The organism is Rhodovulum steppense, from assembly GCF_004339675.1.
GTDB lineage: Bacteria > Pseudomonadota > Alphaproteobacteria > Rhodobacterales > Rhodobacteraceae > Rhodovulum > Rhodovulum steppense.
Map to the genome: position 1 here is coordinate 1 of NZ_SLVM01000006.1, position 112,241 is coordinate 112,241.

Annotated in this window: 107 protein-coding genes (1 of these 107 running past the window's edge); 67 read left to right on the plus strand and 40 right to left on the minus strand. The window is 68.2% G+C overall.

The window, feature by feature from the left end; all coding sequences use genetic code 11:
- Positions 1-291: 291 nt before the first annotated feature.
- Together EV216_RS05085 and EV216_RS05090 are read left to right on the plus strand one after the other, a co-directional pair.
- Positions 292-765 (plus strand): NUDIX hydrolase, encoded by a 474-nt coding sequence (locus tag EV216_RS05085; protein WP_132693984.1) that lies wholly within the window; start codon positions 292-294, stop codon positions 763-765.
- 52 nt (positions 766-817) lie between these two features.
- Positions 818-2,299, plus strand: coding sequence for an inorganic phosphate transporter (locus EV216_RS05090; protein WP_132693985.1), 1,482 nt, complete (start codon positions 818-820; stop codon positions 2,297-2,299).
- A 5-nt stretch (positions 2,300-2,304) separates the two neighbouring features.
- Here EV216_RS05090 and EV216_RS05095 read toward each other — a convergent pair whose 3' ends face one another.
- On the minus strand, positions 2,305-3,834 hold the full coding sequence (locus EV216_RS05095) for a cryptochrome/photolyase family protein (protein ID WP_132693986.1): 1,530 nt from the start codon (positions 3,832-3,834) through the stop codon (positions 2,305-2,307).
- Positions 3,828-4,493 (minus strand): SDR family NAD(P)-dependent oxidoreductase, encoded by a 666-nt coding sequence (locus tag EV216_RS05100; RefSeq protein WP_132693987.1) that lies wholly within the window; start codon positions 4,491-4,493, stop codon positions 3,828-3,830. The genes EV216_RS05095 and EV216_RS05100 overlap by 7 nt, the downstream gene beginning before the upstream one ends.
- A gap of 254 nt (positions 4,494-4,747) precedes the next feature.
- On the opposite strand from EV216_RS05100, the gene EV216_RS05105 reads away from it, so the two are divergent.
- The 7 genes from EV216_RS05105 to EV216_RS05135 all read left to right on the plus strand — a co-directional run bounded on the left by EV216_RS05105 (position 4,748) and on the right by EV216_RS05135 (position 13,098).
- Positions 4,748-6,307 carry a 2-isopropylmalate synthase gene (locus EV216_RS05105; protein ID WP_132693988.1) on the plus strand — a complete coding sequence of 520 codons (1,560 nt, stop codon included), beginning with the start codon at positions 4,748-4,750 and terminating at the stop codon, positions 6,305-6,307.
- 251 nt (positions 6,308-6,558) lie between these two features.
- Positions 6,559-7,596 carry a rod shape-determining protein gene (locus EV216_RS05110; protein WP_132693989.1) on the plus strand — a complete coding sequence of 346 codons (1,038 nt, stop codon included), beginning with the start codon at positions 6,559-6,561 and terminating at the stop codon, positions 7,594-7,596.
- A 35-nt stretch (positions 7,597-7,631) separates the two neighbouring features.
- On the plus strand, positions 7,632-8,549 hold the full coding sequence (gene mreC, locus EV216_RS05115; protein ID WP_132693990.1) for a rod shape-determining protein MreC: 918 nt from the start codon (positions 7,632-7,634) through the stop codon (positions 8,547-8,549).
- Positions 8,542-9,081, plus strand: coding sequence for a rod shape-determining protein MreD (locus EV216_RS05120; protein ID WP_132693991.1), 540 nt, complete (start codon positions 8,542-8,544; stop codon positions 9,079-9,081). Before mreC ends, EV216_RS05120 begins: the two co-directional genes overlap by 8 nt.
- Positions 9,078-11,024 (plus strand): penicillin-binding protein 2, encoded by a 1,947-nt coding sequence (gene mrdA, locus EV216_RS05125; protein ID WP_132693992.1) that lies wholly within the window; start codon positions 9,078-9,080, stop codon positions 11,022-11,024. The genes EV216_RS05120 and mrdA overlap by 4 nt, the downstream gene beginning before the upstream one ends.
- The gene (gene rodA / locus EV216_RS05130; RefSeq protein ID WP_132693993.1) at positions 11,021-12,166 is read left to right on the plus strand and encodes a rod shape-determining protein RodA; all 1,146 of its coding nucleotides are present in this window, start codon (positions 11,021-11,023) and stop codon (positions 12,164-12,166) included. The genes mrdA and rodA overlap by 4 nt, the downstream gene beginning before the upstream one ends.
- Positions 12,166-13,098, plus strand: a complete 933-nt coding sequence (locus EV216_RS05135) for a 2-hydroxyacid dehydrogenase (RefSeq protein WP_132693994.1) — start codon at positions 12,166-12,168, stop codon at positions 13,096-13,098. The genes rodA and EV216_RS05135 overlap by 1 nt, the downstream gene beginning before the upstream one ends.
- Positions 13,099-13,233: 135 nt before the next feature.
- On the opposite strand, the gene EV216_RS05140 is transcribed toward EV216_RS05135, so the two are convergent.
- Positions 13,234-14,007, minus strand: coding sequence for an SseB family protein (locus EV216_RS05140; protein WP_132693995.1), 774 nt, complete (start codon positions 14,005-14,007; stop codon positions 13,234-13,236).
- Positions 14,008-14,281: 274 nt separating this feature from the next.
- Here EV216_RS05140 and EV216_RS05145 point away from each other — a divergent pair, with 274 nt between their 5' ends.
- The 10 genes from EV216_RS05145 (at position 14,282) to EV216_RS05190 (ending at position 26,863) form a co-directional block, all read left to right on the plus strand.
- Positions 14,282-15,424: an efflux RND transporter periplasmic adaptor subunit gene (locus EV216_RS05145; RefSeq protein ID WP_132693996.1), complete on the plus strand. Its 1,143-nt coding sequence runs from the start codon at positions 14,282-14,284 to the stop codon at positions 15,422-15,424.
- Positions 15,425-15,439: 15 nt separating this feature from the next.
- Positions 15,440-18,547, plus strand: a complete 3,108-nt coding sequence (locus EV216_RS05150) for an efflux RND transporter permease subunit (RefSeq protein WP_132693997.1) — start codon at positions 15,440-15,442, stop codon at positions 18,545-18,547.
- Between the two features lie 78 nt (positions 18,548-18,625).
- Positions 18,626-19,717, plus strand: a complete 1,092-nt coding sequence (locus EV216_RS05155) for an MHYT domain-containing protein (RefSeq protein ID WP_132693998.1) — start codon at positions 18,626-18,628, stop codon at positions 19,715-19,717.
- A 156-nt stretch (positions 19,718-19,873) separates the two neighbouring features.
- On the plus strand, positions 19,874-20,725 hold the full coding sequence (locus tag EV216_RS05160; RefSeq protein ID WP_132693999.1) for an FAD binding domain-containing protein: 852 nt from the start codon (positions 19,874-19,876) through the stop codon (positions 20,723-20,725).
- A gap of 11 nt (positions 20,726-20,736) precedes the next feature.
- Positions 20,737-21,231, plus strand: coding sequence for a (2Fe-2S)-binding protein (locus EV216_RS05165; RefSeq protein WP_132694000.1), 495 nt, complete (start codon positions 20,737-20,739; stop codon positions 21,229-21,231).
- On the plus strand, positions 21,228-23,645 hold the full coding sequence (locus EV216_RS05170; RefSeq protein ID WP_132694001.1) for an aerobic carbon-monoxide dehydrogenase large subunit: 2,418 nt from the start codon (positions 21,228-21,230) through the stop codon (positions 23,643-23,645). Before EV216_RS05165 ends, EV216_RS05170 begins: the two co-directional genes overlap by 4 nt.
- Positions 23,642-23,992, plus strand: coding sequence for a CopM family metallochaperone (copM, locus tag EV216_RS05175; RefSeq protein ID WP_132694002.1), 351 nt, complete (start codon positions 23,642-23,644; stop codon positions 23,990-23,992). The genes EV216_RS05170 and copM overlap by 4 nt, the downstream gene beginning before the upstream one ends.
- Complete coding sequence (locus EV216_RS05180; RefSeq protein WP_132694003.1) at positions 23,989-24,870, plus strand: AAA family ATPase; 882 nt, start codon at positions 23,989-23,991, stop codon at positions 24,868-24,870. Before copM ends, EV216_RS05180 begins: the two co-directional genes overlap by 4 nt.
- Complete coding sequence (locus EV216_RS05185; RefSeq protein WP_132694004.1) at positions 24,867-26,042, plus strand: vWA domain-containing protein; 1,176 nt, start codon at positions 24,867-24,869, stop codon at positions 26,040-26,042. Before EV216_RS05180 ends, EV216_RS05185 begins: the two co-directional genes overlap by 4 nt.
- 5 nt (positions 26,043-26,047) lie before the next feature.
- Positions 26,048-26,863 carry an XdhC family protein gene (locus EV216_RS05190; protein WP_207893972.1) on the plus strand — a complete coding sequence of 272 codons (816 nt, stop codon included), beginning with the start codon at positions 26,048-26,050 and terminating at the stop codon, positions 26,861-26,863.
- Positions 26,864-26,869: 6 nt separating this feature from the next.
- On the opposite strand, the gene ureG is transcribed toward EV216_RS05190, so the two are convergent.
- The 12 genes from ureG to EV216_RS05250 form a co-directional block, all read right to left on the minus strand.
- Positions 26,870-27,493: an urease accessory protein UreG gene (gene ureG, locus EV216_RS05195; protein WP_132694006.1), complete on the minus strand. Its 624-nt coding sequence runs from the start codon at positions 27,491-27,493 to the stop codon at positions 26,870-26,872.
- Positions 27,490-28,137: an urease accessory protein UreF gene (locus EV216_RS05200; protein WP_132694129.1), complete on the minus strand. Its 648-nt coding sequence runs from the start codon at positions 28,135-28,137 to the stop codon at positions 27,490-27,492. Before EV216_RS05200 ends, ureG begins: the two co-directional genes overlap by 4 nt.
- Positions 28,127-28,687 carry an urease accessory protein UreE gene (gene ureE, locus EV216_RS05205; RefSeq protein WP_132694007.1) on the minus strand — a complete coding sequence of 187 codons (561 nt, stop codon included), beginning with the start codon at positions 28,685-28,687 and terminating at the stop codon, positions 28,127-28,129. The genes EV216_RS05200 and ureE overlap by 11 nt, the downstream gene beginning before the upstream one ends.
- A gap of 25 nt (positions 28,688-28,712) precedes the next feature.
- On the minus strand, positions 28,713-28,937 hold the full coding sequence (locus EV216_RS05210) for a DUF1127 domain-containing protein (protein WP_165899154.1): 225 nt from the start codon (positions 28,935-28,937) through the stop codon (positions 28,713-28,715).
- A gap of 146 nt (positions 28,938-29,083) precedes the next feature.
- Positions 29,084-30,793, minus strand: coding sequence for an urease subunit alpha (ureC, locus tag EV216_RS05215; protein ID WP_132694008.1), 1,710 nt, complete (start codon positions 30,791-30,793; stop codon positions 29,084-29,086).
- Entirely contained in the window at positions 30,794-31,144 is a 351-nt protein-coding gene (locus EV216_RS05220; RefSeq protein ID WP_132694009.1) for an antifreeze protein, read from the minus strand. It abuts the gene before it with no gap.
- Between the two features lie 34 nt (positions 31,145-31,178).
- On the minus strand, positions 31,179-31,661 hold the full coding sequence (locus EV216_RS05225) for a hypothetical protein (protein WP_132694010.1): 483 nt from the start codon (positions 31,659-31,661) through the stop codon (positions 31,179-31,181).
- A gap of 27 nt (positions 31,662-31,688) precedes the next feature.
- Positions 31,689-31,994: an urease subunit beta gene (locus EV216_RS05230; protein WP_132694011.1), complete on the minus strand. Its 306-nt coding sequence runs from the start codon at positions 31,992-31,994 to the stop codon at positions 31,689-31,691.
- Positions 31,995-32,004: 10 nt separating this feature from the next.
- A complete protein-coding gene (locus EV216_RS05235) occupies positions 32,005-32,580 on the minus strand; it encodes a HupE/UreJ family protein (RefSeq protein ID WP_132694012.1) in 576 nt (191 codons plus the stop codon).
- Between the two features lie 67 nt (positions 32,581-32,647).
- Entirely contained in the window at positions 32,648-32,935 is a 288-nt protein-coding gene (locus tag EV216_RS05240; protein WP_165899155.1) for a hypothetical protein, read from the minus strand.
- 4 nt (positions 32,936-32,939) lie between these two features.
- A complete protein-coding gene (locus EV216_RS05245; RefSeq protein WP_132694014.1) occupies positions 32,940-33,242 on the minus strand; it encodes an urease subunit gamma in 303 nt (100 codons plus the stop codon).
- Between the two features lies 1 nt (position 33,243).
- A complete protein-coding gene (locus tag EV216_RS05250) occupies positions 33,244-34,053 on the minus strand; it encodes an urease accessory protein UreD (protein ID WP_132694015.1) in 810 nt (269 codons plus the stop codon).
- 431 nt (positions 34,054-34,484) lie between these two features.
- Here EV216_RS05250 and urtA point away from each other — a divergent pair, with 431 nt between their 5' ends.
- The 5 genes from urtA (at position 34,485) to urtE (ending at position 40,526) form a co-directional block, all read left to right on the plus strand.
- Complete coding sequence (gene urtA, locus EV216_RS05255) at positions 34,485-35,765, plus strand: urea ABC transporter substrate-binding protein (protein ID WP_132694016.1); 1,281 nt, start codon at positions 34,485-34,487, stop codon at positions 35,763-35,765.
- 52 nt (positions 35,766-35,817) lie between these two features.
- Entirely contained in the window at positions 35,818-37,791 is a 1,974-nt protein-coding gene (urtB, locus tag EV216_RS05260) for an urea ABC transporter permease subunit UrtB (RefSeq protein ID WP_132694017.1), read from the plus strand.
- A 66-nt stretch (positions 37,792-37,857) separates the two neighbouring features.
- Complete coding sequence (gene urtC / locus EV216_RS05265; protein WP_132694018.1) at positions 37,858-39,090, plus strand: urea ABC transporter permease subunit UrtC; 1,233 nt, start codon at positions 37,858-37,860, stop codon at positions 39,088-39,090.
- Positions 39,087-39,827 carry an urea ABC transporter ATP-binding protein UrtD gene (gene urtD / locus EV216_RS05270; protein ID WP_132694019.1) on the plus strand — a complete coding sequence of 247 codons (741 nt, stop codon included), beginning with the start codon at positions 39,087-39,089 and terminating at the stop codon, positions 39,825-39,827. Before urtC ends, urtD begins: the two co-directional genes overlap by 4 nt.
- 3 nt (positions 39,828-39,830) lie before the next feature.
- Positions 39,831-40,526 (plus strand): urea ABC transporter ATP-binding subunit UrtE, encoded by a 696-nt coding sequence (urtE, locus tag EV216_RS05275; RefSeq protein ID WP_132694020.1) that lies wholly within the window; start codon positions 39,831-39,833, stop codon positions 40,524-40,526.
- A gap of 18 nt (positions 40,527-40,544) precedes the next feature.
- Here urtE and EV216_RS05280 read toward each other — a convergent pair whose 3' ends face one another.
- On the minus strand, positions 40,545-43,769 hold the full coding sequence (locus EV216_RS05280; RefSeq protein WP_132694021.1) for an efflux RND transporter permease subunit: 3,225 nt from the start codon (positions 43,767-43,769) through the stop codon (positions 40,545-40,547).
- A complete protein-coding gene (locus EV216_RS05285; protein WP_132694022.1) occupies positions 43,762-44,745 on the minus strand; it encodes an efflux RND transporter periplasmic adaptor subunit in 984 nt (327 codons plus the stop codon). Before EV216_RS05285 ends, EV216_RS05280 begins: the two co-directional genes overlap by 8 nt.
- Positions 44,746-45,110: 365 nt before the next feature.
- Between EV216_RS05285 and EV216_RS05290 the strand changes: the two genes are divergently transcribed.
- The 3 genes from EV216_RS05290 (at position 45,111) to EV216_RS05300 (ending at position 48,890) form a co-directional block, all read left to right on the plus strand.
- Positions 45,111-45,500, plus strand: coding sequence for a hypothetical protein (locus EV216_RS05290; protein WP_132694023.1), 390 nt, complete (start codon positions 45,111-45,113; stop codon positions 45,498-45,500).
- A gap of 77 nt (positions 45,501-45,577) precedes the next feature.
- Positions 45,578-46,579 carry a deoxyribose-phosphate aldolase gene (gene deoC, locus EV216_RS05295; RefSeq protein WP_424511167.1) on the plus strand — a complete coding sequence of 334 codons (1,002 nt, stop codon included), beginning with the start codon at positions 45,578-45,580 and terminating at the stop codon, positions 46,577-46,579.
- Between the two features lie 4 nt (positions 46,580-46,583).
- A complete protein-coding gene (locus EV216_RS05300) occupies positions 46,584-48,890 on the plus strand; it encodes an aldehyde dehydrogenase family protein (RefSeq protein WP_132694024.1) in 2,307 nt (768 codons plus the stop codon).
- 3 nt (positions 48,891-48,893) lie between these two features.
- Here EV216_RS05300 and EV216_RS05305 read toward each other — a convergent pair whose 3' ends face one another.
- Positions 48,894-49,505 carry a DUF1523 family protein gene (locus tag EV216_RS05305; protein WP_132694025.1) on the minus strand — a complete coding sequence of 204 codons (612 nt, stop codon included), beginning with the start codon at positions 49,503-49,505 and terminating at the stop codon, positions 48,894-48,896.
- Between the two features lie 7 nt (positions 49,506-49,512).
- Complete coding sequence (locus EV216_RS05310) at positions 49,513-49,779, minus strand: hypothetical protein (protein ID WP_132694026.1); 267 nt, start codon at positions 49,777-49,779, stop codon at positions 49,513-49,515.
- Between the two features lie 134 nt (positions 49,780-49,913).
- Between EV216_RS05310 and EV216_RS05315 the strand changes: the two genes are divergently transcribed.
- On the plus strand, positions 49,914-51,197 hold the full coding sequence (locus EV216_RS05315) for an acetylornithine deacetylase/succinyl-diaminopimelate desuccinylase family protein (protein ID WP_132694027.1): 1,284 nt from the start codon (positions 49,914-49,916) through the stop codon (positions 51,195-51,197).
- Positions 51,198-51,290: 93 nt separating this feature from the next.
- Here the strand turns inward: EV216_RS05315 and EV216_RS05320 are convergent, their stop codons facing one another.
- Genes EV216_RS05320 through clpS form a run of 3 tightly spaced genes read right to left on the minus strand, consistent with a single transcriptional unit; the run spans position 51,291 to position 53,503 of the window.
- The gene (locus tag EV216_RS05320; RefSeq protein WP_132694028.1) at positions 51,291-52,100 is read right to left on the minus strand and encodes an SDR family NAD(P)-dependent oxidoreductase; all 810 of its coding nucleotides are present in this window, start codon (positions 52,098-52,100) and stop codon (positions 51,291-51,293) included.
- Positions 52,101-52,140: 40 nt separating this feature from the next.
- Entirely contained in the window at positions 52,141-53,151 is a 1,011-nt protein-coding gene (locus EV216_RS05325) for a class I SAM-dependent methyltransferase (RefSeq protein ID WP_132694029.1), read from the minus strand.
- A gap of 31 nt (positions 53,152-53,182) precedes the next feature.
- Positions 53,183-53,503, minus strand: a complete 321-nt coding sequence (gene clpS, locus EV216_RS05330) for an ATP-dependent Clp protease adapter ClpS (RefSeq protein ID WP_132694132.1) — start codon at positions 53,501-53,503, stop codon at positions 53,183-53,185.
- Positions 53,504-53,626: 123 nt separating this feature from the next.
- Here clpS and EV216_RS05335 point away from each other — a divergent pair, with 123 nt between their 5' ends.
- Together EV216_RS05335 and EV216_RS05340 are read left to right on the plus strand one after the other, a co-directional pair.
- Complete coding sequence (locus EV216_RS05335) at positions 53,627-54,328, plus strand: HAD family hydrolase (RefSeq protein ID WP_132694030.1); 702 nt, start codon at positions 53,627-53,629, stop codon at positions 54,326-54,328.
- A 246-nt stretch (positions 54,329-54,574) separates the two neighbouring features.
- A complete protein-coding gene (locus EV216_RS05340) occupies positions 54,575-55,981 on the plus strand; it encodes a D-alanyl-D-alanine carboxypeptidase family protein (RefSeq protein WP_243641972.1) in 1,407 nt (468 codons plus the stop codon).
- 216 nt (positions 55,982-56,197) lie between these two features.
- Here EV216_RS05340 and EV216_RS05345 read toward each other — a convergent pair whose 3' ends face one another.
- Positions 56,198-57,037: a universal stress protein gene (locus EV216_RS05345; protein ID WP_132694032.1), complete on the minus strand. Its 840-nt coding sequence runs from the start codon at positions 57,035-57,037 to the stop codon at positions 56,198-56,200.
- A gap of 214 nt (positions 57,038-57,251) precedes the next feature.
- On the opposite strand from EV216_RS05345, the gene ccoN reads away from it, so the two are divergent.
- The 8 genes from ccoN to ccoS all read left to right on the plus strand — a co-directional run bounded on the left by ccoN (position 57,252) and on the right by ccoS (position 65,286).
- On the plus strand, positions 57,252-58,850 hold the full coding sequence (gene ccoN, locus EV216_RS05350) for a cytochrome-c oxidase, cbb3-type subunit I (RefSeq protein ID WP_132694033.1): 1,599 nt from the start codon (positions 57,252-57,254) through the stop codon (positions 58,848-58,850).
- 12 nt (positions 58,851-58,862) lie between these two features.
- Positions 58,863-59,591: a cytochrome-c oxidase, cbb3-type subunit II gene (gene ccoO, locus EV216_RS05355; RefSeq protein WP_132694034.1), complete on the plus strand. Its 729-nt coding sequence runs from the start codon at positions 58,863-58,865 to the stop codon at positions 59,589-59,591.
- Between the two features lie 9 nt (positions 59,592-59,600).
- A complete protein-coding gene (locus tag EV216_RS05360) occupies positions 59,601-59,813 on the plus strand; it encodes a cbb3-type cytochrome c oxidase subunit 3 (RefSeq protein WP_132694035.1) in 213 nt (70 codons plus the stop codon).
- Positions 59,810-60,697: a cytochrome-c oxidase, cbb3-type subunit III gene (gene ccoP / locus EV216_RS05365; RefSeq protein WP_132694036.1), complete on the plus strand. Its 888-nt coding sequence runs from the start codon at positions 59,810-59,812 to the stop codon at positions 60,695-60,697. The genes EV216_RS05360 and ccoP overlap by 4 nt, the downstream gene beginning before the upstream one ends.
- 333 nt (positions 60,698-61,030) lie before the next feature.
- Positions 61,031-62,464, plus strand: coding sequence for a cytochrome c oxidase accessory protein CcoG (gene ccoG / locus EV216_RS05370; RefSeq protein ID WP_132694037.1), 1,434 nt, complete (start codon positions 61,031-61,033; stop codon positions 62,462-62,464).
- The gene (locus EV216_RS05375; protein WP_132694038.1) at positions 62,461-62,925 is read left to right on the plus strand and encodes a FixH family protein; all 465 of its coding nucleotides are present in this window, start codon (positions 62,461-62,463) and stop codon (positions 62,923-62,925) included. The genes ccoG and EV216_RS05375 overlap by 4 nt, the downstream gene beginning before the upstream one ends.
- 4 nt (positions 62,926-62,929) lie before the next feature.
- Entirely contained in the window at positions 62,930-65,122 is a 2,193-nt protein-coding gene (locus EV216_RS05380) for a heavy metal translocating P-type ATPase (RefSeq protein ID WP_132694039.1), read from the plus strand.
- Positions 65,123-65,127: 5 nt separating this feature from the next.
- Positions 65,128-65,286, plus strand: a complete 159-nt coding sequence (gene ccoS / locus EV216_RS05385) for a cbb3-type cytochrome oxidase assembly protein CcoS (RefSeq protein ID WP_132694040.1) — start codon at positions 65,128-65,130, stop codon at positions 65,284-65,286.
- Between the two features lie 88 nt (positions 65,287-65,374).
- Here the strand turns inward: ccoS and EV216_RS05390 are convergent, their stop codons facing one another.
- Positions 65,375-65,734 carry a VOC family protein gene (locus tag EV216_RS05390; RefSeq protein ID WP_132694041.1) on the minus strand — a complete coding sequence of 120 codons (360 nt, stop codon included), beginning with the start codon at positions 65,732-65,734 and terminating at the stop codon, positions 65,375-65,377.
- A gap of 214 nt (positions 65,735-65,948) precedes the next feature.
- Here EV216_RS05390 and EV216_RS05395 point away from each other — a divergent pair, with 214 nt between their 5' ends.
- From EV216_RS05395 to EV216_RS05430, 8 genes are all read left to right on the plus strand, one after another.
- Positions 65,949-67,469: an ABC transporter ATP-binding protein gene (locus tag EV216_RS05395; protein ID WP_243641973.1), complete on the plus strand. Its 1,521-nt coding sequence runs from the start codon at positions 65,949-65,951 to the stop codon at positions 67,467-67,469.
- Positions 67,470-67,478: 9 nt separating this feature from the next.
- Positions 67,479-68,564, plus strand: coding sequence for an ABC transporter permease (locus EV216_RS05400; protein ID WP_132694043.1), 1,086 nt, complete (start codon positions 67,479-67,481; stop codon positions 68,562-68,564).
- Entirely contained in the window at positions 68,564-69,496 is a 933-nt protein-coding gene (locus EV216_RS05405; RefSeq protein ID WP_132694044.1) for an ABC transporter permease, read from the plus strand. The genes EV216_RS05400 and EV216_RS05405 overlap by 1 nt, the downstream gene beginning before the upstream one ends.
- Positions 69,497-69,551: 55 nt before the next feature.
- Positions 69,552-70,625: a BMP family ABC transporter substrate-binding protein gene (locus tag EV216_RS05410; protein WP_132694045.1), complete on the plus strand. Its 1,074-nt coding sequence runs from the start codon at positions 69,552-69,554 to the stop codon at positions 70,623-70,625.
- Between the two features lie 107 nt (positions 70,626-70,732).
- The gene (locus EV216_RS05415; RefSeq protein WP_132694046.1) at positions 70,733-71,809 is read left to right on the plus strand and encodes an NAD(P)/FAD-dependent oxidoreductase; all 1,077 of its coding nucleotides are present in this window, start codon (positions 70,733-70,735) and stop codon (positions 71,807-71,809) included.
- Entirely contained in the window at positions 71,806-72,507 is a 702-nt protein-coding gene (locus tag EV216_RS05420; protein WP_132694047.1) for a DUF938 domain-containing protein, read from the plus strand. The genes EV216_RS05415 and EV216_RS05420 overlap by 4 nt, the downstream gene beginning before the upstream one ends.
- Positions 72,508-72,539: 32 nt before the next feature.
- Positions 72,540-72,896, plus strand: coding sequence for a carboxymuconolactone decarboxylase family protein (locus tag EV216_RS05425; protein WP_132694048.1), 357 nt, complete (start codon positions 72,540-72,542; stop codon positions 72,894-72,896).
- 113 nt (positions 72,897-73,009) lie between these two features.
- A complete protein-coding gene (locus EV216_RS05430; RefSeq protein ID WP_165899156.1) occupies positions 73,010-73,447 on the plus strand; it encodes an EF-hand domain-containing protein in 438 nt (145 codons plus the stop codon).
- 4 nt (positions 73,448-73,451) lie between these two features.
- Here the strand turns inward: EV216_RS05430 and EV216_RS05435 are convergent, their stop codons facing one another.
- The 3 genes from EV216_RS05435 to EV216_RS05445 form a co-directional block, all read right to left on the minus strand.
- A complete protein-coding gene (locus EV216_RS05435; RefSeq protein ID WP_132694050.1) occupies positions 73,452-75,950 on the minus strand; it encodes a GcvT family protein in 2,499 nt (832 codons plus the stop codon).
- A gap of 232 nt (positions 75,951-76,182) precedes the next feature.
- On the minus strand, positions 76,183-76,608 hold the full coding sequence (locus EV216_RS05440; RefSeq protein ID WP_132694051.1) for a type II toxin-antitoxin system PemK/MazF family toxin: 426 nt from the start codon (positions 76,606-76,608) through the stop codon (positions 76,183-76,185).
- Between the two features lie 7 nt (positions 76,609-76,615).
- Positions 76,616-77,602 (minus strand): 2-hydroxyacid dehydrogenase, encoded by a 987-nt coding sequence (locus tag EV216_RS05445; protein WP_132694052.1) that lies wholly within the window; start codon positions 77,600-77,602, stop codon positions 76,616-76,618.
- Positions 77,603-77,703: 101 nt separating this feature from the next.
- Between EV216_RS05445 and EV216_RS05450 the strand changes: the two genes are divergently transcribed.
- Both EV216_RS05450 and EV216_RS05455 read left to right on the plus strand, forming a co-directional pair.
- A complete protein-coding gene (locus EV216_RS05450) occupies positions 77,704-78,222 on the plus strand; it encodes an SH3 domain-containing protein (RefSeq protein WP_132694053.1) in 519 nt (172 codons plus the stop codon).
- Positions 78,223-78,283: 61 nt separating this feature from the next.
- The gene (locus EV216_RS05455) at positions 78,284-79,168 is read left to right on the plus strand and encodes a cation diffusion facilitator family transporter (protein ID WP_132694054.1); all 885 of its coding nucleotides are present in this window, start codon (positions 78,284-78,286) and stop codon (positions 79,166-79,168) included.
- A 43-nt stretch (positions 79,169-79,211) separates the two neighbouring features.
- On the opposite strand, the gene EV216_RS05460 is transcribed toward EV216_RS05455, so the two are convergent.
- From EV216_RS05460 to EV216_RS05480, 5 genes are all read right to left on the minus strand, one after another.
- Positions 79,212-80,255 (minus strand): HesA/MoeB/ThiF family protein, encoded by a 1,044-nt coding sequence (locus EV216_RS05460; RefSeq protein WP_132694055.1) that lies wholly within the window; start codon positions 80,253-80,255, stop codon positions 79,212-79,214.
- Entirely contained in the window at positions 80,255-80,722 is a 468-nt protein-coding gene (gene dut, locus EV216_RS05465; protein WP_132694056.1) for a dUTP diphosphatase, read from the minus strand. The genes EV216_RS05460 and dut overlap by 1 nt, the downstream gene beginning before the upstream one ends.
- Complete coding sequence (gene coaBC, locus EV216_RS05470; protein WP_132694057.1) at positions 80,719-81,915, minus strand: bifunctional phosphopantothenoylcysteine decarboxylase/phosphopantothenate--cysteine ligase CoaBC; 1,197 nt, start codon at positions 81,913-81,915, stop codon at positions 80,719-80,721. The genes dut and coaBC overlap by 4 nt, the downstream gene beginning before the upstream one ends.
- 63 nt (positions 81,916-81,978) lie before the next feature.
- The gene (locus tag EV216_RS05475; protein WP_424511168.1) at positions 81,979-82,797 is read right to left on the minus strand and encodes a ChaN family lipoprotein; all 819 of its coding nucleotides are present in this window, start codon (positions 82,795-82,797) and stop codon (positions 81,979-81,981) included.
- Complete coding sequence (locus EV216_RS05480) at positions 82,794-83,672, minus strand: RNA polymerase factor sigma-32 (protein WP_132694058.1); 879 nt, start codon at positions 83,670-83,672, stop codon at positions 82,794-82,796. The genes EV216_RS05475 and EV216_RS05480 overlap by 4 nt, the downstream gene beginning before the upstream one ends.
- A gap of 318 nt (positions 83,673-83,990) precedes the next feature.
- On the opposite strand from EV216_RS05480, the gene EV216_RS05485 reads away from it, so the two are divergent.
- Both EV216_RS05485 and EV216_RS05490 read left to right on the plus strand, forming a co-directional pair.
- Entirely contained in the window at positions 83,991-85,502 is a 1,512-nt protein-coding gene (locus EV216_RS05485; RefSeq protein WP_132694059.1) for a YifB family Mg chelatase-like AAA ATPase, read from the plus strand.
- A 46-nt stretch (positions 85,503-85,548) separates the two neighbouring features.
- The gene (locus EV216_RS05490) at positions 85,549-86,157 is read left to right on the plus strand and encodes a hypothetical protein (RefSeq protein ID WP_165899157.1); all 609 of its coding nucleotides are present in this window, start codon (positions 85,549-85,551) and stop codon (positions 86,155-86,157) included.
- A 36-nt stretch (positions 86,158-86,193) separates the two neighbouring features.
- On the opposite strand, the gene gshB is transcribed toward EV216_RS05490, so the two are convergent.
- From gshB to rsmI, 3 genes are read right to left on the minus strand one after another with little or no spacing between them, the layout of a single operon-like run.
- Positions 86,194-87,135 (minus strand): glutathione synthase, encoded by a 942-nt coding sequence (gshB, locus tag EV216_RS05495; RefSeq protein WP_132694061.1) that lies wholly within the window; start codon positions 87,133-87,135, stop codon positions 86,194-86,196.
- A 58-nt stretch (positions 87,136-87,193) separates the two neighbouring features.
- Positions 87,194-87,547: a YraN family protein gene (locus tag EV216_RS05500; RefSeq protein WP_132694062.1), complete on the minus strand. Its 354-nt coding sequence runs from the start codon at positions 87,545-87,547 to the stop codon at positions 87,194-87,196.
- Positions 87,544-88,404 carry a 16S rRNA (cytidine(1402)-2'-O)-methyltransferase gene (gene rsmI / locus EV216_RS05505; RefSeq protein ID WP_132694063.1) on the minus strand — a complete coding sequence of 287 codons (861 nt, stop codon included), beginning with the start codon at positions 88,402-88,404 and terminating at the stop codon, positions 87,544-87,546. Before rsmI ends, EV216_RS05500 begins: the two co-directional genes overlap by 4 nt.
- 90 nt (positions 88,405-88,494) lie before the next feature.
- Here rsmI and EV216_RS05510 point away from each other — a divergent pair, with 90 nt between their 5' ends.
- Genes EV216_RS05510 through murJ form a run of 3 tightly spaced genes read left to right on the plus strand, consistent with a single transcriptional unit; the run spans position 88,495 to position 93,999 of the window.
- Entirely contained in the window at positions 88,495-89,664 is a 1,170-nt protein-coding gene (locus tag EV216_RS05510) for a penicillin-binding protein activator (protein ID WP_132694064.1), read from the plus strand.
- Positions 89,624-92,455: a [protein-PII] uridylyltransferase gene (locus tag EV216_RS05515; protein ID WP_132694065.1), complete on the plus strand. Its 2,832-nt coding sequence runs from the start codon at positions 89,624-89,626 to the stop codon at positions 92,453-92,455. The genes EV216_RS05510 and EV216_RS05515 overlap by 41 nt, the downstream gene beginning before the upstream one ends.
- Positions 92,455-93,999 carry a murein biosynthesis integral membrane protein MurJ gene (murJ, locus tag EV216_RS05520; RefSeq protein WP_132694066.1) on the plus strand — a complete coding sequence of 515 codons (1,545 nt, stop codon included), beginning with the start codon at positions 92,455-92,457 and terminating at the stop codon, positions 93,997-93,999. The genes EV216_RS05515 and murJ overlap by 1 nt, the downstream gene beginning before the upstream one ends.
- Here murJ and EV216_RS05525 read toward each other — a convergent pair.
- Entirely contained in the window at positions 93,990-94,676 is a 687-nt protein-coding gene (locus tag EV216_RS05525) for a rhomboid family intramembrane serine protease (protein WP_132694067.1), read from the minus strand. The two genes, murJ and EV216_RS05525, sit on opposite strands and share 10 nt — an antisense overlap.
- A gap of 79 nt (positions 94,677-94,755) precedes the next feature.
- Here EV216_RS05525 and trpS point away from each other — a divergent pair, with 79 nt between their 5' ends.
- From trpS to EV216_RS05590, 13 genes are all read left to right on the plus strand, one after another.
- Positions 94,756-95,781, plus strand: a complete 1,026-nt coding sequence (gene trpS / locus EV216_RS05530) for a tryptophan--tRNA ligase (protein ID WP_132694068.1) — start codon at positions 94,756-94,758, stop codon at positions 95,779-95,781.
- A 202-nt stretch (positions 95,782-95,983) separates the two neighbouring features.
- Positions 95,984-96,367: a VOC family protein gene (locus tag EV216_RS05535; RefSeq protein WP_132694069.1), complete on the plus strand. Its 384-nt coding sequence runs from the start codon at positions 95,984-95,986 to the stop codon at positions 96,365-96,367.
- Positions 96,368-96,657: 290 nt separating this feature from the next.
- A complete protein-coding gene (locus EV216_RS05540; RefSeq protein ID WP_132694070.1) occupies positions 96,658-97,521 on the plus strand; it encodes a branched-chain amino acid aminotransferase in 864 nt (287 codons plus the stop codon).
- Positions 97,522-97,670: 149 nt separating this feature from the next.
- Positions 97,671-98,126, plus strand: coding sequence for a universal stress protein (locus EV216_RS05545; RefSeq protein ID WP_132694071.1), 456 nt, complete (start codon positions 97,671-97,673; stop codon positions 98,124-98,126).
- Positions 98,127-98,203: 77 nt separating this feature from the next.
- Positions 98,204-98,773 (plus strand): NifU family protein, encoded by a 570-nt coding sequence (locus EV216_RS05550; RefSeq protein ID WP_132694072.1) that lies wholly within the window; start codon positions 98,204-98,206, stop codon positions 98,771-98,773.
- Entirely contained in the window at positions 98,770-99,384 is a 615-nt protein-coding gene (gene tsaB, locus EV216_RS05555) for a tRNA (adenosine(37)-N6)-threonylcarbamoyltransferase complex dimerization subunit type 1 TsaB (protein WP_132694073.1), read from the plus strand. The genes EV216_RS05550 and tsaB overlap by 4 nt, the downstream gene beginning before the upstream one ends.
- On the plus strand, positions 99,381-99,797 hold the full coding sequence (locus tag EV216_RS05560; protein WP_132694074.1) for a GNAT family N-acetyltransferase: 417 nt from the start codon (positions 99,381-99,383) through the stop codon (positions 99,795-99,797). The genes tsaB and EV216_RS05560 overlap by 4 nt, the downstream gene beginning before the upstream one ends.
- Before the next feature lie 95 nt (positions 99,798-99,892).
- Positions 99,893-100,882 (plus strand): BMP family lipoprotein, encoded by a 990-nt coding sequence (locus tag EV216_RS05565; protein WP_132694075.1) that lies wholly within the window; start codon positions 99,893-99,895, stop codon positions 100,880-100,882.
- A 5-nt stretch (positions 100,883-100,887) separates the two neighbouring features.
- The gene (locus EV216_RS05570) at positions 100,888-102,438 is read left to right on the plus strand and encodes an ABC transporter ATP-binding protein (protein ID WP_132694076.1); all 1,551 of its coding nucleotides are present in this window, start codon (positions 100,888-100,890) and stop codon (positions 102,436-102,438) included.
- Positions 102,438-103,535 (plus strand): ABC transporter permease, encoded by a 1,098-nt coding sequence (locus EV216_RS05575; RefSeq protein WP_243641974.1) that lies wholly within the window; start codon positions 102,438-102,440, stop codon positions 103,533-103,535. The genes EV216_RS05570 and EV216_RS05575 overlap by 1 nt, the downstream gene beginning before the upstream one ends.
- Entirely contained in the window at positions 103,535-104,500 is a 966-nt protein-coding gene (locus tag EV216_RS05580; RefSeq protein WP_132694077.1) for an ABC transporter permease, read from the plus strand. The genes EV216_RS05575 and EV216_RS05580 overlap by 1 nt, the downstream gene beginning before the upstream one ends.
- Before the next feature lie 47 nt (positions 104,501-104,547).
- Entirely contained in the window at positions 104,548-105,462 is a 915-nt protein-coding gene (locus tag EV216_RS05585) for a sulfite exporter TauE/SafE family protein (protein ID WP_132694078.1), read from the plus strand.
- Positions 105,459-106,217 (plus strand): TIGR02186 family protein, encoded by a 759-nt coding sequence (locus EV216_RS05590; RefSeq protein ID WP_243641982.1) that lies wholly within the window; start codon positions 105,459-105,461, stop codon positions 106,215-106,217. Before EV216_RS05585 ends, EV216_RS05590 begins: the two co-directional genes overlap by 4 nt.
- Positions 106,218-106,219: 2 nt before the next feature.
- Here EV216_RS05590 and EV216_RS05595 read toward each other — a convergent pair whose 3' ends face one another.
- The 4 genes from EV216_RS05595 to ccrA form a co-directional block, all read right to left on the minus strand.
- On the minus strand, positions 106,220-107,752 hold the full coding sequence (locus tag EV216_RS05595; RefSeq protein WP_132694080.1) for an AAA family ATPase: 1,533 nt from the start codon (positions 107,750-107,752) through the stop codon (positions 106,220-106,222).
- Between the two features lie 41 nt (positions 107,753-107,793).
- Positions 107,794-108,438, minus strand: coding sequence for an acyl-homoserine-lactone synthase (locus EV216_RS05600; RefSeq protein WP_132694081.1), 645 nt, complete (start codon positions 108,436-108,438; stop codon positions 107,794-107,796).
- A gap of 128 nt (positions 108,439-108,566) precedes the next feature.
- A complete protein-coding gene (locus EV216_RS05605; RefSeq protein WP_132694082.1) occupies positions 108,567-109,280 on the minus strand; it encodes a helix-turn-helix transcriptional regulator in 714 nt (237 codons plus the stop codon).
- A 431-nt stretch (positions 109,281-109,711) separates the two neighbouring features.
- Positions 109,712-111,004 carry a crotonyl-CoA carboxylase/reductase gene (gene ccrA, locus EV216_RS05610; RefSeq protein ID WP_132694083.1) on the minus strand — a complete coding sequence of 431 codons (1,293 nt, stop codon included), beginning with the start codon at positions 111,002-111,004 and terminating at the stop codon, positions 109,712-109,714.
- A 231-nt stretch (positions 111,005-111,235) separates the two neighbouring features.
- Here ccrA and EV216_RS05615 point away from each other — a divergent pair, with 231 nt between their 5' ends.
- Positions 111,236-112,241, plus strand: partial view of a protein meaA gene (locus tag EV216_RS05615; protein ID WP_132694084.1) — the 5' portion only. Its footprint extends 962 nt past the window's final position; the window shows 1,006 of its 1,968 coding nt (coding positions 1-1,006); its start codon is at positions 111,236-111,238; its stop codon lies beyond the right edge, outside the window.

Below are 112,241 nucleotides of genomic sequence, written 5' to 3' on the forward strand. Positions count from 1 at the left end.
CCCGAGCGCCGCGCCGGCAAGAGCGCCCTTCCCGCCTGGTGGCAGAAGTCCCGGCCCGGCCGATAATGCCGGACAATGCCGGGCCATCCGGGATAGCCCCCGGACCTCGACCCTCTTCCGGTATCAAACCCCTTGTAACCCCCTGTCAGAACCACCCGTAACGACACAGCCGGGTCGCCCCGGCGTCAGCCGGGGCGAAATGCCCCGCTCCGCGGCCGCGTCCAGGGATCGGCTTGCCCCGCCCGCCGGATCGGTGCTATCGCGACGGATCGGTTCACTGCGCGGGCGAGCATGCTGAAACAGGTCTGGACCAACCTTGTGCTGCCGCTCCTGGGGCGCCCCTCGCGCTTTCAGGTGGCGGCGCTGTGCCATCGCCGCGCCCCGGCGGGCGATGCGCCCGAGATCCTGATGATCACCTCGCGCGAGACCGGCCGCTGGATCCTGCCCAAGGGCTGGCCGAAGGCCGGGCATGGCGCCGCGGACATGGCCGCCCAGGAGGCCTGGGAAGAGGCCGGGGTCCGGGCCGGCCTTGTCCGCCCCGATCCGGTTGGGCGCTATCGCTATACCAAGCGGCTCAAGGGCGGGGTGCCGGTCGCCACCGATGTCGAGGTCTTCGCCGTCGAGGTCGCGGCGCTGGACGACTTCTTTCCCGAGAGCGCCGAGCGCCGCCGCCGCTGGATGAGCCCGGCCGAGGCCGCCGAGGCGGTCGAGGAACCCGAACTCAAGGCGCTGCTGGGCAGCTTCTCCGCCGGTTTCCCGGCCTGAACCGCCCGGCCCTCCGCGCCCGCGCAGACTTCCCCGAAAGGCCCCGCCAGAGATGTCCGATACCAGCAAGCCCGATCAGTGGCGCACGCTCGACAAGGATCTGAACCGGCTCTCGCGGGTGGAATATGCCACGATGCATGTCTCGCGCCCGCTGGTGGGCGTGGGCGTGTCGCTGGCCTTCATCCTGCTGGCCGCGCTGGCGGCGATGGTCATGATCGGCCAGACCCCCGGCATGCTGTTCGTGGTCGCCGCGGCGGGGTTCGGGGCCTATATGGCGCTGAATATCGGCGCCAATGACGTGGCCAACAACATGGGCCCGGCGGTGGGCGCGAATGCGCTGTCGATGGTGGGCGCCATCGCGATCGCGGCGATCTGCGAAACCGCGGGGGCGCTGATCGCGGGCGGCGACGTGGTCTCGACGATTTCCAAGGGCATTGTCGATCCCGAAAGGGTGGCGGATACGCAGGTCTTCACCTGGGCGATGATGTCGGCGCTGCTGGCCGCGGCGATCTGGGTGAACATCGCCACCTGGCTGGGCGCGCCGGTCTCGACCACCCATTCGGTGGTCGGCGGCGTGCTGGGTGCGGGGGTGGCGGCGGCGGGGCTGAGCGCCGTGAAATGGCCCATGATGGGCGCGATCGCGGCCAGCTGGGTGATCTCGCCGCTGATGGGGGGCGTGATCGCGGCCATGATCCTGGCCTTCATCAAGTGGCGCATCATCTATGTCGAGGACAAGATCGCCGCCGCGCGGGTCTGGGTGCCGGTGCTGATCGGGCTGATGGCAGGGGCCTTCGCGACCTATCTGGCGCTCAAGGGCCTGTCGCGGGTGGTCAGCATCGGGATGGGCCATGCGCTGGTCATCGGGCTTGCCGTGGGTCTGGTCTGTCATCTGCTGGCGATCCCGGCGATCCGGCGCCAGGCGCGCGGGATGGAGAACCGCAACAAGTCGCTGAAGACGCTGTTCGCCTTTCCGCTGGTGGTCTCGGCGGCGTTGTTGTCCTTTGCCCATGGTGCCAATGACGTGGCCAATGCGGTGGGGCCGCTGGCGGCGATCGTGCATGCCCAGCAGGAGGGGGCGGTTTCCGGTCAGGTGTCGATCCCGGTCTGGGTGATGGTGATCGGGGCCTTCGGCATCTCGTTCGGGCTGGTGCTGTTCGGTCCCAAGCTGATCCGGCTGGTCGGCAGCCAGATCACCAAGCTGAACCCGATGCGGGCCTATTGCGTGGCGCTGTCGGCGGCGGTGACGGTGATCGTGGCGTCCTGGCTGGGCCTGCCGGTCAGTTCCACCCATATCGCGGTGGGGGCCGTGTTCGGCGTGGGATTCTTCCGCGAATGGCATGCCGAGCGCCGGGTGCGGGCGATCACGCAGGCCCGCCCGCCCGCGAAACGCCTGCCCGAGGCCGAGCGGCGCCGCCGCAAGCTGGTGCGCCGGTCGCATTTCATGACGGTGGTCGCCGCCTGGGTCGTGACCGTGCCGGCCGCCGCGCTGCTGTCGGGGCTATTCTTCCTGGCGCTGAGCGCGCTGCTGGGCTGAGGGGGTCAGACCGTCCCGCCCGCATCCAGCCGGTCGAGCAGGCCCTGCGCCTCGGCCAGGATCGTCGCGCGGCGGTCGGGGGGCATCCTGTCCCAATTGCGGTAGATCGGCCCCATCCGGGGATTCGCGGCAAAGCGGTCGCGGTGGCGGTCGAGGAAATGCCAGTAGAGCAGGTTGAACGGACAGGCCCCCTTCCCCGTCTTCTGACGGACATCATATTGGCAGGACCGGCAATAATCCGACATCCGGTCGATATAGGCCCCGGACGAGACATAGGGCTTGGACGCGACGATGCCGCCATCGGCGAACTGGCTCATGCCGATGGTATTGGGCACCTCGACCCATTCATGGGCATCGGCATAGACGGCCAGATACCATTCATGCAGCGCGCCCGGGTCGATGCCTGCCAGCAGCGCGAAATTGCCGGTCAGCATCAGCCGCTGGATATGGTGGGCATAGGCGTCTTCCCGGGTCTGGGCGATGGCCTGGGCGATGCAATTCATCTGCGTCCCGCCCCCCCAATAGAGCGGGGGCAGCGGGCGGGTGTGGGTCAGGGCGTTGCGGGTGGGATAGCCGGGGCCTTCGCGGAAATAGATGCCGCGGACGAATTCGCGCCAGCCGAGGATCTGGCGGATGAAGCCCTCGACCGCGTTCAGGGGCGCCCGGCCCGCGCGGTATTCGGCCTCGGCCCGGCGGCAGATGTCCAGCGGGTCCAGCAGCCCGGCATTCAGATAGGGCGAGAGGAATGCGTGGTTCAGGAAGCGGTCGCCTGTCAGCATCGCGTCCTGCGTGTCGCCGAAGCCCGGCAGGGCGGTTGTCAGGAAATGCGCAAGGGCGGCTTCGGCCTGGTCGGCATCGGTGGCGAACCAGAACGGGCGCAACTGGCCGAAATTGTCGGCAAAGCGGGTTTCGACGAGGGTCAGCACCTCCTGCACGATGTCGTCGGGGTCGAAGCGCAGGGGGCCGTGGCGGAACAGGTCGGGGGCGGCGGGCTTGCGGTTCTCGGCATCGTAGTTCCACTTGCCGCCCGCGGGGGCGCCGCCCTCCATCAGGAGGCCGGTCTTGCGGCGCATCTCGCGGTAGAAATATTCCATGCGCAGCGATTTGCGCCCCGCGGCCCAGGCGTCGAATTCGGCATGGCTGGCGATGAAACGGTCATCGGGCAGTTGGCGCAGCGCCAGCGGCAGGTCGGACAGCGCCGCGATCAGCCGCCAGTCGCCGGGTTCGGTGGCCAGCACCTGATGCGCGCCTTCGGCGGCGGCGCGGCGCAAAAGCTCGCCCGGGATCGACTGGGTGTTGCCGGGATCGTCCAGCCGCGTATAGGCGACGCGCCAGCCAGCGGCGGCCAGCCGGGCGGCGAATTTGCGCATGGCGGCGAAGGTGAAGGCAAGTTTCTTGGGGTGGTGGCGGACATGGGACGCCTCGGCCATGACTTCGGCCATCACGACAAGATCGCGCGCCCTGTCCGCCGCCCGCAGCGCCGAGAGGCCGGGCGAAAGCTGGTCGCCCAGGATCAGGACAAGGCGGGCTACCATGGCACGGGCGCGCCCGACCAGTCGAAGAAGCCGCCCGTTGCGCTTGTGTCGAGGCCTTCGATAACGGCCAGCAGGTTGGCCGCGGCCTGATCGGGCGGCACGGTCGGGTGGCGGGCGGCATGCGCGGCGGTGAAGGGCGTGGCGACGGTGCCGGGATGGAGGGCTGCGCAGATCGCCCGGGGATGGGTGCGGGCAAGCTCGATCGCCGCGCTGTGCAGCCCCTGGTTCAGCGCGGCCTTGGCCATGCGATAGGCATACCAGCCGCCCAGCCGGTTGTCGCCGATGGACCCGACCCGGGCCGACAGCGCGGCAAAGACCGCGCGGCGGTCGCGCGGCATCAGTCGGACAGCATGTTTCAGCACCAGAAGGGGGCCCGCGGCATTGACGGCGAAGTGATGGGCCAGCGCCTCGGGCGTCAATGCCCTCAACGCCTTTTCGGGGGGATGGCCCGCGCCGTTCAGAACGCCGGTGGCGACAAGGATCAGGTCGAACGGGCCGGTCAGCGCGCCAAGGCAGCGGGCGATGCTGGCCTCGTCGGTGACGTCCAGCGCGTGTTCGCGCCGCGACAGGGCCGTGACCGATGCGCCCCGGTCGGCAAGCGCCGCGCAGAGGGCGGCGCCGATCCCGCCCGACGCGCCTATGACAAGGGTCCGTTTCATCGCGGCCAAGCTAGGGCAGCGGCGGGCGGCCGCAAGGCCCGGCGATTCCGCTTTCCTTTGGCGTTTGCATGCCTATACTGCGCGGCATGGAACATCAGGCCCATATCCTTGCCGCCGCCCGCGCCCCGCGCGCGCTGCCGCTTGGCCTGCTGCTGCTTAGCCGCCTCTGAGCGTGCCGTTCCGGCGCGACCGCTCAGAGGATCCCGTTCCGCGCCAAGACCCTTCCGGCTAAGACCAACACGAGAGTTCTCACCATGACCGACCAGACCGAACAGGACCGCGTCCTGATCTTCGACACGACCTTGCGCGATGGCGAGCAAAGCCCCGGCGCGACCATGACCCATGACGAAAAGCTGGAAATCGCAGCCATGCTTGACGAGATGGGCGTCGACATCATCGAGGCGGGGTTTCCGATCGCCTCGGAAGGCGATTTCGAGGCGGTGCGCGACATCGCGAAACAGGCGAAATCGGCGGTGATCTGCGGGCTGGCGCGTGCCAATTTCGCCGATATCGACCGCGCCTGGGAAGCGGTGAGCCATGCGAAACGGCCGCGCATCCATACCTTCATCGGCACCTCGCCCCTGCATCGCGACATCACCAAGCTGACGCAGGACGAGATGGTAGAGAAGATCGCCGCGACCGTGACGCACGCCCGCAACCTGTGCGACAATGTCCAATGGTCGCCGATGGATGCGACGCGGACCGAACGCGATTACCTGTGCCGGGTGGTCGAGACCGCGATCAAATGCGGCGCCACCACGATCAACATTCCCGACACGGTGGGCTATACCGCGCCGCGCGAAAGTGCGGACCTGATCGCGATGCTGCTGGAGCGGGTGCCCGGCGCCGATCAGGTGATCTTTGCCACGCATTGCCACAACGATCTGGGCATGGCGACGGCGAATGCGCTGGCCGCGGTCGAGGCGGGCGCGCGGCAGATCGAATGCACGATCAACGGGCTGGGCGAGCGCGCGGGCAATACCGCGCTGGAAGAAGTCGTCATGGCGCTGAAGGTCCGGAACGACATCATGCCGTTCCGCACGGGCATCGACACGCGGCGGATCATGGCGATCTCGCGCAAGGTGGCGACCGTGTCCGGGTTCCCGGTGCAATACAACAAGGCCATCGTCGGCAAGAACGCCTTTGCCCATGAATCGGGCATCCATCAGGATGGCGTGCTGAAGAATGCCGAGACCTTCGAGATCATGCGCCCCGAGGATATCGGGCTGAACGCCACCAATCTGGTGATGGGCAAGCATTCGGGCCGGGCGGCGCTGCGCGCGAAGCTGAAGGAGTTGGGCTTCGATCTGGGCGACAACCAGTTGAACGACGTCTTCGTGCGGTTCAAGGCGCTCGCCGACCGCAAGAAGGAGGTCTATGACGACGACCTGATCGCGCTGATGCGCGACAGCGAGGCGGACCTGGACCATGACCGGGTGCAGGTGAAATTCCTGCGGGTGATCTGCGGCACCGAGGCGCCGCAATCGGCCGACCTGATCCTGTCGATCGACGGGGTGGAACAGCGGGTCACGGCGCAGGGCGACGGGCCGGTGGATGCCACCTTTGCCGCCGTCAGGGCGCTGGTGCCGCATCACGCGCATCTGGAGCTTTACCAGGTGCATGCGGTCACAGGCGGCACCGATGCGCAGGCCACCGTCAGCGTGCGCCTGCAGGAGGATGGCCATATCGCGACCGGGCAGGCCTCGGATACCGATACGGTGGTGGCCAGCGCCAAGGCCTATGTGAACGCCCTGAATCGGTTGGCGGTGCGGCGCGAAAAGACCCGGCCGGACGAGGCGAAGGCGGCGGTCTGAGTCGCGAGGGTTGGTCCCGGGGCGGGGTGCCTTGCCCTGCCCCGGGAAAGCGAATGTTGGAAAAGTGAAAGCCGCGGGCGGGGATTTCCGGGTCTTGACCGGGCCGATTGTTCGAATAGTGAAAGCGGCGGAATTGTGCCGTCGGGGCTGTGAATGCGCCCTTTACCGGCGCGGGGCCGCAAGCCTATAAGGTGCACGGCCCGCCGGACGGAATCGCGGGCCGTTTCCTCTTTCATCGGGTGGCCCGGCACATGGTAGGTTTTGGCGGTCTGTTCTCGTCGGATATGGCGATCGACCTCGGCACGGCGAACACGCTGGTCTATGTCAAGGGCCGCGGGATCATCCTGAACGAGCCTTCGGTGGTGGCCTATCACGTCAAGGACGGGCGCAAGCAGGTTCTGGCGGTCGGCGAGGATGCCAAGCTGATGCTGGGCCGCACGCCCGGCAGCATCGAGGCGATCCGGCCGATGCGCGAGGGCGTGATCGCGGATTTCGACGTGGCCGAGGAGATGATCAAGTTCTTCATCCGCAAGGTCCACAAGCGCACCACCTTCACCAAGCCCAAGATCATCGTCTGCGTGCCGCATGGCGCGACGCCGGTCGAGAAACGCGCGATCCGGCAATCGGTGCTGTCGGCGGGTGCGCGGCGCGCGGGGCTGATCGCGGAGCCCATCGCGGCGGCCATCGGGGCGGGCATGCCGATCACCGATCCGACCGGCAGCATGGTGGTCGATATCGGCGGCGGCACGACCGAGGTGGCGGTCCTCTCGCTGGGCGACATCGTCTATGCGCGCTCGGTGCGGGTGGGCGGCGACCGGATGGATGACGGCATCATCAACTACCTGCGGCGCCAGCAGAACATCCTGATCGGCGAGGCCACGGCGGAACGGATCAAGACCTCGATCGGGTCGGCGCGGATGCCCGATGACGGGCGCGGCGCGTCGATGCATATCCGCGGCCGCGACCTGCTGAACGGGGTGCCGAAGGAGATCGAGATAAACCAGGCGCAGATCGCCGAGGCGCTGTCCGAGCCGGTGCAGCAGATCTGCGAGGCGGTGATGACCGCGCTGGAGGCGACGCCCCCCGATCTGGCGGCCGATATCGTGGATCGCGGCGTGATGCTGACGGGCGGCGGCGCGCTGCTGGGCGAGCTGGACCTGGCGCTGCGCGAGCAGACCGGGCTGGCGATTTCGGTGGCCGACGAGTCACTGAATTGTGTGGCGCTGGGGACCGGCAAGGCGCTGGAATATGAAAAACAGCTTCGGCATGTGATAGATTACGAAAGCTGAACCGGACGGCCGCGCGCGCCGCAAGCGAGGCAGACTTGGCCGCTGACCGCAATTCCGAACTGGACTATGCCCGCCCGATCCGGCGCATCCTGATCGGGGGGCTGGTCTTTGTCCTGCTGGCGGTGTTCGTGCTGTGGCGGGTGGACAGCCCGCGCGTGGAACGGTTCCGCGCCGCCCTGGTGGATGCGGTGGTGCCGAGCTTCGACTGGGCGCTGGTGCCGGTCACGCGCACCGCGCGGCTGATCGAGGGGTTCCAGTCCTATGCCCGGCTTGCCGAGCAGAATCAGGAACTTCGCCGCGAATTGCGCCAGATGATGGCCTGGAAGGAAGCCGCGCTGCAGCTTGAGCAGGAGAATGCCAAGCTGCTGGATCTGAACAAGGTTCGGCTGGATCCGCGGCTGACCCATGTCACGGGCGTCGTGCTGGCGGATTCGGGCTCGCCCTTCCGGCAGTCGGTGCTGCTGAACGTGGGGGCGCGGGACGGTATCCTGGACGGCTGGGCGACGACCGACGGGCTGGGGCTGGTGGGGCGGATCGCGGGGGTCGGCAAGACCACCTCGCGGGTGATCCTGCTGACCGATTCGAACAGCCGCATCCCGGTGACGATCCAGCCCTCGGGTCAGCGCGCGGTTCTGGCGGGCGACAATTCGGGCGCGCCGCTGCTGGATTTCGTCGAGGACCCGGCGCAGGTGCGGCCCGGCGACCGGGTCGTGTCCTCGGGCGATGGCGGGGTGTTCCCGGCGGGCCTGCTGGTGGGGCATGTGGCGCTGGGGCGCGACCAACGGCTGCGGGCGCGGCTGGCGGCGGAATATGACCGGCTGGAATTCCTGCGCGTGCTGCGCAGCCATGCGGGCGAGGTGATCCGCGATGCAGGCGGGCTGGTGGTGCCCGCACCGATCGGCCCGGCCCCTGCCCCGATGCCCGCCGCAGCGCAGGAGGCGGGCGATGGTTGATCCGTTGACGCTGGACCGCTGGGTCTATCGGCTGGTCTTCGGGGCGGTGGCGGGGGTTGTGGTCTTCGTGCAGCTCCTGCCGCTGGAGGCGCGGGCCGAGATCCTGCCCGGGCCGGAATGGATGCTGTGCCTGACCTTTGCCTGGTTGCAGCGTCGGCCCGACTACCTGCCGCCCTGGCTGATCGCCTGCGTGTTCCTGATGCTGGACCTGCTGCTGATGCGCCCGCCGGGGCTGCTGACCGCCCTGGCGCTGATCGGGGCGGAGTTCCTGCGCGCGCGCCAGCAGGTCTCGGTCGAGACGCCGTTCGGGCCGGAATGGCTGTTGACCGGGGGCACGATCGGTGGCGTGTTCCTGGTCTACGGGATGGTGCTGGCGCTGTTCGGCGTGCCCGAGATGCAGTTCGGGCTGTTGGCGGTGCAGGCCGTGTTGACGGTGCTGGCCTATCCGCTGGTGGCGCTGGCCACGCGCTACCTGTTCATGGTGCGCCGGGTGACGCCGGGCGATCTGGACCCGCGGGGGCTCAGGCGATGAAACGCTCGTCCAGGGATACCGAGGAAAGCAACCGGCGCATCGGCCGGCGCGCGCTGGTCTTTGGCGGTGCGCAGGCGGTGCTGGTGACGGCACTGGCGCTGCGGATGCGGCATCTGCAGGTCACCGAGGCCGATACCTACCGGATGCTGGCCGAGGAGAACCGCATCAACATCCGCCTGATCCCGCCGATCCGCGGGATGATCTATGACCGGGCGGGCCATGTCGTCGCCGAGAACGAGCAGAATTATCGCATCGTGGTGGTGCGCGAGGATGCCGGAGATGTCGAGCAGACGCTGGACCGGCTGATCCGGCTGGTGCCGCTGGACGAGGAGACGATCGAGCGGGCGATGCGCGAGATCAACCGCCACAGCCCCTTCGTGCCGGTGACGGTGGCCGACCGGCTGCATTGGGACGATGTGGCGCGGGTAGCGGTGAATGCCCCGGCCCTGCCGGGGATCAGCCCCGAGGTGGGGCTGTCGCGGCATTACCCGCTGGGCCCCGATTTCGCACATCTGGTGGGTTATGTCGGGCCGGTCTCCGAACAGGATCTGGCGCAGCGGGAAACGCCCGACCCGCTGTTGCGGATCCCGCGTTTCCAGATCGGCAAGACCGGGGTCGAGGCGAAATACGAGGACCGGCTGCGCGGCAAGGCGGGCACGCGGCGGATCGAGGTGAACGCGGCGGGCCGGGTGATCCGCGAACTGGACCGGATCGAGGGCCAGCCGGGCAGCGACCTGCAACTGACCGTGGATGCGGGGTTGCAGAACTTTGCCCAGGCGCGGCTGGGCGAGGAAAGCGCGGCCGTCGTGGTGATGGATGTCGAGCGCGGCGACCTGCTGGCGCTGGCCTCGGCGCCGAGCTTCGATCCGAACCTGTTCGTGCGCGGCATCTCGGTTGCCGATTACCGCATGCTGACCGACACCCCCTATCGGCCGCTGTCGAACAAGACGGTGCAGGGCGCCTATCCGCCGGGCTCGACCTTCAAGATGATCACGGCGCTGGCCGCGCTGGAGGATGGCGTGATCCGGCCCGAGGATACCGTCTGGTGCCCCGGCCACCTGACGCTGGGCAGCCGCCGGTTCCATTGCTGGAAGCGGGGCGGGCATGGCCATGTGAACCTGGTGGAAAGCGTCGAGCAATCCTGCGACGTCTATTACTACGATATCGGCCAGCGCGTCGGCATCGACAAGATCGCCGCGATGGCGCGCAAGTTCGGCCTGGGCGAGGCGTTCGACCTGCCGCTGTCGGCGGTGGGCGAGGGGCTGGTGCCCGACCGGGCGTGGAAGCGCGCGCGCCGGGGCGAGGAATGGCGGATCGGCGACACGCTGAACGCCTCGATCGGGCAGGGCTATGTGCTGTCCACGCCGCTGCAACTGGCGGTGATGAGCGCGCGTCTGGCGACCGGGCGGGCGGTGGTGCCGCGGCTGGTCAAGTCGATCGACGGGGTCGAGCAGCCCTCGGGCGCGGGCGAGCCGCTGGAGGTGAACCCGGCCAATCTGGCGCGGATCCGCCGCTCGATGGATGCGGTGGTCAATTCCCGGCGCGGCACGGCCTATAGCAGCCGCGTGGTCACGGCCGAGATGGCGATGGCGGGCAAGACCGGCACCAGCCAGGTGCGCAACATCACCGCCGCCGAACGCGCGGCGGGCGTGTTCCGCAACGAGGACCTGCCCTGGGAGCGGCGCGACCATGCGTTGTTCGTGGCCTATGCGCCGGTCGAGACGCCGAAGATCGCGATCGCGGTCGTGGTCGAGCATGGCGGCGGCGGCTCGACCGCGGCGGCCCCCATCGCACGCGACATCATCCTGCGCGCGCTGCATGGCGATGTGCCGCCGCTCTCGGCCTATCCCGACCGGCAGCGCTGGCAGATCGAGGAGCGGTTGCGCGGCCTGCGCCTGCGCGATCCGGGCAGCGGCCCCTCTGGCGGGCGCGGGCGGGCATGAGCTATCTGGAATATACCGTCAAGCGGGTGCCCACCGGGCCGAGCAAGGTGCTTTACCTGAACTGGGCGCTGGTGCTGCTGCTATGCGCGGTGGCCTCGGTCGGATTCCTGATGCTGTATTCGGTGGCGGGCGGCAATGTCGAGCGCTGGGCCGAGCCGCAGATGAAGCGCTTCGCGCTGGGGCTGTTCGCCATGTTCGCGGTGGCCTTCGTGCCGATCTGGTTCTGGCGCAACATGGCGGCGCTGGCCTACGGGCTGTCGGTGCTGCTGCTGGTGGCGGTCGAGTTCTTCGGCGAGGTCGGCATGGGCGCGCAGCGCTGGATCGACCTCGGGTTCATCCGGCTGCAACCTTCGGAAGTCATGAAGATCACGCTGGTGATGATGCTGGCGGCCTATTACGACTGGCTGGACATCAACAAGGTCTCGCGGCCGCTGTTCGTGCTGATGCCCGCGGCGCTGATCCTGGCGCCCACCGCGCTGGTGCTGAAACAGCCCGATCTGGGCACCGCGATCCTGCTGCTGGCGGGCGGCGGGATCGTGATGTTCCTGGCTGGGGTGCACTGGCTTTACTTCGCGGTGATCGCGGGGGCGGGCGTGGGCGCGGTCGCCGCGGTGCTGTCGAGCCGCGGGACCGAGTGGCAATTGCTGAAGGATTACCAGTTCCGCCGGATCGACACCTTCCTCGATCCCGCGAGCGATCCGCTGGGCGCGGGCTATCACATCACCCAGTCCAAGATCGCGCTGGGCTCGGGCGGCTGGTCGGGGCGCGGTTTCATGCAGGGCACGCAGTCGCGGCTGAACTTCCTGCCCGAGAAACATACCGATTTCATCTTCACCACGCTGGCCGAGGAATTCGGCCTGCTGGGGGGCGTGTCGCTGCTGGCGCTTTATGTGCTGATCCTGGTCTTCTGCATCAGCGCGGCGCTGAAGAACAAGGACCGCTTCTCGTCGCTGCTGACGCTGGGGATCGGGGCGACCTTCTTCCTGTATTTCGCGGTGAACATGTCGATGGTGATGGGGCTGATGCCGGTGGTGGGGGTGCCCCTGCCGCTGGTGTCCTACGGGGGGTCGGCGATGCTGGTGCTGATGGTGGGCTTCGGGCTGGTGCAGAGCGCGTATATCCATCGCCCGCGGGGGCGCTGATGTCGCTGGTCCTGTTTTCCGCCCGCGACGGGCTGTGGGAGGCCTATCGCGCGCCGCTGACCCGCGCGCTGGAGGAGGCGGGGGTGGCGGCGCGGATCGTGACCGGAACCGATGCGCCCGGCGCGGTGGATTACATCGTCTACGCCCCGAATGACGGCCTGCGCGATTTCGCGCCCTTCACCCGCTGCCGCGCGGTCCTGAGCCTGTGGGCCGGGGTCGAGCGGATCGTGACCGATCCGACGCTGACCCAGCCCCTGTGCCGGATGGTCGATCCGGGGCTGGAGGAGGGCATGGTGGAATGGGTGACGGGGCAGGTGCTGCGCCATCACCTGGGGCTGGACCGGCATCTGCTGCGCCGCGCGCCGGTCTGGGACCCGGTCGTGCCGCCGCTGGCGCGCGAAAGGCGGGTGGCGGTGCTGGGGCTGGGCGCGCTGGGGCGGGCCTGCGCGCAGGCGCTGGCAGGGTTGCGGTTCGAGGTGGCGGGCTGGAGCCGGACGCCGCGCGAGATCGGGGGGATCGCCTGCCATCACGGCGCGGCGGGGCTGCGCGCGGTGCTGGAGCGTGCGGACATCGTGGTGCTGCTGTTGCCGCTGACGGCGCAGACCGAGAACCTGATGGATGCGGAGCGGCTGGGCTGGTTGCCGCCCGGCGCGGTGCTGATCAATCCGGGGCGCGGGGCGCTGGTGGAGGATGCCGCGCTGCTTGCGGCGCTGGATGCGGGGCGGCTGGGCCATGCGACGCTGGACGTGTTCCGCACCGAGCCGCTGCCTGCGGGGCATCCGTTCTGGACCCATCCCAGGGTGACGGTGAGCCCGCATGTCGCGGCCGAGACGCGGCCTGAAACGGCCGCCCGCGTGATCGCCGAGAATATCCGGCGCGGCGAGGCGGGCGAGCCGTTCCTGCATCTGGTGGACCGCGCGCGGGGCTATTGACGGGGCGGCTGGTGACGGGGCGCTCCCGCCCCCGGGCCGCGCGGGGCATGCGCCCCGCGCGGCCCGGCGTTGGGGGTAGCGCCCGCTGACGCGGGCGCGCGCTCCGCGCGGGGGTATTTGGACCAGGAAGAAGAATCAGCGCAGGCGCGGGGGGGCGTCGGGATCGGCCTGCCCGGATGGCGGGGAAGGCGGGGGGGCGAGGTCGATGCGCAGGCCGATCCGGGCAAGGCGGGCGGCGTCGGGATGGTCCGCGGCGAGGAAGGCGATGTCGAGTTCTGCCTCGTCGAGGCCGCAGAAGCGCAGCGCCTCGGCAGCGGCGCGGGCGAGCGCGGTTTCGGCGCCGGGGCGGGGGTCGAGGAAGGCGAGCACGAGGCCATGGCTGCCATCCTCCTGGCGCAGCCCGGCGAGGCAGGCGCAGGCGGCAAGGCCGGTGGCCGTGGCAAGGCAGCGGTCGAGCGCGGCGAGGAGCGGCGCGGGCAGGTCGGGCGGCGGGGTCGGCGTTCCGGCCGCGAGCATGCGCGGTTCGGGCGCGGGGGCGAGCATGCCGGCCCACCAGTCGATCGCGTCGGGGGGCAGCAATTCGCCATCTTCGGTGCCGAGATTGATGCCGAGGCCGAGCCCCTGCCCGGCCAGGAGCTCCGCCAGCGCCCGGCCCGGCAGCGCGGCATAGGGGGCGGGTTCGGCGGTGAAATCGGTCAGCCGCGTCGCGCGGTCGAAGGCGAGGACGACGGGGCCCGTATCCAGCCGGAAGACGCGGGGGGCGAGGCGGTCCCCGGCCGGTTCGCGGTCGAGCAGCAGGTAAAGCTCGCTTGCGGAAAGCGCGCCATACCAGCGCAGCCGGGGGGAGGGATCCTCGGGCGCGGCGGCCATCGCGCGATGGGCGAGATCGAGGGCGGTGGGGTCGGTCATGCGGGCAGGCTCCGGGGTCGGGGGGCGGGAGGGCTGGCCCCTGCCCTGTCCGCGCGCGGCATGGGGTCGTCCTGGGGGCATCTACCCGTCGGCAATGGCGGGCTTCTACGCCTCTGCGCGCCGATGGTCCAGCGGCCCGGGCGGCGTGTCGCGGGGGGGGCGATCACGCGGCACTCGCCGGCCCGTGAGGGGACGGGGAAGTGACTCGGGGGCGCGGGGGCGCTATATGCTGGGGCCGAAGCCGCATGGCGGCGCCCTTGCAATGGAACGCCCGATGCTCCGGCAGATTGTCATTTCCACGCTCGTGATCGCGCTGACGCTGGCGCTGTGGGTGGCCTTCGTGCCCTCGGCGCGGCCGGTGCTGGACCGGCTGGGCCTGGCGGGGCTGTTCGGGATCGAGGCGACCGCGCCCGGGCAGGAGGCGGCGGGGCCGCGGCGGGGCGGCGCGGTTTCGGTCGTGGTCGAGCCGGTGGCCGAGGGGCGGATCAGCGACCGGGTGGCGGCGATCGGCGACGGGCGGGCGCTGCGCACGGTCAATGTGCGCGCGCGGGTGGCGGGCGAGGTCGTCGAGATCGGCACCGGGGACGGCGCCTTTGTCGAGGAAGGCAGCCTGATCCTGCGGCTGGAGGACGAGGCCCAGCGGATCGCGCTGGAACGCGCCCGGCTGGTGCTGGCGGATGCGCGCGACGAGGCGGCGCGGCTGGGCCGCCTGGAGACCACCGGGGCGGTGACCGAGGTCAGCCGCCGGGCCGCCGATCTGGCGCTGCGCTCGGCCGAGCTGGCGCTGCGCGAGGCCGAATTCGCGCTGGAGCAGCGCAGCCTGCTGGCGCCGGTCTCGGGCTGGGCGGGGGTGCTGGACCTGGCGGTGGGCGACAGCGTGTCGGCGCAGGAGCCGGTGGTCACGATCACGGATCGCACGCAGATCCTGATAGATTTCCGCGTGCCCGAGCGGGTGGTGGGCCAGGTCGCGACCGGCATGGCGCTGGAGGCGCGGCCGCTGTCGATGCGGGGCACGGTGCTGGAGGGCACGGTTCAGGCCATCGACAACGTCGTGGACCAGGCGAGCCGGACCATGCGGGTGCAGGGGCGGCTGGACAACGCGGCGGATCTGTTGCGCGCGGGCATGGCCTTCGAGGTGGTGCTGCGCTTTCCCGGCGAGGTGCTGCCCTCGGTCGATCCGCTGTCGGTGCAATGGTCGGCGGAGGGCGCCTATGTCTGGGTGGTGCGCGAGGACCGGGCCGAGCGGGTGCCGGTGACGATCCGCCAGCGCAGTGCCGATGCCGTTCTGGTCGAGGCCGCGCTGGAGGTCGGCGAAATGGTCGTGGTCGAGGGGGTGCAGATCCTGCGCCCGGGCGCCGAGGTGCGGATCGTGGCGCCGCAGGCCGCGCTGGCCGGGGATCGCGCGGCGCCGCTTTAGCGAAAGGAGCCTGCCATGCTGGAGGAAGCGACGCGCGCCGCCGAAGGGGGAGGCCCCGCGCTGTTCGTGCGCCGGCCGATCCTGGCGCTGGTGGTCTCGGCCCTGATCGTGCTGGCGGGGTTTGCCGCGCTGTTCGGGGTCGAGGTGCGCGAATTGCCCAATGTGGACCGGCCCGTGGTCACCGTCACGACCGATTTCCAGGGGGCGGCGCCCGAGACCATCGACCAGGAGATAACGGGCCGGATCGAGGGCGCGGTGGGCCGGGTGGCGGGCGTGCGCTCGATCTCGTCGAATTCGCGCTTCGGGCGCAGCCGGGTGACGGTGGAATTTTCCGAAAGCGTCGATATCGACGTCGCCGCGACCGATATCCGCGACGCGGTGGCCCGGGTCGAGGGGCAGTTGCCGACCGGGGCGGATGCGCCGCAGGTGGTCAAGGCCGATGCCGATGCCCAGCCGGTGATGCGGGTCGGCGTCACCTCGTCGCGGCGCAGCGCGCAGGACCTGACGCAGATCGTCGAGGACCGGGTGCTGGACCGGATGATCTCGGTCGAGGGGGTGGCGGATGTGCGCGTCTATGGCGACCGCGAGCCGATCTTTCGCGTCGATATCGACCAGGCGGCGCTGGCCAGCCGCGGGCTGACGCTGGCGGACATGGCGCGCGCGCTGTCGGATGCGGGGTTCAACGCGGCGGCGGGCGATCTGGAAGGTGCGCGGCAGTCGATCAATGTGCGCACGACGGCGATGGTCGCCTCGCCCGAGGCGTTCGAGGATCTGCGCATCGCGCCCCATGTCGAGATCCGCGACGTGGCCCGCGTGACGCTGGGCCCCGCGCCGAACGAGACGGTGCTGCGCGCGAACGGGCAGACCGGCATCGGGCTGGGCGTGATCCGGCAGGCGGGCAGCAACACGCTGGACATCTCGCGCAATGTGCGTGCGCTGGTGGCCGAGCTGGACCGCACCCTGCCCGAGGATCTGGACATCTTCGTCACCTCGGATGACGCGATCTTCGTCAATGGCGCGATTGCCGAGGTGCTGAAGACGCTGGGGCTGGCCATCGCGATCGTGGTGGCGGTGATCTTCCTGTTCCTGCGCGATGCGCGCGCCACGCTGATCCCCGCGCTGACCATGCCGGTCGCGCTGATCGGGACGCTGGCGGCGATCTACCTGGTGGGGTTCTCGGTCAATATCCTGACGCTGCTGGCGCTGGTGCTGGCCACGGGTCTGGTGGTGGATGACGCCATCGTGGTGCTGGAAAACATCGTGCGCCGCCGGGGCGAGGGGATGGGGCCGCGCGCGGCGGCGGTGCTGGGCACGAAACAGGTGTTCTTTGCGGTGGTGACGACGACGGCGACGCTGGCCGCGGTCTTCGTGCCGCTGTCCTTCCTGCCCGGACAGGCGGGGGGGCTGTTCCGCGAGTTCGGCTTCACGCTGGCGATTGCGGTCGGGATCTCGTCGGTGGTGGCGCTGACGCTCTGTCCGGTGCTGGCCAGCCGGCTGTTGCGTGCCGACGGGGAAAAGAAGGCGGGGCGCAGCCCGGTGGGCTGGCTGGGGGCGGTGCTGGCCGGGATCTATGCGCGGACGCTGCGCGGGGCGCTGGCAATGCCCTTTGTCGTGGTGCTGGTCGCGGTGCTGTTCGCGGCGACCGCCGTGCTGGTGGCGGGCGGCATCCGGCAGGAGCTGACCCCGCGCGAGGATCGCGCCGTGGCGCTGCTGCGGGTCAGCGCGCCGCAGGGCGTGTCGCTGGACTACACGCAGGAAAAGATGCTGGCCATCGAGGAAGCGGTGGCGCCCCTGCTGGAGACGGGCGAGATCACCGGCACTTTCGCGATCTCGGGGATGGGCACGGCCAATTCCGGCTTCATGGTGTTCCGGCTGGCCGATTGGGGCGAGCGCGCCCGCAGCCAGGACGAGATCGTGGGCGAGATCAACGCCAAGCTGCGCGAGATCGTGGGCGTGCGCGCCTTCGCGATCCAGCCCAATTCGCTGGGGATTCGCGGCGCCGGGCGGGGGCTGAGTTTCGCGATCACCGGCGACAGCTATGAGCGGCTGGCCGATCTGGCCGAGACGCTGGTCGAACGGATGCAGGACGATCCCGCCTTTGGCGAGGTGCAGTTGGAATACGAGACCACGCAGCCGCAATTGTTCGTCGAGATCGACCGCACCCGCGCCGCCGATCTGGGCATCGACATCACCGGGCTGGGCGATGCGTTGCGGGCGATGCTGAACGGGCGGACGGTGGGCTCGGTCTTCATCGGCGACCAGAGCTATGACATCCAGATGCTGTCGAGCGCGAACCCGGTGAACGATCCGGGCGATCTGCAGAACATCTATGTGCGCACGGGCGACGGCCAGATGGTGCCGATGTCGAGTTTCGTGCATCTGGAGGAACGCCCCGTCGCCCCGGAACTGGACCGCGAGAACCAGGGCCGGGCGGTCAAGATCGCGGCCGGGCTGACCCCCGAACTGGCGCTGGGCGAGGCGCTGGTGCGGGTCGAGGCGCTGGCCGCCGATCTGATGGAGGAGCAGAACCGCATCGTGCCGCTGGGCGAGGCGGCGACGCTGAACCAGACCAATGCGGGGCTGCTGATCATCTTCGGCTTTGCCATCGCGGTGGTCTTCCTGGTGCTGTCGGCGCAGTTCGAAAGCTTCATCTCGGCGATCGTGGTGATGTCGACCGTGCCGCTGGGGCTGGCCTGCGCGGTCTTTGCGCTGATGCTGACCGGGCAAAGCCTGAACGTCTATTCGCAGATCGGGCTGGTGATGCTGATCGGGATCATGGCCAAGAACGGCATCCTGATCGTCGAATTCGCCAACCAGTTGCGCGACGGGGGCGCGAGCGTGGCGCAGGCGGCCCATGATGCGGCGACGATCCGGCTGCGGCCGGTGATGATGACCATGGCCTCGACCGTGCTGGGCGGCGTGCCGCTGATCCTGTCCGCGGGCGCGGGCGCCGAGGCGCGCGAGGCGCTGGGCTGGGTGATCGTGGGCGGGCTGGGTCTGGCGACGCTGTCCACGCTGTATCTGACGCCGGTGGTCTATCTGCTGCTGGCGCGCTTCTCGAAACCGCGGGCGGAGGAAAGCAAGCGGCTGGCGCGCGAACTGGAAGAGGCGCTGGCGGGCTGACGCGCGGGGCGGTTGACCGCAGGCCCGGCGGGCGGGATACTTGCCCCCGGACCGCGAGGGGAGGCGCGGCTCTGCCGCATGCTGGTTTACGGGTATGATTACAGGCTGATCGCCGCCTCCGTGCTCATCTCGATGATGGCCGCGTTCACCGGGCTTGCGCTGACCCGCGGGCTGTCGGGCGTGTCCGAAGGCGTGCGCCACCTGCGCATCGCGATGGCGGCGGTGGCGCTGGGCGGCGGCATCTGGACGATGCATTTCGTGGCCATGCTGGCGATGCGTTTCGAGGTGGCGGTGTATTATCGCGCGCTGCCCACGGTGGCCTCGGTGCTGATCGCGATCCTGCTGGCGGGGCTGGCGCTGATCCTGATGCATTTCGGGCGGCGCACGGGGCCGCGCATGGGGCTGGCGGGGGCGGTGCTGGGCCTGGGGATCGTGGCGATGCACTACACCGGGCTGTCCGCCATAGAGGGCTGCGCGCCGGTCTATCGCCCCACTGGCTTTGCGGTGGCGGGCGGGCTGGCGGTCGGGCTGGGGGTGCTGGCGATCCGGGTGGCCTATGGGCAGCGGCGGGCGGCGAACATCCTGGGCGCGACGGCGATCTTCGGGCTGTCGGTGGCGATCGTGCATTTCGCGGCGATGCACTGGACCGGGTTTGCCCGGGCGGTGGCCGGTGCGGCGGCGGGTCCGGCCATCGACAACGCGCATCTGGCGCTGATCGTGCTGGTGACGGCCTTCGTCATTTCGGGGGCGTTCCTGCTGTCGGGGGCGTCGTTTCTGGCGGCGGCCCCTGGTCCGGACGCGCCGCCCCCGGCCGAGCCCGCGCCGCCGCCCGCCACCGGCCCCCGCCTGCCCTATGAGCGCGAGGGGGTGACCTATTTCCTGCCCGCCGCCGAGGTGGCCGCGATCCGGGCCGAGGGGCATTACACCATCGCCTATGCGCCCCTTGGCCGGGTCTTCTGCCCCTGGTCGATCAGCGAGGCGGAAAAGCGGCTGACCCCGGCCGGGTTCTTTCGCGTGCATCGCAGCTATCTGGTCAATACCGCCCATGTCGCCGCCTTCGAGCGGCTGAAGGACAACGGCATCTGCCGGTTCGAAGGGCTGGCCGATCTGGACCGGGTGCCGGTCAGCCGCTCGCGCGTGCAGGCGCTGCGCGCGGCGCTGGGGCTTTGATCGCATCTGGTGCAGCCATTTCGCAATTCGTGAAAATGCCCCGGCGGGCGGTGCGACACCCTGTCGCCGCCCGCGGCCTGCCCCCTACCCTTCGGGCCGACGCGACACCCCGCCACCGAATGAGCGGGGGCGCGTCCGACAAGGGAGGAGCGGGAGATGATCCCAGCGAGATTCGACTATCACCGGCCGGACTCCGTCGCGGCGGCGGTAGGGCTGTTGCAGCAGCATGGCGACGAGGCGCGCGTGGTTGCGGGCGGGCACAGCCTGATCCCGATGATGAAGCTGCGCATGGCCGCGCCTGCGCATCTGGTGGACCTGCAGGGCATCGCCGCGTTGCGCGGGATCGAGGCGGGCGACCGGATCCGGATCGGGGCGATGGTCACGCAATCCGAGATGCTCGCCCATGCCGGGCTGGCCGAGGCCGCGCCGATCCTGGCCGAGGCCGCGCGCCAGATCGCCGATCCGCAGGTGCGCAACCTGGGCACCGTCGGCGGCAATGTGGCGAATGGCGATCCGGGCAACGACCTGCCCGCGCTGATGCTGTGCCTGGATGCGACCTTCACGCTGGAGGGGCCGGAGGGCGTGCGTGAGGTCGCGGCGCGCGGCTTCTACGAGGCGCCCTATGTGACCGCGCGGGAGGAGGAGGAGATCCTGACCGCGGTCGGCTTTGACCGCCCGGCCCGCGGGTTCGCCTATGAAAAGCAGAAGCGCAAGATCGGCGATTACGCGACCGCCGCGGCTGCCGTGCTGATCGGGGCCGAAGGGGGGCGCGTCGTCTCGGCCTCGGTCGCGATGACCAATCTGGCGGATGTGCCGGTCTTCAGCGCGGCGGCCGGCGAGGTCCTTCTGGGCAGCGACTGCGGGGAGGACGCGGTCGCCGCCGCCGTGGACGCCATGCAGGGCGATATCGACCCGGTCGAGGACAATCGCGGACCCGTGGAGTTCAAGCGCCATGTCGCGGGCGTGATCCTGGCCCGCGCCATCGCGCGGGCCTGGTCGCGCGTCTGAGGGAGGACGAGATGTCGAACAGGATGCACCTGACGCTGAAGGTGAATGGCGAGGCGGTCGAGACGCTGGCCGAGCCGCGCGAATTGCTGATCCATGTGCTGCGCGAGCGGCTGGGGATCACCGGCCCGCATATCGGCTGCGAGACCAGCCATTGCGGCGCCTGCACCGTCGACATGGACGGCAAATCGGTCAAGGCCTGCACGATCTTTGCCGCGCAGGCGCAGGGGGCCGAGATCACCACGATCGAGGGGATCGGCACGCCCGACAGCCTGCATGTGCTTCAGGAGATGTTCCGCGAGCATCACGGGCTGCAATGCGGCTTCTGCACGCCGGGGATGATTACCCGGGCCTGGCGGCTGTTGCAGGAAACCCCGTCGCCGACCGAGGAGGAGGTGCGCTTCGGCATGGCCGGGAACCTGTGCCGCTGCACCGGCTATCAGAACATCGTCAAGGCGGTGCTGGCCGCTGCCAATGAACTGAACACCGTCAAGGAGGCCGCGGAATGAAGGACCTTCCCGACAGCGAAGAGCGGCGTGCCAATCTCAAGGGGCTGGGCTGCGCCCGCAAGCGTGTGGAGGATGCGCGCTTTACCCAGGGCAAGGGCAACTATGTCGACGACATCAAGCTGCCCGGCATGCTGTTCGGCGATTTCGTCCGCTCGCCCTATGCCCATGCCCGCGTCAAGTCGATCAATGCCGAGGCCGCGCTGGCGCTGCCGGGCGTGATCGCGGTGCTGACCGCGAAGGATCTGGAGCCGCTGGGCCTGCACTGGATGCCGACGCTCGCGGGCGACAAGCAGATGGTGCTGGCCGATGGCAAGGTGCTGTTCCAGGGCCAGGAGGTCGCCTTTGTCGTCGCCACCGACCGCTACATCGCCGCCGACGCGGTCGAACTGGTGGAGGTCGATTACGAGGACCTGCCCGTGGTCGTCGACCCGTTCAAGGCGCAGGCGCCGGACGCGCCCGTGCTGCGCGAGGACCTGGAGGGAGTGACCGAGGGCGCGCATGGCCCGCGGCGGCATCACAACCATATCTTCACCTGGGAACAGGGCGATGCGGCGGGTGCGAATGCGGCCATCGACGGGTCGGAAGTGATCGCAGAGGAGACGATCTATTACCACCGCACCCATCCCTGCCCGCTGGAAACCTGCGGCTGCGTGGCGTCGATGGACAAGATCAACGGCAAGCTGACGCTCTGGGGCACATTCCAGGCGCCGCATGTGGTGCGCACCGTGGCCTCGCTGCTCTCGGGGATCGACGAACACAACATCCGCGTGGTCAGCCCCGATATCGGCGGGGGTTTCGGCAACAAGGTGGGGGTTTATCCCGGCTATGTCTGCTCCATCGTGGCGACCATCGTCACCGGCAAGCCGGTGAAATGGGTCGAGGACCGGATGGAGAACCTGATGGCCACGGCCTTTGCCCGCGACTACTGGATGAAGGGCCGGATCGGGGCCACGAAGGACGGGCGGATCACGGGGCTGCATGCCCATGTCACCGCGGATCATGGCGCGTTCGATGCCTGTGCGGATCCAACCAAGTTTCCCGCCGGGTTCTTCCACATCTGCACCGGCAGCTATGACATTCCCGTGGCCTATTGCGCGGTCGATGGCGTCTATACCAACAAGGCGCCCGGTGGCGTGGCCTATCGCTGCTCCTTCCGGGTGACGGAGGCGGCCTATTTCATCGAGCGGATGATCGAGATCCTCGCCATCAAGCTGGGGATGGATGCGGCCGAGCTCAGGCGCATCAACTTCATCAGGGCGGACCAGTTCCCCTATACCTCGGCGCTGGGCTGGGAATACGATTCGGGCGATTATCACACCGCCTGGGACAAGGCGCTGAAGGCGGTCGATTACGAAGGGCTCCGGCGCGAGCAGGCCGAGCGGGTCGAGGCGTTCCGGCGCGGCGAGACCCGCAAGCTGCTGGGGATCGGGCTGACGCATTTCACGGAAATCGTGGGGGCGGGGCCGGTGAAGAATTGCGATATCCTGGGCATGGGCATGTTCGACAGCTGCGAGATCCGGATCCACCCCACGGGCAGCGCCATCGCGCGGCTGGGCACGATCAGCCAGGGCCAGGGGCATGCCACGACATTCGCGCAGATCCTCGCCAGCGAGACCGGCATCCCCGCCGACAAGATCACCATCGAGGAAGGGGACACCGACACCGCGCCCTATGGGCTGGGCACCTACGGGTCGCGTTCCACGCCGGTGGCGGGGGCGGCGACCGCCATGGCGGGGCGCAAGATCCGCGCCAAGGCGCAGATGATCGCGGCCTACCTGCTGGAGGTGCATGACGACGATCTGGAATGGGACGTGGACCGCTTTGCCGTCAAGGGCGCGCCCGAGCGGTTCAAGACCATGGCCGAGATCGCCTATGCCGCCTACAATCAGGCGATCCCGGGGGTCGAGCCGGGGCTGGAGGCGGTCAGCTATTACGACCCGCCCAACATGACCTACCCCTTCGGCGCCTATATCTGCGTGATGGAAATCGACGTGGATACCGGCGAGCACGAAATCCGCCAATTCTATGCGCTGGACGATTGCGGCACGCGGATCAACCCGATGATCATCGAGGGGCAGGTCCATGGCGGCCTGACCGAGGCGCTGGCCATCGCGATGGGACAGGAAATCGCCTATGACGACATGGGCAATGTGCGGACCGGCACGCTGATGGATTTCTTCCTGCCGACCGCGTGGGAGACGCCCAATTACCAGACCGACTGGACCGAAACCCCAAGCCCGCATCACCCGATCGGGGCCAAGGGCGTGGGCGAAAGCCCGAATGTCGGGGGCGTTCCGGCGTTTTCCAATGCCGTGCATGATGCGTTCCGCGCCTTCGGCCTGACCCAGACCCACATGCCGCATGACCACTGGCGGATCTGGCGGACGGCGCGCGATCTGGGGCTGCACGGATGAGGCGCGCGGTTGTTCTGGCGGCCATGCTTGCCGCCGCCCCGGCGCTGGCGCAGCACGCCCATCACCAGCATGGCGCGGCCGGGGGGGACAGCCCCTCGACCGCCGCCTATCGCGCGGCGAATGACCGGATGCATGCGGAGATGGAGATTCCCTTTACGGGGGATGCCGATATCGACTTCGTGCGGGGCATGATTCCCCACCACCAGGGCGCCATCGACATGGCGCGCGTGGTGCTGGAATTCGGCGAGAACCCCGAGATCCGGGCGCTGGCCGAAGGGATCATCGCCGCGCAGGAGGAAGAGATCGCGCAGATGCGCGCCTGGCTGGAAAAGAACGCGAGCCAATGACCGGCGGGGCCGCGGCGTTGCAGGCGCAGCTTTCCGGGGCGGGCTATGTCGCCTCGGACGAGCTGGCCATGGCGCTTTACCTTGCGCTGGAACTGGAACGGCCGCTGCTGCTGGAAGGCGCGGCGGGGGTCGGCAAGACCGAGGTGGCCAAGGTGCTGGCGGCGCTGAAATCGGCGCCGCTGATCCGGCTGCAATGCTATGAGGGGCTGGATGCCAGCCACGCGATCTACGAGTGGAACTATCAGCGGCAATTGCTGGCGATCCGGGCCGCGGGCGAAAGCGGCGCGGCGGGGCCGGGGCTGGAGGCGCGGATATTCTCGGAGGACTACCTGCTGGAACGGCCGCTGTTGCAGGCGATCCGGCAGGCGGTGCCGCCTGTCCTGCTGATCGACGAGATCGACCGGGCGGATGAGGAGTTCGAAGCCTATCTGCTGGAAATCCTGTCGGATTTCACGATCTCGATCCCCGAGCTGGGCACCATCCACGCGACCGCGCGGCCGCATGTGATCCTGACCTCGAACGGCACGCGCGACCTGTCGGACGCGCTGAGGCGGCGCTGCATCTATGCCTATGTCGAGTATCCCGACCCGGCGACGGAACTGGCGATCCTGGAAAAGCGCCATCCGGGGCTGGAGCCGCGGCTGGCGGCGCAGATCGTGGGCTTCGTGCAGGCGCTCAGGCGCGAGGATCTGGACAAGGTGCCGGGCGTGGCCGAGACGCTGGATTTCGCCGCGGCCGTTTCGGGGCTGGGGGTGGCGGACCTGACCGACGATCCGGGGACGCTTCAGGCGGCCCTGGTCACGCTGCTGAAGACGCAGGCCGACCGGGCGCGGGTGCCGAGCGAGGTGGCGCAGCGGCTGGCGGGGCGGGCGGCATGAGCGGGGTCACGCGCTTTCCCGCCCGCGCGACCGGGCCGGCCGAGCGGATGGCGGGGTTCATGGCGCATCTGCGGCTGAACGGGCTGGCGGCGGGGGTCGACGGGACGGCGACCGCGCTGGCGGCGGCGGCGCGGGTCGATCCGACCGATCCGGGGCAATTGCGGCTGGCGCTGAAGGCGGTCTGCGCAGGCACGCGGGATGAGGCCGACCGCTTCGACGACCTTTTCGCGGCCTGGTGGCTGAACCGCGGGCGGGAGCGGGCGGGCGCGGGGCCGGGAAAAACGGCGGAACCCCGGCGCCGGTCGCCCTTCGTCACCGAGGCGCTGTCGGCTTTGGGGCGGGGACAGGCCGACCGACCCGAGGGCGGCGAGGGCGCGGCGGACCAGTCGGGCGAGGGGCGGCTGGTGGGCGCGCGCGTCGCGCGGCTGGACCGCACCGATCTGCGCGATCTGGTCAGCCCCGAGGATATCGCGGAGGCCGAGGCCACCGCGCGGCGCATCGCGCAGGCGATCCGCGACCGCCGCGCGCGCCGGTTCAGGGCCGACCGGCGGGGGGCGCGGGTGGATTTGCGGCGCACGCTGCGGGCCTCGGTCGCGACGGGGGGCGAGCCGCTGCGGCTGTTTCGCCGCACCCGGCCCGACCGGCCCGCCAATATCGTGGCGCTGTGCGATGTCTCGGGCTCGATGACGGTCTATGCCCGCGTGTTCCTGTCCTTCCTCAAGGGGCTGATCGGGGCGGATTTCAGGGCGGACGCCTACCTCTTTCACACCCGACTCGTGCGGATCACCGACGCGCTGCGCGATCCCGACCCGTTGCGCGCGGTCAACCGGCTGAGCCTGATGGCGCAGGGCTTTGGCGGGGGGACGCGGATCGGGGGGGCGCTGGCGGCGTTCAACCGGGGCCATGCCAAGGCGCGGGTCAATGGGCGGTCGGTGGTGATCGTGCTGTCGGACGGCTATGACACCGACCCGCCGGGGATGATCGGCGCGGAACTCGCGCGGCTGAGGAAGCGCGGCTGCCGGATCGTCTGGCTGAACCCGCTGCTGGGTTGGCGGGACTACGCACCCGTCGCGCGCGGGATGGCGGCCGCCCTGCCCCATCTGGACCATTTCGCGGCGGCCAACACGCTTGCGGCGCTGGCCGCGCTGGAACCGGAGCTTGCGCGGCTATGAAACCGATGAGACAGGACGACATCCTTGAGCGCATCGCGGAACTGAAACGCGCAGGCACCGCCTTTGCGGTGGCGACCGTGGTGCGCACGGTGCGCGCGACGGCGGCCAAGGCCGGGGCCAAGGCGGTGATCCTGCCCGATGGCACGGTGCTGGCGGGCTGGATCGGCGGCGGCTGCGCGCGGGGCGCGGTGATCCGGGCGGCGCGCGAGGCGCTGGCGGATGGCGCGCCGCGGCTGATCTCGGTCCAGCCGGAAGAGGCGCTGGCGCAAGGCGGTCTGGCCCCGGGCGAGACGCGCGACGGCATCCGCTTTGCCCGCAACATGTGCCCGAGCCGGGGCATGATGGACATTTTCGTGGAGGCCGTGATGCCCGCCCCCGAATGCGTGATCTGCGGCGCCGCGCCGGTGGCGGTCGCGCTGGCCGATCTGGCGCCGCGCATGGGTTTTTCGGTCACCGCCTGCGCGCCCGCCGAGGAACAGGCCGCCTTTGCCGCGCCGGACCGGCGGATCGAGGGCTATGCGCTGGAGGTGGCCCCGAATGGCGCGCGCTATGTCGTCGTGGCGACGCAGGGCAAGGGGGACGAGGCGGCGCTGCGCGCGGCGCTGTCGGTGCCGTCGGACTATGTGGCCTTTGTCGGCAGCCGGGCCAAGACCGCGGCGCTGCGCGACAGGCTGACCGCGGCGGGGGTGGCGCCGGAGGCGTTCGCGAACCTGCGCGCGCCCGCGGGGCTGGATCTGGGCGCGATCACGCCCGAGGAAATCGCGCTGTCGATCCTGGCCGAGATGGTGGCCCTGCGCCGGGCGGGCCAGCGCGGGGGCTGAGGGGGGTCAGGCGGTTTCGGCCAGACCGCCGATCAGGCAGAGATGCTCCACGATCTCGTCCACGCCCTGGCCATGGCGCAGCGCGGCGAAGATGAACCGCCCCTGCCCGCGCATCCGTTTGGCGTCCCGCTCCATCACCGCAAGATCGGCGCCGACATGGGGGGCGAGGTCGGTCTTGTTGATCACCAGAAGGTCGGATTTGGTGATTGCCGGGCCGCCCTTGCGGGGGATTTCCTCGCCCGCGGCGACGTCGATCACATAGACGGTCAGATCGGCCAGTTCCGGGCTGAAGGTGGCCGACAGGTTGTCGCCGCCCGACTCGATCAGGACCACCTCAAGATCGGGGAAGCGGGCGGTCAGATCCGCGATGGCGGCGAGGTTGATCGAGGCATCCTCGCGGATCGCGGTATGCGGGCAGCCGCCGGTTTCCACGCCCCGGATGCGTTCGGCGGGCAGCACCTGCATGCGCGTCAGCGCCTCGGCATCCTCTTGCGTGTAGATGTCGTTGGTCACGACCGCGACGGAAAAGCGGGGGGCCAGCGCGCGGGCCAGCGCCGCGGTCAGCGTGGTCTTGCCGGCGCCCACGGGGCCGCCGATGCCGATGCGCAAGGGTCCGTTGGGGGAAGTCATGTGCGAAACAGCCTCGAATACTGGGTTTCGTGGTTCATGGATGCGATGTCGGCCAGAAAGGCGGTGCTGGCAAGATCGTCGAGCGTCAGGGCGGTCGCCGCCTCGGCCACCGCGGCGCAAAGCGGCGTCAGGGCGGTCAGCACGCTCTGGCCCTCGGTCTGGCCGATGGGGATCAGCCGGATCCCGGCCGAGACGAGGTTCGAGGTGAAGGCATGCAGATACATCCGCGCGGTCAGCACCAGCGGCAGGTCATGCAGCCGCGCGGCGCGGCCCAGCGCCACGGGATAGGTGAAACCGGGCAGATCGGCAGGCCAGATGGCGGCCGTGATCTGGGCGAAGGCGGCCCCCTGCGCCGTGGTTTCCACAAGCCGTTCGGCCGAGGGCTGGAAGGCGCGGGCGGTCGCGTCGATCGCCGCCAGCGCGGCGGCGTCGGGGGCATTGCAGGCGGCGGCCAGCAGGATGGCATCGGTCCGCCCGGCGCCGTGGTCCAGAAGGTCGGCGAGCCAGTCGCGCAGGCTGGCGGCATCCGTGACCGCGCCCGACTGGACCGCCCATTCCAGCCCGTGGGAATAGGCGAAGGCCCCCACCGGATAGGCGGGGGACAGCCATTGCACAAGTTTCAGGACCTGGGCGTCAGTGGCCATGGCCGTGGTCATGGCCGTGGTGGTGGCCATGGTCATGCGGGTGGTCGTGATGGTGGTCATGGTCGTGACCGTGGTGGTGATGCCCGTGGTCGTGGGGATGGTCATGGCTATGGGAATGGGTCCGGCCGTGTCCATAGGCGCCGCCTTCGGGCAGGAATGGTTCCTCGATCTCGGTGATCTCGGCGCCGAGGCGTTCCAGCATGTCGCGGATGACATGGTCGCGCTGGATCACCAGACGGCCGGGGTCGATCTGGCAGGGGGTGTGGCGGTTGCCGACATGCCAGGCGATGCGCACCAGATCGGGGCCGGTCACCTCGTAGAGCGGTTCGTCGGCCGCGCGGATCTTGACCGTCAGCCCGTCCTCCAGCACCAGAACGTCGCCCTCGTTCAGCGAGGTGGTCCTGGCCAGATCGACGAGGAAGGCCAGCCCGCCATCGCTGACCAGCCGCTTGCGACGCAGGAAGCGGGCGTCATAGGTCAGCGTCACGCAATCATCGGCGCGCCCGTCCACGTTCAGGCGCAGCTCGCGGGCCACGGGCAGCGCGCTCATGCCCGGACTCCGGCCCGAATGGGACTCAGTTGAACAGGTCGCGGAAGACGTAGTCGGGAATTCCCTCGCGCGTGATGCCGAGCCGGGCAAGCTGGGCATCCGAACAGGCGTTGAGGTTCTGGATCTCGCGCATACGGGCCCGGCGCAGGGTGTAGGCGTTGAAGCCCTGCCCAAGCCCCGCGAAGAACAGATCCAGCCGTTCGGACATGCCGCCGGGCACGGATTTCATCGTCATGAAAGGCGTTGCCATCGGAAACCTCATCGTGGGTCACAAGAAGTTTCCTCCCTTGATGGTCAACATAGGGTTCACGGGGCGCGCCGCCCAATGCCAACCGGGCATTCCCGCCATCACCATGCTGCATTGCAGCAAATTTGTGCGTCTGATCCATTTTTCCCTCAGAACAGGAAGTAACGCTGCGCCATCGGCAGCACCTCGGCGGGCTGGCAGGTCAGCAATTCACCATCGGCGCGCACCTCGTAGGTTTCGGGATGCACCTCGATCTGCGGGGTGGCGTCGTTCAGGATCAGGTCGCGCTTGCCGATGGTGCGGGTGTTCCTGACCGCGAGCGTCTGCTTGGCGAGCCCCAGTTTCCCGCGGATGCCCTCGGCCTGGGCGGCCTCGGACACGAAGATGACGGCGGAATTTTCCAGCGACCGGCCATAGGCGCCGAACATGGGCCGGGTATAGACCGGCTGCGGCGTCGGGATCGAGGCGTTGGGATCGCCCATCTGGGCGCAGGCGATGGTGCCGCCGATCAGCACCATTTCCGGTTTCACCCCGAAGAAGGCGGGGTTCCACAGCACCAGATCGGCGCGCTTGCCGACCTCGATCGAGCCGATCTCATGCGCGATGCCATGCGCGATGGCGGGGTTGATCGTGTATTTCGCGACATAGCGGCGGACGCGGAAATTGTCGTTCTCGCCGGTTTCCTGCGCCAGGCGGCCGCGCTGGACCTTCATCTTGTGGGCGGTCTGCCAGGTGCGGATGATGACCTCGCCCACCCGTCCCATGGCCTGGCTGTCGGAGGCGATGATGGAAAACGCGCCCATGTCGTGCAGGATGTCCTCGGCCGCGATGGTCTCGCGCCGGATGCGGCTTTCGGCGAAGGCCACATCCTCGGGGATCGACTTGTCGAGATGGTGGCAGACCATGAGCATGTCGAGATGCTCTTCCAGCGTGTTCACCGTGAAGGGGCGGGTGGGGTTCGTGGAGGAGGGCAGCACGAACTCCTCGCCGCAGATGCGGATGATGTCGGGCGCATGCCCGCCCCCTGCCCCTTCGGTATGGAAGGCATGGATCGTGCGGCCCTTCATCGCCGCGACGGTATGTTCCACGAAGCCGCTTTCGTTCAGCGTGTCGGTGTGGATCATCACCTGAACGTCCATGTCGTCGGCCACGCTGAGGCAGCAGTCGATGGCGGCCGGCGTCGTGCCCCAATCCTCGTGCAGCTTCAGCGCGCAGGCGCCCGCCTTGATCTGTTCGACCAGCGCGCCGGGCAGCGAGGCATTGCCCTTGCCCGCGAAGGCCAGGTTCATCGGGAAGGCGTCGGCGGCCTGCAACATCCGCCCGATATGCCAGGGCCCCGGCGTGCAGGTGGTGGCCAGCGTGCCATGCGCGGGGCCGGTGCCGCCGCCCAGCATGGTGGTCAGGCCGGAATGCAGCGCATCCTCGATCTGCTGGGGGCAGATGTAGTGGATATGGCTGTCGAAGCCGCCCGCGGTGAGGATCCTCCCCTCGCCTGCAATCGCCTCGGTGCCGGGGCCGACGATGATGTCGACGCCGGGCTGGGTGTCGGGGTTGCCCGCCTTGCCGATTTTCGCGATGCGCCCGTCCTTCAGCCCGACATCGGCCTTGTAGATGCCGGTATGGTCCAGGATCAGCGCGTTGGTGATGACGGTATCGACCGCACCCTCGGCCCGGGTCGCCTGGGACTGGCCCATGCCGTCGCGGATCACCTTGCCGCCGCCGAACTTGACCTCCTCGCCATAGGTGGTCAGGTCGCGTTCCACCTCGATGACGAGGTCGGTATCGGCGAGGCGCAGCCGGTCGCCGGTGGTGGGGCCGAACATCGCGGCATAGTCGGCGCGGGCGATTTCTCTGGGCATCTAGGGTCTCCCGAGCGGGTTTTTCGGCCCGCGCCTGGCGAGCCGCGTGACATTGGACCGGGTCCGGCGGCGGATCGGGCGCACCATCTCTGCGGCGATCCCGGCAGGCGAGGCCCCGCGCGCGGCCGCCTGCCCGCCCTGCATCGCGGCGCGGGTGAAGGCCGCGGCCTTCTCGGTGAACATGCGCGTGGTCTCCTGCGGCGTGGTCGCCCAGAGCCCTCCCATGCCCAGCATGCGCATCGCGATGACCATCTGCGCCTCTTGCGCCATCAGCGCCATCTGCCAGCCGACGCGCCAGAACTCGATCATCGCGCCGGGCGTGGCGCTGACCCGGAAGGCAAAGGGGATCATCGGCGCAACTCCGGGTCAGGCGGGCAAGGGTCGGTCATTCGCCGCCCCCCTCGGGTCCGCCGGGTTCGACGGGCAGGCGGGGCGGGGGCGCGGGCTGGCGCCGGGCCCGGCTGCGCGACGGGTCCGCGCCGGTCGCGGGCTTGCGCGGGGATGTGGCGGCGCGGGGACGGGCGGGCTTGGCCTTGGCCGGGGCGGCGGGCGTGATCCTTGCCACGGCGGCCGGGGGCGCGGATGTCTCGGCCGGGGGCGGGGCCGGGGGATCGGCGCGCGCCTCGGCCTCGGCGCCACCGGCTTCGAGGTCGATATCGGTGGGCGCATCGCCCTCGCCCAGCGCCCCGTCGGCGGTCAGCGGGTCGATGCCGCGCGCACGCAGCAGCATGAACCAGGGGTTGGTCCGGATCATGATGTCGGTCATCATCCGGAACGCCTGAAACTGCTGTTCCACCATCCAGTTCGAGAACAGGAACGGGTTCGCCGCCATCTGGAAGGGGCTGGGCCGGGTCGGGTTGCATGTCATGGCATGTCCTCCTTGGGTCGGGACGGATCAGAGATCGCCCATGACCTGCCCGTTGAAGCCGAAGACCCTGCGGGCCCCGGCGATGGGGATCAGCGCGACCTCGCGTTTCTGCCCGGGCTCGAAACGGACGGCGGTGCCCGCGGCGATGTCCAGCCGCCTGCCGCGCGCCGCCGCCCGGTCGAAATCGAGCGCCGGGTTCGTCTCGGCGAAATGGTAATGGCTGCCGACCTGCACCGGGCGGTCGCCGGTATTCGCCACCATCAAGGTGATGGCCTCGCGGTCGGCGTTCAAGGTCAGGGTGCCGGTCGCGGGGAAAAGCTCTCCGGGGATCATGGGGATTTCCTCAGCCTGCAAGGACCAGAACCGCCCCGGCCCCGGCGACAAGGGCGCCGGAGGCGCGGGCGAGAATCGCGCCGCCGAAACGGGCCATCGCCCAGCCCGCCAGAACGCCCACGCCGTGCAGGAGCGCGGTGGCCAGCGCGAAGCCGCCCAGATAGGCCAGCGCGGTCGCCCCGCCCATTTCCGCGCCATGGGCATGGCCGTGGAACAGCGCAAGCGCGCCGACCACCGCCGCGCCTGCGGCGAGCGGCAGCCGGACGGCAAGAGCAACCAGCACGCCCAGCACCAGCACCGAGGCCAGGATCATCGGCTCGACCATCGGCAGCGGCAGACCCACCAGCGCCAGCGCAAATCCCAGCGTCATCGCGCCGACGAACGCGGCGGGCAGCGCCACGAGCGCGCGCCCGCCCAGCGTCACCGCCCAGAGGCCGACGGCCACCATGGCAAGGATGTGGTCGAGCCCGAAGACCGGATGGGTGAAGCCCGCCGCGAAGGATCCATGCGCGACCGGGTCGAGATGGGCCAGCGCGGGGCTGGCGGCCAGCAGCGCGGGCGCGAGGGCGAGGGCAAGGCGTTTCATGGGCGGACCTCCTGGAATGGCAAGACGGATCGGGATCGGCGCGGGCCGGACGGGGATGCGGGCGGGGTCATAGGGCCTCCTTGCGCAATTCGCGCCGGGCCTGAAGGGCGGAGGCGGGCGCCACCAGCAGCATGATCTTCCATGCGTTGAAGCCGCGGGCAAAGGCGGTTTCGGCCTCCTCGACGCCGAGCAGGTCGAACCCCTGCGCGCCCAGCCAGACCGCCCCTGCCCCCAGCAGCAGCGCCGCGAGGATCGCCACGGGCACGGCCAGCCGCCCCGGCAGGCGCCGGACCAGAAGCTGGGGCACGACCCAGCTGATCAGCATGGAGGACAGGATGAAGGCGACAAGGACCATGGGGCTAGCGGATCGGGTTGTGGACGGTGACGAGTTTCGTGCCGTCGGGGAAGGTGGCCTCGACCTGGACCTCGTGGATCATCTCGGGCACGCCTTCCATGCATTGCGCGCGGGTGATGACCTGCGCGCCCGCCTCCATCATGTCGGCGACGGATCGGCCGTCGCGGGCGCCCTCGACCACGGCATCGGTGATCAGCGCGATCGCCTCGGGATGGTTCAGCTTGACGCCGCGGGCCAGCCGCTTGCGGGCGACCTCGGCGGCCATGGCGATCAGAAGCTTGTCCTTTTCGCGGGGGGTCAGTTGCATGTCAGGTCATCCATGATCTTGGCAAGGCGTCGTCGGTCAGGCGCCCGAGCACCGGCACCAGCACCCGGCGCAGGGCGAAACTGTCAGGCGCCAGCAGGCGCAGGGCCAGCAGGTCGGCGCCGATCAGGCTAACCCCGCCGGTGGCGGGCATCAAGGCGCGCAGGGGCGCCAGATGCGCCTCGGCCTCGGGGGCGACAAGGATCAGGCTGGCCATGGCCCCCGCGCCGAAGGCCACGGCGGGCCGGGCCAGATGGGCGGCCAGATCGCCCTCGAGGCGCAGGGCGTCGAGATAGAGCGGCACGCCCGCGCGGCGGATCTCGATCCGGTCGCGGAACGAGACGGCGTGCAGCACCTCGCCCATCGCGGCGCGGCCGAAGACCAGCGGTTCGACCAGCAGAAGCCGCGCGCCGGGGGCCAGGTCGGCCACCAGCCGCCGGTCAAGCGCCGCGCCGTCGAACAGGATCGTCTCCTGCGGCAGCCAGTCGAGCCGGGCGCCCGCGGCAACGTTCAGCCGGTTGGTCACGCGGCCGCGTTCGCCGGGCTGGGCGCGATAGGCGCGTTCGGCGGCCTGTGTCGTCACCCGCAGATGGCTGCCCGGCTGCGCCTGAAGATCGGCCTCGAAGCGGTCGCCGCCGGTGATCCCGCCCGCGGTGTTCACGAGGATCGCGTCGAGCGCGCCATCCCGCGGGCGCGGGAACAGCGCCTTGAACGCCCCGCTCTGGCGCAGCCCTGCGATGGCCGTGCCATGCAAGCCGGGCTTGGCCGAGAGCCGGACAAGGCCCTGCGCCCGCGGCTGCGCGCAGGCCGTCATCGCCGCCCTTTCCGTCGCAAGACAGGTAATCTGATTGCCCCCCGGACCGCCTTCACCTTGGCTTCTTGTTCCGCAGATCGCGGCGGACTGCACAGGTTTTCGCCGGAAACGAAGCGGCAAGCGCAGCTTTTCGCCGTATTATTGTGCGCTTTTGGGGATTCTTGTTCGTTTGTTGTGCAAATATCCCGACGAGACCGGAAATCGGATCGCCGCCACGTCCCTTGCGATTGCGCGCCTGCCGCAGCGCAGAAAAGCCTTGAGGCGCCCGTCACGACGTCATCCGTGGATCGGGGGGGGTGTGCGGCGACCACGCGAACCGGGACATCGGCGGGGGCGGCGCACGGGTGCAACGAAAAAGCTGCGGGGCCTGGGGAGGGTGTTGCGCGCCATGCGCGCAGGCCCGCCGCAAACGCCCCACGCGGAGGGAATCCATGAAGAAGATCAAGACGTTTCTTGCCGGTGCCGTCGCCTTTTCGGCGCTGAGCCTGCCGGCCTGGGCACAGGACACGATCAAGGTGGGCGTGCTGCATTCGCTGTCGGGCACGATGGCGATTTCCGAGACCACGCTGAAGGACACCATGCTGATGCTAATCGACGAGCAGAACAAGAAGGGCGGCGTGCTGGGCAAGCAGCTTGAGGCGGTCGTGGTCGATCCGGCCTCGGACTGGCCGCTTTTCGCGGAGAAGGCGCGCGAATTGCTGACCGTGTCGAATGTGGACGTGATGTTCGGCTGCTGGACGTCGGTCAGCCGCAAGTCGGTCCTGCCGGTGATCGAGGAACTGAACGGGTTGCTGTTCTACCCGGTGCAGTATGAGGGCGAGGAAAGCTCGAAGAACGTGTTCTACACCGGCGCCGCGCCGAACCAGCAGGCGATCCCGGCGACCGACTATTTCCTTGAGGAACTGGGCGTCGAGAAATTCGCCCTGCTCGGCACCGACTATGTCTATCCGCGCACGACGAACAACATCCTGGAATCCTATCTGAAATCCAAGGGGATCGCCGAGTCGGACATCTTCGTGAACTACACCCCCTTCGGCCATTCCGACTGGTCCAAGATCGTCTCGGACGTGATCGCGCTGGGCGCGGACGGCAAGAAGGTGGGCGTGATCTCGACGATCAACGGCGACGCCAATATCGGGTTCTACAAGGAACTGGCGGCCAAGGGCGTTTCGGCCGACGACATTCCGGTGGTCGCCTTCTCGGTGGGCGAGGAGGAGCTTTCGGGCCTCGACACCTCGAACCTGGTGGGGCATCTGGCGGCCTGGAACTACTTCATGTCCGCCGACACGTCCGAGAACGCCACCTTCATCGAAGCCTGGCATGCCTTCATCGGGGACACGAACCGCGTGACCAATGACCCGATGGAAGCCCATTACATCGGCTTCAACATGTGGGTGAACGCGGTCGAACAGGCCGGGACCACCGATGTCGATGCCGTGCGCGAGGCGATGTGGGGGCAGGAATTCCCCAACCTGACGGGCGGCATGGCCGTGATGGGCACCAACCATCACCTGTCCAAGCCGGTGCTGATCGGCGAGATCCTGGCCGACGGGCAGTTCGACATCATCAGCCAGACCGAAGAGGTGCCGGGCGATGCCTGGACCGATTTCCTGCCGGAATCGGCGGTGCTGACCTCGGACTGGAAGGACCTGGGCTGCGGCATGTACAACACCGAGACCCAGTCCTGCGTGCAGATCAAGTCGAACTATTGACGTGACCGGGGGGCGGGATGCCGCCCCCCCCTTTCCCGACAGGCTGACAGCCATGCGCATCCTTCTTGCCGCACTTACCTTTCTGTGTCTCGTCGCCACTGCCGGGGCACAGGACATCGCCGCCGATGGCCCGGCTGCCACGCCCTTGCAGAGCCTGCTGAAAGAGCATCGCGCGGCCATCGAGCAGGGCGCGCGCCGCGGCATCGGCCCGGCGATCGAGGCCTTGCGCGACAGCGGCCTGCCCGAGGCGCGTCTGATCCTCGAGAAATGGCAGGCGCGCGAGCTGTGGCTGCGCAAGGCGGACGGTCTGTTCTTCCTGGCCGAGTCGGCCGAGGGCGGCTATCGCCTGACCGACCCGGCCACCGGCGAAGCGGCGGGCAGCGCCACCCGCGACGAGGTGATCCAGATCCGGCCCAATAGCGGCATCCGCGCCGTGCTGGCGGGCGCGCTGGTGCAGTTCCAGTTGACCGACCCGAACCCGGCCGTGCGCGCCGCAGCGCTGGACGCCATCGCCCGGCGGTCCGAGGCCGGGCATCTGGACGCCCTGCGCGCGGTGCTGGAGGACGAGCCCGACCCACGGCTGAAGGCGCGCAAGGCGCGTCTGGAGCGGCTGCTGACGATTTCCTTCGACCCGGACCCGGATGCACGGATCGCCGCCATCGAAGGCTTTGCGGGCGATATCGGCGTGGATGTGCGCGCCGCGCTGAACCCGCTGGTGGCGACCACCCGCGCCGTCGCGCCGGGCGAGCCGCCCGCGGGCGAAAACATCGCGCGCCGCCTGAGCCCCGGCAGCGAGGCGCTGCCGCGCGAGGCGGCCTATGCCATGCTGGTCGAGGCCGGGCTGGCCCCGCCCCGGATCGGCCGCGCCGAGATCCGCGCGGCCCTTGCCGCCCATGTCGAGGGCGGCCGGGTGGGCGGCGTGCCGGTGGCCGAGCTGAACAGCGATGCCGCGCGCGAGCGGGCCTATGCCGGGCTGGCCGCGGCGGGGCTGGTGCCCGCCCATCTCACCGAGGCCGGGATCGACGCGGCCCTTGCCGCGCACGCCTTCTACGACCGCTATGCCGAAGCCGACCCGCGCGTGACCGAAGCCGCCGCCGACGCGCTTGCCGCCATCGCGCTGATGGTCGGGGTCAACCAGATGGCCGATCTGGCGCTGGATGCGCTGTCGCTGGCCTCGATCTATTTCCTGGCGGCCATCGGGCTGGCGATCACCTTTGGCGTGATGCGCGTCATCAACATGGCCCATGGCGAGTTCATCATGATGGGCGCCTATACCGGCTATGTCGTCCAGCAATTCATCCCCGACTACACGATCTCGATCCTTGTCGCGCTGCCGCTGGCCTTTGCCATCACCTTCGGCGCGGGTGTGGCGATGGAACGGCTGGTGATCCGCTGGCTCTACAACCGGCCGCTGGAAACGCTGCTGGCGACCTTCGGCATTTCCATCGCGTTGCAGCAACTTGCGAAGAACATCTTCGGCACGCAGGCCCGCCCGCTGACCTCGCCGGCCTGGCTGGACGGGTCGCTGGTCATCAACGATGTCGTCTCGATCAGCTATATCCGCATCGCGATCTTCGTCCTTGCGCTGATGTTCCTCGGCCTGTTCCTGTTCATCATGCGCCGCACCCGTCTGGGGCTGGAGGTGCGCGCGGTCACGCAGAACCCGCGCATGGCGGCGTCCATGGGGATCAATCCCGACCGGATCAACATGCTGACCTTCGGGCTGGGCTCGGGCATCGCGGGTGTGGCGGGCGTGGCCATCGGGCTCTATGCCAAGGTCACGTCCGAACTCGGCCAGGACTACATCGTGCAAAGCTTCATGACGGTGGTCGTGGGGGGTGTCGGCAATATCTGGGGCACGCTGCTGGGCGCCACGCTGATCGGCTTCCTGCAAAAGGGGATCGAGTGGTTCAACCCCTCCAACACGCTGGCCGCCCAGACCTACATGATCCTGTTCATCATCCTGTTCATCCAGTTCCGGCCGCGGGGGATCATCGCCCTCAAGGGCCGCGCCGCGGGGGATTGAGGAAATGCCCGTGCCTTCTTCTTGGTCCAAATACCCAGATCCTGCCCGTGCAAGGGGAGCCGCCGCATGAGACAGAGCTTTGTCGCGAAGAACCCCTCGGTGCTGGTCTTCCTCGCCTGCCTGGGGCTGTTCACGCTGGGCGTTTCGGTCCTGAGCGAAGGCATGGGGATCGGGCTGATCTCGACCAGTTTCGTCAAGACGCTGGGCAAGACGCTGTGCCTGTGCCTTGTCGCCATCGCGATGGATCTGGTCTGGGGCTATGCGGGCATCCTGTCGCTGGGCCATTTCGCCTTTTTCGGGCTGGGCGGCTACATGATCGGCATGTGGCTCATGTATGCCCGCACCGAGGGCATCGTCGCGGCCTCGCTTTCCAATGCCGAGATCCCGCCGACCCCCGACGAGCTGCGCAGCGCCATCGCCAACCAGATCTTCGGCGTCGTGGGCAGTTCCGACTTTCCGGCGATCTGGGTCTTTGCCCATTCGCTGCCGCTGCAACTGGCGCTGGTGGTGCTGGTGCCGGGCCTGCTGGCGCTGGTCTTCGGCTGGCTCGCGTTCCGCTCGCGCGTGACGGGGGTTTACCTTTCGATCCTGACACAGGCGATGACGCTGGCGCTGGCGCTCTACCTGTTCCAGAACGACAGCGGCCTGCGCGGCAATAACGGGCTGTCGGGGTTGCAGAACATCCCCGGCGCCGAGGGCGTGCCGCAATCGGTGATCTCGGTCTGGTTCCTCTGGGCCTCTGCCGCCGCATTGGGGCTGGGCTATGTGATCGCGGCTTTCGTCGTGTCGGGCAAGTTCGGCAGCGTGATCCGCGGCATCCGCGATGACGAGGCGCGGGTGCGGTTCCTCGGCTATTCGGTCGAGGGCTACAAGCTGTTCGTCTTCACCCTGACGGCCGTGATCGCGGGGATTGCGGGCGCGCTTTACTATCCGCAGGCGGGCATCATCAATCCCAAGGAAATCGCGCCCATCGCCTCGATCTATCTGGCGGTCTGGGTGGCGATCGGCGGGCGCGGGCGGCTTTACGGGGCAGTGATCGGGGCGGCGCTGGTGTCGCTTCTGTCCACATGGTTCACCGGCGGGCGGGTGCCCGATCTGCCGCTGGGCTTCTACACGGTCAGCTGGGTGGATTGGTGGCAGGTGCTGCTGGGGCTGAGTTTCGTGCTGGTCACGCTGTTCGCGCCCAAGGGGATCGGCGGGCTGTTCGATCTGGTCGCGGGACGCCGTGCGCCCGACCGCCACGGCGCGGATCTGGGCCCCGATCCCGGCGCCCTGCGCGAGAAGGAGGCCGAGCGATGAGCACGCTTCTGGAGGTCTCGGGCGTCTCGGTCAGTTTCGACGGGTTCAAGGCGATCAACAACCTGTCCTTCGAGATCGGCCCGGCCGAGCTGCGCGCGATCATCGGGCCGAACGGGGCGGGCAAGACGACCTTCATGGATATCGTCACCGGCAAGACCCGGCCCGACGAGGGCGATGTGCTGTGGGGCGAGAAGAGCCGGTCGCTGCTGAAGATGAACGAAAGCCAGATCGCGCAGGCGGGCATCGGGCGCAAGTTCCAGCGCCCCACCGTGTTCGAGGACCAGTCGGTGTTCGACAACCTGCTGATGGCGCTGAAGAAGGACCGCGCGCCGTGGAAGGTGCTGTTCTACCGCGAGACGGCGGAAGACCGGGCGCGGGTGGGGGAACTGGCCGAGGAGATCGGGCTGGCCGACCAGATCGGGCGCAAGGCGGGCGAGTTGAGCCACGGCCAGAAGCAATGGCTGGAAATCGGCATGCTGCTGGCGCAGGAGCCGCGGCTGTTGCTGGTCGACGAACCCGCCGCGGGCATGACCCTGGCCGAGCGCGAGCATACCACCGACCTGTTGAAACAGGCGGCCAGGACGCGCGCGGTGATCGTGGTGGAACATGACATGGAATTCGTCCGGCGGCTGGATTGCCGGGTGACGGTGCTGCACGAGGGCTCGGTTCTGGCCGAGGGGAGCCTGGATTTCGTGACGAAGAACCAGCAGGTGATCGATGTCTATCTGGGGCGCTGAGAGATGCTGAAGACCCAAGGGCTGACGCTGCATTACGGCGGCTCGCAGATCCTGTACGGGATCGACCTGGAAGCGCGGGCGGGCGAGGTGACCTGTGTGATGGGCACGAATGGCGTGGGCAAGACCAGCCTTCTCAAGGCGATCTCGGGCACGCATCTGCGCTCGGCCGGGACGATGGAACTGGACGGCAGGCCCGTGGGCCGGGTGACGGCGCAGGCGATGGCGCAGCTGGGCGTGGGCTATGTGCCGCAGGGGCGGATGATCTTTCCCCTGCTGACCGTGCGCGAGAACCTGGAAACCGGCTTTGCCTGCCTGCCGCGGGCCGAACGCTTCGTGCCGGACGAGATCTATGAACTGTTCCCGGTGCTGAAGGACATGGCGCACCGGCGCGGCGGCGATCTGTCGGGCGGCCAGCAGCAGCAGCTTGCCATCGCGCGAGCGATGATCACCAAGCCGAAGCTGCTGTTGCTGGACGAGCCAACCGAGGGAATCCAGCCCAACATCATCCAGCAGATCGGCCGGGTGATCGAATATCTGCGCGATCAGGGCCGCATGGCGATCATCCTTGTCGAACAGTATTTCGAGTTCGCCTATGGGCTGGCCGACCGCTTCTATGTGATGGAACGCGGCGCCGTGACCGTCGCGGGCAGCAAGGCGGAATTGCCCAAGGAACGGCTGGTGGCGGCGGTCTCGGTCTGAGGGCCGCCGCCAGCGGGATCAGGTGCGGAAGATGCGGTAGATCGCCGGGATCACCAGCACCGTCAGCGCGGTGGAGGAGGCCAGACCGAACAGAAGCGACAGCGCCAGCCCCTGGAAGATCGGATCGGCCAGGATCACCGTCGCGCCGATCATCGCGGCCAGCGCGGTCAGAAGGATCGGCTTGAACCGCGTGGCGCCCGCCTCGACCAGAGTCTCGACCGTGACCGGGCCGCCGGAATGGCGGATGAAATCGACCAGCAGGATCGAGTTGCGCACGATGATGCCCGCAAGCGCGATGAAGCCGATCATCGAGGTCGCGGTGAAGGGCGCCGAGAACAGCCAGTGCCCCAGCATGATCCCGAGAAAGGTCAGGGGCACCGGCGTCAGCACCACCAGCGGCAGCTTGAACGAGCCGAACTGCGCCACGACAAGGATGTAGATCCCCACCAGCGCCACGCCGAAGGCCGCGCCCATGTCGCGGAAGGTGACATAGGTCACTTCCCATTCGCCATCCCACAGAAGGACGGTGTCGTCCTCGGACAGGGGCTGGCCGTAAAGGCTGATCGCGGGTTTCGGCAGATCGCCCCAGTCGATTTCGTCCAGCCGTTGCTGCACCGCGAGCATGCCGTAAAGCGGCGCCTCGAATTCGCCCGCAAGCTCTGCGGTGACCATCTCGGCATAGCGGCCATTGTGGCGGAAGATCGGGTGCGAGGCGCGTTCCTCCGACAGCCGCACCACATCGCCCAGTTCCACCACGCCCCGCCCGCCGGGCAGCGCGTTGGCGGGCACGGGCGTGGCCAGCGCGCGTTCGTCCATCACCCGGCCCGCCCGGTCGCGGCCGACCACGATGGGGATCGGCACCCGGCCCTCGCCGCGATGGGAATAGCCCACCACCCTGTCGCCATGCAGCAGGCGCAGGGTTTCCAGCGCGTCGGATTCCTGCACGTTGAAGAAGGCCAGATCGGCGGGGTCAAGCTCGGCCCGGATGCGGCGCGGCGGGGTGCCGAAACTGTCATCGACATCGACGATGAAGGGGATTTCCTCGAACACCTCGCGCACCTTGGTCGCGACCGCGCGGCGGGTTTCGCCGTCGGGGCCATAGATCTCGGCCAGAAGCGTCGCGATCACCGGGGGGCCGGGGGGCGGTTCGACCACCTTGAGGACCGTGCCCCCGGGCAGGTCGAGCGCCGCAAGCCGGGTACGCAGATCCAGCGCGATCTCGTGGCTGGTGCGGTCGCGGTCGTCCTTGCCCGTCAGGTTCAGCTGCACATCGCCCAGATGCGGGCTTTGGCGCAGGAAGTAGTGGCGCACCAGCCCGTTGAAGTTGAAGGGCTGCGCGGTGCCCGCATAGGTCTGCACGCTCAGCGTTTCGGGCATGTCCAGCGCCACCTGGGCCACGGCCTGCGCCACGGCATCCGTATCCTCGACAGACGCCCCCTCGGGCAGGTCGATCACCACGGCGAGTTCCGACTTGTTGTCGAAGGGCAGCAGCTTGACGGTGACATCCTTGGTGTAAAGCGCGCCCATCGAGCCGAAGGAGACCACCGCCACCGCCAGCAGGAAGGCGAGGGAGATCCATTTGCGCGCAAGGATCGGGCGGACGGTGGCGGCGTAAAGCCGCCCCAGACGGCCGCCGGGATGGCCATGGCCGCCATGGGCGTGGATCGGCGCGCGGCCCGCGACCTTCATCATCAGCCAGGGCGTGATCATCACCGCCACGAAGAAGGAGAAGATCATCGCCGCCGAGGCCACCGCCGGGATCGGGCTCATGTAGGGGCCCATCAGCCCCGAGACGAACAGCATCGGCAGCAGGGCGGCAACAACGGTCAGCGTGGCGATGATGGTGGGGTTGCCGACCTCGGCCACGCCGTCGATGGCGCGTTGCAGCCGGCTGCGGCCATCGTCGCGCATCGCCCAGTGGCGCGCGATGTTCTCGATCACCACGATGGCGTCATCGACCAGGATGCCGATGGAGAAGATCAGCGCGAAGAGCGACACGCGGTTCAGCGTGTAGCCCATGAAATAGGCCGCAAAGAGCGTGAGAAGGATCGTCACCGGAATGACGATGGCCACCACGATCGCCTCGCGCCAGCCGATGGCCAGAAGCGTCAGCAGGATGATCGACATCGTCGCGATGAACAGCTTGGCCAGCAGCGTGTTGGCCTTGTCCTGCGCGGTCGCGCCATAGTCGCGGGTGATCTCGACCGCGACCGAGTCCGGGATCAGCCCGCCTTCCATCTGCTGCACGCGCCCAAGGATCGCCTCGGCCACGACCACGGCATTGGCGCCTGCGCGCTTGGCCAGCGCGAGCGTCACCGCCGGGCGGCGGGTGATCTCGCCGCTTGCGTCCCGGCTGAGCGTGGCGACGTGTTGCTCGTCCAGATCCTGCGCAAGCCCGATGGCCGCCACGTCACGGACATAGACGGTGCGCCCGTCGCGGGCGGTCAGTTCCAGATTGCCGATTTCCTCGGGCGTGGACAACGTGCGGCCGATCACCAGCCCAAGCTGGTCGCCGCCCGTGCGCACCATCCCCGCAGGCGCCGCGGCATTGGCGCCCTGCACCTTGGCGGCAAGCTGTTGCAGCGTGATGCCGTAAAGCGCCAGTTTCTCGGGGTCGGGCGCGACGCGCAGCGCCTCGTCGGTGGCGCCGACCAGATAGGTCAGGCCGACATCCGTGACCTTGGCCAGTTCGACCTCGACCTCGCGGGCGATGCGGGTCAGGTCGGCCGGGGTGATCGCGTCCTGACCGGCAATGGGCGAGAAGGTGAGCGAGACGATGGCCACATCGTTGATGCCGCGGCCCACCACCATCGGTTCGGGGATGCCGACCGGGATGCGGTCGAGATTGGCGAGGATCTTGTCGCGCACCCGCAGGATCGCGGTGTCCTGGCTGAGGCCCACCTCGAAGCGGGCGGTCAGCATCACCTGGTCGTCGCGGGTTTCGGAATAGACATGCTCGACCTCGTCTATGCCCTTGACGATGGTCTCAAGCGGTTCGGTCACCAGCTTGACGGCATCGGCGGCCTTCAACCCGTCGGCGCGGACATGGATGTCCACCAGCGGGACCGAGATCTGCGGCTCTTCCTCGCGCGGCAGGCTCATCAGGGCGATCAGCCCCACGGCCAGCGCGGCCAGCAGCAGAAGCGGCGTCAGCGGCGAGGCGATGAAGCCGCGCGTCAACTGGCCCGCGATGCCCAGTTTCGGGCCGCGGGGCGCGTCGGGGGATTTCGGCGCGTCAGTCATGGCCGGTCACCACGGTCTCGCCGGGGACAAGCCCGCTCAGGATTTCGCGCCATTCGGCACCGTCATGGGTGACGATCTCGCCCGGCACGACGGCCCGGCGCACCGGACCTGCCCCCGCCTGCCCCGCCACGGTCACGAAATCCAGCCCGCCCGCCCGGCTGACCGCCCCGGGCGGCACCAGAAGCGCGGCGCGCGTGCCCACGGGCAGGCGCACCGGCACGCGGCGACCGACGAAGCGGCCATCCAGCCCCTCGACCTCGACATCCGCGATCACGCGGCCGCCCTCGATCTGGGGATAGATCTTGGCCAGCCGCCCGGTCTGTCCGTCCAGGCCCACGCCCGCGCCCAGCGCGATCGCGTCCCCCTCGGCCAGCGCGGCGGCGTGGCGTTCGGGCACGGCAAGCCGCAGGAACACCCCGCCGCCGCCGATCGCGGCCACCGTCTCGCCCGGCGTGATCACCGACCCCAAGGACTGCGGCACCGCCAGCACCACGCCCGCATCGGGCGAGAGCACCGCGCCCTCGGCCACCTGCTGCTCGATCACCCGGCGCTCGGCCTCGGCGGTGCCGATCTGGCCCTGCAGGATGTCGACCTGTGTGCGCAACTGGTCCAGCCGCTGCTGGGTGATGACGCCCCGCTCGCGCAGCGCCTCGCCCCGGTCCAGATCGGTCGTGGCGGTCTGAAGCTGGGTGCGCAGAGCGGTCAGTTGCGCGTCGATGGCGCGCAGCTGGAATGTCAGCTTGTCATCCTCGACCCGCGCGATTTCCTGGCCCGCCTCGACCCGGTCGCCCTCGGTCACCTTGAGCTCGACCAGCGTGCCGCCGATCCGCGCGCGGGCGGGCACCCGGTCGCGGGTCTCGACCTGGCCATGGACGGCCTTCCATTCGCGGATCTCGACCGGCTGAAGCACCAGTTCGCCCGCCGCGACCGGCAAGGCCGCGACAAGGGTCAGCATGGAAAGAAGGGTTTTCATCATCGGTCCGTCCTCTCGGGGCCTTGTGGCCGGTTCCTGCGGGCCGCCACCCCGTTCGATGGCTGCGCATGGTCATGTCGGCTGCCCGACGGTTGCATGCAATTTTTTGAATATATGGGCCGACGGATATCTCGGTGCAAGAGGGATAACACGACGCGGGACGCCTGAAACGTCGCAGCCCGTCGGGACCGGTCCGGCAAACCCCTGCGCAAGACCCGCCTGCACGCTCCGAACGTCTTGCCCGGCCCAGCAGGGCCGCCTATGTTATGCGCATTCGGGGTGGCCCCATCCGGGCGCTCCTGAATCGTGCTTATTGTTTCAGTGATTGTTTGGCCGGGCAGCGGTTGCCCGACCCGGGGGTTAGACCGATGCCTACGAACCAACCGACAGCCGCCCAGAGCCCGCATGACGGCCTTTCGGACCGCGAGGACGATTCCGACGGTCTGACCGAGTTCGCCTTGGAAACGCTGCTATCCAGCCCCGATGGATGGCGCCGCTTTGCCCGCGAGGCGGCCGAGCGCTGGCCTGCGACACCGCCGCTGGCGATCGTCTTCGCGCTGGTCAATGCCTCGGCACAGGTCGAGGCGATCTTTTCCGAGGGCAGCCCCGCGCGCACCGCCGCGCAGCATGGGTTTCGTGTCGCCGGGCTGATATCCGCCGATCTTTACGCCATGGAAACCCTGGGCCTGAAGCGGGCGCGGGCTGCGGATCTGGTGGCCTATTGGCGCGCCCATGACGATTATTTCCTGACACTCTGAGGCGCCCCGCCCCGCTTGCCAAGCCGGGTGCCCCCGTGCGACCAAGGGCGGAACGCCCGCGACAGGTGCCCGCCGCCGTGCCCCCAGACGCCCCCCGAACCGAAACGCCGCCCCGCGCCGCGCTGCCGCTTGTCAGCCATGCGCGCAATCCGGGCCTGCCGCTGGACATGGACTGGCTGCGGACGGCCCGGGTCAACCGCCCGGCGGCCGAGCGGCGCTGCGCCAGCCTGCCCGCGTGTCGGCCGGTGACAGGGGTGCATCGGGTGGCGTGGCTGCTGCGGGCGGTCGGCCTGATCGACCTGACCACGCTGTCGGGCGATGACACGCCCGGGCGGGTGCATCGGCTCTGTGCCAAGGCCCGCCAGCCGGTGCGCGCCGATCTGCTGGCGGCGTTGGGGGTGGACGGGCTGAGCACCGCGGCGATCTGCGTCTATCACGAGATGATCGCGCCCGCGCTGGCCGCGCTGCGGGGCTCGGGCATTCCGGTGGCGGCGGTGTCCACGGGGTTTCCCGCGGGGCTGTCGCCGATGGCCACGCGGCTGGCCGAGATCGAGGCATCGGTGGCGGCGGGGGCCGCGGAAATCGACATCGTGATTTCGCGCCGCCATGTGCTGCTGGGCGACTGGGCCGCGCTTTACGACGAGGTGGCCGCCTTTCGCGCGGCCTGCGGCCCGGCGCATCTGAAGACGATCCTTGCGACGGGCGAGTTGGGAACCTTGACGAATGTCGCGCGCGCAAGCCTTGTGTGCATGATGGCAGGCGCGGATTTCATCAAGACCTCGACCGGCAAGGAGCCGGTGAACGCCACCCTGCCCGTCGGCCTGACCATGGTGCGCGCGATCCGCGCCTATCACGCGGCCACCGGCCAGCGGGTCGGGTTCAAGCCCGCGGGCGGGATTTCCACGGCGAAGGAGGCGCTTGTCTGGCTCGCGCTCATCAAGGAGGAACTGGGGGATCGCTGGCTGTCGCCCGACCTGTTCCGCTTTGGCGCCTCGTCGCTTCTGGGCGATATCGAGCGGCAGATCGAACAGCATGTCACCGGCGCCCCTTCGGCCGCGTGGCGGCATCCGATGGGGTGACGGGATGAGCGTTTCCGAGCTGATGCAGACGATGGACTATGGCCCCGCCCCCGAAAGCCCGGCCGAGGCGCTGGACTGGCTGGCGGGGCACGGGAACCGGTTCGGGCTGTTCATCGCGGGCCGGTTCACCGAGCCGCGCGCGGGGGTCGAGGCACGCAACCCCGCCACGGGCGAGGTGCTGGCGATGCTGACCGCCGCGACGCCCGGAGAGGTGGAGGACGCCGTGGCCGCCGCGCGCCGTGCGCAGCCGAAATGGGCCGGTCTGGGCGGGGCGGCGCGGGCGCGGCATCTGCGCGCGCTGGCCCGGCTGATCCGCCAGCGCGCCCGCCTGATCGCGGTGCTGGAGACGCTGGACAGCGGCCAGCCGATCCGCGAAAGCCGCGAGACGGGAGAGGCGCAGGCCGAGCGGCTGTTCCATCACCATGCGGGGCTGGCGCAGCTTCTGGAGCAGGACTTGCCCGGCCATGTGCCGCTGGGCGTCTGCGGTCTGATCCTGCCCTCGACCCTGCCCTTCGTGATGCTGGCCTCGATGGCCGCGCCCGCGCTTGCGGCGGGGAACACGATTGTTCTGAAACCGGCCGAACGGACCTCGCTGGGCGCGTTGCTGTTTGCCGATCTTGCGCGCGCGGCGGGGCTGCCCAGGGGGGTCGTCAATGTCGTGACCGGTGGCGTGGCGGTGGGCGAGGCGATGGTGGCCCATCCCGGGATCGACGGGATCGGGTTTGCCGGGTCCGCCGGGGTCGGGCGGGCGATCCGGACGGCGGCGGCGGGCAGCGGCAAGGCGCTGGGGCTGCATCTGTCGGCCAAGCCGCCGGTGATCGTCTTCGAGGATGCCGATCTGGATGCGGCGGTCGAAGGCGCGGTCGAGGCGATGTGCAGCCGCGGCCCGGCGGGCGGTGCGGGGGCGCGGCTGATCCTTCAGGAGGGGATCGCCGGGGATTTCCTTGTGCGGCTGAAGGCGCGGATGGCGGGGCTGCGGTTGGGCGATCCGCTGGACAGAGGCACCGATATCGGCGCGCTGATCGACGAAGGCCAGCGCGACCATGTGGCCGCGCTGGTGGCCGAGGGCGCGGCGGAGGGCGATCTTTTCCAGCCCGATGGCGCGTTGCCCGGACGGGGGGCGTTCCATCCGCCGACGCTGGTCTCGGGGCTGGCCTCGGCCTCGCGGCTGATGCAGGCGGAGGTTTTCGGCCCCGTGCTGGTCTCGACCACCTTCCGCACGCCGACCGAGGCGGTGCAACTGGCCAATGACGCCCGCCATGGGCAGGTGGCGAGCGTCTGGTCCGAGACCATCACCCTGGCGCTGGACGTGGCGCCGAGGCTGGCGGCGGGGGTCGTCCGGATGAACGGGGCGAACCTGGTCGATGCGGCCGGAGTCGGCGGCCTGGACGGGCTGACCGCGTATCTGCGGCCCGAGGGACGGGGACGGGGAAAGCGGCTGAAACCGCCCGCCCCGCCCCGGCAAGGCGATCCGCTGGCGCGGGCCGAAAGGCTGTGGATCGGGGGCAAGCGGGTGCCGCCAAGCGGTGGGCAGGCGCGCGCGATCCATGGGCCGCGCGGGCAGGTGATCGGCCATGTGGGGCTGGCCACGCGCGAGGATGTCCAAGCCGCGGTGGCGGCGGCGCGCAAGGCACAACCGGGATGGGCGACGCAGGACGCGCAGGCCCGTGCGCAGGTGCTATGCACCATCGCCGAGGCCCTGTCGGCGCGGGCGTCCGAGGTCGCGGACCTTTTGCGGACGATGACCGGGGCACCCGGCGCAAAGGCCGAGGTGGCGCAAAGTGTCGAACGGCTGTTCACATGGGCCGCCCGCGCCGGGACGCAGGCGGGCGAGATCAGGCCGGGGCCGATCCGCGGCACGGCGCTGGCGATGGCGGTGCCGGTTGGCGTGATCGGCGCGCTTTGCCCGGACGAGGCGCCGCTTCTGGGCCTTGTCTCGGTGCTGGCGCCCGCCATCGCGATGGGCAATGCCTGCGTGCTGGTCCCCTCGGAGCCCTGCCCGCTGGCGGCGACGGCGTTCGGCGAGGTGCTGGAGGCATCGGACCTGCCGGGGGGTGTGGTGAACCTGCTCACCGGGGCGCATGCCGCGCTGGCCGAACCGCTGGCCGCGCATATGGATGTCGATGCGGTCTGGTCGTTTTCATCCGCGGACCTGTCCGCCGGGATCGAGCGCGCGGCGGCGGGCGACCTGAAACGGAGCTGGGTCAATCACGGACGCGCCCGCGACTGGTGGGGCGCGGAGGGCGAGGACCGCGCGTTCCTGCGCGCGGCCACCGATGTCAGGACGATCCTGATCCCGTGGGGGGCCTGAGCGTTACCGCCCGCCCCCGCCGAACAGACGGCGCAGGACCGCCCCGGCGCGGCTGTCCGGGTCGTCGATCAGCGGTTCGATCCGGTTCTCCTTGAACCGGGCGAACACCGTCCAGACCCACGCCGCGAAGACCGCGAGGCTGAACAGGACGGCGATGTTGAACCACGGGATGATGAACTCGTCCGGACCCTCGGCGGGGCGCACGGCGACCGCGTTGGGGTAGATCGAGAGATATTCGTTGCGCCAGCCGTAATGGGTGACCACCACCCATTGCGGGTTTTCCTTGGTCGAGATCAGATCCCGCGCCATGGCCTGAAGATTCGAGGTGTTGACCTTGAAATAGGGCGGCCAGCCCCAGCCGGTATCCTCGTTGCGATAGACCATCGGCTTGTCGTTGGGGCGGAAGGTCTCGATGAAATGCACGTCGCGATTGGCGACGCCGCCCGCCGTGCCGGGCGCCGAGCCCGCCCAGAAGATCGAGTTGTCGCCGAAGTCGATCCGGCGCACCTCGGTATTGGTGATGCGCACGATGTCGTGCTGGGGCAGCGTGTAGTGCAGGAAGGAGAAGACCAGCGCGGCGATCACCGCAATGAAGGTCCATTTGACGTAAACCATCGCAGCCTCACGTATAATTGACGATGTAGACGATCGTGCCGACCACGATCATCGGAATGATGTAGACCCCGAGGATCAGCCTGCGCCGCAGCGAGCGGTCATAGAGGGCAAGCCCCTTGCGGACGAAGGCGTCGCGGTCGCCCGTGCCGATCTTCTCGTCCCAGTGGCGCCGCAGCTTCTGGCGGCGCATGGCGCGGGAATAGAGCGAGACGGAAACATAGACCACCGTCAGGACGACGAACCCCATCAGAAGAAAACGCAGCAGGGCGATCATCTCGGCCCCCCTCGGCCGCAGGATAACGGGTCAGCCTCTTGCGTTCCGATATAGGCGCATCGGATGGGTTTTGCACCCTGCCGCAACGCCGCGGCGCGATTGCTGTGGCGATCGGCGCGCGCTAGGCTCTCGCGATGGACGAGGACAGATGGCAGAGGCTGGAGGCGGCGATTGCCGCGCGGCGCGACGATCTGGTGGCGCTGACGCAGGCATTGATCCGCATCCCCACGCTGAACCCGCCGGGGCGGAACTATCGCGAGATCTGCGAATTCCTTGCCGCCCGGCTGGCGGCAAAAGGGTTTGGCATCGAGATGATCCGCGCCACGGGCGCACCGGCCGACAGCGACGCGCATCCGCGCTGGAACCTGATCGCCCGGCATGAGGGCGCGGAACCGGGGGAATGCGTGCATTTCAACGGCCATCACGATGTCGTCGAGGTCGGCCATGGCTGGAGCGTCGATCCCTTTGGCGGCGAGGTTCGGGAGGGCCGCGTCTATGGCCGGGGCGCCTGCGACATGAAGGGGGGCATCGCCGCGGCCGTGATCGCCGCCGAAGCCTTTGTCGAGACCTGCCCGGATTATCGCGGCGCGGTCGAGATCAGCGCCACGGCGGACGAGGAATCGGGCGGCTATGGCGGTGTCGCGTGGCTCGCCGAACGCGGCTGGTTCGACCCCGACCGGGTGCAGCATGTCATCATCCCCGAACCGCTGAACAAGGACCGCATCTGCCTGGGCCATCGCGGCGTCTGGTGGGCCGAGATCGAGACGCAGGGGCGCATCGCCCATGGCTCGATGCCCTTCCTCGGCGATTGCGCGGTGCGCCACATGGGCGCGGTGATTGCCGAGATGGAGGAAACGCTGTTCCCGCTGCTGGCGGGCCGGCAGACCGCGATGCCGGTGGTGCCCGAAGGGGCGCGGTCCTCGACGCTGAACATCAACGCGATCCATGGCGGCGAGCCGGAGCAGGAGCCCGGCTATACCGGCCTGCCCGCGCCCTGCGTGCCCGACCGCTGCCGCATCGTGATCGACCGGCGCGTGCTGATCGAGGAGGACATCGCCGAGGTCAAGGCCGAGATCGCCGCACTGATGGAGCGGGTCAAGGCGCGGCGGCCGGGCTTTGGCTACGAGATCCGGGAATTGTTCGAGGTGGCGCCGACCATGGCCCCGCGCGATGCCCCGGTGGTGACGACCGTGGCGCAGGCGATCACGCATGTGCTGGGCCGGGCGCCCGATTTCGTCGTCTCGCCCGGCACCTATGACCAGAAGCATATCGACCGGATCGGGCGGCTGAAGAACTGCATCGCCTATGGGCCGGGGATCCTGGACCTGGCGCATCAGCCCGACGAATGGGTGGGCATCGAGGACATGCTGGACAGCGCGCGGGTGATGGCGCGGGTGCTGGGGATGCTGCTGCGGTGACGGACCGGCGGCGGGTCGCAAGGGGGGCGCTGCCCCCGTCCTTGCGGACTCCCCCCGGGGTATTTGGGCCAAGAAGAAACAGGGCGCGCGGGATCAATGGGCCGGGGCGTTGACCGGGTCGAGCAGGGTGCGCCCGCCATCGACCGTCAGGATCTGGCCGGTGATGAACTGCGCGCCCTCCGAGGCGAGGAACTGCACCGTCTCGGCCAGTTCGGCGGGCTTGGCGATGCGGCCGAGCGGGGTGTGGTCGCGGATGTCGTCGCGATATTCGGCGTGATCCTTGAGCACACCCTGAAGGCTGGCCGAAAGCACAGAGCCGAAGGCCACCGCGTTCACCCGGATCCGGTGCGGCGCGAGCGCGACGGCCATCGAGCGCGTAAGCTGGTCCAGCGCGGCGCAGCTGACCGAATAGCCCATCAGGTCGGGATGGGTGCGCCGGGCCGCGATCGAGGAGAGGTTCACGATCGCCCCCGCGCAGCCCTCGTCCAGCCCGTCCGCCTCGGCCTGGCGGATCATCCGGCGGGCGACGCATTGGCTGAGGCGCAGGCCGGTCATCAGGTTCTGCTGCAACAGCGTCTCGACCGCGTCCTGATCGGGGTCGAGCGGGTCCGAGGCGATCATCTGGCGGCTGGCATTCACCAGGATGTCGATCCGGTCGAAGGCGTCGATGGTCGCCGAGAGCAGGTTGGCGATCGTCAGCCTTTCGCGCAGGTCGCCCGCGAAATAGCGCATGTTGCCTTCGGCTTCGGTCTGCTTGCCGCATTCGTCGGTCAGGCGGTCCTCGTCGATATCGGCGAACATCACATTGGCACCGCGATCCACGAAGTGGCGCGCGATGGCGAGGCCCACGCCATTGGCTGCGCCCGTCACGATGGCGGTCTTGCCGGAGATGGAGAAGGACATGCGGTGGAACTCCTGATTCGGATGCCCAAGCTAGGCGATTTCACCGCCCCCCGCGAGCGGCGCGCCTTGGCCTGTGCCCATGCAGGACCTTGAAGCCCGCATCGCCGCCGATCTCGTGGGTCTCGACGAACAGCGCGGCAAGGTCGCGTTCATAGGGCAGATGGCGGTTGGCGACGACAAAGACCTGCCCGTGCGGCGCGAGCAGGCGGGCGGCGGCGGCCAGGAAGGCGCGGCCGAGGCCGGGATCGGCGGCGCGCGAGGCATGGAAGGGCGGGTTGGCCAGCACGATGTCGAAGGGCGCATCGGGGGCGAAGGCGGTGGCGTCGGCCCAGTGGAAGCGGGCGCGCGGGTCGGGGACATTGGCGCGCGCGCAGGACAGGGCGGCGTGGTCGGCCTCGATCAGGTGCATCTCGGCGATCTCGGGATGGGCGGAGAGCGCCTCGCCCGCCAGGTAACCCCAGCCTGCGCCCAGATCGGCGACGCGCCCCTTCAGCTTGGCGGGAAGGGCGGCGAGCAGCAGCGCCGAGCCACGGTCCACCCCGTCCGCCGAGAAGACGCCCGGCGCGGTGCGGTAGCGGCCTTCGATCAACGCCCCCTCGCCCGGGCGCCACTCGGCGAAGGCGGCGGGGTCCGCGGTGAACGAGAAGCATTTGCCATGGGCCTTGGCGAAGGGCGCCGTGACATCGGCCCCCTGCCCCTTGATCGCCCTGAACAGGCTGTCGACCCCGTCGGTCTTGTCGCCATCCACGATCACCGGCCCGCCAGCGGTCAGGGCCAGCGCCTCTGCGATCCAGGCGCGGCCCAGCGCCTTGGCGCGCGGCACCACGACCATGGCGGCGGCGAAATCGCCCGTGGGGGAAACGACCACGTTCCAGCCGCGCCGCACCCAGGCATCGTGATCGGGGGCGAAGCCCTGCACGATCTGCACCCGGTCCTTCGGCAGCGCCGAGAGATCCGCGGCCGCCGAGGGGCCGAAGACCGCAATGCGGCCGGTATCGGGCAAGGCGACCGCGCCGCTATGCAGCGCAAGGGTCAGGCGGGCATCGGACATGAGGTGCTTTCCGGAATGCGGGCGCGCGGCCCTATTCCTTTTCCATGGTGCATTGCAGCGGGTGCTGGTGGCGGCGGGCGAAATCCATCACCTGCGCGACCTTGGTCTCGGCCACCTCGAAGCTGAAGACGCCCACCACCGCGACGCCCTTCTTGTGCACGACCAGCATCAGTTCGAAGGCCTGCGCATGGGTCATGCCGAAGAAGCGTTCCAGGACATGCACGACGAATTCCATCGGGGTGTAGTCGTCGTTCAGCAGCAGCACCTTGTAGAGCGGCGGGCGCTGGGTCCTGGGGCGTGTCTTGGTGATGACCCCGGTCTCGCCTTCGGGGGCGTCGCCCTTGTCGGCCATCATGCGAGGGTCGGTGGTCACGGCGGCCCGTCTCCGGCAAATCGGGTGGTGTTCGGCTTGGGCCTCTTTATATATGCGGGTCGGCCCGTCTGAAAAGGGTCGAGCATGGGAGCCGGGCGCGGGATGTCCAGGGCGATCACGACAATCGGGTTCGATGCCGACGACACGCTCTGGCAGAACGAGCGGTTCTTCCGCATGACGCAGGAGCGATTCGCCGCTTTGCTGGCCGATTACACCGAGGCCGACCGGCTGATGGAGCGGCTGCTGGCGGCCGAGAAGCGCAACCTTGGCCATTACGGATTCGGCATCAAGGGCTTCGTGCTGTCGATGATCGAGACCGCGATCGAGGTGACCGAGGACCGGGTGCCTGCCAGCGTGATCCGCGAATTGCTGGCGGCGGGGCAGGAGATGCTGCGCCATCCGATCGAGCTGATGCCCGAGGCGCGGGAGGCCGTGGAATCACTGGCGGCCGATTACCGTATCCTTTTGATAACCAAAGGCGATCTGCTGGACCAGGAGCGCAAGCTGGCGCAGTCGGGGCTGGGCGATCTGTTCGACGGGGTCGAGATCGTGTCGGACAAGACCGCGCCGCGCTATGATGCGATCTTTGCCCGCCATGGCGAGGGGGCAAGCCACGCGGCGATGGTGGGCAACTCGCTGAAATCGGACGTGATCCCGGCCATCGAGGCGGGCGCCTGGGGCGTGTTCGTGCCGCATGACCTGACCTGGGAACTGGAACATGCCGAACCGCCGCGGGGCCATGCCCGTTTTGCCGAATTGCAACATCTGGGCGAATTGCCCGACCTGATCGCGGCGCTTGGCTGAGGCCGAAAGGCAGGGATTGTTGCCTGCGGGTCAGTCGGCGCGATATCTCGATCAACCTTTGTTTAACTGGCAAACTCCCCAGAAACGGGGTATTTTCCGGCACCGATGGCTGTGCTACGCTTCGCACAGAAACGATCGCCCACTGAAAAAATCCGGGCGACGAGAGGCAGTGAGAAGGCAGCAGCCGTGCAACGTTCGGGGCAGTACGTCCGGCGCATATTCGTCGTATCGTTCATCGCGGTCGCGATGGCGTTCGTGACATCCGGGGCGCGCGCCGCGCCCTACGCGGCCATGGTGATCGACGCGCGGTCGGGCGAGGTTCTGCATGCGCAGAACGCCGATACCCGGCTAAATCCGGCCTCGCTGACCAAGATGATGACGCTCTATGTCGTCTTCGAGGCGGTGCAGAACGGCGAGATCAGCCTGGACGATTACGTCACCATCTCGCGCAAGGCCGCGTCCGAGCCGCCCTCGAAGCTTGGGCTGAAAGCGGGCCAGAGGCTTCAGTTGCGCTATCTGATCCGCGCGGCCGCGATCAAGTCGGCCAATGATGCGGCAACCGCCCTGGCCGAGGCGATCGAGGGGTCCGAGGCGGCCTTTGCCCGGCGGATGAACCGCACCGCCAAGGCGATGGGCATGACCCGCACCACCTTCCGCAACGCCCATGGCCTGACCCAGGAGGGGCACCTGTCCACGGCGCGGGACATGACGACGCTGGGGCGCAACCTGTTCTATCACTACCCGCAATATTACAACCTGTTCTCGCGCGAGAGCACGCATGCGGGGATCGCAACGGTGTCGAATACCAATCGCCGCCTGCTGGCCAGCTATCGCGGCGCCGACGGGATCAAGACCGGCTATACCCGCGCAGCGGGGTTCAACCTGGTGGCCTCGGCCGACCGGGGCGGCAAGCGGATCATCGCGACCGTGTTCGGCGGCGCCTCTCCGGCAAGCCGCAATGCCAAGGTGGCCGAACTGCTGGACCTCGGGTTCCAGCGCTCGCCGAACCGCGTTGCGCTGCGCACGCCGACGCGGCCCACCTATGCCGGCAAGATAGGGCCAGACGGGGGCGACGGGGACACGGTGCGCGTTTCGATGCGGCTTGCCGCGTCGCCCCGCCCCGCGATGCGGCCGGCTGCGCAGCCGCCCGCCGCGCTGATGGCAGCTGTCGTCGAGAGCGTCGAAAGCGCGCTGGAAGCCGCCCAGACCGAACTGGCCATCGTCGCGACGGCCGAGGCTGCGACCCCGGAGCCTGAACCGGCACGGCGCCCCGTCCCAGGCATTGCACCACGCGCACGGCCCGAGAATATCGTGCTGGCTGCGGTGGATACGACGCCCCCCCCCGAACCCCGCCCGGACAGGGCGGTCGATGAGGTCGGACAAGAGGTCGTGACCCGGCTTTCCTCTTCGGGCGGCCGGATGTGGGGCATCAATGTCGGGCGTTACGGCTCGCGCTACCAGGCCGAACGGGTGCTGCTGAGAACCGCGTTGCAGGAAATCGGAACGCTCGATTCCGCACTGCGCAAGGTGGTCCAGAACAGCCGGGGGTTCGAGGCGAATTTCGTGGGCCTGACCGAGGACGAGGCGGCGATCGCATGTCGCAGATTGCAGGCCCAGGGATCGGAATGCACCCAGATCGGTCCGCAATCGTAATCGACTGGACGTCCCCCGCCCTGCCCCTGCCCGTTCCGGCCTGTGCCGGGTCCGGGGCAGGCATCCGAGACATCGCGACATGGCGTGACCGGGATCGTGTGCACGCGGACCCGACGGGACGCGCCCGGAGGGCCGCGAGCCGGAGTCGGGTTATCCTCTCGACGGTTCGAGACCGACGGGGCGCGGGCCGACCCCTTTCCGGTCCGCCCGGGACGGTCAGTGCGCCATCAGGATCGGCACCCCGGTTCGTTCCAGCATGTCCCGCGTGGCCCCGCCCAGGATCGCCTCGCGGAAACGGGAATGGCCATAGGCGCCCATCACCATCATGTCGGCCTCGATGTCCTGGACGTGGCGTTGCAGGACGTCCGAGATGCGCGGCATGGTCTTGGCCAGGACCGATATCTCGGCCCGGACCCCGTGGCGCGACAGCATCTGCGACAGCGCCCCGCCCGGGTCCGAGCGATCCGAGGCATGCTTGGGCGGGTCGACGATGGCGATGTTCACGAGTTCGGCGGCCTGCATCAGCGGCATCGCCTGCTTGATCGCGGCCATCGCCTCGTGGCTCTGGTTCCAGGCGATCACGATCTTCTGGCCGATCACCGCAGCATCCGCGTCCTCGGGCATGATCAGAAGCGGTGCATGGCCGTCGAACAGCACCGCCTCGGTGGCCGCCTCGTCCTCGATCCCGCGCCGTTCGCCATAGGGGCGGGGCATCACGACAAGGTCCGAATACCGTGCGCGCTGCGCGACCAGGTGGCTCAACCCGGCGATCTGCGCGACCGCGGCCTCGGTAGCCCAGGCGATCCCCTCGCGGCCCAGCCGATCCTTGACGGCGGTCTCGATCGCGGCCGAATCCTCCTGCGCCTTGTGCAGCGTCTCCTGCTGGATGAAGGCGTTGGTGCCCGCATAGTAATAGCCCGTCTGGGTACGGTCCACGCCCAGGCAGAGGATGTCGAGATGAGCATCCTCCCGGTTCGCGAGCGTGATCGCGGACTCGAGCGCCGAATGGGCGATGTCGGTATCCGTGATGATCGTGAGAATGGTCTTGTAACCCACCTGAACTGCTCCTTCGCGTCGATCCCGACCTTGCCCGCAACTCTAGCGCCGAGGACGACGGCCGGGCTTTGACAAGGATCAACCAGACTTTGGAATCGTTCGAAGATGCCTTGACTTGGATCAATGCGTATTTTTGCATACAAATGGATACGACACGGTAACGTGAGGGGAGTCGGCCGCCGGGAATCGGCCGGATGAGACGAAGGGACTTCCAATGTGGGACTACGTTAAGATCGCCGTCTATGGCGTCATCGCGGTATGTGCCGCGATCGCGGCGAGCTATGCACGCGACTTCGCATATCAGGTTCATGCGCTGATTGTGATGCTGGTCGCGGCGGGGCTGTTTCTGTGGACCGTGCGGCGCACTGGCGACCCGAAACCGGTGCCCGACACAGGATATATGGACGATGTCGTCCGCGCGGGCGTCATCGCGACCGCATTCTGGGGAGTGATCGGCTTTGCCGCGGGCACCTTCATCGCCAGCCAGCTGGCCTTTCCCTGGCTCAATTTCGAATGGGCGCAGGGCTATCTGAACTTCGGCCGTCTGCGGCCCCTTCACACCTCGGCGGTGATTTTCGCCTTCGGCGGCAACGCCCTGATCGCGACCTCGTTCTATGTGGTCCAGCGCACCAGCGCCGCACGGCTCTGGGGCGGCAATGCCGCCTGGTTCGTGTTCTGGGGCTACCAGCTCTTCATCGTGCTTGCGGCGACGGGCTATGTGCTGGGCGCGACCCAGTCCAAGGAATACGCCGAGCCGGAATGGTATGTGGACATCTGGCTGACGATCATCTGGGTGGTCTATCTGGCGATCTTCCTCGGCACGATCTTCCGGCGCAAGGAACCCCATATCTACGTCGCGAACTGGTTCTACCTGTCCTTCATCGTGACCGTCGCGATGCTGCATATCGTCAACAACCTGTCGATCCCGGTCTCGATCTTCGGCTCGAAATCGGTGCAGGTCTTCGCGGGCGTGCAGGACGCGATGATCCAGTGGTGGTATGGCCACAACGCGGTCGGCTTCTTCCTGACCGCGGGCTTCCTGGGCATGATGTACTATTTCGTGCCCAAGCAGGCCGAACGCCCGGTCTACAGCTACAAGCTGTCGATCATCCACTTCTGGGCGCTGATCTTCCTTTATATCTGGGCCGGTCCGCACCACCTGCACTACACCGCGCTGCCCGACTGGGCCTCGACGCTGGGCATGGTGTTCTCGATCATGCTGTGGATGCCCTCCTGGGGGGGCATGATCAACGGCCTGATGACGCTGTCGGGAGCCTGGGACAAGCTGCGCACCGATCCGGTGATCCGGATGATGGTGGTCGCCGTGGGCTTCTACGGCATGTCCACCTTCGAAGGGCCGATGATGTCCATCAAGGCGGTCAACTCGCTGTCGCACTACACCGACTGGACCATCGGGCATGTGCATTCCGGCGCGCTGGGCTGGAATGGCATGATCACCTTTGGCGCGCTCTATTTCCTGGCGCCGCGGCTCTGGGGCAAGGAGCGGCTTTACTCCAATGCGCTGGTGTCCTGGCACTTCTGGCTCGCCACCATCGGGATCGTGCTCTACGCCGCCTCGATGTGGGTCTCGGGCATCATGGAAGGGCTGATGTGGCGTGAGGTCGATGCCCAGGGCTTCCTGGTCAACAGCTTCGCCGACACGGTCGACGCCAAGTTCCCGATGTATGTGGTCCGCGCCATCGGCGGGGGGCTTTATGTCCTCGGCGGTCTGATCATGTGCTTCAACATCTGGAAGACCGCCACCTCCGCACCGGCCCGTCAACCCGCGCGCGTCGCAGCCCCTGCGGAATGAGGAGCAGAAGCCATGGCCATTCTTGAAAAGCACAAGATCCTTGAGAAGAACGCCTCGCTGCTGCTGGTGTTCAGCTTCCTCGTGGTGACCGTCGGCGGTCTGGTGGAGATCGCGCCGCTCTTCTACCTCGAGAACACGATCGAGGAGGTGGAGGGCGTGCGCCCCTACTCGCCGATGGAGCTGGAAGGGCGCGACATCTATGTCCGCGAGGGCTGCTATGTCTGCCACAGCCAGATGATCCGTCCGATGCGCGACGAGGTGGAACGCTACGGGCATTACAGCCTTGCGGCCGAGTCGATGTATGACCATCCGTTCCAGTGGGGGTCCAAGCGGACGGGGCCGGATCTGGCCCGCGTCGGCGGGCGCTATTCGGACGACTGGCATGTGCAGCACCTGCGCGACCCGCAGGCGCTGGTGCCGGAATCGATCATGCCGAAATACGGCTTCCTCGAGAACCGGATGATCGACCCGCAGGGGATCGCGGACAAGCTGCGCGTTCACCGCATGGTCGGCGTGCCCTATACCGACGAGATGATCGAGAACGCGGTGGCGGATTTCAACGCGCAGATCGACCCGTTCTCGGATGGCGCCGATGCGTTGCTGGAACGCTATCCCGGCGCGCAGGTGCGCAATTTCGACGGCAAGCCGGGCATCTCGGAAATGGATGCGCTGGTGGCCTACCTTCAAATGCTGGGCACGCTGGTCGATTTCTCGACCTTCGAGCCGCATGCAAGCCGGTAGGGGGGTGCAATGGAAACCTATACCGCCATGCGCGCCTTTGCGGACAGCTGGATGCTCTTGTTCCTGACGCTGTTCTTCGTCGGCGTGATCTTCTGGGCGCTGCGCCCGGGCAGCGCGCGGGTGCATCGCGACAGCGCCGATATCCCGTTCCGACATGACAACGAACCCGCCCCGTCCCGCGACGCGGATGAGGCCGCCCGCCACAAGGAGGCGCGGACATGAGCACGAGCGACAAGAAACCCCTGCCCGAAGACGTGGTCGGCACCACCGGGCACAGTTGGGACGGCATCGAGGAGTTGAACAACCCCCTGCCGCGCTGGTGGCTCTGGTCCTTCTACGCCTGCATCGCCTTCGCGCTGATCTATGTGGTCCTCTACCCGGCGGTTCCGCTGAAATCGGGCGCGACGCCGGGGCTTCTGGGTCATTCGACCCGGGCCGAGGTGGCGCGCGAGATCGAGCGCTTCCATGAGGCGAATGCCGACCTGGTGGCGCGCCTGATCGAGGCGGACCTGGACCCCGAGGTGATCCGCGCCGATCCCGACCTCTACAACTACGCCGTGCAGGGCGGGGCCGCGGTGTTCCGGACCTGGTGCGCGCAGTGCCACGGCTCGGGTGCGGCGGGCGTGCAGGCGGCGGGCTATCCCAGCCTTCTGGACGATGACTGGCTGTGGGGTGGCGCGCTGGAGGACATCTATACCACCGTGACCCATGGCATCCGCAACGAGGACGATCCCGATGCGCGCTGGTCCCAGATGCCTGCCTTCGGTGTGGACGAGTTGCTGACCCAGGAGGAAATCGGGCAGGTCGTGCATTACGTCCGAAAAATTTCCGGACAGGAACATGATGCCGCATTGGCAAGCGATGGCGAAGAGGTGTTTCTATACAACTGTGCCTCGTGCCACATGGACGATGGAACCGGAGACCGCTACCAGGGCGCGCCCAATCTGACGGATGCGATCTGGCTTTATGGCGGAAGTGTCGAGACGCTGACCGAGACGGTGTTCTATTCGCGCTTTGGCGTCATGCCGAGCCACCAGGAACGCCTGAGCGAGGCCGACCGGCGTGCGGTTGCGACCTATGTCCATCAGCTTGGCGGGGGCGAGTGAGATCAAAGTCTTCCGGGGGCCGCAAGGCCCCCGGTCGATGGCACCGGCCCCCATCCTGTTCGCGCGTTTCCACGGGGGCCGGTGTTCATCCTCGCCCATCCCCCCGAACCCGTCCAGCGCGCCAGATGAGACCCGGCTGTTCGTCCGCGCACAGATTTGGAACTTTTCCAGTTCTCAGGCGGGGTGCCCGCTGATTCGGTCCGGCCGCGGCCCACAATGTGAACGGGCGGACGCTTTCAATCGCCCGGCGCAAGGTCTAGTTAGAACAGATGCAGGGTCCAGTGTCGCGCCGCGACCGGCCGGCCGGGCCTGCAGCCCGAACGGAGAGAGCCCGTGAGCTCGACAGAACAGCCCCCCGAACGCCTTTACGTCGCCCGCGAACCGATCTTTCCGCGCCGCGTCTCGGGCAGGTTCCGCACCATCAGATGGTGGCTTCTCGCGATCTGCCTCGGCCTTTATTATCTTCTGCCCTGGCTGCGCTGGGACCGGGGGCCGAACCTCCCCGACCAGGCGGTGCTGATCGACCTTGCCAACCGGCGCTTCTTCTTCTTCTGGATCGAGATCTGGCCGCACGAGTTCTATTTCGTCGCGGGCCTGCTGATCATGGCGGGGCTGGGGCTGTTCCTGTTCACCTCGGCGCTGGGTCGGGTCTGGTGCGGCTATTTCTGCCCGCAGACGGTCTGGACCGACCTGTTCATCCTGACCGAGCGCTGGATCGAGGGCGACCGAAACAAGCGCGTGAGGCTGTGGAACCAGAAATGGGATTTCCGCAAGACGCGCCTGCGGTTCAGCAAGTGGACGCTGTGGCTGGCGATTTCCATTGCGACGGGCGGCGCCTGGGTGTTCTACTTCGCCGATGCGCCGACCCTGCTCTGGCAGCTTGTCACGCTTCAGGCCCACCCGGTCGCCTATTCCACGATCCTTGTTCTCACGCTGACGACGCTGATCCTGGGCGGGTTCATGCGCGAACAGGTCTGCATCTACATGTGTCCCTGGCCGCGCATCCAGGCCGCGATGATGGACGAGGACACGATCACCATCGGCTATCGCGACTGGCGGGGCGAGCCGCGCGGCAAGCATCGCAAGGCCGAAGGCGCCGAGGTGCTGGGCGATTGCATCGACTGCTTTGCCTGTGTGAACGTCTGCCCCATGGGCATCGACATCCGCGACGGCCAGCAACTGGCCTGCATCACCTGCGGGCTGTGCATCGACGCCTGCGACGAGGTGATGGAGAAGATCGGCAAGCCGCGCGGGCTGGTCGACTACATGGCGCTGTCGGACGAGACGCGCGAACGCGCAGGCGAAAGGCCCCGCTCGGTCTGGACCCATGTCTTCCGCACCCGCACCGTCCTTTATACCGTGCTCTGGTCGGCGGTCGGCGTGGGCCTGATGGTCGCGCTGTTCGTGCGCTCCGACATCGACCTGACGGTGGCGCCGATCCGCAACCCGACCTTCGTGACGCTGTCGGACGGCTCGATCCGCAACGCCTATGAGGTGCGTGTGCGCAACATGCAGGGCGAGGCGCGCGATTTCGCGATCACCGTCGTCCCGGCGGATGTCTTCAAGATCGAGATCGAGGGCGCCGAGGGCGGCACGTTCACCGTTGCGCCGGATGCGACCGAGCTCAAGCGCGTCTATGTCATCGTCCCCCCGGGCAGCGCCCCGGCAACCGCCCAGAGCACGCCAATGCGGCTGTGGCTGGAAGACCTGGCCGCCGCCGAGCGGGCCTTCAACGACACCATCTTTCACGGAAGGACAACGCCATGAAAACGAATGAACTGACAGGTCGAAAGGTTCTTTTCATCGTGGTTTCGTTCTTCGGGGTCATCATCGTCGTCAACCTCTTCATGGCGTTCAAGGCGGTCAGCACCTTCCCCGGCCTGGAGGTCAAGAACTCCTATGTCGCCAGCCAGCATTTTGACGCGATGCGCGACGCGCAAGAGGCGCTGGGCTGGACCGCAGGGGCCGATTACGACGCCGCGGCGGGGCTGTTCCTGCTGCGCCTGACGGATGCCGATGGCTTGCCGGTGCGGGCGCCCGAGGTGGCGGTAACGATCGGCCGGGCGACCAGCACGCGCGACGACCGCGCACCCGGACTGACCTATTACAACGGCGCGTTCTCGGCGCCCATGGAACTTGGCCCCGGCTACTGGACGGTGCGTCTCGAAGCCCGGGCCGCGGATGGCACGCTGTTCCGCCAGCGGCTGCAGCTTTACGTCCGGGGCTAGGACGATGGGCGCCGCGCTTCCGTCCCGGCCCGCGGCCTGCCCGGCCTGCGCGGTGGTCCCCTCGGCCGAGGCGCTGGCCGAGGCTGCTGCGCCGCGGGATGCACGACTGGTACTGTCCCTGCCCACGATCCATTGTGCGGGATGCATCTCGGCGGTCGAGCGTGCCCTGGAGGCGACCCCCGGCGTGCGGGAGGCGCGCGTGAACCTGACGTTGAAACGCGTCGCAGTCGCAACCGAACCGGACCTGACCGCCGAGGCCCTGATCACCGTGCTCGACCGGGCAGGCTACGAGGCGCATGAGCTCGACGCCGGCATGATCGCCGCGACCGCGACCGACAGGGCAGGGCGCGACCTGTTGATGCGCATCGCGGTCTCGGGCTTTGCGATGATGAACATCATGCTGCTGTCGGTGGCGGTCTGGTCGGGGGCCAGCGACTTCACCCGCGACATGTTCCACTGGATCTCGGCGATGATCGCATTGCCCACCGTCGCCTTTGCCGGCCAGCCCTTCTTTCGCAGCGCCGCACGGGCGCTGGGGGCGCGACGGCTGAACATGGATGTGCCGATTTCCCTGGCGCTGATCCTGGCCACGGGCTTTTCGCTTTACGAGACCTCGCAGCACGGGCCGCACGCCTATTTCGACGCGGCGGTCGCGCTGACCTTCTTCCTTCTGGCGGGGCGCTATCTCGACCACCGTACCCGCGCGGTGGCGCGCTCCGCGGCCGAGGAACTGGCCGCGCTGGAAGTGCCGCGCGCGATCAGGCGGCGGGCCGACGGCACCGAGGAAACCGTGCCCGTGGCCGGAATCACGGTGGGCGACATCGTGCTGGTGAAACCCGGCGCGCGCGTGCCGGTGGACGGCGTGATCGCCGAGGGCCGGTCCGAGATCGACCGTTCCCTGCTGACCGGAGAGACCCTGCCCGCCTATGCCGAGCCCGGTCTTGCGGTCTCGGCGGGCGAGGTGAACCTGACCGGGCCGCTTGCCGTGACCGTCACCGCCGCGGGGCAGGACACGTCGCTGCACCGCATGGCAGAACTGGTGGCTGTCGCCGAAAGCGCGAAGAACCGCTACACCTCGCTCGCCGACCGGGCGGCGCGGGTCTATTCGCCCGGTGTGCATGTGCTGGCGCTGGGCGCGTTTATCGGCTGGCTCTGGCTGTCGGGGGGCGATGTCCGGCTGTCGGTCAACATCGCGGTGGCACTGTTGATCATCACCTGCCCCTGTGCGCTGGGCCTTGCGGTACCGGCGGTGAGCACGGCGGCTTCGGGACGGCTGTTCCGCAAGGGCATGCTTATCAAGGACGGCACCGTGCTGGAACGCCTGGCCGAGGTCGATACGGTCGTGTTCGACAAGACCGGCACCCTGACGCTGGGCATGCCGGAACCAACCAATCTGGGCGAGCATGCGAGGCGCGATCTGGAAATCGCGCTGGCGCTAGCCGAGGCATCGGGCCACCCGCTGGCCCGCGCGCTGGCCGATGCAGCGCGCAAGGCGGGGCTGCACCCCGCGCGGCTGTCGGATATCCGCGAGGTGCCGGGCCACGGGGTCGAGGGGCGGTTGGCGGGCGAGACAGTGCGCCTGGGCCGCGCCGCCTGGGTCGGGGCCGAAGCCGCGGGCACGACAGCGGCCTGGCTGCGCATGGGACAGGCGACGCCGGTCGCCTTCACCTTTGCCGACCGTCTGCGGCCGGGGGCCGAGGCGGCCATCGCGGCACTCAGGGCGCAGGGCATGGCGGTGCGTCTGGTTTCGGGCGATGCTCCGGCGCCGGTGGCCGAACTGGCGGCCCGGCTGGGCATCGCCGACTGGACCGCCGAGGCGCTGCCCGGCGACAAGGCGGCGCTGATCCACGGGCTGACCGAGCGCGGTTCCCGGGTCCTGATGATCGGCGACGGGCTGAACGACACCGCTGCCCTTGCCGCCGCGCATGCCTCGATCTCGCCCGCGACCGCGCTTGATGCGGCGCGCGTCGCCTCCGACATCGTCCTGCTGGGCACCGATCTGACGCCGCTGGGCGAGGTGGTGACGACCGCGCGCAAGGCCGTGCGCCGCATCCATGAGAACTTCACGATATCCGCCATCTACAACGTGATCGCCATACCGATCGCGCTGGTGGGCTTTGCCACACCGCTGGCCGCGGCGCTGGCGATGTCGGCCTCCTCGATCACCGTTTCGCTCAACGCGCTGCGGCTACGGTGAACGCGATGGAGGTGCTCGCCTTCCTGATCCCGATCGCGCTGTTTCTCGGCGGTCTGGGGCTTGCGGCCTTCTTCTGGGCATTGAAGGACCAGCAGTTCGATGATCCGGAAGGGGATTCTCGGCGCATTCTGAACGACGACTGGGACGACCAGCCGCGGCCCTGACCGCCCTGCATCCGCCGGTTGACTGTTGAGGGGACGACGATGGGGCGTCGATTGCCCATGACACCACGCCGACCGGGAAGGCCGTCGTTCAGACCGCACCTTGCACCAGTTCGATCCGGTTGCCGAACGGGTCGTCGATGAAGAACCGCCGCAGCCCGGGCACGCGGTCATCCCAGTGCAGGTCGAGTCCCGCCCGCTCCAGCCGTTCGGCCAGAGCGTCGAGCTTGCGCACCATCAGCGCGGGATGCGCCTTGCGCGCCGGACGAAAGTCGGGCTCGACGCCCAGATGGATCCGCAGCTCACCGCGCTGGAACCATACGCCGCCGACAGCCCCGAAAGGGCGCGCGTCCTCGTCAAGGCCCAGCAAGTCGCCATAGAAGGCGCGCGCCTGCGCCTCGCCGCCTGCGGGCATGGCAAGCTGGACATGGTGCAGGGCGTGGGGGAACATCTCTGCCTCCTCTGGCCACCCGGGCAGGCGCGGCCGCCGCGCTGATACGGTCGAAGGGCCGAGTGCCGCCACGAAGGAGGATGACCGGTTTTCGGGCAGATGCAAGCGAGCCGGGCAAGAAGCACGCCCCAGAGAATGCGAGACCGTTGCAGCCCGGGGTGCAGGCGGTCTAGAAGCGAGGGAATGTGACAGCCACCGCTTGGGACGGCGCCGGGTGACAGCACTACTGACAGTCGAGGGGCTGACCAAGGCCTATCCCGGGGTGATCGCCAACGATCATGTCGGCTTCGACATCGCACAGGGCGAGGTGCATGCGCTTCTGGGCGAGAACGGTGCGGGCAAGTCCACCCTCGTCAAGATGATCTACGGCCTCGTGCAGCCGGATGCGGGCCGCATGACCCTGCGCGGCAAGCCTTATGTCCCCGCCAGCCCCAGCGCCGCCCGCAAGGCGGGCGTGGCGATGGTGTTCCAGCATTTCAGCCTGTTCGACGCGCTGAGCGTGGCCGAGAACATCGCGCTGGGGATGGAGACGCCGCCGCCGATGCGTCGGCTCGCCGCCCGAATCCGCGAGGTCAGCGAAACCTACGGCCTGCCGCTGACTCCCGACCGGCTGGTGGGCGGCCTGTCCGCGGGCGAACGCCAGCGGGTCGAGATCATCCGCTGTCTGTTGCAGGATCCGCGCCTGCTGATCATGGACGAACCGACCAGCGTGCTGACTCCGCAGGAGGTTGCGATCCTGTTCGCCACGCTGCGCAAGCTCGCCGCCGAGGGCACCGCGATCCTTTATATCTCGCACAAGCTCGAGGAAATCCGCACGCTTTGCGACCGGGCGACGATCCTGCGTCGCGGCCGCGTCGTCGAAAGCTGCAACCCGCGCGAGAAGTCCGCCGCGCAACTGGCCGAGATGATGGTGGGGACGAAACTGACCGCCCCGTCGCGGGCGGGCGGCAATCCGGGCGGCGTCGTGCTGGAGGTGTCGGGGCTGTCCCTGCCATCGGCAAACCCCTTCGGCACGTCCTTGCGCGATATCTCGTTTTCCGTCCGGGCGGGCGAGATCCTCGGCATCGGCGGGGTGGCGGGCAATGGTCAGGACGAATTGCTGGACGCGCTGTCGGGCGAGGCCGCCGTCACCCCCGGTGCGGTCCGGCTCCGGGGTCGGCCGATCGGCGCGCTCGGCCCCGGCCCCCGGCGCCGCGTCGCGGTGCTGGCCGCGCCCGAGGAACGGCTGGGCCATGCCGCAGCCCCCGACATGAGCCTGACCGAGAACGCCATGCTGACAGCGGCGATCCGCGAGGGGCTGGCGGCGCGGGGTTTTCTGAAATGGCCTGCCGCGAAGGCCTTTGCCGAGAAGGTGATCGCGGCCTTCGATGTGCGCACCCCCGGCCCCGGCAATGCCGCGCGCTCGCTGTCGGGCGGCAACCTGCAGAAATTCGTGATCGGGCGCGAGGTCTTGCAGCGTCCCGAGGTGCTGGTCGTGAACCAGCCGACCTGGGGCGTCGACGCATCCGCCGCCGCGGCGATCCGGCAGTCGCTGCTGGATCTGGCCGCATCGGGGACAGCGGTGATCGTCATCAGCCAGGATCTGGACGAGCTGATGGAGATCTCGGACCGCTTCGCCGCGCTGAACGAGGGCCGCCTGTCGCCGCCGCGCCCGGCGCAGGGGCTGACGCTGGAGGAAATCGGGCTGATGCTGGGTGGCGCCCATGACATGGAGGTGGCGCATGTGGCCGAGTGAGGCGCAGCCATGATCCGCCTTGAAAAACGCCCCCAGCCGTCGCGGGCCTGGACCGTGGCGACGCCGCTGCTGGCCGTGGCGCTGACCATGGTGGCGGGCGGGCTGATGTTCGCCCTTCTGGGCAAGGATCCGGTCGTGGCGATCCGCACGATCTTCTGGGATCCGTTGTTTCACGAGCAGTTCGCCAGCTATTCGCGGCCGCAATTGCTGGTCAAGGCGGGGCCGCTGATCCTGATCGCGATCGGATTGTCGCTGGGCTTTCGCGCGGGCATCTGGAATATCGGTGCCGAGGGGCAATACATCATGGGCGCGCTTGCGGGCGCGGGCGTGGCGCTGGCGCTTTACCCGCTGGATGCGTGGTTCCTGTTCCCGCTGATGGTGGTGGCCGGCGCGCTGGGCGGCTGGGCCTGGGCGATGATCCCGGCCATCCTGAAGACGCGGTTCCGCACCAACGAGATCCTCGTCTCGCTGCTGCTGGTCTATGTCGCCGAGCAGGTGCTGGCCTCGATGGCGCTGGGGCTGATGAAGAATCCCGAGGGCGGCGGTTTTCCGGGCAGCCGCAACCTCCAGCACTACCCCGCCGCGGCCAATACCGAACTGATCGCGGGCACCGGCATGCATTGGGGCGTGGCCGCCGCCTTCATCGCGGTGATCGCGGTCTATGTGCTGCTGACCCGGCATATCCTGGGCTTCCAGATCCGGCTGGCGGGCCAGAGTCCGCGCGCCGCGCGCTTTGCGGGCGTCAACCCGAACGCGCTGGTGGTGATCTGCCTTGGCCTGTCGGGGGCGCTGGCGGGGCTTGCAGGGCTGTTCGAAGTGGCGGGGCCAGGCGGGCGGATCAATATCGGCTTCAACCAGGGTTATGGCTTCACCGCGATCATCGTGGCCTTCCTGGGTCGGCTGCACCCGGTCGGGATCCTGCTGGCGGGGCTTCTGATGGCGCTGACCTATATCGGCGGTGAACTTGCACAATTCATGCTTGGCATTCCGTCCGCCGCGATCCAGGCCTTTCAGGGCATGCTGCTTTTCTTCCTTCTGGGGGTCGATGTCTTGTCCAATTACCACATCCGCCTCGGCCGCCGGAGGGCCGCCTGATGGATTTCGGCGCGATCAATCCGACGGTTCTGGCGGCCTCTCTGATGGTGGCCTCGACGCCGATCCTGCTGGCCGCGATCGGCGAACTGGTGGTCGAGAAATCCGGCGTGCTGAACCTGGGCGTCGAGGGCATGATGATCACCGGGGCGATTGTCGGCTTCGCCATCGCGGTCGAGACCGGCAGCCCGGCGCTGGGCTTTCTGACGGCGATGGCCGGAGGGGCGGCGCTGTCCCTGATCTTCGGCGTGCTCACGCAGGTGCTGATGTCGAACCAGGTGGCGACGGGGCTTGCACTGACATTGTTCGGGCTGGGGTTTTCGGCCCTGATCGGGCAGGGCTATGTCGGCGTCAAGCCGCCCGCCCTGGCGAAACCGGATCTGGGTCTGCTGGCCGATATTCCGGTGCTGGGCCGTGTCCTGTTTTCCCATGACCTGATCGTCTATCTCAGCCTGGCGCTGGTGGTCGCGGTCTGGGCCTTCCTGCGCTTTACCCGGGCCGGGCTGATCCTGCGCGCGGTGGGCGAGAACCACGATGCGGCGCATGCGCTGGGCTACAAGGTGGTGCGCATCAGGTTGGCCGCCATCGCCTTTGGCGGCGCCTGCGCGGGGCTGGGGGGCGCCTATCTCAGCCTGATGCGCGTGCCGCAATGGACCGAGGGCATGACCGCGGGCGCGGGCTGGATCGCGCTGGCGATCGTGGTCTTCGCAAGCTGGCGGGCGGGGCGGGTGCTGCTGGGTGCCTATCTTTTCGGCGGCGTCGCGGTGCTGCAACTGAACCTGCAGGCCGCCGGTGTCGCGGTTCCGGTCGAACTCTTGTCGGCTTCGCCCTATCTGGTAACGATCATCGTGCTCGTCATCATCTCGGCCGACCGGGGCCGCGCGGCGCTGAATGCGCCCGCCTCGCTGGGACGGGTTTTTCACGCCTCTAGTTGAGGCGCCGCCAACCGGGGGCCCGATGGCCGCCCGCCAACACGGGAGACAAAGATCCATGAACCGCAGAACATTGCTTGCCTCTGCCGCCTTCGCTTTGGGCCTTGCCGGGGCCGCCGCGGCCCAGGACCCGGTCAAGGTCGGCTTCGTCTATGTCGGCCCGATCGGCGATGGCGGCTGGACCTATGAACATGACAAGGGGCGCCTGGCCGTCGAGGCGCATTTCGGCGATGCGGTGGAAACGGTCTACCAGGAAAGCGTGCCCGAAGGCGCCGACGCGGAACGGGTGATGACGCAGATGGCGCTGTCGGGCGCTGATCTGATCTTTGCCACCTCGTTCGGGTTCATGGATCCGGTGATCAACGTCGCGCAGAAATTCCCCGATGTGAAGTTCGAGCATGCCACCGGCTACAAGCGCGCGGACAATGTCAGCACCTATTCCGCCCGCTTCTACGAAGGTCGCGCGGTGCAGGGGCTGATCGCCGGGCACATGACGGAATCGAACATCATCGGCTATATCGCCTCCTACCCGATCCCCGAGGTCGTCCGCGGCATCAACTCGGCCTTCATCCATGCAAGACAGGTGAATCCGGACGTCCAGTTCAAGGTGATCTGGGCCTATACCTGGTTCGACCCTGCCAAGGAGGCCGACGCGGCAACCGCCCTCATCGAACAGGGGGCGGATGTCATCCTGCAGCACACCGACTCGACCGCGCCACAGGCCGCGGCCGAGCGTGCGGGCAATGTCTACACCTTCGGGCAGGCCTCCGACATGATCGAATACGCGCCGAAGCCGCGAATCTCCTCGATCATCGACAATTGGGCACCCTATTACATCGAGCGGGTGCAGGCGGTGATCGACGGCACTTGGGAAAGCGAGGACACCTGGGACGGGATCGCCCCTGGCATGGTCGGTATCGGCGAGATCACGGACGCGGTGCCCGCCGAGGTCAAGGCCGAAGCCGAGGCGCTGATCGCGGCGATGGCGAGCGGAGAATATCATCCCTTCACCGGCCCGCTGAACCGGCAGGACGGCACGCCCTGGCTGGCCGAGGGCGAGGTGGCGGATGATGGCACGCTTCTGGGCATGAACTTCTATGTCGAGGGGCTGACGGGCGCGGTTCCGCAATAAGGCGGGCCGGGCCGGGGGCGCTGCCCCCGCCGCCGGGATAATTCGGGCCAGAAGAGGGCGCGCGGCGGGGCTTTGGCTTTGCCGCGCGCTTGCGTTATGTCGGGGGTATGGACAACGATTTCATCGTGATCGGCGGCGGGATCGCCGGGGTGTCGGTCGGGGCGCGGCTGTCGGACCTTGGGCGCGTGGCGCTGGTCGAGGCCGAGGCGGGGCTGGGCTATCACGCCTCGGGGCGGTCTGCCGCGCTGTTCGACATGTGCCTGGGCGCGCCGCCCATCGTGGCGCTGAACCGGGCGAGCCATGCCGAGCATGCCGCAATGGGCGGCCTGTCCGGGCGCGGCCTGATGGTCGTGGGCCGCGCCGACGATGCCGCGGCCTTCGCGCGCGATGAGGCGCATATGGCGCTAGAGCGCCTGTCGCCGACGGAGGCGCGGGCGCGCATGCCGGTGCTGAACCCCGAGACCGTGGCCTTTGCCGGGTTCAACGCCGAAGCATGGGATCTGGACACCGACCGGCTGATCCAGGCTCAGGCCCGCGAAATCCGGGGCAATGGCGGCACGGTCACCACCGGGGCGCGGGTTACGGCGATTACGCGGGTTGCGACGGGCTGGCGGGTCGAGACCGCCAAGGGACCCGTCGAGGGGTGCATTCTGGTCAATGCCGCGGGCGCCTGGGTGGACGCGGTGGCGCGGATGGCGGGGGTGGCGCCCCTGGGGTTCACTCCGATGCGCCGGTCGATGGCGCGGCTGCCTGCACCGGGGGGCCATGATCTGCGCGGCTGGCCGATGGTGGTGGGCGCGGGCGAGCGGTGGTATTGCAAGCCCGATGCCGGGAAGCTGCTGGTCTCGCCCGCCGAGCAGGATCCGATGGAGCCCCATGACGCCTTTGCCGATGACATGGTGCTGGCCGAGGGGCTGGCGCGCTACGAGGAAATGGTGACCGAGCCCGTCACCCGGGTCGAGACGAACTGGGCGGGCTTGCGGACATTTGCGCCCGACAGGCTGCTGGTGATCGGTTTCGACCCGGCCGAGCCCGCCTTTTTCTGGCAGGCGGGTCAGGGTGGCGTGGGTTTCCAGACCGCGCCTGCGGCCAGCCGTCTGGCGGCCGATCTGGTGGCCGGGCGCGCGCCCGCCATCGGGGCCGAACTGGCCACTGTCTTCAGCCCCGGGCGGTTCGCGCGATGAGTCGGCGGTTGAGCCTGCCCGACAGCGCCTCGGTGGCGCAGCCCGGCGCGGATGGGCGGATGCACGCGCCGTCTGCCGCGCGCAATGCCGCGGCGATCTGCGCGGTGATCGCCGCGCGGGCGCCGCAAACGGGCCGGGCGCTGGAGATTGCCAGCGGGACGGGCGAACATGCGGTGCGGATCGCGGCGGAACTGCCCGGGCTTGACTGGCAACCCACCGAAATCGACCCCGCAAGGCGGGGCAGCATCGACGCCTGGGCCGCCCATATGGGGCTGGCGAACATCCGGCCCGCCATCGCGCTGGATGCCTGTGCGCCGGGCTGGGGGGGCGCGCATCGGGGGCAGGATCTGATCTTTGCCAGCAACATCCTTCATCTGGTCAGCCAGACCGAGGCAGAGACGCTGGTGCGTGAGGCGGGCGCCGCACTGGCGCCGGGGGGCGTGCTGATGATCTACGGCCCGTTCCGTCGCGACGAGGGATTCGCCAGCGCGGGGGATGCGGCCTTTCACGCCAGCCTCGTCGCGCAGGATCCGGCCATCGGATACAAGGGGGTCGGGGAGGTCGCCGACTGGATGCGCGCCGCTGGTCTGTATGTCGAACCGCCCGTCGAGATGCCGGCGAACAACCTGACCCTGATCGCCGCAAGGCCCCCGCTGTTTGACCCGGGTCAAGGCGGGGCAGCAGGAAAACTGGTGTGAGGGATGTGGTTTTGGACCCCAAGGAGACAGGCATGGACTGGACGGCAAAACGCGACACGACCAAGGATCAGCTCAAGCGCCTGAACAAGGCTATCCCCGAGGCGACCAAGGCGTTCGGGGGGCTGGGCAAGGCGGTGAAGGAGGGCGGCGAGCTCGACTTCAAGACCAAGGAATTCATTGCGCTGGGCATCGCCATCGGGCTGCGCTGCGAGGCCTGCATCGTGCTGCACATGGAGGCGCTGGTGCGCGTGGGTGCGAGCCGCGAGGAAGTCGGCGATGTGCTGGCCATGGCGATCCAGATGGGCGGTGGGCCGGCGATGATGTATGCGGCCGCGGCCATGGAATGCTATGACCAGTTGATCGAGGAGAAGGCCCAGGCGGCCGAATAGGCCGCCTGTCGGCCTCCCGGCTGGCCCGGCCGGGAGGCTGCACCGTTGCTGTTGCCTGAACCGCGGGTTGGGCATACCCTTTCGCTGTCCGCAGCCCGAAGGGAACCATGCCCATGCCCCGCCTTGTCCCGACCGCCCTGCTTTTCGCTCTGGTCGCCGGGGCGGCGGGGGCGGCCGGTCATCACAGCCTCGAAGGCCGCTTTGTCGCCGGGTGGGACGGAAACGGCGATGGCGTCGTGACGCTGGCCGAGATCATGCGGATCCCGCCCGCGGTGTTCGCCCGGTTCGACCTGGACGGAAACGGCATTCTGGACCCGCGCGAGACCGCGCGCTTCGACGCCGCAAGACAGGCCGATCTGCGGGCTGTCGGTGGCCGCACCGGCCCCGAGATCGCGCGCCTTGCCGCCGGGCTGAGGCTGAAGCGCAATGACATCGACGGCAATGGCCGGATCAGCCGGGACGAGTTCCGGCTGGGCGGTGCGGACTGGCTGGCGCTGCTGGACCGCAATGGCGACGGGGTGGTCAGCGCGGCCGATTTCGTCCCGCGCTGACCCGTCAGCCATCGGCGCGGATACGCGCGTTCGCGGGATCGTGCGGGCTGTCCTCGACGATCTCGGCGGGCCAGAGGCTGTCGAACATCCTGACCTGCAACCGGGTGCCTGGCACCGCCAGATCAGGGCGCACATAGCCCATGCCGATGGATTTGCCAAAGACGACCGACCAGCCGCCCGAGGTCAGCCGCCCGACCCGCGCCGCGCCGTGATACAGCGCCTCGCGTCCCCATGGGTCGGCATCCTCGGGTCCGTCGATCAGGAGGGTCACGCATTTGCTGCGGATGCCCGTGGCGACCATCGCCGCCTTGCCGTGGAACTCCTTGGACAGGTCCACGAAGCGGTCGAGCCCGGCCTCCAGGGGCGTTGCGTCGCGGCCAAGCTCGGTGCCGAAGGCACGATAGGATTTTTCCTGCCTCAGCCAGTTCTGCGCCCGCGCACCGACCAGCGCCATTCCGTGCTTCTCGCCCGCCGCCATCAGCAGATCCCACAGATAGGTCTGCATCTCGATGGGGTGGTGCAGTTCCCAGCCCAGCTCGCCGGTATAGGCCACCCGCAGCGCGCGGACGGGGCACATGCCCAGTTCGATATCGCGCGCCGACAGCCAGGGAAACCGCCTGTTGGACAGCACACTGGCGGGGTCCGCATCGCGCACGACATCGTTCAGGATCGCCCGCGCATTCGGCCCGGCCAGCGCGAAGACGCCCCATTGGGTCGAGACGTCGTGGATGTCGATCCAGCCGAATTCGGCGCGCTTGTCCTCGGCGGCCTTGACCAGGAAATCGTGGTCATAGGCCTGCCACGCCCCCGCCGAGACGAGGTAATACTCATGTTCGGAGAGGCGGACGATGGTATATTCGGTCCGCACCGTCCCCGCCGAACTCAACGCATAGGTCAGGTTCACCCGGCCGACCCTGGGCAGCGCGTTGCAGGTGAACCGGTCGAGGAACGCGGTCGCGCCGGGGCCGCGCACCAGATGCTTGGTGAAGGCGGTGGCGTCGATCAGCCCGGCGCGTTCGCGGATCGCCTTGGCCTCATAGGCGGCATGCGTCCACCAGCCGCCCCGGCGGAAGCTGCGGGCATCGTGGTCGAATGTCTCGGGCGCGTCCTCGGGGCCGTAATAGTTCGGCCGCTCCCAGCCGTTGACCTGCCCGAACTGCGCGCCAAGGCGTTTCTGCCGGTCATAGGCGGGCGAGGTGCGCAGCGGACGGCAGGCGGGGCGTTCCTCGTCGGGATGGTGCAGGATGAAGACATGTTCATACGCCTCCTCGTTCTTGCGGGCGGCGTAGTCGGTCGTCATCCAGTCGCCGAAACGGCGGGGGTCGAGCGATCCCATGTCGATCTCGGCCTCGCCCTCGACCATCAGTTGCGCAAGGTAATGCCCCGCCCCCCCGGCAGCGGTGATGCCGAAGCTGAAGCCTTCGGCCAGCCACATGTTGCGCAGCCCCGGCGCGGGACCCAGCAGCGGGTTGCCGTCGGGCGTGTAGCAGATCGGGCCGTTGAAATCGTCCTTGAGCCCCACCTGTTCCGAGGACGGGATGCGGTGGATCATCGACATGTATTCGGCCTCGATACGCTCCAGATCGAGCGGGAACAGGTCGGCGCGGAAGCTGTCGGGGCAGCCATATTCGAACCGCGCGGGCGCGCCCCGTTCATAGGGCCCGAGAATCCAGCCGCCGCGTTCCTCGCGTACATACCATTTCGCATCGGCATCGCGCAGAACGGGGTGCTGCGGGTTGCCCGCGTCGCGCCATTCGACCAGCGCGGGGTCGGGCTCGGTCACGATGAACTGATGCTCGACCGGGATCGCGGGCGTCCTGATCCCCAGAAGCCGGGCGGTGCGCTGGGCGTGGTTGCCGGTGGCGGTGACGACATGCTCGGCGGTGATGACCGCCTGTTCGTCGGTCGCGACAAGGTTGCCGCCCTTCTCGGCCATCCGCGTCACCGTGACCCGCCATTCGGACCCGGTCCAGTCATAGCCATCCACCTGCCATTTCCGCTCGATGGTGGCGCCCAGTTGGCGCGCGCCTTTGGCCATCGCCTGCGTGACATCGGCGGGGTTGATGTAGCCGTCCGTGGGATGGAACAGCGCGCCCACCAGATCGTCGGTCCGCACCAGCGGCCAGCGTTCCTTGATCTGATCAGGGCTCAGCCATTCAAAGGGCACGCCGCAGGTCTCGGCCGTGGTGGCGTAAAGCATGTATTCGTCCATGCGTGCCCGGCTTTGCGCCATGCGCAGATTGCCCACCACGAAGAAGCCGGGGTTCAGGCCCGTCTCGGCCTCGAGCCCCTTGTAGAACCGGATCGAGTAGTCGTGGATATGGGTCGTGGCGTAGGACATGTTGAAATAGGGCAAGAGCCCCGCCGCATGCCAGGTGCTGCCCGAGGTCAGTTCGTCGCGTTCCAGCAGCAGCGTGTCCCAGCCCGCCCGGGCCAGATGATAGGCGATCGAGGCACCGACGGCACCGCCGCCGACGACAAGGGCTTTGACATGGGTCTTCATGGGCCGCGACTCTTTCATTTTGACGTCGTCAGATTAAACACGTCTGGGCGCACGAAGGGCCGAAATCAGGCCGACCCTTGATGACGGGAATGCGACATCGACGTAAGAAAAGAAAGCCCCGCCGAAGCGGGGCTGCCAGCACTGACCGGAGCTTGCTTTCGCCAGACGGCCAGTGGCCCTTGCGGGACTTAATGCGGATGCTGTCGCAGAGCCGCCACCAAGAAAAGATGGGTCAGTCCAGGAGGTTTGTCAAACGCGATAGCCCCATTCCGTGAAGCACGCATTGACGCACGGAGCGGAACGTCGCGGCCGGAAGGACTTCCACCTGGTAACGACGCTTGCCCAAGGCATCCTTGCCCAGGTGCAAAAGATCGGTCCGATGAAATCCGACCGCATTCACCATATCGCCCTTCACCCATGCTCGATTTGACCAACCCTCAGGCAGATCGAAAGGAATTTCGATCTCGCAATGGTAAGGCATGCGCCTTGCCGGGGCTGTGGTGCTGAGGGCAACAACCGTGAGAACCTTGCCCCTGGCCACGATAGCCGGGGAGAGGACAACGCAGAGGCGGCGCTTGACCATCTCGGGCTCTCGGAATCCCGGCTCGAACGCGACCCGGACCAGCGAACCCGGAGCCGGATGATAGATCAAAGCCATCCGCCTGTCAGAACATCGAGGACAGGACCAGATCGGGCGGGCGGTGGCCGTCGGCGAAGGTCCTGATGTTGATGATGACCTTCTCGCCCATCTCGATCCGCCCCTCGACCGTCGCCGATCCCATATGCGGCAGCAGCACGACATTCGGCAACTCGCGCAGGCGCGGGTTGATCTCGTGGCCATGTTCGAAGACATCCAGCCCGGCGCCGCCCAGATCGCCCGTGCGCAGCATCCGCGTCAGCGCGTTCTCGTCGATCACCTCGCCGCGCGAGGTGTTCACAATCACCGCGTCCTTCTTCATCAGCTTGAGCCGCCGCGCATTCAGCAGATGAAAGGTCGAGGGCGTGTGCGGGCAGTTGATCGACAGCACGTCGACGCGGCTCACCATCTGGTCGAGGCTGTCCCACCAGGTTGCTTCCAGATCCTCCTCGATCTCGGTGCGCAGCCGCTTGCGGTTGTGATAGTGGATCTGCATCCCGAAGGCGCGCGCGCGTCGCGCCACTGCCTGCCCGATCCGGCCCATCCCCAGGATTCCCAGCCGCCGTCCGCCGATCCGCCCCCCCATGAAGGCCGTGGGCGCCCAGCCGCGCCAGGCGCCCGCCTGCATCACCGCCAGCCCCTCGGGGATGCGCCGGGCGACCGCCAGCATCAGCGCGATGGTCATGTCGGCGGTATCCTCGGTGACCACATCGGGCGTGTTCGAGACGAGAATACCCCGCTGCCGCGCGGTCTGGATGTCCAGATGGTCGATCCCCGCACCGTAATTCGCGATCAGCTTCAGCCGGTCACCCGCTGCGGCCAGCATCGCCTGGTCGATCCGGTCGGTCACGCAGGGCACCAGCACATCGGCGCGTCGCATCGCCTCGACCAGGTCGTCACGGGACATCCTGGCGTCGGTATCGTTCAACGCGACGTCGAACAATTCCTTCATCCGGGTCTCGACCGGCGCGGGCAGGCGTCGCGTCACGACAACACTCAGGCGCTGAGCGGGCATCCCGGGGCTTCCTCCTGCTTTCCAATCCGCGGCGTCAGTGGCAAACTGTCGGAGTTCGGGGCGCGGCACAAGACCCCGGGGCAGGAACGGACAGGACAGACATGGCGCAGCGCGCAATCGGGCGGATCGCGGGATCGGCCCTCGTTCTATTGGTTTGCATGATGGCTCTTGCGGCCCCCGTTCAGGCCGCCGAACGCGGGCCGGTCACCAATCTGCCGCTGCCGCGCTATGTCTCGCTCAAGGCCGGCGAAAGCAATGTCCGGCGCGGGCCCAGCCTCAGTCACCGGGTCGACTGGGTCTATAAACGCCGCGGCATGCCGTTGCAGATCACCGCCGAATACGGCCATTGGCGCCGGGTGCAGGACCGCGACGGGGCGGGCGGCTGGATGCATTATTCGCTGTTGTCGGGCGTGCGCACCGTTCTGGTCGACGAGGACATGGTCCCGATGCGCCGGACCCCGCAGACGGACGCCCCGGTGCTGGCCCAGGCCGAACGCGGCGTGATCGCGCGGCTGGGCGCCTGCCGACCCGACTGGTGCCGGATCTCGGCCGAGGGCCGGTCGGGCTGGGTGCCCAAGGGCACGCTCTGGGGCGTCGAGACGGACGAGATCCGCGACTAGGCTTGCGGCCCCGGGGGCAAGCTTGCTAACGGAACCTGAACCCGCGCCACGGACTCCGCCGATGCCGACCGCTGCCCGCCTGAACCTGTCCGCCGGGATCGCCTCGGTGATCACGGCGCTTGCGCTTGTCGCGATCAAGCTCTGGGCGCTGGGGGCGACGCAGTCGCTCTCGGTCGCGGCCTCGCTCGCGGACAGCGCGCTGGACCTGATGATGTCGCTGGGCGCACTGGCCGCGATCCTCTATGCCGCGCGCCCGCCCGACGAGGACCACGCCTTCGGCCATTCCTCGGCCGAGGATCTGGCCGCCCTTGGCCAGGCGGTGTTCATCCTCGCCTCGGCCGGTGTGATCGCCTTCGCCGCCATCGGCCGCCTGATCGCGCCCGTGCCGGTGCCGCTGAGTTCGGAAACCCGGGGCATCGTCGCGATGGTCGTCTCGATCGTGCTGACGCTGGCGCTGGTGCTCTGGCAGCGCCGGGTCGCCGCGCGCACCGGCAACCGGGTGGTCAAGGCCGACTCGCTGCATTACCTGGGGGATCTTCTGCCCAATATCGGGGCGATCCTCGCGCTCTGGGCCTCGGCCCAGTTCGGATTCGTGCGCCTGGATGCGGCCATCGCGCTGGCCGCCGCCGCCATGCTGGCCGTGGGCGCGCTGGGCATCGGCAAGGGGGCATGGGACGCGCTGATGGACCGCGCCGCCGATCCGCAGGTGATCGCCAGGATCGAGAATCTGGCCCGCACCCAGCCCGGCGTGCACGGATTTCACGATCTCAAGACCCGCCGCGCGGGCTCGCGGCTTTTCGTGAACCTGCATCTGGAACTCGATGGCGACCAGAGCCTGAACGCCGCCCATTCGATAGGCGCCGCCCTGAAACACGCCATCCTCGCCGAGTTTCCCGGCACCGATATCATCATCCATTTCGACCCGGCCCGGAAAACCGCGCCCTGAGCCTTCTTCTGGCCGGAAATATCCCCGCCGGAGGCATCCGCCGTCAGGCGGACCCGCCGCCGCAGACCGCGCAGCCCGGTCGCCGCTTCAACGCGATGATCCGCGTCTCGCCCTGAAGCGCGTCATAGATCAGCATCCGCCCGCGCAGCCCCTCGCCCGCCCCGGTCAGCGCCTTGACCGCCTCCAGCGCCATCATCGCCCCCATCACGCCCGGCAAGGGCCCCAGAACCCCCGCCTCGGCGCACGAAGGCGCCAGCCCCGGCGCGGGCGCCTGCGGGAAGACGCAGGCATAGCAGGGCGTGCCGCGGGCCGGGTCATAGAGGCTGATCTGGCCCTCCCACTGGCTCATCGCCGCGGCGACCAGCGGCTTGCCCAGTTCTGCCGCGACACGGTTCACCAGATAGCGCGTCTCGAAATTGTCCGACCCGTCAAGGATCAGGTCATGTTCGGCAAACAGCGCCCGGGCCGTCTGCTCGTCCAGCCGCCGGTTATAGGGCCGCAGCGTGACAAAGGGGTTCTGCGCGGCGATCGCCTCGGCGGCGGAAAAGACCTTGGGCATCCCGATCCGGGCATCGGTATGGATCACCTGCCGCTGAAGGTTCGAGTTCGACACGATGTCGTCGTCGATCACCCCCAGATTGCCCACCCCCGCCGCGCCCAGATACAGCAGCGCGGGCGAGCCCAGCCCCCCTGCCCCGATCACCAGAACGCGCGCCTGTTTCAGCCGCTTCTGCCCCGGCCCGCCGATCTCGCGCAACACGATATGGCGGGCATAGCGGTCCAGTTCGGCGGGGCGGAACGTCCCCGGCTGGCTCGGCTCGGGCGCGGGCCGCCGCGCCCTGCGGCGCAGCGCGCCAAGCCCCGCGCGATAGGCCAGCACCACCGCCACCGCCACGCCCAGCGCGGCCCAGCCCTGCGGCGTGCCGCCCAGCGCCGCGCGCAGCGGATGCGCGGGGGGCATCGCCACCTGCACCGCCAGCACGCCCACATAAAGCGCCGCGATCATCCCCCAGCGCGCCCGGGTCGAGACCTTCATCAGCGCGCCCAGCCCCCAGAGCACCGCCGCCAGCCCGAGGACCAGCCCCATCAGCCCCGCCCCGTCGAGCCGAAGCCGCCCTCGCCCCGCGCGGTCCCGTCCAGATCGGTGACCACCGCGAACGCGGCCTGCACCACGGGGGCCACGATCATCTGCGCGATCCGGTCACCATGATGGATCGTGTAGGGCGCATCGCCGAGGTTCACCAGCAGCACGCCCAGCGGCCCGCGATAATCGCTGTCGATGGTGCCGGGCGTGTTCGGCAGCGTGATCCCGTGCTTCAGCGCAAGGCCGGAGCGCGGGCGGATCTGCACCTCGAACCCCGGCGGAAAGGCCATGCGAAAGCCGGTGGGCGCGATCCGGCGTTCCATCGGGTGCAGGGTGAAGCCCGCGGCCCGGATGTCGGGCGGCAGGTTGGCGCGGATATCGGCGCCGGCCGCGCCCGCGGTCTCGTAGGAAGGCAAGGGCAGGTCGCGGTCGGCCCAGTCCTCCCACAGGATGCGCAGGGTGGGAATCATGCCAGCGCCTCGGCGATCCGCTGCGCGAGACGCTGGGCAACCTCGTCCTTGGCCAGCCGCGGCCAAGTCTCGGCGCCCTCGGGCGTGATCAGCGTCACCTCGTTCTCGGCGCCTCCCATGATGCCCGTGGCGGGGGAAACATCGTTGGCCACGATCCAGTCGCAGCCCTTGCGCGCGCGCTTGGCGCGGGCATGGGCCTCGACATCATGGGTTTCGGCGGCGAAGCCCACGACAAGCCGCGGCCGCCCCTGCCCCATGCCCGCGACATTGGCCAGGATGTCAGGGTTTTCCGAGAATTCCAGCGCGGGCGGGCGGCCCGATCCGTCCTTCTTCATCTTCTGCGGGGCCGCGTTCGCCACCCGCCAGTCGGCCACGGCAGCGGCGAAGACCGCCGCATCGGCGGGCAGCGCGGCCTGAACGGCGGCCAGCATCTCGGCCGCTGTCTCGACGCGGATCACCTCCACCCCCGCGGGGGGCGGCACGGATGCCGGGCCGGTGACGAACACCACCTCGGCCCCCAGCCCCGCAAGCGCGCGCGCCAGCGCCGTCCCCTGCGCGCCGGACGATCGGTTGGCGATGTAGCGCACCGGGTCGATCGGCTCATGCGTCGGCCCCGAGGTCACGACGATGCGCCGCCCCCTGAGCGGCCCATCGGCCAGCGCGGCCTCGATGGCGGCCATGATCTCGGGCACCTCGGCCATCCGGCCCGGGCCGTATTCGCCGCAGGCCATGTCGCCCTCGTTCGGCCCGACAAGGAGCACGCCATCGCTGCGCAGCGTTTCCACATTGCGCCGGGTGGCCGGGTGCTGCCACATCCGCACGTTCATCGCGGGCGCGACCAGAACCGGCGTATCGGTGGCCAGCAAGAGCGTGGACGCAAGGTCGTCCGCATGCCCGCCCGCCATCTTCGCCATCAGATCCGCGGTGGCAGGTGCCACCACCACCAGATCGGCCGAGCGCGAAAGCTGGATATGCCCCATCTCGGCCTCGTCGGTCAGGTCGAACAGCTCGCGGTAGACCTTTTCGCCCGCCAACGCCGACAGCGACAGGGGGGTGACGAACTCGGCCGCCGCCCGCGTCATCACCGGGCTGACCGCGATGCCGCGCTCGCGCAAGCGGCGGACCAGATCCAGCACCTTGTAGGCGGCGATCCCGCCCGAGACGATCAGAAGAATGCGTTTGTCCGCCAGCATGGACCCCGACCCCGGTTTCGCGCCTGCCCGAATGTCTAGGCCGCACCCCGGGCCGAGACAAGCTTACTCGCTGCGGAACACGGCGCAGGGGTCGGGCCGCTCGGCCGGCGGGGTGACCAGCCACAGGTCGAAGGGCGGGGCCTCTGCGGGCGGGGATTCGAACTGGCCGATGGCGATCACATGGGCTTCGGGGGCCACACGGGCCAGCGCCCGGCCCATGCCCCAATCGCTGCGCGCATGGCCGTTGCCGGTGATGATCGCGACCGGGCCGCCGGTCTCGGACAGCGCCTGTTGCGTGGCCCGGGCCAAAGCGGCATCGCGCAGGCGCTGCGCCTCGACCATGCCGCCCATCATCTCGGCGGGCATGGCGTTGCAATGGGCCTCCATCTGCCCGGCCTCGCGGATGGCCTGCTCGTCCGCGGGCAGGGGCTCGGCCAGGCCATAGGCCGAGGCCTCGTCGCCAAAGACCGGCGCCGCGCCTTCGCCGACCGCGCGGCGCACCTCGTCGCGGGGAAGCGCGGCACCATAAATGGCGGCCTCGGGGGCGGCGGTGAAGATCGGGTGATACATCGCGAAATCGGGCCAGCCCGATTCGGCCCAACCCAGCGCCGCCCCCAATGCCGCCGCATCGCCGCGCAGGTCGGGAACGACGCGCGCGGCCTGTTCGGAGGTCAACATCTCGAAGACCAGCGCGGCAGGCTGAATTGCTGCCACGGCCACGGCCTGGTTGGCGTGGTGCCACGGATTGTCATGGGTCTCGCCCAGGATGACCACATCGGCGGACGGCAAAGACACCAACGCCTCCGGCGGGATTTCCCCGGCCCCGGCGGCGGTGGCGATGGCAAGGGCGGTCAGGGCGCCAGGAAGGAAAAGCTGTCTCACGAGAGGAAGTGATGCACCTCTGTGGATTGCGCTTCAAGGCTCTTGCGCATCTTGCCGAAGGCGGCAGCTTCGAGCTGGCGCACCCGCTCCTTGGACAGGCCCAGTTCGTTGCCCAGGCTTTCCAGCGTTCGCGGCTCATCGCGCAGCTTGCGTTCCTGCACGATGAACCGCTCGCGTTCGTTCAATTCCGACAGGGCGGTGACCAGCCAATCGCGCAGCTGCGCGCGGTCGCGTCCCGCCTCGACGATGTCGGCCGCCTGCGCCGCGTCGTCCTCGATCGTCTCGATCCACTCGCGCCCATCTTCGTCACTCGATTGCGTCGCGTTCAAAGAGAAGTCCGAGCCCGACAACCGCCCCTCCATCATCTCGACATCGGCGAGCGGCACGCCCACCTCGGTCGCGATCATCTGGCGCAACTGGTGGCGGTCGAGGAACTCGCCCCGGGCACTGGCCTCGCGTTCCAGCCGCGCCTGAACGCGGCGCATGTTGAAGAACAGCGATTTCTGGCTGGAGGTCGAGCCGGTGCGCACCATCGACCAGTTGCGCATGACGTAATCCTGGATCGACGCCTTGATCCACCAGACCGCATAGGTCGAGAAGCGCACGCCGCGGTCGGGATCGAACTTGTCCGCGGCCTTCATCAGCCCCAATCCCGCCTCCTGGATGAGGTCGTTCATCGGCGCGCCGTAGCGGCGGAACTTGGACGCCATCGAGATCGCCAGCCGCATATAGGCGGTGATCAGCCGGTGCAGCGCCGCCTCGTCGCGATGGTCGCGCCATGCATAGGCCAGTTTCAACTCGGTCTCGGCATCCAGCAGTTCCGCCTTCATTGCCTGACGCGACAACGCCATCGAGTCGTAGCCATCCAGAGCCATCCGTAACCCCCCGGATCTTGATGTTTCGGTTTCCCGGTTCCCAGAACTTGTTTTTGCTTTGTTTACGATGCTCGTCGGTGATTGGATCACAGGCAATCGCGAATGGGCAAAGCTGACACGCAAAAATTGTGTATGCACGCACACACAATCGCGTGAGACCCAGCCCGGGCGGTCCAGCCGCACAAGACCTGGGCAGGGATTGCGCAACCGCCGCGGGGAAAGTCGGCCACGTTATTTCTCTCAGGCGGCCGTGGATGTTAACCCTTCGGTAACCAAGCGGGCGTAGCCGTTAACCATTCCTGAGCGCGGGAGCACAGAATGGTGTCGCGGGCCTTCACCGTGGCCTTCGAGGGCGTCGAGGCCCGGGTCGTCGAGGTTCAATGCGCGGTCGCGCCCGGCCTGCCGGCCTTTTCGGTCGTCGGACTGCCCGACAAGGCGGTGAGCGAGGCGCGCGACCGGCTGCGCGCGGCGCTCGTGGCGATGGGGGTGGCGCTGCCCTCGAAACGGATCACCGTGAACCTCTCGCCCGCCGACCTGCCCAAGGAAGGCTCGCATTTCGATCTGCCGATCGCGGTGGCGCTGCTGGCCGCGCTGGACGTGATCCCGCGGGACGCGGCCGAGGGCTGCGTCGCGCTGGGCGAACTGTCGCTGGACGGGCGGCTGGTGCCGGTCGTGGGCGCGCTGCCCGCCGCGATGGCCGCCGCCGAGGAGGACCGCGCGCTGCTTTGCCCGAAGGCCTGCGGCGCCGAGGCCGCCTGGGTCGGCGGCACGCAGGTTCTGGCCGCGCCCGATCTGGCCGCGGTGGTGCGCCATTTCACCGGCCAGGCGCCGCTGGCCCCGGCCGAGCCGGGCGAGGTGGTCGAAACGGCCCAGTTCCGCGACCTTTCGGACGTCAAGGGACAGGAACGGGCAAAGCGCGCGCTGGAAATCGCCGCGGCCGGGCGGCACCACATGCTGATGGTCGGCTCGCCCGGGTCGGGCAAGTCGATGCTGGCCGCGCGGATGCCCGGCATCCTGCCCCCGCTGTCGCCGGTCGAGGCGCTGGAAACCTCGATGATCCATTCGCTTGCGGGGCTGCTGGACGAGGGCGGCATCTCGCGCCACCGTCCGTTCCGCGAGCCGCATCACACCGCGTCGATGGCCGCCATCGTCGGCGGCGGGCGCGGCGCCAAGCCGGGAGAGATCAGCCTGGCCCATAACGGCGTTCTGTTCATGGACGAGTTCCCCGAATTTCCCCGCGCCGTGCTGGAAACCCTGCGCCAGCCGATCGAGACCGGCGAGGTGGTGGTGGCGCGGGCCAATGCCCATATGCGCTATCCCTGCCGCTTCCTGCTGGTCGCGGCCGCCAATCCCTGCAAATGCGGCTACCTGGCGGATCCCGCGCGCGCCTGCGCCCGCGTGCCCCAATGCGGCGAGGATTATCTGGGCCGTATCTCGGGGCCGCTGATGGACCGCTTCGATCTGCGCGTCGAGGTGCCGCCAGTCGCCTATGCCGATCTCGACCTGCCGGCGACCGGCGAACGCTCGGCCGCGGTCGCCGCCCGCGTCGCCGTCGCCCGCGGCCGGCAGACCGCGCGGTTCGACGGCCATCCCAGCGTCCGCGTCAACGCCGAGGCCGAGGGCGCCCTTCTCGAGGAAATCGCCACCCCCGACCACGAAGGCCGGGAACTGCTGGCGAAGGTGGCCGAACGCTTCGGTCTGTCGGCCCGCGGCTATCACCGAGTGCTGCGGGTCGCCCGCACCATCGCCGATCTCGACGGCTCCGACACGGTGGGCCGAAACCACGTGGCCGAGGCGGTCAGCTTCCGGCTGTCGTTGGGGGAGACGTAATTGGGGAGCACCACGGCCGTCGCCTTTGCAAACAATCGTCCCGGAAATGGCTTATTGGTTCCAAGAACGCAGTCCAGCGAGATGGGGCATTCGAAAGCCGGACCGGATGCCTAAACATACAGACGATATTCCACCGCGCCGCTGGCGGAGACTCATCGGAGTCGTCCTGCTGCTCTGCATCGCCAATTATGTGATGCGGCTCTTCTCGCTGTCGTTTCTGGACTATTCGGCGCTCCTGCCGGACGGAGGTGCGGGGCTCTCGGCAGAGGAGGCGGCGCTGGCTCGATACGCGGGCGCATGGTTCGAATATGCGCTGACCACCCTGGCCCAGATCGCCCTTTCGCTGCTCCTCTACCTCGTGACGGTGTTACGCGAAGGCGTGCGGCTGGTCCGCTTCGGAACCAGCGGGCTGAGGCTGTCACTCTCCAGCCACGCGCTGCTGCTGCTCGTCACCCTCGTCATCGGAGGTGGCATCCTGATGATTCTGTCGAACCCCTCTTCGCTCGAGGGAACGCGGGCTGGTGGACCGCTCGCCTGGACTTGGCTGATTTTCGGGATTTCGGCGATGGCGCCGCTGATTGCAAATCTGTGTTTCGTGATCGATCCCGAGCTCACCGAACGCGCCATGCAGCGGACGCCCAGAGACCGCGCCTGACGGCCGCGAGCCGCTGATCGGCCCGGCTTCGCAGCCTCAGCCGCGCTTTGTCTCGATCGCCTCCCAGATCCCCGCGGCGAGGTTCCTTTCGTCGAACCGCTCAAGCTCTTGCAGCCCGGTGGGCGAGGTGACGTTGATCTCGGTGAGCCAGTCGCCGATCACGTCGATGCCGACGAACATCTGGCCATGGTCGCGCAGCGTCGGCCCGATGGCGGCACAGATCTCCAGATCGCGCGCCGACAGCGCCGCCCGCTCGGCCCGGCCGCCGACATGCAGGTTCGACCGCGTCTCGCCCTCGGCGGGCACGCGGTTGATCGCGCCGATGGGCTCGCCGTCGACCAGGATCACCCGCTTGTCGCCCTTCTCGACCGCGGGCAGGAATTTCTGCGCGATCAGCGGCTCGCGGCTCATGCCGGTGAACAGCTCGTGCAGCGAGGCAAGGTTGCGGTCGCCATGCTCCAGCCGGAACACGCCTGCGCCGCCATTGCCGTAAAGCGGTTTCAGGATGATGTCGCCATGTTCGGCCTTGAAGGCGCGCAAGGTGGCCAGGTCGCGGGCGATGATCGTGGGCGGGATCAGCGCGGGGAATTTCAGCACCAGCAGCTTTTCGGGGAAGTTGCGCACCCAGAACGGGTCGTTCAGCACCAGCGTCTTCGGCGTCAGATGTTCCAGCAGATGCGTGGTGGTGATATAGCCCATGTCGAAGGGCGGATCCTGACGCAGCCAGACCACGTCATACGCGCCCAGATCGACCTCCTGCTCGGCGCCCAGCGCATAATGGTCGCCCACCACCCGGCGCAGTTCCAGCGGCCAGCCGCGCGCCATCACGCGGCCATCGTTCCAGTAAAGCCGGTCGGGCGTATAGTAGAACAGGCTGTGCCCGCGCGCCTGCGCCTCTTCGGCAATCCGAAATGTGGTGTCGGCGGCGATGTCGATGGACCCGATCGGGTCCATCTGGATGGCGACCTTGAGCGGCATGGATACCCTCCCCGTTTCGGCCCTTCATGGCCGAGCGGACCGGGCTTTGCAACGCCGCTCAGGCGGCGAAGGCGTTCTCGAGGATCTCGACCCGGCCCATGCCGTCCACCAGGGCCACATCGAACCGGATATCGGTCAGCTGGCCGCGGGGTTCGCCGTCCAGGAATTCCTGCGCGGCAGCCATGATCCGCGCCGCCTGGCGGGGCGTGATCCGCTCGGCGGCGCGGGCGAAGCTGCGGCTTTGCTTCACCTCGACAAAGATCACCTCGTCCCCTTCGCGGGCGATCAGGTCGATCTCGCCCGCCCGGCCGCGCCAGCGGCGGGCGGCGATCGCCAGCCCGCGCCGTTCGTAACCACGGGCAACGCTGTCCTCGGCTGAAAGCCCCGCGTGAAATCCGACAGTCCCGCTCATTCCTTGCCCTCGATCTTCAGCGCGGCACGATAGACTTCGCGGCGCGGCAATTCCAGCGCGGCCGCCACCTCTGCGACCGCATCCTTGACCGATCCGCGCGCCAGTGCCGCCCGCAACGCCGCCTCCATCTCCTCGGGCGCCGCCGCCGCGCGCGTGCCCCGGCCCACGACCACCACGATTTCGCCCTTGACCTCGCGCCCCTCGAAGGCCGCGGCCAGTTCACCCAGCGTGCCTCGCGTCACTTCCTCGAAGCGCTTGGTCAGTTCCCGGCACACCGCTGCCGGGCGCATCTCTCCCAGAGCATCCGAAAGTTCCCCTAATGTTCCTATAACGCGCCGGGGCGATTCGTAAAATACCAGTGTCGCCGCAATCCCGCCGATCTCGTCGAAAAGCGCGCGCCGCGCTGCGGCCTGGGACGGTGGAAAGCCCACGAACAGTACCCGGTCGCTGGGCAGCCCCGCCACCGTCAGCGCCGCCAGCATCGCCGATGGCCCCGGCGCTGTGTGGACCGGGACGCCCGCCGCAATGGCGTCGCGGGCCAGCGGATAACCCGGATCTGCCACCATCGGGGTGCCTGCCTCGCTGACGCAGGCGACCGACTTGCCGGCGGCGGCCATCGCGATCAGCTTGTCACGCACGCCCGGCGCGGAATGGTCGTGATAGGCGATCAGCGGCCGGTCGCCCAGCGCGATGCCGTGGATCTGCATCAGGTGGCGCGCGGTGCGGGTATCCTCGGCTGCGATCACATCGGCCGAGGCCAGGATGTCGAGCGCCCGCAAGGTGATGTCGCGCGCCGCACCGATGGGTGTGGCGACGAAATGGATGCCCGGGGGCAGGGATATGTGCTGGATGTCCAGGCCGGGCCTCTGGGTTTTGTCTGGCGTTTACTTGGGCGGCCGATCCGCATAGGCTCGCCCCGACCCGAGGGACGACGCGAGGAAGTGCCCATGTTCGCTGTTTTCCGCACCGCAGGCAAGCGGTTGGCCCTGATGATGGCGGCCCTTCTGCTGGTTGCCGCCTGCCAGCCCACTTCCGGCCCAGGCACCGGTCCCAGCGTGAATACCCGCCAGGCGGTGCCCGTGGCGCTTCTGGTGCCGGGCGGTTCGGCCTCGGCGGGCGATCAGGTGATCGCGCGCAATCTGGAAAATGCCGCACGGCTGGCCATTGCCGATCTGCAGGGGGTCGAAATCGACCTGCGCGTCTACGCCACCGCGGGCAGACCCGACCAGGCGGCGGCGGCGGCGCAGAAGGCGGTGGCGGACGGCGCCAAGATCATCCTCGGCCCGCTCTATGCCGAATCCGCCAATGCGGTGGGCGTTGCCGCGGCGGCGCGCGGGATCAACGTGCTGAGTTTCTCGAACAATACCCAGATCGCGGGGGGCAATGTCTTCGTGCTGGGACCGACATTCGAGAACAGCGCGAACCGGCTGGCCAGCCATGCCGTCGCGCAGGGGCGGCGCAATTTCATGGTGATCCACGATCCCGATCTGGCGGGCCAGACCGGCCGCTCGGCGATCGAGCGCGCGGTGGCCCGCAGTGGCGGGCGGGTCGCTGGCACCGGCACCTATGAGCTGTCGCAGAACGGCGTCGTCCAGGCGATCCCGGATCTGGCCTCGCGCACGCGCGGGTCGGGCGCGGATGCGGTCTTCTTTACCGCGGCGACCGCGGGCGCGCTGCCGCTGCTGGCGCAGCTTCTGCCCGAGAACCGGGTCGATCCGGCCAGCGTCAAGTTCATCGGCCTGACCCGTTGGGATATCCCGCCCTCGACGCTGGCGCTGCCGGGGTTGCAGGGCGGCTGGTTCGCCTTGCCGGACCCCGATCTGGCCCGCCGCTTCGAAGCGCGCTACATGACCGCCTATGGCGAACCCCCACACCCCACCGCGGGGCTGGCCTATGACGGCATAGCCGCGATCGGCGCGCTGGTGCGTCAGGGCAGTTCCGACGCGCTGACGGTCCGGGCACTGACTCAATCCTCTGGTTTTGCCGGGGTGAACGGTGTATTCCGCCTGCGCCCCGACGGCACCAACGAGCGTGGGCTGGCCATCGCCGAAATCCGGAACAACCAGGTGATCGTGATTGACCCCGCCCCCAGAAGCTTCACCGGCGTCGGCCTCTAGCCGCGCCGCACAAGACAACGCCCCCCCCCCTGCCGAGGATCTGGCGCCCGACAGCCTGATCTGTCCGGCAGATGCCATCTTCGACCGCGCGGCTTTCGCTGCGGAACTCGCGCGCCAGAGCGCCGGGGAAAGCGACCCGCGGGCGCTGCGCGACGGGATGGTGGGCTATCTGCGCAAGGCGCGGACCCACGGGCGCGACGCAATCGCCAAGGCCTTCGTCACGCGCCCGTTCGACGCTGGCCCGACCGTGCGCGCCTATACCTGGCTGACCGACCGCCTGGTGCGCGCGACGCTGGAGATCGCATCGCAACACCTGCACCCGAAGCCCAACCCGACCGAGGGCGAGCGGTTGGCCGTCTTTGCGGTGGGGGGCTATGGTCGCGGCGAGATGGCGGCCCATTCCGATGTGGATCTGTTGTTCCTGACGCCCTGGAAAATCACCCCCTGGGCCGAGAGCGTCATAGAATCGATGCTCTACATGCTGTGGGATCTGCACCTGAAGGTCGGCCATTCCTCGCGCACGGTGAAAGATTGCGTGCGCCTCGGGCGCGAGGATTACACGATCCGCACAGCGCTTCTGGAAAATCGCTTCCTCGCCGGGCACGCGCCGCTCGACCAGGATCTCAACCATGCTCTCTGGCGCGATCTCTTCGAAGGCACCGAGGCCGATTTCATCGAGGCCAAGCTGGCCGAGCGGTCGGACCGCCACAAGAAGCAGGGCGGCCAGCGCTATGTGCTCGAACCCAATGTCAAGGAGGGCAAGGGGGGGCTTCGCGACCTGCAATCGCTCTACTGGATCGCGAAATACATCTACCGCGTGGACCGCGCCTCGCATCTGGTCAGGCTGGACGTCTTTACCGAGGAGGAGTTCAAGGGCTTCCTGAACGCCGAGCGGTTCCTGTGGGCCGTGCGCTGCCATCTGCACCTGATCACCGACCGGGCGATGGATCAGTTGACCTTCGACCTTCAGGTCGATGTGGCGGCGCGGATGGGCTATACCGACCATGGCGGTCGCCGGGCGGTCGAGCATTTCATGCAGGATTTCTTCCGCCACGCGACCACGGTGGGCGACCTGACGCGCATCTTCCTGACCAAGCTGGAAGCCGCCCATGTGAAAAGCGAACCGCGGCTTATGGGGCTGTTCCGGCGTCGTCGCAAGATGCCCGAGGGCTACGAGATCGCGCAGAACCGGATGAACGTGGCCGACCCCAGGGCGTTTCTGGCCGACAAGGTGAACCTGCTGCGCATCTTCGAGGAGGCGCTGAAGGCGGGCACGTTGCTGCACCCCGACGCGATGCGGCTGGTCGCGGCCAACCTGCGGCTGATCGACGACAGCGTGCGCGCCGATCCCGAGGCGCAGCGCATCTTTCTCGACCTGATGCTGAAGCATGGCAATCCCGAGCGCGCACTGCGGCGGATGAACGAACTGGGCGCGCTGTCGGCCTTCATCCCGGAATTCGAGCCCATCGTGGCGATGATGCAGTTCAACGTCTATCACCACTACACGGTGGACGAACACATCATCCAGTGCATCTCGACGCTGGCCCGGATCGAGCGGGGCGAACTGGTCGAGGAACTGCCCATCGCCAGCCGCATCCTCAAGGAGGGGGTCAACCGGCGGGTGCTTTACGTCGCGCTCCTGCTGCACGATATCGGCAAGGGTCGGCCCGAGGACCATTCGGTGCTGGGCGCGCAGATCGCGCGCAAGGTGGCGCCGCGGCTGGGGCTGAAACCCGACGAGTGCGAAACCGTCGAATGGCTGGTACGCTATCACCTGCTAATGTCCGACATGGCGCAGAAACGCGACCTGTCCGACCCGCGCACGGTGCGCGACTTCGCCAAGGCGGTGCAGAACAAGAAGCGGCTGGACCTGCTGACGGTGCTGACGGTCTGCGACATCATCGGCGTCGGCCCCGGCACCTGGAACAACTGGAAGGCGCAACTGATCCGCCAGCTTTACCGCGAAACGGCAACCGCGCTGGAAAAGGGGCTGGAGGCCGTCAACCGCCGCACTCGCGAGGATCAGGCCAAGCGCGCGCTGCGCGAGGCGCTGGCCGATTGGGACAAGAAGGATCTGCGCGCCGAGACCGCGCGCCACTACCCGCCCTACTGGACCGGCCTGCCCGGCGGCACCCATGCGGTCTTTGCCCGGCTGTTGCGCGATCTGGGGGATGACGAGATCCGCATCGACCTGGCCGAGGATGCCGACCACGACGCCACCCGCGTCTGTTTCGCGCTGGCTGACCATCCGGGCATCTTCTCGCGGCTGGCGGGCGCGCTGGCGCTGGTCGGGGCGAACGTGGTGGACGCGCGCACCTATACCACCAAGGACGGTTATGCGACAGCCGTCTTCTGGGTGCAGGATTCCGACGGCACCCCCTACGAGGGCGCGCGCCTGCCCCGCCTGCGCCAGATGATCGACAAGACGCTGGCGGGCGAGATCCGGCCGCGCGAAAAGCTTGCCGACCGCGACAAGCTGAAGAAGCGCGAAAAGGGCTTCCGCTTTCCGACCTCGATCACCTTCGACAACGAGGGATCGGAAATCTACACCATCATCGAGGTCGATACCCGCGACCGGCCGGGCCTGCTTTATGACCTGACGCGCGTGCTGGCCGACAGCAATGTGTATATCGCCTCGGCCGTGATCGCGACCTATGGCGCGCAGGTCGTGGACAACTTCTATGTCAAGGACAGCTTCGGGCTGAAACTCCATGCCCGCACCCGGCAGGAATCGCTTGAGAAGAAGCTTCGCGCCGCGATCGAGCGGGGCGCGGAACGGGCGGGCGGGTGATGCAGCCGATCCGCCTGATCAGCGGTTTCGTCACGGTGGGCGTGTGGACCTTTGTCAGCCGCATCGTGGGCTTCGTGCGCGACATCCTGATCGCGGCCTATCTGGGCGCGGGGCCGGTGGCCGAGGCGTTCCTGATCGCCTTTTCCCTGCCGAACATGTTCCGCCGCTTCTTTGCCGAGGGCGCGTTCAACATGGCCTTCGTGCCGATGTTCGCGAAAAAGCTCGAAGGTGGCGACGACGCGCTGGGATTCGCGCGCGATGCCTTCACCGGGCTGGCCACGATCCTGATCGTCTTTACCCTGCTGGCGCAGGTGGCGATGCCGTTCCTGGTGCTGGCGATGGCCGGGGGCTTTGTCGCGGACGAACGGTTCGACCTTGCGGTGGATTACGGACGGATCGCCTTTCCCTATATCCTGTTCATCTCGCTGGCCGCGCTGTTGTCCGGCGTGCTGAACGCGACGGGGCGCTTCGTCGCCGCCGCCGCCGCGCCTGTGCTGCTGAACCTGTTCTTCGTCGTGGCGATGGTGGTTGCTGCCCGCATGGGCTGGCCCATCGGGGATGCGCTGGCCTGGGCGGTGCCGGTCGCGGGGATCGCCCAGCTTGCGCTGGTCTGGGTCGCGGCCTCGCGCGCGGGGTTCCGGCTGACCATCCGACTGCCCAGGATGACGCCCGAACTGAAGCGGCTGGCGATCATTGCCGCCCCTGCCGCGCTGGCGGGCGGCGTGGTGCAGGTGAACCTGCTGATCGGCCGTCAGGTCGCCAGCTTCTTCGAGGGGGCGGTGGCCTGGCTGTCCTATGCCGACCGGCTGTACCAGTTGCCGCTGGGCGTTGTCGGCATCGCCATCGGCGTTGTGCTGCTGCCGGACCTGTCGCGGCGGCTGCGGGCCGAGGACACCAATGGCGGACGCGACGCGTTCAACCGCGCGGGCGAGATGGCGCTGGCGCTGACGGTTCCGGCCGCCGTGGCGCTGGCCGTCATTCCCGGCGCGATTGTCGGCGTGCTGTTCCAGCGCGGCGCCTTCGATGCGTCCGACACCGCGGCCACCGCGCTGGCGGTGGCGGTCTATGGCGCGGGACTGCCTGCCTTCGTGATGCAGAAGGTGTTGCAACCGCTGTTCTTCGCGCGCGAGGATACGCGGCGGCCGTTCTACTATGCGCTCTGGGCGCTGGCCGTGAACGCGGGCCTTGCCATCGGGTTTGCGCCCTTCATCGGCTATATCGCGGCGGCCTGGGGCACCACGCTGGCGGGCTGGGCGATGGTCGCGTTGCTGTGGCGCGGTTCGCGCCGCTATGGCGCGGCGGCGACGCTGGACGACCGGTTCCGCGCGCGGATCTGGCGTATCCTCGCGGCCTCGGCGCTGATGGGCGCGGTCCTTCTGCTGACGGCCTGGGCGCTGGCGCCCTGGCTGGAGGCAGGCCGGATCCGCTATGCCGCACTCGCCGGGCTGGTGGGGGTCGGGATGCTCGCCTATTTCGGCGCGGGCCACCTTCTGGGCGCGTTCCGCCTGTCCGAGTTCCGCCGTGCGCTCCGCCGTCAGCGGTGACGGATCCGCGCCCGGACGCGGCCCCAGCCGCCCGGGCTGACGACAAAGGACATCAGGAAGCCGGTGGCGAAGCCCGCAAGATCGGCCAGCCAATCGTTGTTGCCCCCGAACAGCAGGCCGAAGACCAACTGGATCGCCAGCAGGATGCCGATCAGCGAGAAGGCGCGATACTGGTTCGTCCCCGTCCCGGCCAGCCGCACCCACAGAAGGAAGGTGAAGGCCCCGATCAGCCCGTAGACCGCCGGGAACCCGCCCACCAGCGGCGCGGGATCGTTGAGCAACAGGCCATAGGCCACCGCCCCCATGATCGCCGAGCCGAAGAACACCGCCAGAACCGCCCAGGGCCGGAAGACCTCGGCCACCATCTTGCCCAGCGCCAGGATGAAGACGACGACGAAGACCGCATGCGTCACGCCGCCATGCACGAAGGGATAGGTCACGAAACGCATCAGATGCTGCGGCGGATAGCGCCCCTCGGCCAGCATCCAGTCGAAGACCTGCCCCGAGAAGGCATAGTCCTGAAACGCCGCCAGCCGCCAGCCCACCGCGCCCGGCCCGCCCAGGATGCCGCGCGCCCCAAGGCTCAGCACCACCTCCATCGCGATCACCGGCAGAACCAGAAGCCAGATCACCGCGGGCAGCGGATTCAGCGGATGGGCGTTCGGATCGGGGGACATGCGGCACGGGCCTCGGTTGACGGTGTTGCCCCGCATGGGTAAGCGAGCGAGGCAACAAATTCCAGACGGAGATGACCCCATGACCGAGGTGGTCCACACACCGCGCGTCTTTTCCGGCATCCAGCCCTCGGGCGGGCTGACGCTGGGCAACTATCTCGGCGCGCTCAAGCGCTTTGTCGAGACCCAGGAAAGCGGCGGCATCGAGACGGTCTATTGCATCGTCGACATGCACGCGATCACCGTCTGGCAGGATCCCGCCAAGCTGACCCATGCCACACGCGAACTGGCCGCGGGCTTCATCGCCAGCGGAATCGACCCCGCCCGCTCGATCCTGTTCAACCAGTCGCAGGTGCCTGCCCATGCGCAACTGGCCTGGATCTTCAACTGCGTCGCGCGGCTGGGCTGGATGCAGCGCATGACCCAGTTCAAGGACAAGGCGGGCAAGAATTCCGAGAACGTGTCGCTCGGCCTGTTCGCCTATCCGGCGCTGATGGCGGCGGATATCCTTGTCTATCACGCGACCCATGTTCCGGTGGGCGAGGACCAGAAACAGCATGTGGAACTGACCCGCGACATCGCGGCCAAGTTCAACAACGATTTCGGGGTGGAGTTCTTCCCGCAGCCGGAGCCGGTGATCGAGGGCGCGGCGACGCGGGTGATGTCCTTGCGCGACGGTACCAAGAAGATGTCGAAATCCGACCCCTCGGACATGAGCCGCATCAACCTGACCGACGATGCGGACACCATTTCGAAAAAGATCCGCAAGGCCAAGACCGACCCCGAGCCCCTGCCCGAGACGCTGGACGGGCTGGAGGGTCGGCCCGAGGCGCGCAACCTCGTGAACATCTACGCCGCGCTTGCGGAACTGACGCCCGAGCAGGTGATCGCGGAACATGGCGGCCAGCAATTCGGGACGTTCAAGCCCTCGCTTGCCGATCTGGCGGTGGCGCGGCTGGCGCCGATCACCGCCGAGATGGGGCGGCTGATGCAGGACCCGGCCGAGATCGACCGCATCCTTGCCGCAGGGGCCGAGCGCGCGAACGAGATCGCCGCGCCGATCCTGAGACGGACCTACGAGATCGTGGGGATGGTTGGCGCGCGCTGAGCGCCATCGAACGGTCGGGCGATGGCCCGACAGGCGCATTTCGCCTCGCTGCGCGAGGCGACCGGGGGCCGGGGCCGGGGGCTGACGCCCCCGGCCCCGGCCCCCTTGCGCTTGCGGAACTCGCTGCGCGAAAATCGCGAAAGCCGAATGAACGGGACATTGGCCTGTCGCCATGGCACACTGACCGGCAGGGAGACCAGCCATGCGCTTTCGCTACACGATCCTCTTTGTACCCGACGTGCCCGCGACGCTGGATTTCTACGGGCGCGCATTCGGGATGACGACGGGCTTCCTGCATGAAAGCGGCGAATATGGCGAGCTTGCGACGGGGGAGACGAAGCTGGCCTTTTCCTCGGTGCGGCTGATGACCGAGCTTGGCAAGCATCCCGGCCGGGCGGATCCTGCCGCCCCGGTCTTCGAGATCGCCTTCGAGACCGGGGACGTGGCCGGGGCGGTCGAGCGTGCATTGGCGGCCGGGGCGCGGCTGGTGCAGGCGCCGCGCGACGAGCCCTGGGGACAGACCACCGCCTATGTCACCGACCCGAACGGCTATCTGGTCGAGCTGTGTTCGGCGATCGACGCGTAGCGGCGCGCGGCACGGACTTCACGCATCCGATTCCGTTCCGACATGATCCCGATTCATGATCGACGAATAGTCTATCCGTCCGGTCGCGCCCGGCCGGTTCCCGGGGTCGTGATTCCCCAAGTCCGGCACAGTCGATCCGCCCTTGCCGCCCCGGGAATTCAGGCGAGTTGCCCTCGCTCGGCAGACTCGCCAGCGCCCCCGACCGCCCCGCCGGGGGCGCTTCCTTTGTGGTCTGGACGCTCCTGCGCCCCGGGTCTAGGGTGCGCCCGGATCCAGGAAAGGGGTCAGACATGGCAACCGGCAACAACATCCGCACCTATTTCGAGGGCAGCTGGCACCGTTCCGACCTGGCGGTGATGCGCGCTGCCGATCATGGCAGTTGGCTGGGCACGACCGTTTTCGACGGTGCGCGCTATTTCGAGGGGATAGCCCCCGACCTGATGGCGCATTGCGAGCGGGTGAACCGCTCGGCCGAGGCGCTGATGATCACGCCGACGCTCAGTGCGCAGCAGATGCATGACCTGATCTGGGAGGGGCTGAAGACCTATCCGGAGGATGCCGCGGTCTATATCCGGCCGATGTACTGGGCGCTTGACGGCGATTTCCTGGGGATCGTGCCGAAGCCGGGCGCGACGGGCTTTGCGATCAGCCTGGAGGAAATCGCGATGGCGGCCCCGGGCAGCGCCACGACGCTGACCACGACGCGGTTTCGCCGACCCACGCTGGACTGTGCGGTGGTCAATGCCAAGGCGGGCTGTCTTTATCCCAACAATGCGCGGATGCTGGCCGAGGCGCGTGCCAAGGGGTTCGGCAATGCGCTGGTGGCCGACGCGCTGGGCAATGTCGCCGAGACCGCAACGGCCAACGTGTTCATCGTGAAGGATGGCGAGGTCTTCACCCCGATCCCGAACGGCACCTTCCTGGCGGGCATCACCCGGGCGCGGCATATCGCCAATCTGCGCGCGGCAGGGATCGCGGTGCATGAGACGGTGCTGGGTTTCGACGATGTACGCGCGGCCGACGAGGTGTTCCTGTCGGGCAACATGATGAAGGTGACGCCGGTCAGGGCGTTCGATGACGTGCAGTACCAGCCCGGGCTGATGACCCAGAAGGTGCGCGAGCTTTACTGGGACTGGGCGCATTCGGGCGGCTGAGGGGACGCTCCCGCCCCCGTCCGGCGCGGGGGTATTTGGGCCAAGAAGAAATCCGGACGCTTTCAGGGCCGGGGCGGGTGCGGATGCGCGGGATTGCCAGCGCGGTGCGGCTCGGTCATTCTGGGCGGCGTTCCAAAGGGAGGGCGCGAATGCGCAAGTTCCTCGTGATCCTCGATGACAGCCGCGAATGCCTGAACGCGATGCGTTTTGCCGCGATGCGCGCGGCGCGGACCGGGGGCGGCGTGCAGATCCTGTCGGTCATTCCGCCCGAGGAATACAATCACTGGATCGGCGTGGGCGAGATCATGCGCGAGGAGGCGCGCGAGCGGATCGAGGCGCATTTCGAGGTCTTCGCCAAGTGGATGCGTGACCGACAGGGGGTCGACCCGGAACTGGTGATCCGCGAGGGCGAACCGGTGCCCGAGATCCTGTCGCAGATCCGCGACGATCCCGAGATCGGCATTCTGGTGCTGGGCGCCGGCACCGACAAGAAGGGGCCGGGCCCCCTGGTAACGCAACTGACGAAAAGCTCCGGCACGCTGCCGGTGCCGATGACCATCGTTCCGGGCGGGCTGTCCAAGGAGGGACTCGAGGCGGTCTGCTGAAACTTTCTGGAATTGTTCCAAACTTGACAAGTCGCCTGTCCGGGCGCATATCCCGATCAAACCCGAGGAACGGACTCATGTTCATCCAGACCGAATCCACCCCGAACCCCGCGACGCTGAAATTCCTACCAGGACAGGCGGTGCTGGAAGCGGGCACCGCCGATTTCCCCTCGCCCGGGGCCGAGGGAGCCGACCGGTCGCCGCTGGCGCGCCGCATCTTTGCGGTGGCAGGCGTGCGCGCGGTGTTCATGGGCCAGGATTTCGTCACCGTGACCAAGGAGGACGGGGTCGAGTGGGACCACATCAAGCCCGCGATCCTTGGCGCGATCATGGAGCATGTCCAGTCGGGCCAGCCCGCGATCATCGGCGCGGCCGCGGAGGCGCATGCCGCCCATGACGGGCCGGATGCCGACATCGTGAACCAGATCAAGCAGTTGCTCGATACCCGCGTGCGTCCGGCGGTGGCCCAGGATGGCGGGGACATCACCTTCCACGGCTTCGAGCGGGGCGTGGTCTATCTGCACATGCAGGGCGCCTGTGCGGGCTGCCCGTCCTCGACGCTGACGCTGAAGATGGGCATCGAGAACCTGCTGCGCCACTATATCCCCGAGGTCACCGAGGTACGCCCGGTCACCGAAGAGGTGTGATGGACGCCCCCACGGTCCTGGCCTTCGACACATCGGCCGCGCATTGCGCGGCCGCTTTGCTCTGTGCGGGCCGGATCGTCGTCGAACGGCATGAGGAAATGGGGCGGGGGCAGGCCGAGCGGTTGATGCCGCTTCTGCAAGGGGTGCTGGCCGAGGCCGGGCTGGTCTGGGACGCGCTGGACGGCATCGGGGTCGGCATCGGTCCGGGCAATTTCACCGGCATCCGTATTGCCGTTGCTGCCGCACGCGGGCTGGCGCTGGGGCTTTCGGTGCCTGCGATCGGGGTTTCGGGCTTCGAGGCGATGGCCGAAGGCGCGGCGGGGCCGGTTCTGGTGGCGCTGCCCGGTCCGCGCGGGACGGTCTATCTTCAGCCGCTGGCCGATGGCACGGCGCTGGCCCCGCCCCGCCAAGCCGCGCCCGAGGATATGGCGGATGCGCTGCCGCCGGGGGCGCGGCTGATCGGGCCGGGCGGTTTCGACGGGATCGCGCCCCGGATCGCGCGGATCGCCGCCGCACGGCTGGGCCAGAACCTGCCCCGGCCCGCGCCGCTTTACCTTCGGCCTGCCGATGCCGCACCGCCCGCCGATCCGCCGCCGGTGATCCTGCCGTGACGCCCGAGGCGCTGGCGGCGCTGCATGCGCTGTGCTTCACCCATCCCCGCCCCTGGTCGGCAGCCGAATTCGCGGCGCTGCTGGCCGGACCCGGCGTCTTTCTGGTGACGCTAGGCGACGGCTTCGCCCTTGGCCGCGCCGTCGCGGGCGAGGCGGAATTGCTGACGCTTGCGGTCCATCCCGACGCCCGGCGCCGGGGTCTTGGCCGCAGGCTGATCGCCCGTTTCGAGGCCGAGGCGCTGGCGCGCGGGGCGAGCCATGCCTTTCTGGAGGTCGCGCTGGACAATGCGGCCGCGCGCGCCCTGTATCACGCGGCGGGCTATGCCGAGGCGGGCCGCAGGCCGGGCTATTGCACCGCCCCCGATGGCAGCCGCATCGACGCGCTGATCCTGACCCGGGCGCTGGGGCGTTGAGGCCAGAAACCGGTTGACGCCCTGTCGGGGCTCGTCGCTAAATCAGGGCAAATAGGCGCCCTGCCCTGTCCGCCAATCAACCGGGAGTGATTTCGATGACGCTGTTGCACAAGGCCCTTGGGGCAACCGCCGCGCTGGCCCTGTCCGCGGGCGCCGCGCTGGCCGAACCGGCCCTGATCTACGATCTGGGCGGCAAGTTCGACAAATCCTTCAACGAGGCGGCCTTCAACGGTGCGGAACGCTGGAAGGCCGAGACCGGCGGCAGCTATCGCGAGATCGAGTTGCAATCCGAGGCCCAGCGCCAGCAGGCCCTGCGCCGCTTTGCCGAGGCCGGTCTGAACCCGATCGTGATGGCGGGCTTCGCCTTCGGCTCGGTGCTGGAGGAGGTGGCGGCCGATTATCCCGACACCGTGTTCCAGATCATCGACACCCGCGTAGATGCCCCGAACGTGCGCGCCATCGAGTATTCCGAGCATGAGGGAAGCTATCTGGTGGGCATGATGGCCGCCATGGCCTCGAAATCCGGCACGGTGGGCTTTGTCGGCGGCATGGATATCCCTCTGATCCGCAAATTCGCCTGCGGCTATGCCCAGGGGGTCAAGGCGGTGAATGCGGATGCGACCGTGATCCAGAACATGACCGGCACCACGCCTGCCGCCTGGGCCGATCCGGTCAAGGGCGGCGAACTGGCCCGTGCCCAGATCGCGCAGGGGGCCGACGTGATCTATGCCGCCGCGGGCTCGACCGGGGTGGGCGTGCTTCAGACCGCGGCCGATCAGGGGATCCTGTCGATCGGCGTGGACAGCAACCAGAACCACCTGCATCCGGGCCAGGTGCTGACCTCGATGATCAAGCGGGTCGATCTGGCCGTCTACGAGGCGTTCACCGCGGGCGCCGACCTGGAAACCGGCTATGTCGTCCTCGGCCTTGCCGAGGACGGCGTGGGCTATGCGCTGGACGAGCACAACAAGGACCTTGTGAGCGCCGAGATGATCGCCGCCGTCGAGGAGGCCAAGGCCCGGATCGTCGCGGGCGATCTGGCCGTGCATGACTACATGACCGACAACACCTGCCCGGTGAAGTAACCGGCATGGCGGGGGCGGCCGGGGGGCAGCGCGTCCCCGCCATCGAGTTGCGCGGCATCTCCAAGGCGTTCGGCCCGGTGCAGGCGAACCGCGACATCTCGCTGACGGTGATGCCCGGCACGATCCACGGCATCGTCGGCGAAAACGGCGCGGGCAAGTCCACGCTGATGTCGATCCTCTACGGCTTCTACAAGGCCGATGCGGGCGAGATCCGCATCGCCGGCCGCCCCACCCAGATCCCCGACAGCCAGGCCGCGATCCGCGCCGGGATCGGCATGGTGTTCCAGCATTTCAAGCTGGTCGAGCCCTTCACCGTTCTGGAAAACGTGATCCTCGGGGTCGAGGACGGGCGGCTCTTGCGCCCCTCGCTCGCCCGGGCGCAGGGCGCGTTGAAGCGGCTGGCCGAGGATTACGAACTGCATGTGGACCCCGATGCACGGATCGAGGATCTGGGCGTGGGCATGAAGCAGCGGGTCGAAATCCTCAAGGCGCTGTACCGGCAGGCCGATATCCTGATCCTGGACGAGCCCACGGGCGTACTGACCCCGGCCGAGGCGGATCATCTGTTCCGGATCCTGGAAAACCTCAGGTCCCAGGGCAAGACCATCATCCTGATCACCCACAAGCTGCGCGAGATCATGGCGATCACCGACACGGTTTCCGTCATGCGCCGCGGGCAGATGGTGGCCACTGTTGCGACCGCGCAGACCAGCCCCGGTGAACTGGCGGAACTGATGGTCGGCCGCAAGGTGTTGTTGCATCTGGACAAGAAACCGGCCGCGCCGGGACGCAATGTGCTTGAGGTCGAGAACCTGCGCGTGACCGATATCGACGGGGTCGAGCGGCTCAGGGGCGTGTCGCTGACGGTGCGGGCGGGCGAGATCCTTGGCATCGCCGGGGTCGCGGGCAACGGGCAGTCGCAGCTTCTGGGGGTGCTGGGCGGCACCCTGCGCGCCAGCGGCACCGTGCGGATCGAGGGGCAGGCGATCGACCTGGGCGCGCGCAATGCAGGACAGGCCCGGCGCGCGGCGGGCATCGCCCATGTTCCCGAGGATCGCCAGCGCGAGGGGCTGGTCATGGAATTCCTGGCCTGGGAGAACATGATCTTCGGCTATCACCACGACCCGGCCTGCCAGCGCAACCGCGCGCTGATGGACAATGTCGCGATCCGCGCGATGACCGCCGAGCGGATGGAACGCTTCGACGTGCGCCCGCCCGATCCCGACCTGCAAGCGCGCAGCTTTTCGGGCGGCAACCAGCAAAAGATCGTCCTGGCCCGCGAGATCGAGCGCAATCCCGCGCTGCTGATCGTCGGCCAGCCCACCCGCGGCGTCGATATCGGCGCGATCGAGTTCATCCACCAGCGCCTGATCGCGCTGCGCGACGCGGGCGCCGCGATCCTTCTGGTCAGTGTCGAACTGGACGAGATCCTGTCGCTGTCCGACCGCATCGCGGTGATGTTCGACGGCCGGATCATGGGCGAGCGGCGGCCAGAGGAGACCGACGAGAAGGATCTTGGCCTGATGATGGCGGGCGTGCGGGGCAAGGCGGCCTGATGCGCGATGCGATGCCGAAATGGGCCGATCTGGTGCTGATCCCGCTGGTCAGCCTGGTGCTGGCCTTTGCGCTGTCGGCGCTCGTGATCCTGGCCATCGGCGAAGACCCTGTGGCGGCGGTGCGCATGATGGTCTCGGGCGCGCTGGGCTCGACCTATGCCTGGGGCTACACGCTGTATTACGCGACGAATTTCATCTTTACCGGGCTGGCCGTCGCCGTCGCGTTCCAGGCGCGGCTGTTCAATATCGGGGGCGAGGGGCAGGCGATGCTGGGCGGGCTTGGCGTTGCGCTGATCTGCCTGTCGCTGCCCTGGCCGCATTGGGCGCTGGCCCTGCCCGCCGCGGCGCTGGGGGCGGCGCTGTTCGGGGCGGCCTGGGCGGCGATCCCGGCCTGGCTACAGGCGACGCGCGGCAGCCATGTCGTCATCACCACCATCATGTTCAACTTCATCGCCGCTGCGGTGCTGAACTACCTGCTGGTGAACGTGATGCGGCCCATCGGCGCGATGGACCCGGCGACAGCGAAATTCCCGCCCGGCACGCATCTGCCCAGCCTGCATGACCTGCTGGCGCCCTTCGGCATCGCGTTCTCGCGCGCGGCACCGGCCAATATCACCTTCCTGATCGCCATTGCGGCCTGCGTTCTGGTCTGGTTGGTCCTCTGGCGCACGCGGCTGGGCTATGAAATCCGCGCCTATGGTCATTCGGAACCGGCGGCGATCTATGCCGGGATAAGGCCCGTGCGCATCGTCATGGCGGCGATGCTGATCTCGGGCGCGCTGGCGGGTCTGATGGCCGTGAACAACGTGATGGGCGAGGCGGAGCGCCTGGTGCTGAACGCGGTCGAGGGGGCGGGCTTCATCGGCATCGCCGTCGCGCTGATGGGGCGCAGCCACCCGTTCGGCGTGTTCCTGGCCGCGCTTCTGTTCGGTTTTCTCTATCAGGGCGGGGCGGAACTGGCGCTCTGGACCGATATACCACGGGAGATGATCGTGGTGATCCAGGCGCTGGTGATCCTGTTCACCGGCGCGCTGGACAACATGGTGCGGATGCCGCTGGAACGGCTGTTCCTAGCGCTGCGCCGGGGGCGGGCGTGATGGATTTCGCCACCGCCCTGCAAATCCTCGACTCGACCGTGCGGCTGGCCACGCCGCTTCTGCTGGCCTGTCTTGCGGGGCTGTTCAGCGAACGCGCGGGCATCTTCGATATCGGGCTCGAAGGCAAGATGCTGGCCTCGGCCTTCTTCTCGGCGGCGGTGGCGGCGGTGACGGGGTCTGTCTGGCTGGGGCTTGGTGCGGGCATCGCGGCCTCGCTGGTGATGGCGGCGATCCATGGCGCGGCCTCGATCAGTTTCCGCGGCAACCAGTTGATTTCGGGCGTCGCGATCAATTTTCTGGCCGCCGGGCTGACCGTGGTCATCGCCCAGACATGGTTCTCGCAGGGCGGGCGCACGCCCTCGCTGATCGGCGCCGCGCGGTTCGAGCCGATCACCCTGCCGCTGGCCGAAACCCTGCACCCCGTCCCGATCCTCGGCCCCATCTATCACGAGCTGATCTCGGGCCACACGCTGCCGGTCTATCTGGCCTTCGCACTGGTCCCGCTGAGCTGGTGGGTGCTGAACCGCACCCGGTTCGGCCTGCGCCTGCGCGCCGTGGGCGAGAACCCCGAGGCCCTGGATACCGCGGGCGTGTCGGTGGCGGCGACGCGCTATGCCGCCGTCGCGATCTGCGGCGTGCTGTGCGGAATCGCGGGCGCCTATCTCGCGACCGCGTTGCAGGCGGGATTCGTCAAGGACATGACCGCGGGGCGCGGCTTCATCGCGCTGGCCGCGCTGATCTTTGCCAAATGGCGGCCATGGCAGGCGATGGGCGCGACACTCCTGTTCGGCTTCCTTCAGGCGATCGCGCTGCGTTACCAGAATATCGACCTTGGCGGGGTGGTGCTGCCGGTGCAGGTGATGGACGCGCTGCCCTATGTGCTGACCGTCGTCATCCTTGCAGGTTTCGTCGGCCGCGCGATCCCGCCCCGCGCGGGGGGCGCGCCCTATATGAAGGAGCGGTAAGGGCGAGAACCTTGCCATGCCGGGGCGGCAGGCTTTAGGGACGTTACATGCAGATCTACCTGCCCATCGCCGAGGTTTCCGTGAACGCCTTCCTGCTGCTGGGAATGGGCGGGCTGGTCGGCGTGCTGTCAGGGATGTTCGGCATCGGCGGCGGCTTCCTGATGACGCCGCTTCTGTTCTTCATCGGCATCCCGCCCGCGGTGGCCGTCGCGACCGAGGCCGCGCAGATCGTCGCCTCGTCCTTTTCGGGCGTTCTGGCCCATCTCAGGCGCAAGACCGTCGATATCCGGATGGGCACGGTGCTGATGATCGGCGGGCTCGTCGGTGCCGGGATCGGCATCGCGATCTTCAACATGCTGCGCCAGATGGGCCAGGTCGATCTGCTGGTCAAGCTGTGCTATGTGGTCTTTCTCGGGATCATCGGCGCGCTGATGTTCATGGAAAGCCTGCGCGCGATCCGGCGCTCGCGCAGCGGCAAGACCGCGCCGCGTCGGCGCCAGCGGACCTGGATCCACGCCCTGCCCTTCAAGATGAAGTTCCGCACCTCGGGGCTATACATCTCGGTCATCCCGCCGCTTGCGGTGGGGGCGCTGGTCGGCATCCTGGCCGCCATCATGGGGGTGGGCGGCGGGTTCATCATGGTGCCCGCGATGATTTACCTGCTGGGCATGCCCACCAAGGTCGTGGTCGGCACATCGCTCTTTCAGATCATCTTCGTCACCGCCTTTGCCACGCTTCTGCATGCGACGACGAATTTCACCGTCGACCTGGGGCTGGCGGTGCTGCTGCTGATCGGGGGCGTGATCGGCGCGCAGGTCGGCGCGCGGATCGGCGTCGCGATGAAGGCCGAACAGTTGCGCATCCTGCTGTCGCTGCTGGTGCTGGCGGTCTGCGGCAAGCTTGCGCTCGACCTGCTGCTGGAACCGGCCGAGATCTACTCGCTTTCAGCGGGGAAGTTCTGATGCGGCTGCTGCTGGTCCTGCTCTGCCTCATGGCCGCGCTGCCCGCGCGGGCCGAACGGGTGGTCGCGGGACTCAGCCAGACGCAGGTCGCGATCAATACCAGCTTTTCGGGTTCCGAGATCCTGATCTTCGGCGCGGTGCGGCGCGAGGCGCCGCTGCCCGAGGGCGCGCTGCATGTCGTGGTCACCGTCGCCGGCCCCTCCGGCCCCGTCACCGTCCGGCGCAAGGCAAGGCGCTTCGGGATCTGGGTCAATACCGAGGCCGTGGTGATCGACGCCGCGCCCAGCTTTTACGCAGTGGCCAGCACCGCACCGCTTGCCCAGGCGCTGTCGCAGGATGAGGACATGCGCCACAAGGTCTCGATCCCCCGGGCGATCCGCGCCACAGGCACCGCCGCCCAGGCCGCCGATTCCGAGAACTTCATCGAGGCTCTAGTCCGCATCCGCAGCCGCGTCGGGCTTTACCAGGTGCTGCCGGGCGAGGTCGCGTTGACCGAGGACACGCTGTTTCGCACCTCGATCGCGCTGCCCGCGAACCTGACCGAGGGCGATTACCGAACGCGCATCTTCCTGACCCGCGAGGGCGAGGTGATCGACGCCTTCGAGACAGCGATCACGGTGCGCAAGGTGGGTCTGGAACGCTGGACCTACATGCTGGCCCACGAACGACCCCTTGTCTACGGTCTGCTGTCGCTTGCCATCGCCATTGCGGCTGGCTGGGGCGCGTCGGCCGCATTCCGGCTGATACGGGGCTGACGCTAGTCCGCCTCGATCCCGGTGGACAGGGTCAGCGGCGCCGCCACCGCCACCAGATCGTCGGTCGTCAGCGGCCGGGCGGGTCGGGCAAGCCGGTAGCGTGTCACCCAGATCAGCCGCGTCTCGGCGCGGGTGATCGCGACATAGGCCAGCCGCTTCCACAAGGGCTGGCCAGCCTCGCTGCGCCCTGCCCGCGCGGCGGCGTAAAGGTCGGGGGCAAAGACCTGCACCGTGTCCCACTGGGACCCCTGCGCCTTATGGATCGTCACGGCCGCCCCGTGCAGGAAGGCCGCGCCCATGTTCGCGGCATAGGGGATGAACGGCTCCTCCTCCTCGGGCAGTTCGATCTTGACGATCGAGGCGGCCGAAATCTGCGGCTCTTCGGCCCCGATCACATGCAGCCTCGAAAAGCCAGGCTTGCGGCCCGGGCCCAGATAGATCACCTGCGCCCCCTTGATCAGCCCCCGTGCCTCGAGGTCGAGCCGCTTCTTGCGGTGCTTGAGCGGCAGTTCGATGCCGTCGCAGATCAGCGGCTCGCCCGGCAACAGCGCATCGGCGGGCGCGCCATGGGCCTGGCGGAAGGCATGGATCAGCCGGATCCGCGTCGCGTTGCGCCAGACCAGCACGGGCGAGCGCGCCATCAGGTCGGCATCGACCCGCGGGGCGACCAAGACGCGCGAATCACGCGCCGCCGCGCGTTCGATCATCCGCTCGAACCCCTCGAACTCCAGCGCCGGATCGGACAGCGCATGGGCCAGATCGAGGATCGGGTTGTCATCCTGTTGCCGGTGGACTCGGTGCAATTCCAGCTTCTGCGCTGCGGGCAGGATGTCGAACACCATCTTGCCGGACTGGTTGACCGGGGCCAGTTGCGCGGGATCGCCGAACAGCACCAGCGCCGGGAACAGCTCCTTCAGATCGTCGAACTGGCGTTCGTCCAGCATCGAGGCTTCGTCGACAAAACCGATATCCAGCGGCTCCTCGCGCCGCTTCCAGCCGCGGATGAAATCGCTGCCGCGAAGCCCCGCAGTCGCCAGCGCGCCGGGAACCGATTTGACGCTTTGATAGAACGCAAAGGCGCGGTCCAGCGCGGCATCGGTCAATCCCTCGACCGCGGGCCGCTCGCCCTCGCCGGTCAGCCATTGGGCGATCTTCTCGTATTCGGGGTCATAGACCGGCGTATAGATGATCCGGTGAATGGTCGTGGCGGGGACGCCACGGGTGCGCAGCACGCTGGCCGCCTTGTTGGTCGGTGCGAGGATCGCAAGCGTCCGGCGATCGCGTCGCCGCCGCCCCTCGTAATCCCCCGAGACGATCTCCACCCCGGCTTCCGCCAGCGCCGCGACAAGGCGTGCCAGCAGCATCGTCTTGCCCGATCCCGCCTTGCCGGTGACCGCCAGAAGCGCCGCTTGATCCTCGACCCGCGGGCTCAGCGCCCCGGCGTCGATATCCACGCCCATGCCGCGCAGCATCGCGGCCACGCGGTCATGGGCCTCGGCCTGGTCTTCGGAAAAGGTAAGGGAGGCAAGGGTCATGGGCGGAGCCTATAGGCCCCGCCCGCGGGGTGCCAGCGCGATCAGGCCGCCTCGAGGATCCGCTTTTTTGTCGGCGGGATGGCCGAGAAGGACTGCCGGAACCAGTCGAGCGAGGTCTCGCGTTCGATCCCAAGCCGATTCAGCGTGCGCGGCCAGAACGCATCGTCCCAACCCCACAGGCCGACCGCAAGCACGTCCGACCCCTCGCCGACCTGGCCAATCACCTCGGGCGCCATGCCGAGCAGGCGGTAGATGCGGACCATGCGCGCGTCGAACACGCCGACGAAATGCTCGACCGCGAAATTCGCCATGATCTCGGCCCCGCCCAGCGCAAGTGCCGCCGACACCTCGCGCCCCGCATCGGGGGCCAGGCAGAAGCGCGTGCATTCCCAGATCAGCGGGCTTTCGATCCGGACGCCATCGGTCACATGCAGGAAATGCTCGTTCACCATGGTCCGGCCGGTGGTGGGCAGGAACCGCATCGAGCCGCCATGCCGCCCGTCGGGTTGTTCCCAGATGACATAAAGCGGGTTCAGCGCGTCGTACTGGTCGTGCTCCTCGCCCTTCTCGTCCACCGTGACGTCCCAGCCCAGGCGTTCATGGAACTGGATCGCCCGGTCGCGGAACATCGTATCACGCAGAAGGGGGTGCTTGTGCAGGTCGACGCCGTAGATGTAACGCAGCATGTTGAGTAGCCCTTTGCCAGCCGATGACAGGGGAAAGCTACAAAGCCCTTGGTTACCAACGCCCTAAACCATCGCACGAATGGGAACAAAACGGGAAAAAGTTGCAGATCGTCACCCTGTCGTTGCACTCAGAGCACGATCAGCCCCGCATTGAGTGCCCGGGCCACTGCATGGGTGGTGTTGAGCGCGCCCAGCTTGTGCCGCGCGGCCTCGATATAGACCCGCAGCGTATGCTCCGATATCTCGAGTTGATCGGCCGCCTGCGCCCTGCTCAGCCCCTTGGCCAGAAGCGTCAGGGCGCTGGTTTCGCGCGGCGAAAGTGTCGTCGAGGGGGCAAGGTCCCGCTTGCCCTCGAATTCCAGCGCCTTCCTGTTGAAATCATGCGCCACGATGATGAGATCGCGCATGTTCGCCTGAACGAAGCGCGACCATTCCAGGTCGTTGCAACTGTGATTTGCGGTGAAGACCGCAAACTGACCGTTGGGTCCCCGGATCGGAATGCTGAACCCCTGATTGCCGACCCCATGCGCCAGAGCGTCGGCCAGAAGTTCACGGGCCACGCGCCCTGACCAGTCAAGTTGCTTCCAGTCGACGGGGTGGAATCGGTGAAGGCACCCCTGCACGACAGGGTCCACCCTCACATAACCACGCTCCAGATAGCGGTCGACCCAATCGGTGCTGTAGGTGCCTGCGCCGTACTGCTCTCCGACGCTGCTGACCCAGTGATAGACCACATGAGTTATGCCGTAATGGTCCCGAAGGTCCTCGGTGGATTGTTGCAGATGCTCAAGCGTCGTTGCCTGTTGCAAGCGGTCGAGGTACGATTCTAAGACGTCTGTCATCGCCCGACTTCAACCCCAACGGCACCCTGCAGGCCCCGTTTCCTCCAACTTCAGCCCTTGCGGGCGCCGCTTCAAGCGTAGAAATCTCGACCGCTGCCAGAGCCTGGCAGGATGCAAGTTCCTCCGACAGAGCGACCAACCCATTCTTCCGGGCATAGTTCCTCAGATCGCCGAGAATGTCGACCAGCCACTCATGCTTCATGGTTTTCGTCCCCAAGTGGTTAATGAACCGTTAATACCATCATAGCACGAGTTAACTTTTCTCGAAATTCGCCGATTTTCCCTCCCCAGAAATGGCGAGGGGGTATCGGGCAAGTGGTTGTTTTGTCTTTCCGGCTTGGCTTCAGCGCCCCCACGACAGTTCGATCCGGGCCGACAAGGTCGGCCCGGATCGAGTCGTTCGGATCGGGGCGGCTTGCGCTCTGACGCGCTCAGACTCCCTTGCCGGCCTCCAGTACGTCCTCGAAGGTCCGCAGGCCGGTCTGCGGCGCCTGCACCAGCACCGCCATGTTGCCGGGCTTGTGCTCGTTGCGCAGCATCTTCATGTGCGCGGCCGGGATCTCGGCCCAGGGGAAGACCTCGGACATGCAGGGGTCAAGCCGACGCTGGCACATCAGCCGGTTCGCCGCCGCGGCCTGTTTCAGATGGGCGAAGTGGCTGCCCTGGATGCGCTTCTGGTGCATCCAGACATAGCGCGCATCCATCGTCAGGTTGAACCCGGTAGTGCCCGCACAGATCACCACCATGCCGCCGCGCTTGACCACGAAGGTCGAGATCGGGAAGGTCGATTCGCCCGGGTGTTCGAACACCATGTCGACATTCACGCCCTTGCCGGTGATGTCCCAGATCGCCTTGCCGAACTTGCGCGCCTCGGAGAACCACTCCTTGTATTCCGGCGTGTTCACCTTGGGCAGTTGCCCCCAGCACTTGAAGTCCTTGCGGTTGATCACGCCCTTGGCGCCAAGGCTCATCACGAAGTCGCGCTTCGATTCCTCGGAAATCACGGCGATGGCGTTCGCGCCCGCGGTGTTGATCAACTGGATCGCATAGGATCCCAGCCCGCCCGAGGCCCCCCAGACCAGCACGTTCTGGCCGGGTTTCAGTTCATGCGGGTGGTGGCCGAACAGCATCCGGTAGGCGGTGGCCAGCGTCAGCGTATAGCAGGCCGATTCCTCCCAGGTCAGGTGCTTGGGTCGGGGCAGCAATTGCTGCGCCTGCACGTTGGTGAACTGCGCGAACGACCCGTCCGGCGTCTCGTAGCCCCAGATCCGCTGGGTGGGCGAATACATCGGATCGCCGCCATTGCATTCCTCGTCGTCGCCGTCATCCTGGTTGCAGTGGATCACGACCTCGTCGCCCACCTTCCAGTTCTTCACCTTGTCGCCCACCGCCCAGACGATGCCCGAGGCATCCGAACCGGCGATGTGATAGGGGGCACCGTGGCCATCGAAGGGCGAGATCGGAACGCCGAGGCCCGCCCAGATTCCGTTGTAGTTCACGCCTGCGGCCATCACGAGCACCAGCACCTCGTGGCTGTCGATCGCGGGCGTCTCGACCACCTCGACCTGGAACGACTTGTCGGGCTCGCCGTGACGCTCGCGCCGGATCGCCCAGGCATACATCTTCGGCGGAACGTATCCGAGCGGCGGCATCTCGCCGATCTCGTAAAGCTCTTTCTCGGGCGCCTCGTAGGGCGTGATCGACGGATTCGTGTCCAGAGCCATCGGGGCCTCCTTGATCGGTGAAAGGTTTCGCCGCGCCGCAGAATCGTCGCGGACTGACTGGTCTGATAGAAAGCGCCACGCAACAATGCAACGAAAATCGGGCGCATTCGGGTAACTTTATGTCCCTCCCGCTGCGCGCTCGCCGCGATGCAGCGAATTGACATCGCCAGATCCTTGCCCTTATCTCGGCGGAAGCGAAATTTTCTTTCCACCCCGACTCCGAGGCGCGCCATGACCGAGACGACGAAAGACCGCCCCTGGCTGTTCCGTACCTATGCGGGCCACTCCACCGCCAAGGCGTCGAACGCGCTCTACCGCAGCAACCTCGCCAAGGGCCAGACCGGTCTTTCGGTCGCCTTCGACCTGCCCACCCAGACGGGCTATGACAGCGACCACGAACTTTCCCGCGGCGAGGTCGGCAAGGTCGGCGTGCCGGTGGCGCATCTGGGCGACATGCGGACGCTCTTCGACCAGATCCCGCTCGAACAGATGAACACCTCGATGACGATCAACGCGCCTGCGCCCTGGCTGCTCGCGCTTTACATCGCGGTGGCCGAGGAACAGGGCGCCGACATCTCGAAACTGCAGGGCACCGTCCAGAACGACATCATCAAGGAATACCTCAGCCGCGGCACCTATATCTGCCCGCCGAAACCGTCCTTGCGGATGATCACCGACGTCGCGGCCTATACCCGCGAGCATCTGCCCAAATGGAACCCGATGAACGTCTGTTCCTACCACCTGCAAGAGGCGGGCGCGACACCGGAACAGGAGCTGGCCTTTGCGCTGGCAACCGCAACGGCAGTTCTGGACGATCTGACGACGAAGGTCGCGCCCGAGCATTTCCCCGACATGGTCGGACGCATCTCGTTCTTCGTGAATGCCGGCATCCGCTTCGTCACCGAGATGTGCAAGATGCGCGCCTTCGTGGAGCTCTGGGACGAGATCTGCCGCGACCGCTATGGCGTCGAGGACGCGAAATACCGCCGCTTCCGCTATGGCGTGCAGGTGAACTCGCTCGGCCTGACCGAACAGCAGCCGGAAAACAACGTCTACCGTATCCTGATCGAGATGCTGGCGGTGACCCTGTCGAAAAACGCCCGCGCCCGCGCCGTGCAGTTGCCCGCCTGGAACGAGGCGCTGGGCCTGCCGCGGCCCTGGGACCAGCAATGGTCGCTCAGGATGCAGCAGATCCTGGCCTATGAAACCGACCTTCTGGAATACGAGGACCTGTTCG

What these genes read in the sequence shown, in the direction of transcription:
- EV216_RS05415 (WP_132694046.1), top strand. Translation starts at nt 70,733, where the DNA reads ATGGACAACGATTTCATCGTGATCGGCGGCGGGATCGCCGGGGTGTCG.
- EV216_RS05210 (WP_165899154.1), bottom strand. Translation starts at nt 28,937, where the DNA reads ATGGCAACGCCTTTCATGACGATGAAATCCGTGCCCGGCGGCATGTCC.
- EV216_RS05285 (WP_132694022.1), bottom strand. Translation starts at nt 44,745, where the DNA reads ATGATGAAAACCCTTCTTTCCATGCTGACCCTTGTCGCGGCCTTGCCG.
- EV216_RS05390 (WP_132694041.1), bottom strand. Translation starts at nt 65,734, where the DNA reads ATGTTCCCCCACGCCCTGCACCATGTCCAGCTTGCCATGCCCGCAGGC.
- EV216_RS05190 (WP_207893972.1), top strand. Translation starts at nt 26,048, where the DNA reads ATGAGACAGGACGACATCCTTGAGCGCATCGCGGAACTGAAACGCGCA.
- EV216_RS05480 (WP_132694058.1), bottom strand. Translation starts at nt 83,672, where the DNA reads ATGGCTCTGGATGGCTACGACTCGATGGCGTTGTCGCGTCAGGCAATG.
- EV216_RS05455 (WP_132694054.1), top strand. Translation starts at nt 78,284, where the DNA reads ATGCCGACCGCTGCCCGCCTGAACCTGTCCGCCGGGATCGCCTCGGTG.
- EV216_RS05165 (WP_132694000.1), top strand. Translation starts at nt 20,737, where the DNA reads ATGTCGAACAGGATGCACCTGACGCTGAAGGTGAATGGCGAGGCGGTC.
- EV216_RS05320 (WP_132694028.1), bottom strand. Translation starts at nt 52,100, where the DNA reads ATGTCCTTCTCCATCTCCGGCAAGACCGCCATCGTGACGGGCGCAGCC.
- EV216_RS05105 (WP_132693988.1), top strand. Translation starts at nt 4,748, where the DNA reads ATGACCGACCAGACCGAACAGGACCGCGTCCTGATCTTCGACACGACC.
- EV216_RS05360 (WP_132694035.1), top strand. Translation starts at nt 59,601, where the DNA reads ATGGAAACCTATACCGCCATGCGCGCCTTTGCGGACAGCTGGATGCTC.
- EV216_RS05315 (WP_132694027.1), top strand. Translation starts at nt 49,914, where the DNA reads ATGGACGAGGACAGATGGCAGAGGCTGGAGGCGGCGATTGCCGCGCGG.
- EV216_RS05550 (WP_132694072.1), top strand. Translation starts at nt 98,204, where the DNA reads ATGTTCATCCAGACCGAATCCACCCCGAACCCCGCGACGCTGAAATTC.
- EV216_RS05100 (WP_132693987.1), bottom strand. Translation starts at nt 4,493, where the DNA reads ATGAAACGGACCCTTGTCATAGGCGCGTCGGGCGGGATCGGCGCCGCC.
- ccoN (WP_132694033.1), top strand. Translation starts at nt 57,252, where the DNA reads ATGTGGGACTACGTTAAGATCGCCGTCTATGGCGTCATCGCGGTATGT.
- EV216_RS05305 (WP_132694025.1), bottom strand. Translation starts at nt 49,505, where the DNA reads ATGGTTTACGTCAAATGGACCTTCATTGCGGTGATCGCCGCGCTGGTC.
- EV216_RS05335 (WP_132694030.1), top strand. Translation starts at nt 53,627, where the DNA reads ATGTCCAGGGCGATCACGACAATCGGGTTCGATGCCGACGACACGCTC.
- EV216_RS05440 (WP_132694051.1), bottom strand. Translation starts at nt 76,608, where the DNA reads ATGGCTTTGATCTATCATCCGGCTCCGGGTTCGCTGGTCCGGGTCGCG.
- EV216_RS05135 (WP_132693994.1), top strand. Translation starts at nt 12,166, where the DNA reads ATGTCGCTGGTCCTGTTTTCCGCCCGCGACGGGCTGTGGGAGGCCTAT.
- murJ (WP_132694066.1), top strand. Translation starts at nt 92,455, where the DNA reads ATGCAGCCGATCCGCCTGATCAGCGGTTTCGTCACGGTGGGCGTGTGG.
- EV216_RS05380 (WP_132694039.1), top strand. Translation starts at nt 62,930, where the DNA reads ATGGGCGCCGCGCTTCCGTCCCGGCCCGCGGCCTGCCCGGCCTGCGCG.
- ccrA (WP_132694083.1), bottom strand. Translation starts at nt 111,004, where the DNA reads ATGGCTCTGGACACGAATCCGTCGATCACGCCCTACGAGGCGCCCGAG.
- urtE (WP_132694020.1), top strand. Translation starts at nt 39,831, where the DNA reads ATGCTGAAGACCCAAGGGCTGACGCTGCATTACGGCGGCTCGCAGATC.
- EV216_RS05280 (WP_132694021.1), bottom strand. Translation starts at nt 43,769, where the DNA reads ATGACTGACGCGCCGAAATCCCCCGACGCGCCCCGCGGCCCGAAACTG.
- rodA (WP_132693993.1), top strand. Translation starts at nt 11,021, where the DNA reads ATGAGCTATCTGGAATATACCGTCAAGCGGGTGCCCACCGGGCCGAGC.
- ureG (WP_132694006.1), bottom strand. Translation starts at nt 27,493, where the DNA reads ATGACTTCCCCCAACGGACCCTTGCGCATCGGCATCGGCGGCCCCGTG.
- EV216_RS05095 (WP_132693986.1), bottom strand. Translation starts at nt 3,834, where the DNA reads ATGGTAGCCCGCCTTGTCCTGATCCTGGGCGACCAGCTTTCGCCCGGC.
- EV216_RS05375 (WP_132694038.1), top strand. Translation starts at nt 62,461, where the DNA reads ATGAAAACGAATGAACTGACAGGTCGAAAGGTTCTTTTCATCGTGGTT.
- EV216_RS05445 (WP_132694052.1), bottom strand. Translation starts at nt 77,602, where the DNA reads ATGCCCGCTCAGCGCCTGAGTGTTGTCGTGACGCGACGCCTGCCCGCG.
- EV216_RS05180 (WP_132694003.1), top strand. Translation starts at nt 23,989, where the DNA reads ATGACCGGCGGGGCCGCGGCGTTGCAGGCGCAGCTTTCCGGGGCGGGC.
- EV216_RS05220 (WP_132694009.1), bottom strand. Translation starts at nt 31,144, where the DNA reads ATGATCCCCTTTGCCTTCCGGGTCAGCGCCACGCCCGGCGCGATGATC.
- EV216_RS05245 (WP_132694014.1), bottom strand. Translation starts at nt 33,242, where the DNA reads ATGCAACTGACCCCCCGCGAAAAGGACAAGCTTCTGATCGCCATGGCC.
- EV216_RS05430 (WP_165899156.1), top strand. Translation starts at nt 73,010, where the DNA reads ATGCCCCGCCTTGTCCCGACCGCCCTGCTTTTCGCTCTGGTCGCCGGG.
- EV216_RS05170 (WP_132694001.1), top strand. Translation starts at nt 21,228, where the DNA reads ATGAAGGACCTTCCCGACAGCGAAGAGCGGCGTGCCAATCTCAAGGGG.
- EV216_RS05545 (WP_132694071.1), top strand. Translation starts at nt 97,671, where the DNA reads ATGCGCAAGTTCCTCGTGATCCTCGATGACAGCCGCGAATGCCTGAAC.
- EV216_RS05160 (WP_132693999.1), top strand. Translation starts at nt 19,874, where the DNA reads ATGATCCCAGCGAGATTCGACTATCACCGGCCGGACTCCGTCGCGGCG.
- trpS (WP_132694068.1), top strand. Translation starts at nt 94,756, where the DNA reads ATGACCGAGGTGGTCCACACACCGCGCGTCTTTTCCGGCATCCAGCCC.
- EV216_RS05090 (WP_132693985.1), top strand. Translation starts at nt 818, where the DNA reads ATGTCCGATACCAGCAAGCCCGATCAGTGGCGCACGCTCGACAAGGAT.
- gshB (WP_132694061.1), bottom strand. Translation starts at nt 87,135, where the DNA reads ATGCCGCTCAAGGTCGCCATCCAGATGGACCCGATCGGGTCCATCGAC.
- urtA (WP_132694016.1), top strand. Translation starts at nt 34,485, where the DNA reads ATGAAGAAGATCAAGACGTTTCTTGCCGGTGCCGTCGCCTTTTCGGCG.
- EV216_RS05140 (WP_132693995.1), bottom strand. Translation starts at nt 14,007, where the DNA reads ATGACCGACCCCACCGCCCTCGATCTCGCCCATCGCGCGATGGCCGCC.
- ccoO (WP_132694034.1), top strand. Translation starts at nt 58,863, where the DNA reads ATGGCCATTCTTGAAAAGCACAAGATCCTTGAGAAGAACGCCTCGCTG.
- EV216_RS05340 (WP_243641972.1), top strand. Translation starts at nt 54,575, where the DNA reads ATGGCGTTCGTGACATCCGGGGCGCGCGCCGCGCCCTACGCGGCCATG.
- EV216_RS05605 (WP_132694082.1), bottom strand. Translation starts at nt 109,280, where the DNA reads ATGACAGACGTCTTAGAATCGTACCTCGACCGCTTGCAACAGGCAACG.
- EV216_RS05225 (WP_132694010.1), bottom strand. Translation starts at nt 31,661, where the DNA reads ATGACATGCAACCCGACCCGGCCCAGCCCCTTCCAGATGGCGGCGAAC.
- EV216_RS05525 (WP_132694067.1), bottom strand. Translation starts at nt 94,676, where the DNA reads ATGTCCCCCGATCCGAACGCCCATCCGCTGAATCCGCTGCCCGCGGTG.
- EV216_RS05235 (WP_132694012.1), bottom strand. Translation starts at nt 32,580, where the DNA reads ATGAAACGCCTTGCCCTCGCCCTCGCGCCCGCGCTGCTGGCCGCCAGC.
- EV216_RS05155 (WP_132693998.1), top strand. Translation starts at nt 18,626, where the DNA reads ATGCTGGTTTACGGGTATGATTACAGGCTGATCGCCGCCTCCGTGCTC.
- EV216_RS05185 (WP_132694004.1), top strand. Translation starts at nt 24,867, where the DNA reads ATGAGCGGGGTCACGCGCTTTCCCGCCCGCGCGACCGGGCCGGCCGAG.
- copM (WP_132694002.1), top strand. Translation starts at nt 23,642, where the DNA reads ATGAGGCGCGCGGTTGTTCTGGCGGCCATGCTTGCCGCCGCCCCGGCG.
- EV216_RS05460 (WP_132694055.1), bottom strand. Translation starts at nt 80,255, where the DNA reads ATGGGGCTGGTCCTCGGGCTGGCGGCGGTGCTCTGGGGGCTGGGCGCG.
- EV216_RS05400 (WP_132694043.1), top strand. Translation starts at nt 67,479, where the DNA reads ATGATCCGCCTTGAAAAACGCCCCCAGCCGTCGCGGGCCTGGACCGTG.
- EV216_RS05325 (WP_132694029.1), bottom strand. Translation starts at nt 53,151, where the DNA reads ATGTCCGATGCCCGCCTGACCCTTGCGCTGCATAGCGGCGCGGTCGCC.
- EV216_RS05240 (WP_165899155.1), bottom strand. Translation starts at nt 32,935, where the DNA reads ATGGTCCTTGTCGCCTTCATCCTGTCCTCCATGCTGATCAGCTGGGTC.
- EV216_RS05450 (WP_132694053.1), top strand. Translation starts at nt 77,704, where the DNA reads ATGGCGCAGCGCGCAATCGGGCGGATCGCGGGATCGGCCCTCGTTCTA.
- urtC (WP_132694018.1), top strand. Translation starts at nt 37,858, where the DNA reads ATGAGACAGAGCTTTGTCGCGAAGAACCCCTCGGTGCTGGTCTTCCTC.
- EV216_RS05250 (WP_132694015.1), bottom strand. Translation starts at nt 34,053, where the DNA reads ATGACGGCCTGCGCGCAGCCGCGGGCGCAGGGCCTTGTCCGGCTCTCG.
- EV216_RS05510 (WP_132694064.1), top strand. Translation starts at nt 88,495, where the DNA reads ATGTTCGCTGTTTTCCGCACCGCAGGCAAGCGGTTGGCCCTGATGATG.
- ccoP (WP_132694036.1), top strand. Translation starts at nt 59,810, where the DNA reads ATGAGCACGAGCGACAAGAAACCCCTGCCCGAAGACGTGGTCGGCACC.
- EV216_RS05540 (WP_132694070.1), top strand. Translation starts at nt 96,658, where the DNA reads ATGGCAACCGGCAACAACATCCGCACCTATTTCGAGGGCAGCTGGCAC.
- EV216_RS05085 (WP_132693984.1), top strand. Translation starts at nt 292, where the DNA reads ATGCTGAAACAGGTCTGGACCAACCTTGTGCTGCCGCTCCTGGGGCGC.
- ureE (WP_132694007.1), bottom strand. Translation starts at nt 28,687, where the DNA reads ATGAGCGCGCTGCCCGTGGCCCGCGAGCTGCGCCTGAACGTGGACGGG.
- EV216_RS05290 (WP_132694023.1), top strand. Translation starts at nt 45,111, where the DNA reads ATGCCTACGAACCAACCGACAGCCGCCCAGAGCCCGCATGACGGCCTT.
- clpS (WP_132694132.1), bottom strand. Translation starts at nt 53,503, where the DNA reads ATGGCCGACAAGGGCGACGCCCCCGAAGGCGAGACCGGGGTCATCACC.
- urtD (WP_132694019.1), top strand. Translation starts at nt 39,087, where the DNA reads ATGAGCACGCTTCTGGAGGTCTCGGGCGTCTCGGTCAGTTTCGACGGG.
- EV216_RS05200 (WP_132694129.1), bottom strand. Translation starts at nt 28,137, where the DNA reads ATGGCCACTGACGCCCAGGTCCTGAAACTTGTGCAATGGCTGTCCCCC.
- EV216_RS05500 (WP_132694062.1), bottom strand. Translation starts at nt 87,547, where the DNA reads ATGAGCGGGACTGTCGGATTTCACGCGGGGCTTTCAGCCGAGGACAGC.
- EV216_RS05575 (WP_243641974.1), top strand. Translation starts at nt 102,438, where the DNA reads ATGCGCGATGCGATGCCGAAATGGGCCGATCTGGTGCTGATCCCGCTG.
- EV216_RS05595 (WP_132694080.1), bottom strand. Translation starts at nt 107,752, where the DNA reads ATGACCCTTGCCTCCCTTACCTTTTCCGAAGACCAGGCCGAGGCCCAT.
- coaBC (WP_132694057.1), bottom strand. Translation starts at nt 81,915, where the DNA reads ATGCTGGCGGACAAACGCATTCTTCTGATCGTCTCGGGCGGGATCGCC.
- EV216_RS05310 (WP_132694026.1), bottom strand. Translation starts at nt 49,779, where the DNA reads ATGATCGCCCTGCTGCGTTTTCTTCTGATGGGGTTCGTCGTCCTGACG.
- EV216_RS05120 (WP_132693991.1), top strand. Translation starts at nt 8,542, where the DNA reads ATGGTTGATCCGTTGACGCTGGACCGCTGGGTCTATCGGCTGGTCTTC.
- ureC (WP_132694008.1), bottom strand. Translation starts at nt 30,793, where the DNA reads ATGCCCAGAGAAATCGCCCGCGCCGACTATGCCGCGATGTTCGGCCCC.
- EV216_RS05485 (WP_132694059.1), top strand. Translation starts at nt 83,991, where the DNA reads ATGGTGTCGCGGGCCTTCACCGTGGCCTTCGAGGGCGTCGAGGCCCGG.
- EV216_RS05535 (WP_132694069.1), top strand. Translation starts at nt 95,984, where the DNA reads ATGCGCTTTCGCTACACGATCCTCTTTGTACCCGACGTGCCCGCGACG.
- mrdA (WP_132693992.1), top strand. Translation starts at nt 9,078, where the DNA reads ATGAAACGCTCGTCCAGGGATACCGAGGAAAGCAACCGGCGCATCGGC.
- EV216_RS05565 (WP_132694075.1), top strand. Translation starts at nt 99,893, where the DNA reads ATGACGCTGTTGCACAAGGCCCTTGGGGCAACCGCCGCGCTGGCCCTG.
- EV216_RS05600 (WP_132694081.1), bottom strand. Translation starts at nt 108,438, where the DNA reads ATGCTGCGTTACATCTACGGCGTCGACCTGCACAAGCACCCCCTTCTG.
- EV216_RS05230 (WP_132694011.1), bottom strand. Translation starts at nt 31,994, where the DNA reads ATGATCCCCGGAGAGCTTTTCCCCGCGACCGGCACCCTGACCTTGAAC.
- EV216_RS05405 (WP_132694044.1), top strand. Translation starts at nt 68,564, where the DNA reads ATGGATTTCGGCGCGATCAATCCGACGGTTCTGGCGGCCTCTCTGATG.
- EV216_RS05410 (WP_132694045.1), top strand. Translation starts at nt 69,552, where the DNA reads ATGAACCGCAGAACATTGCTTGCCTCTGCCGCCTTCGCTTTGGGCCTT.
- EV216_RS05585 (WP_132694078.1), top strand. Translation starts at nt 104,548, where the DNA reads ATGCAGATCTACCTGCCCATCGCCGAGGTTTCCGTGAACGCCTTCCTG.
- EV216_RS05490 (WP_165899157.1), top strand. Translation starts at nt 85,549, where the DNA reads ATGGCTTATTGGTTCCAAGAACGCAGTCCAGCGAGATGGGGCATTCGA.
- EV216_RS05145 (WP_132693996.1), top strand. Translation starts at nt 14,282, where the DNA reads ATGCTCCGGCAGATTGTCATTTCCACGCTCGTGATCGCGCTGACGCTG.
- urtB (WP_132694017.1), top strand. Translation starts at nt 35,818, where the DNA reads ATGCGCATCCTTCTTGCCGCACTTACCTTTCTGTGTCTCGTCGCCACT.
- EV216_RS05110 (WP_132693989.1), top strand. Translation starts at nt 6,559, where the DNA reads ATGGTAGGTTTTGGCGGTCTGTTCTCGTCGGATATGGCGATCGACCTC.
- EV216_RS05570 (WP_132694076.1), top strand. Translation starts at nt 100,888, where the DNA reads ATGGCGGGGGCGGCCGGGGGGCAGCGCGTCCCCGCCATCGAGTTGCGC.
- EV216_RS05150 (WP_132693997.1), top strand. Translation starts at nt 15,440, where the DNA reads ATGCTGGAGGAAGCGACGCGCGCCGCCGAAGGGGGAGGCCCCGCGCTG.
- EV216_RS05300 (WP_132694024.1), top strand. Translation starts at nt 46,584, where the DNA reads ATGAGCGTTTCCGAGCTGATGCAGACGATGGACTATGGCCCCGCCCCC.
- ccoS (WP_132694040.1), top strand. Translation starts at nt 65,128, where the DNA reads ATGGAGGTGCTCGCCTTCCTGATCCCGATCGCGCTGTTTCTCGGCGGT.
- EV216_RS05435 (WP_132694050.1), bottom strand. Translation starts at nt 75,950, where the DNA reads ATGAAGACCCATGTCAAAGCCCTTGTCGTCGGCGGCGGTGCCGTCGGT.
- EV216_RS05580 (WP_132694077.1), top strand. Translation starts at nt 103,535, where the DNA reads ATGGATTTCGCCACCGCCCTGCAAATCCTCGACTCGACCGTGCGGCTG.
- EV216_RS05425 (WP_132694048.1), top strand. Translation starts at nt 72,540, where the DNA reads ATGGACTGGACGGCAAAACGCGACACGACCAAGGATCAGCTCAAGCGC.
- EV216_RS05420 (WP_132694047.1), top strand. Translation starts at nt 71,806, where the DNA reads ATGAGTCGGCGGTTGAGCCTGCCCGACAGCGCCTCGGTGGCGCAGCCC.
- dut (WP_132694056.1), bottom strand. Translation starts at nt 80,722, where the DNA reads ATGATTCCCACCCTGCGCATCCTGTGGGAGGACTGGGCCGACCGCGAC.